The 115343-nt window shown below is 37.0% G+C and carries 112 protein-coding genes, 1 pseudogene and 1 riboswitch (1 of these 114 running past the window's edge); of the genes and pseudogenes, 61 read left to right on the top strand and 52 right to left on the bottom strand.

Features of this window, described 5'->3' with window-relative positions:
* The 3 genes in view from AB8P06_RS07995 to AB8P06_RS07985 are tightly spaced (at most 43 nt apart) and all read left to right on the top strand, a layout consistent with a single transcriptional unit that may run on beyond the window.
* A protein-coding gene (locus AB8P06_RS07995; RefSeq protein ID WP_369840281.1) for a BatD family protein crosses the window boundary here: on the top strand, window positions 1-1520 show its 3' portion. The gene continues 220 nt to the left of window position 1, outside the view; only the last 1520 of its 1740 coding nucleotides appear in the window; its start codon lies beyond the left edge, outside the window; it ends in the stop codon at window positions 1518-1520.
* 43 nt (window positions 1521-1563) lie between these two features.
* Window positions 1564-2166 carry a MarC family protein gene (locus AB8P06_RS07990; protein ID WP_369840279.1) on the top strand — a complete coding sequence of 201 codons (603 nt, stop codon included), beginning with the start codon at window positions 1564-1566 and terminating at the stop codon, window positions 2164-2166.
* Window positions 2167-2170: 4 nt separating this feature from the next.
* On the top strand, window positions 2171-2365 hold the full coding sequence (locus tag AB8P06_RS07985; protein WP_369840277.1) for a hypothetical protein: 195 nt from the start codon (window positions 2171-2173) through the stop codon (window positions 2363-2365).
* Window positions 2366-2967: 602 nt separating this feature from the next.
* Here the strand turns inward: AB8P06_RS07985 and AB8P06_RS07980 are convergent.
* The 8 genes from AB8P06_RS07980 to AB8P06_RS07945 form a co-directional block, all read right to left on the bottom strand.
* Window positions 2968-3936, bottom strand: a complete 969-nt coding sequence (locus AB8P06_RS07980; RefSeq protein ID WP_369840275.1) for a chorismate-binding protein — start codon at window positions 3934-3936, stop codon at window positions 2968-2970.
* Window positions 3937-3958: 22 nt separating this feature from the next.
* A complete protein-coding gene (locus AB8P06_RS07975) occupies window positions 3959-4846 on the bottom strand; it encodes a hypothetical protein (RefSeq protein ID WP_369840273.1) in 888 nt (295 codons plus the stop codon).
* A 17-nt stretch (window positions 4847-4863) separates the two neighbouring features.
* Window positions 4864-5958, bottom strand: a complete 1095-nt coding sequence (locus AB8P06_RS07970; protein WP_369840272.1) for an RNA polymerase sigma factor — start codon at window positions 5956-5958, stop codon at window positions 4864-4866.
* Window positions 5959-5973: 15 nt separating this feature from the next.
* On the bottom strand, window positions 5974-6969 hold the full coding sequence (locus AB8P06_RS07965) for a hypothetical protein (protein WP_369840270.1): 996 nt from the start codon (window positions 6967-6969) through the stop codon (window positions 5974-5976).
* 97 nt (window positions 6970-7066) lie between these two features.
* Entirely contained in the window at window positions 7067-7495 is a 429-nt protein-coding gene (locus AB8P06_RS07960; protein ID WP_369840268.1) for a PaaI family thioesterase, read from the bottom strand.
* An 80-nt stretch (window positions 7496-7575) separates the two neighbouring features.
* On the bottom strand, window positions 7576-8178 hold the full coding sequence (locus AB8P06_RS07955; protein WP_369840266.1) for a 1-acyl-sn-glycerol-3-phosphate acyltransferase: 603 nt from the start codon (window positions 8176-8178) through the stop codon (window positions 7576-7578).
* Between the two features lie 312 nt (window positions 8179-8490).
* Window positions 8491-10209, bottom strand: a complete 1719-nt coding sequence (locus AB8P06_RS07950; RefSeq protein WP_369840264.1) for a PspC domain-containing protein — start codon at window positions 10207-10209, stop codon at window positions 8491-8493.
* Between the two features lie 10 nt (window positions 10210-10219).
* Window positions 10220-10549, bottom strand: coding sequence for a PadR family transcriptional regulator (locus tag AB8P06_RS07945; protein ID WP_007843620.1), 330 nt, complete (start codon window positions 10547-10549; stop codon window positions 10220-10222).
* A gap of 257 nt (window positions 10550-10806) precedes the next feature.
* Between AB8P06_RS07945 and AB8P06_RS07940 the strand changes: the two genes are divergently transcribed.
* Window positions 10807-11397 (top strand): HD domain-containing protein, encoded by a 591-nt coding sequence (locus tag AB8P06_RS07940; RefSeq protein WP_007843621.1) that lies wholly within the window; start codon window positions 10807-10809, stop codon window positions 11395-11397.
* A gap of 163 nt (window positions 11398-11560) precedes the next feature.
* Here the strand turns inward: AB8P06_RS07940 and AB8P06_RS07935 are convergent, their stop codons facing one another.
* The 3 genes from AB8P06_RS07935 to AB8P06_RS07925 form a co-directional block, all read right to left on the bottom strand.
* The gene (locus AB8P06_RS07935) at window positions 11561-11944 is read right to left on the bottom strand and encodes an acyl-CoA thioesterase (RefSeq protein WP_369840261.1); all 384 of its coding nucleotides are present in this window, start codon (window positions 11942-11944) and stop codon (window positions 11561-11563) included.
* Window positions 11945-12060: 116 nt separating this feature from the next.
* A riboswitch (cobalamin riboswitch) is annotated at window positions 12061-12241 on the bottom strand.
* Window positions 12242-12285: 44 nt separating this feature from the next.
* On the bottom strand, window positions 12286-13086 hold the full coding sequence (locus AB8P06_RS07930; RefSeq protein ID WP_369840259.1) for a hypothetical protein: 801 nt from the start codon (window positions 13084-13086) through the stop codon (window positions 12286-12288).
* 30 nt (window positions 13087-13116) lie between these two features.
* Window positions 13117-15264, bottom strand: a complete 2148-nt coding sequence (locus AB8P06_RS07925; RefSeq protein WP_369840257.1) for an endonuclease MutS2 — start codon at window positions 15262-15264, stop codon at window positions 13117-13119.
* 135 nt (window positions 15265-15399) lie between these two features.
* Between AB8P06_RS07925 and AB8P06_RS07920 the strand changes: the two genes are divergently transcribed.
* Together AB8P06_RS07920 and AB8P06_RS07915 are read left to right on the top strand one after the other, a co-directional pair.
* Window positions 15400-15909, top strand: a complete 510-nt coding sequence (locus tag AB8P06_RS07920; protein WP_369840255.1) for a GNAT family N-acetyltransferase — start codon at window positions 15400-15402, stop codon at window positions 15907-15909.
* Window positions 15910-15967: 58 nt separating this feature from the next.
* A complete protein-coding gene (locus AB8P06_RS07915; RefSeq protein ID WP_369840253.1) occupies window positions 15968-16609 on the top strand; it encodes a uracil-DNA glycosylase in 642 nt (213 codons plus the stop codon).
* Here the strand turns inward: AB8P06_RS07915 and AB8P06_RS07910 are convergent.
* The 3 genes from AB8P06_RS07910 to AB8P06_RS07900 form a co-directional block, all read right to left on the bottom strand.
* A complete protein-coding gene (locus AB8P06_RS07910; RefSeq protein WP_369840251.1) occupies window positions 16596-17096 on the bottom strand; it encodes a hypothetical protein in 501 nt (166 codons plus the stop codon). The two genes, AB8P06_RS07915 and AB8P06_RS07910, sit on opposite strands and share 14 nt — an antisense overlap.
* A gap of 12 nt (window positions 17097-17108) precedes the next feature.
* Window positions 17109-17600 (bottom strand): DUF456 domain-containing protein, encoded by a 492-nt coding sequence (locus AB8P06_RS07905; protein ID WP_369840250.1) that lies wholly within the window; start codon window positions 17598-17600, stop codon window positions 17109-17111.
* A gap of 79 nt (window positions 17601-17679) precedes the next feature.
* On the bottom strand, window positions 17680-18867 hold the full coding sequence (locus AB8P06_RS07900; RefSeq protein WP_369840248.1) for a peptidase associated/transthyretin-like domain-containing protein: 1188 nt from the start codon (window positions 18865-18867) through the stop codon (window positions 17680-17682).
* A 266-nt stretch (window positions 18868-19133) separates the two neighbouring features.
* Between AB8P06_RS07900 and AB8P06_RS07895 the strand changes: the two genes are divergently transcribed.
* The 10 genes from AB8P06_RS07895 (at window position 19134) to AB8P06_RS07850 (ending at window position 29035) form a co-directional block, all read left to right on the top strand.
* Window positions 19134-20396, top strand: a complete 1263-nt coding sequence (locus AB8P06_RS07895) for a mechanosensitive ion channel family protein (RefSeq protein ID WP_369840247.1) — start codon at window positions 19134-19136, stop codon at window positions 20394-20396.
* 241 nt (window positions 20397-20637) lie between these two features.
* A complete protein-coding gene (locus AB8P06_RS07890) occupies window positions 20638-21357 on the top strand; it encodes a pyridoxine 5'-phosphate synthase (protein WP_369840245.1) in 720 nt (239 codons plus the stop codon).
* Between the two features lie 130 nt (window positions 21358-21487).
* Window positions 21488-22267, top strand: coding sequence for an alpha/beta fold hydrolase (locus tag AB8P06_RS07885; RefSeq protein WP_369840243.1), 780 nt, complete (start codon window positions 21488-21490; stop codon window positions 22265-22267).
* 113 nt (window positions 22268-22380) lie between these two features.
* Window positions 22381-22659, top strand: a complete 279-nt coding sequence (locus tag AB8P06_RS07880; protein WP_369840241.1) for a microviridin/marinostatin family tricyclic proteinase inhibitor — start codon at window positions 22381-22383, stop codon at window positions 22657-22659.
* A gap of 45 nt (window positions 22660-22704) precedes the next feature.
* On the top strand, window positions 22705-22902 hold the full coding sequence (locus tag AB8P06_RS07875) for a microviridin/marinostatin family tricyclic proteinase inhibitor (protein ID WP_007844891.1): 198 nt from the start codon (window positions 22705-22707) through the stop codon (window positions 22900-22902).
* Window positions 22903-22990: 88 nt separating this feature from the next.
* Window positions 22991-23950, top strand: a complete 960-nt coding sequence (locus AB8P06_RS07870; RefSeq protein WP_369840239.1) for an MvdC/MvdD family ATP grasp protein — start codon at window positions 22991-22993, stop codon at window positions 23948-23950.
* The gene (locus AB8P06_RS07865) at window positions 23940-24947 is read left to right on the top strand and encodes an MvdD family ATP-grasp ribosomal peptide maturase (protein WP_369840237.1); all 1008 of its coding nucleotides are present in this window, start codon (window positions 23940-23942) and stop codon (window positions 24945-24947) included. Before AB8P06_RS07870 ends, AB8P06_RS07865 begins: the two co-directional genes overlap by 11 nt.
* A gap of 206 nt (window positions 24948-25153) precedes the next feature.
* Complete coding sequence (locus tag AB8P06_RS07860; protein WP_369840233.1) at window positions 25154-26167, top strand: NAD-dependent epimerase/dehydratase family protein; 1014 nt, start codon at window positions 25154-25156, stop codon at window positions 26165-26167.
* Complete coding sequence (locus AB8P06_RS07855) at window positions 26168-27934, top strand: AMP-dependent synthetase/ligase (protein WP_369840231.1); 1767 nt, start codon at window positions 26168-26170, stop codon at window positions 27932-27934.
* A 42-nt stretch (window positions 27935-27976) separates the two neighbouring features.
* Entirely contained in the window at window positions 27977-29035 is a 1059-nt protein-coding gene (locus AB8P06_RS07850; RefSeq protein ID WP_369840230.1) for a diphosphomevalonate decarboxylase, read from the top strand.
* Window positions 29036-29283: 248 nt separating this feature from the next.
* On the opposite strand, the gene AB8P06_RS07845 is transcribed toward AB8P06_RS07850, so the two are convergent.
* Window positions 29284-30366, bottom strand: coding sequence for an endonuclease/exonuclease/phosphatase family protein (locus AB8P06_RS07845; RefSeq protein WP_369840228.1), 1083 nt, complete (start codon window positions 30364-30366; stop codon window positions 29284-29286).
* Between the two features lie 138 nt (window positions 30367-30504).
* On the opposite strand from AB8P06_RS07845, the gene AB8P06_RS07840 reads away from it, so the two are divergent.
* Together AB8P06_RS07840 and gloA2 are read left to right on the top strand one after the other, a co-directional pair.
* Complete coding sequence (locus AB8P06_RS07840) at window positions 30505-30945, top strand: nuclear transport factor 2 family protein (RefSeq protein WP_369840226.1); 441 nt, start codon at window positions 30505-30507, stop codon at window positions 30943-30945.
* Between the two features lie 4 nt (window positions 30946-30949).
* Entirely contained in the window at window positions 30950-31327 is a 378-nt protein-coding gene (gloA2, locus tag AB8P06_RS07835) for an SMU1112c/YaeR family gloxylase I-like metalloprotein (protein WP_369840224.1), read from the top strand.
* 1 nt (window position 31328) lies between these two features.
* Here the strand turns inward: gloA2 and AB8P06_RS07830 are convergent, their stop codons facing one another.
* Together AB8P06_RS07830 and AB8P06_RS07825 are read right to left on the bottom strand one after the other, a co-directional pair.
* Window positions 31329-31712 carry a DUF1634 domain-containing protein gene (locus tag AB8P06_RS07830; protein ID WP_369840222.1) on the bottom strand — a complete coding sequence of 128 codons (384 nt, stop codon included), beginning with the start codon at window positions 31710-31712 and terminating at the stop codon, window positions 31329-31331.
* On the bottom strand, window positions 31709-32539 hold the full coding sequence (locus AB8P06_RS07825) for a sulfite exporter TauE/SafE family protein (RefSeq protein WP_007844880.1): 831 nt from the start codon (window positions 32537-32539) through the stop codon (window positions 31709-31711). Before AB8P06_RS07825 ends, AB8P06_RS07830 begins: the two co-directional genes overlap by 4 nt.
* 84 nt (window positions 32540-32623) lie before the next feature.
* Between AB8P06_RS07825 and AB8P06_RS07820 the strand changes: the two genes are divergently transcribed.
* Complete coding sequence (locus AB8P06_RS07820; protein ID WP_369840220.1) at window positions 32624-33172, top strand: DUF1543 domain-containing protein; 549 nt, start codon at window positions 32624-32626, stop codon at window positions 33170-33172.
* Window positions 33173-33195: 23 nt separating this feature from the next.
* Window positions 33196-34305, top strand: a complete 1110-nt coding sequence (locus tag AB8P06_RS07815) for a 5-(carboxyamino)imidazole ribonucleotide synthase (RefSeq protein WP_369840218.1) — start codon at window positions 33196-33198, stop codon at window positions 34303-34305.
* 85 nt (window positions 34306-34390) lie between these two features.
* Here the strand turns inward: AB8P06_RS07815 and AB8P06_RS07810 are convergent, their stop codons facing one another.
* From AB8P06_RS07810 to AB8P06_RS07800, 3 genes are all read right to left on the bottom strand, one after another.
* On the bottom strand, window positions 34391-36514 hold the full coding sequence (locus AB8P06_RS07810; protein WP_369840216.1) for a cation:proton antiporter: 2124 nt from the start codon (window positions 36512-36514) through the stop codon (window positions 34391-34393).
* Between the two features lie 9 nt (window positions 36515-36523).
* Complete coding sequence (locus AB8P06_RS07805) at window positions 36524-37090, bottom strand: hypothetical protein (protein ID WP_369840214.1); 567 nt, start codon at window positions 37088-37090, stop codon at window positions 36524-36526.
* 65 nt (window positions 37091-37155) lie between these two features.
* Complete coding sequence (locus AB8P06_RS07800) at window positions 37156-38067, bottom strand: DMT family transporter (RefSeq protein ID WP_369840964.1); 912 nt, start codon at window positions 38065-38067, stop codon at window positions 37156-37158.
* A gap of 203 nt (window positions 38068-38270) precedes the next feature.
* Between AB8P06_RS07800 and purE the strand changes: the two genes are divergently transcribed.
* Window positions 38271-38774 carry a 5-(carboxyamino)imidazole ribonucleotide mutase gene (gene purE / locus AB8P06_RS07795; RefSeq protein WP_369840212.1) on the top strand — a complete coding sequence of 168 codons (504 nt, stop codon included), beginning with the start codon at window positions 38271-38273 and terminating at the stop codon, window positions 38772-38774.
* 291 nt (window positions 38775-39065) lie between these two features.
* Here purE and AB8P06_RS07790 read toward each other — a convergent pair whose 3' ends face one another.
* The 5 genes from AB8P06_RS07790 to ahcY all read right to left on the bottom strand — a co-directional run bounded on the left by AB8P06_RS07790 (window position 39066) and on the right by ahcY (window position 45880).
* Window positions 39066-40388 carry a BspA family leucine-rich repeat surface protein gene (locus tag AB8P06_RS07790; protein ID WP_369840210.1) on the bottom strand — a complete coding sequence of 441 codons (1323 nt, stop codon included), beginning with the start codon at window positions 40386-40388 and terminating at the stop codon, window positions 39066-39068.
* A 48-nt stretch (window positions 40389-40436) separates the two neighbouring features.
* Complete coding sequence (locus tag AB8P06_RS07785) at window positions 40437-42062, bottom strand: BspA family leucine-rich repeat surface protein (protein ID WP_369840208.1); 1626 nt, start codon at window positions 42060-42062, stop codon at window positions 40437-40439.
* Between the two features lie 83 nt (window positions 42063-42145).
* A complete protein-coding gene (locus tag AB8P06_RS07780) occupies window positions 42146-43813 on the bottom strand; it encodes a BspA family leucine-rich repeat surface protein (protein WP_369840206.1) in 1668 nt (555 codons plus the stop codon).
* Between the two features lie 143 nt (window positions 43814-43956).
* Window positions 43957-44349 (bottom strand): inner membrane protein YiaA, encoded by a 393-nt coding sequence (yiaA, locus tag AB8P06_RS07775; protein ID WP_369840204.1) that lies wholly within the window; start codon window positions 44347-44349, stop codon window positions 43957-43959.
* A 214-nt stretch (window positions 44350-44563) separates the two neighbouring features.
* Window positions 44564-45880, bottom strand: coding sequence for an adenosylhomocysteinase (gene ahcY, locus AB8P06_RS07770; protein WP_369840202.1), 1317 nt, complete (start codon window positions 45878-45880; stop codon window positions 44564-44566).
* A 169-nt stretch (window positions 45881-46049) separates the two neighbouring features.
* Between ahcY and AB8P06_RS07765 the strand changes: the two genes are divergently transcribed.
* Window positions 46050-46580, top strand: a complete 531-nt coding sequence (locus AB8P06_RS07765; RefSeq protein ID WP_369840200.1) for a HugZ family pyridoxamine 5'-phosphate oxidase — start codon at window positions 46050-46052, stop codon at window positions 46578-46580.
* 210 nt (window positions 46581-46790) lie between these two features.
* Window positions 46791-47405 (top strand): 4'-phosphopantetheinyl transferase superfamily protein, encoded by a 615-nt coding sequence (locus AB8P06_RS07760; protein ID WP_369840198.1) that lies wholly within the window; start codon window positions 46791-46793, stop codon window positions 47403-47405.
* Here the strand turns inward: AB8P06_RS07760 and AB8P06_RS07755 are convergent.
* The 3 genes from AB8P06_RS07755 to porU form a co-directional block, all read right to left on the bottom strand.
* Window positions 47386-49647, bottom strand: a complete 2262-nt coding sequence (locus AB8P06_RS07755; RefSeq protein WP_369840196.1) for an FUSC family protein — start codon at window positions 49645-49647, stop codon at window positions 47386-47388. The two genes, AB8P06_RS07760 and AB8P06_RS07755, sit on opposite strands and share 20 nt — an antisense overlap.
* Before the next feature lie 76 nt (window positions 49648-49723).
* Complete coding sequence (porV, locus tag AB8P06_RS07750) at window positions 49724-50887, bottom strand: type IX secretion system outer membrane channel protein PorV (protein WP_369840194.1); 1164 nt, start codon at window positions 50885-50887, stop codon at window positions 49724-49726.
* 60 nt (window positions 50888-50947) lie between these two features.
* Entirely contained in the window at window positions 50948-54832 is a 3885-nt protein-coding gene (porU, locus tag AB8P06_RS07745) for a type IX secretion system sortase PorU (protein ID WP_369840193.1), read from the bottom strand.
* Window positions 54833-54996: 164 nt separating this feature from the next.
* On the opposite strand from porU, the gene gldJ reads away from it, so the two are divergent.
* Window positions 54997-56598, top strand: a complete 1602-nt coding sequence (gldJ, locus tag AB8P06_RS07740) for a gliding motility lipoprotein GldJ (RefSeq protein WP_369840191.1) — start codon at window positions 54997-54999, stop codon at window positions 56596-56598.
* A 64-nt stretch (window positions 56599-56662) separates the two neighbouring features.
* Entirely contained in the window at window positions 56663-57934 is a 1272-nt protein-coding gene (locus AB8P06_RS07735) for a UDP-N-acetylmuramoyl-tripeptide--D-alanyl-D-alanine ligase (protein WP_369840189.1), read from the top strand.
* Here the strand turns inward: AB8P06_RS07735 and AB8P06_RS07730 are convergent.
* A complete protein-coding gene (locus AB8P06_RS07730; RefSeq protein ID WP_369840187.1) occupies window positions 57927-58538 on the bottom strand; it encodes an NUDIX hydrolase in 612 nt (203 codons plus the stop codon). The two genes, AB8P06_RS07735 and AB8P06_RS07730, sit on opposite strands and share 8 nt — an antisense overlap.
* A gap of 29 nt (window positions 58539-58567) precedes the next feature.
* Here AB8P06_RS07730 and AB8P06_RS07725 point away from each other — a divergent pair, with 29 nt between their 5' ends.
* On the top strand, window positions 58568-58957 hold the full coding sequence (locus AB8P06_RS07725; RefSeq protein ID WP_007845824.1) for a hypothetical protein: 390 nt from the start codon (window positions 58568-58570) through the stop codon (window positions 58955-58957).
* 139 nt (window positions 58958-59096) lie between these two features.
* Here the strand turns inward: AB8P06_RS07725 and AB8P06_RS07720 are convergent, their stop codons facing one another.
* The 5 genes from AB8P06_RS07720 to bamG all read right to left on the bottom strand — a co-directional run bounded on the left by AB8P06_RS07720 (window position 59097) and on the right by bamG (window position 64136).
* Window positions 59097-60158 (bottom strand): hypothetical protein, encoded by a 1062-nt coding sequence (locus AB8P06_RS07720; RefSeq protein WP_369840185.1) that lies wholly within the window; start codon window positions 60156-60158, stop codon window positions 59097-59099.
* 69 nt (window positions 60159-60227) lie between these two features.
* Window positions 60228-61094 carry an AraC family transcriptional regulator gene (locus AB8P06_RS07715; protein WP_369840183.1) on the bottom strand — a complete coding sequence of 289 codons (867 nt, stop codon included), beginning with the start codon at window positions 61092-61094 and terminating at the stop codon, window positions 60228-60230.
* 119 nt (window positions 61095-61213) lie between these two features.
* A complete protein-coding gene (locus AB8P06_RS07710; protein WP_369840181.1) occupies window positions 61214-62257 on the bottom strand; it encodes an anhydro-N-acetylmuramic acid kinase in 1044 nt (347 codons plus the stop codon).
* A gap of 6 nt (window positions 62258-62263) precedes the next feature.
* Window positions 62264-62857, bottom strand: coding sequence for an LPS export ABC transporter periplasmic protein LptC (gene lptC / locus AB8P06_RS07705; RefSeq protein ID WP_369840179.1), 594 nt, complete (start codon window positions 62855-62857; stop codon window positions 62264-62266).
* A 1-nt stretch (window position 62858) separates the two neighbouring features.
* Complete coding sequence (gene bamG / locus AB8P06_RS07700; RefSeq protein WP_369840177.1) at window positions 62859-64136, bottom strand: BamG family beta-barrel-assembly machinery protein; 1278 nt, start codon at window positions 64134-64136, stop codon at window positions 62859-62861.
* A gap of 279 nt (window positions 64137-64415) precedes the next feature.
* On the opposite strand from bamG, the gene AB8P06_RS07695 reads away from it, so the two are divergent.
* The 8 genes from AB8P06_RS07695 to AB8P06_RS07660 all read left to right on the top strand — a co-directional run bounded on the left by AB8P06_RS07695 (window position 64416) and on the right by AB8P06_RS07660 (window position 73594).
* Window positions 64416-65534 carry a DNA polymerase III subunit gene (locus tag AB8P06_RS07695; protein WP_369840175.1) on the top strand — a complete coding sequence of 373 codons (1119 nt, stop codon included), beginning with the start codon at window positions 64416-64418 and terminating at the stop codon, window positions 65532-65534.
* A gap of 171 nt (window positions 65535-65705) precedes the next feature.
* On the top strand, window positions 65706-66920 hold the full coding sequence (locus AB8P06_RS07690; protein WP_369840173.1) for a tail fiber domain-containing protein: 1215 nt from the start codon (window positions 65706-65708) through the stop codon (window positions 66918-66920).
* Window positions 66921-67230: 310 nt separating this feature from the next.
* Window positions 67231-67857, top strand: coding sequence for a TetR/AcrR family transcriptional regulator (locus AB8P06_RS07685; protein ID WP_007841731.1), 627 nt, complete (start codon window positions 67231-67233; stop codon window positions 67855-67857).
* Window positions 67841-69163, top strand: coding sequence for a TolC family protein (locus AB8P06_RS07680; RefSeq protein ID WP_369840171.1), 1323 nt, complete (start codon window positions 67841-67843; stop codon window positions 69161-69163). The genes AB8P06_RS07685 and AB8P06_RS07680 overlap by 17 nt, the downstream gene beginning before the upstream one ends.
* A gap of 13 nt (window positions 69164-69176) precedes the next feature.
* Window positions 69177-70289: an HlyD family secretion protein gene (locus AB8P06_RS07675; protein ID WP_369840169.1), complete on the top strand. Its 1113-nt coding sequence runs from the start codon at window positions 69177-69179 to the stop codon at window positions 70287-70289.
* A gap of 130 nt (window positions 70290-70419) precedes the next feature.
* Window positions 70420-71997 carry a DHA2 family efflux MFS transporter permease subunit gene (locus AB8P06_RS07670; RefSeq protein WP_369840167.1) on the top strand — a complete coding sequence of 526 codons (1578 nt, stop codon included), beginning with the start codon at window positions 70420-70422 and terminating at the stop codon, window positions 71995-71997.
* Window positions 71998-72243: 246 nt separating this feature from the next.
* The gene (locus tag AB8P06_RS07665; protein WP_369840165.1) at window positions 72244-72837 is read left to right on the top strand and encodes an SDR family NAD(P)-dependent oxidoreductase; all 594 of its coding nucleotides are present in this window, start codon (window positions 72244-72246) and stop codon (window positions 72835-72837) included.
* 208 nt (window positions 72838-73045) lie between these two features.
* A complete protein-coding gene (locus AB8P06_RS07660; protein WP_369840163.1) occupies window positions 73046-73594 on the top strand; it encodes a DNA-3-methyladenine glycosylase I in 549 nt (182 codons plus the stop codon).
* A gap of 63 nt (window positions 73595-73657) precedes the next feature.
* Here the strand turns inward: AB8P06_RS07660 and AB8P06_RS07655 are convergent, their stop codons facing one another.
* Together AB8P06_RS07655 and AB8P06_RS07650 are read right to left on the bottom strand one after the other, a co-directional pair.
* Window positions 73658-74167 (bottom strand): hypothetical protein, encoded by a 510-nt coding sequence (locus AB8P06_RS07655; protein WP_369840162.1) that lies wholly within the window; start codon window positions 74165-74167, stop codon window positions 73658-73660.
* Between the two features lie 52 nt (window positions 74168-74219).
* Entirely contained in the window at window positions 74220-74591 is a 372-nt protein-coding gene (locus AB8P06_RS07650) for a winged helix-turn-helix transcriptional regulator (protein ID WP_369840160.1), read from the bottom strand.
* A gap of 90 nt (window positions 74592-74681) precedes the next feature.
* On the opposite strand from AB8P06_RS07650, the gene AB8P06_RS07645 reads away from it, so the two are divergent.
* Entirely contained in the window at window positions 74682-75212 is a 531-nt protein-coding gene (locus AB8P06_RS07645) for an NAD(P)H-dependent oxidoreductase (RefSeq protein ID WP_369840158.1), read from the top strand.
* A gap of 60 nt (window positions 75213-75272) precedes the next feature.
* Here AB8P06_RS07645 and AB8P06_RS07640 read toward each other — a convergent pair whose 3' ends face one another.
* The 3 genes from AB8P06_RS07640 to AB8P06_RS07630 all read right to left on the bottom strand — a co-directional run bounded on the left by AB8P06_RS07640 (window position 75273) and on the right by AB8P06_RS07630 (window position 79302).
* A complete protein-coding gene (locus tag AB8P06_RS07640; RefSeq protein WP_369840156.1) occupies window positions 75273-76523 on the bottom strand; it encodes a HEAT repeat domain-containing protein in 1251 nt (416 codons plus the stop codon).
* A 37-nt stretch (window positions 76524-76560) separates the two neighbouring features.
* Window positions 76561-78147 (bottom strand): patatin-like phospholipase family protein, encoded by a 1587-nt coding sequence (locus tag AB8P06_RS07635; RefSeq protein ID WP_369840154.1) that lies wholly within the window; start codon window positions 78145-78147, stop codon window positions 76561-76563.
* Between the two features lie 255 nt (window positions 78148-78402).
* Window positions 78403-79302: a magnesium transporter CorA family protein gene (locus AB8P06_RS07630; RefSeq protein WP_369840151.1), complete on the bottom strand. Its 900-nt coding sequence runs from the start codon at window positions 79300-79302 to the stop codon at window positions 78403-78405.
* A 73-nt stretch (window positions 79303-79375) separates the two neighbouring features.
* Here AB8P06_RS07630 and AB8P06_RS07625 point away from each other — a divergent pair, with 73 nt between their 5' ends.
* A complete protein-coding gene (locus AB8P06_RS07625; RefSeq protein ID WP_369840149.1) occupies window positions 79376-80398 on the top strand; it encodes a 3-oxoacyl-ACP synthase III family protein in 1023 nt (340 codons plus the stop codon).
* 146 nt (window positions 80399-80544) lie between these two features.
* Here AB8P06_RS07625 and AB8P06_RS07620 read toward each other — a convergent pair whose 3' ends face one another.
* The 7 genes from AB8P06_RS07620 to AB8P06_RS07590 form a co-directional block, all read right to left on the bottom strand.
* Window positions 80545-81705 (bottom strand): thioredoxin family protein, encoded by a 1161-nt coding sequence (locus AB8P06_RS07620; protein ID WP_369840147.1) that lies wholly within the window; start codon window positions 81703-81705, stop codon window positions 80545-80547.
* A gap of 170 nt (window positions 81706-81875) precedes the next feature.
* Window positions 81876-82076 carry a hypothetical protein gene (locus AB8P06_RS07615; RefSeq protein ID WP_369840145.1) on the bottom strand — a complete coding sequence of 67 codons (201 nt, stop codon included), beginning with the start codon at window positions 82074-82076 and terminating at the stop codon, window positions 81876-81878.
* A 261-nt stretch (window positions 82077-82337) separates the two neighbouring features.
* The gene (locus AB8P06_RS07610; protein WP_369840143.1) at window positions 82338-82487 is read right to left on the bottom strand and encodes a hypothetical protein; all 150 of its coding nucleotides are present in this window, start codon (window positions 82485-82487) and stop codon (window positions 82338-82340) included.
* A gap of 304 nt (window positions 82488-82791) precedes the next feature.
* A complete protein-coding gene (pruA, locus tag AB8P06_RS07605) occupies window positions 82792-84417 on the bottom strand; it encodes an L-glutamate gamma-semialdehyde dehydrogenase (protein ID WP_369840141.1) in 1626 nt (541 codons plus the stop codon).
* Between the two features lie 160 nt (window positions 84418-84577).
* A complete protein-coding gene (locus tag AB8P06_RS07600; RefSeq protein WP_369840139.1) occupies window positions 84578-85621 on the bottom strand; it encodes a DNA topoisomerase IB in 1044 nt (347 codons plus the stop codon).
* A gap of 71 nt (window positions 85622-85692) precedes the next feature.
* Window positions 85693-85860, bottom strand: coding sequence for a phosphatidate cytidylyltransferase (locus AB8P06_RS07595; RefSeq protein WP_369840138.1), 168 nt, complete (start codon window positions 85858-85860; stop codon window positions 85693-85695).
* A gap of 584 nt (window positions 85861-86444) precedes the next feature.
* On the bottom strand, window positions 86445-86882 hold the full coding sequence (locus AB8P06_RS07590) for a DUF6526 family protein (protein WP_369840137.1): 438 nt from the start codon (window positions 86880-86882) through the stop codon (window positions 86445-86447).
* A gap of 281 nt (window positions 86883-87163) precedes the next feature.
* Here AB8P06_RS07590 and AB8P06_RS07585 point away from each other — a divergent pair, with 281 nt between their 5' ends.
* The 8 genes from AB8P06_RS07585 (at window position 87164) to AB8P06_RS07550 (ending at window position 96537) form a co-directional block, all read left to right on the top strand.
* A complete protein-coding gene (locus AB8P06_RS07585; protein ID WP_369840136.1) occupies window positions 87164-88933 on the top strand; it encodes an aminopeptidase P family protein in 1770 nt (589 codons plus the stop codon).
* Between the two features lie 552 nt (window positions 88934-89485).
* Window positions 89486-90052 carry a Crp/Fnr family transcriptional regulator gene (locus AB8P06_RS07580; RefSeq protein WP_369840134.1) on the top strand — a complete coding sequence of 189 codons (567 nt, stop codon included), beginning with the start codon at window positions 89486-89488 and terminating at the stop codon, window positions 90050-90052.
* 55 nt (window positions 90053-90107) lie between these two features.
* The gene (locus AB8P06_RS07575; protein WP_369840132.1) at window positions 90108-91133 is read left to right on the top strand and encodes a saccharopine dehydrogenase family protein; all 1026 of its coding nucleotides are present in this window, start codon (window positions 90108-90110) and stop codon (window positions 91131-91133) included.
* Entirely contained in the window at window positions 91130-91708 is a 579-nt protein-coding gene (locus tag AB8P06_RS07570; RefSeq protein ID WP_369840130.1) for an NAD(P)H-dependent oxidoreductase, read from the top strand. Before AB8P06_RS07575 ends, AB8P06_RS07570 begins: the two co-directional genes overlap by 4 nt.
* A gap of 209 nt (window positions 91709-91917) precedes the next feature.
* Window positions 91918-92844: a DUF4421 family protein gene (locus AB8P06_RS07565; protein ID WP_369840128.1), complete on the top strand. Its 927-nt coding sequence runs from the start codon at window positions 91918-91920 to the stop codon at window positions 92842-92844.
* A gap of 100 nt (window positions 92845-92944) precedes the next feature.
* On the top strand, window positions 92945-94330 hold the full coding sequence (gene mnmE, locus AB8P06_RS07560) for a tRNA uridine-5-carboxymethylaminomethyl(34) synthesis GTPase MnmE (protein WP_369840126.1): 1386 nt from the start codon (window positions 92945-92947) through the stop codon (window positions 94328-94330).
* Window positions 94331-95261: 931 nt separating this feature from the next.
* The gene (locus AB8P06_RS07555; RefSeq protein ID WP_369840124.1) at window positions 95262-96095 is read left to right on the top strand and encodes a helix-turn-helix domain-containing protein; all 834 of its coding nucleotides are present in this window, start codon (window positions 95262-95264) and stop codon (window positions 96093-96095) included.
* Between the two features lie 100 nt (window positions 96096-96195).
* Window positions 96196-96537, top strand: coding sequence for a hypothetical protein (locus AB8P06_RS07550; RefSeq protein WP_369840122.1), 342 nt, complete (start codon window positions 96196-96198; stop codon window positions 96535-96537).
* 447 nt (window positions 96538-96984) lie between these two features.
* On the opposite strand, the gene AB8P06_RS07540 is transcribed toward AB8P06_RS07550, so the two are convergent.
* Window positions 96985-97935 (bottom strand): Dyp-type peroxidase, encoded by a 951-nt coding sequence (locus tag AB8P06_RS07540; protein ID WP_369840120.1) that lies wholly within the window; start codon window positions 97933-97935, stop codon window positions 96985-96987.
* 184 nt (window positions 97936-98119) lie between these two features.
* On the opposite strand from AB8P06_RS07540, the gene AB8P06_RS07535 reads away from it, so the two are divergent.
* From AB8P06_RS07535 to AB8P06_RS07490, 10 genes are all read left to right on the top strand, one after another.
* Window positions 98120-98869: a sulfite exporter TauE/SafE family protein gene (locus tag AB8P06_RS07535; protein WP_369840118.1), complete on the top strand. Its 750-nt coding sequence runs from the start codon at window positions 98120-98122 to the stop codon at window positions 98867-98869.
* A gap of 16 nt (window positions 98870-98885) precedes the next feature.
* Entirely contained in the window at window positions 98886-99128 is a 243-nt protein-coding gene (locus tag AB8P06_RS07530; RefSeq protein WP_369840116.1) for a MoaD/ThiS family protein, read from the top strand.
* A gap of 5 nt (window positions 99129-99133) precedes the next feature.
* Window positions 99134-99550, top strand: a complete 417-nt coding sequence (locus AB8P06_RS07525; protein WP_369840114.1) for a molybdenum cofactor biosynthesis protein MoaE — start codon at window positions 99134-99136, stop codon at window positions 99548-99550.
* Window positions 99551-99595: 45 nt separating this feature from the next.
* Window positions 99596-100471 carry a formate dehydrogenase accessory sulfurtransferase FdhD gene (fdhD, locus tag AB8P06_RS07520; RefSeq protein WP_369840112.1) on the top strand — a complete coding sequence of 292 codons (876 nt, stop codon included), beginning with the start codon at window positions 99596-99598 and terminating at the stop codon, window positions 100469-100471.
* Window positions 100468-100818 (top strand): DUF7009 family protein, encoded by a 351-nt coding sequence (locus AB8P06_RS07515; protein ID WP_369840110.1) that lies wholly within the window; start codon window positions 100468-100470, stop codon window positions 100816-100818. The genes fdhD and AB8P06_RS07515 overlap by 4 nt, the downstream gene beginning before the upstream one ends.
* A gap of 28 nt (window positions 100819-100846) precedes the next feature.
* Complete coding sequence (locus AB8P06_RS07510) at window positions 100847-103243, top strand: FdhF/YdeP family oxidoreductase (protein ID WP_369840108.1); 2397 nt, start codon at window positions 100847-100849, stop codon at window positions 103241-103243.
* A gap of 36 nt (window positions 103244-103279) precedes the next feature.
* Window positions 103280-103483: a hypothetical protein gene (locus AB8P06_RS07505; RefSeq protein ID WP_369840106.1), complete on the top strand. Its 204-nt coding sequence runs from the start codon at window positions 103280-103282 to the stop codon at window positions 103481-103483.
* 69 nt (window positions 103484-103552) lie between these two features.
* Complete coding sequence (locus AB8P06_RS07500) at window positions 103553-103768, top strand: hypothetical protein (protein WP_369840104.1); 216 nt, start codon at window positions 103553-103555, stop codon at window positions 103766-103768.
* Window positions 103769-103774: 6 nt separating this feature from the next.
* Window positions 103775-105013 (top strand): L-lactate MFS transporter, encoded by a 1239-nt coding sequence (locus AB8P06_RS07495; RefSeq protein WP_369840102.1) that lies wholly within the window; start codon window positions 103775-103777, stop codon window positions 105011-105013.
* 57 nt (window positions 105014-105070) lie between these two features.
* Window positions 105071-105988, top strand: a complete 918-nt coding sequence (locus AB8P06_RS07490) for a bestrophin family protein (protein ID WP_369840100.1) — start codon at window positions 105071-105073, stop codon at window positions 105986-105988.
* A 130-nt stretch (window positions 105989-106118) separates the two neighbouring features.
* On the opposite strand, the gene AB8P06_RS07485 is transcribed toward AB8P06_RS07490, so the two are convergent.
* Genes AB8P06_RS07485 through moaA form a run of 5 tightly spaced genes read right to left on the bottom strand, consistent with a single transcriptional unit; the run spans window position 106119 to window position 110439 of the window.
* On the bottom strand, window positions 106119-107159 hold the full coding sequence (locus AB8P06_RS07485; protein WP_369840098.1) for a ThiF family adenylyltransferase: 1041 nt from the start codon (window positions 107157-107159) through the stop codon (window positions 106119-106121).
* A 23-nt stretch (window positions 107160-107182) separates the two neighbouring features.
* Window positions 107183-107785 (bottom strand): NTP transferase domain-containing protein, encoded by a 603-nt coding sequence (locus tag AB8P06_RS07480; RefSeq protein WP_369840096.1) that lies wholly within the window; start codon window positions 107783-107785, stop codon window positions 107183-107185.
* The gene (gene moaC, locus AB8P06_RS07475; protein ID WP_369840094.1) at window positions 107766-108242 is read right to left on the bottom strand and encodes a cyclic pyranopterin monophosphate synthase MoaC; all 477 of its coding nucleotides are present in this window, start codon (window positions 108240-108242) and stop codon (window positions 107766-107768) included. Before moaC ends, AB8P06_RS07480 begins: the two co-directional genes overlap by 20 nt.
* A gap of 8 nt (window positions 108243-108250) precedes the next feature.
* The gene (locus tag AB8P06_RS07470) at window positions 108251-109450 is read right to left on the bottom strand and encodes a molybdopterin molybdotransferase MoeA (RefSeq protein ID WP_369840092.1); all 1200 of its coding nucleotides are present in this window, start codon (window positions 109448-109450) and stop codon (window positions 108251-108253) included.
* Between the two features lie 2 nt (window positions 109451-109452).
* A complete protein-coding gene (gene moaA / locus AB8P06_RS07465; RefSeq protein WP_369840090.1) occupies window positions 109453-110439 on the bottom strand; it encodes a GTP 3',8-cyclase MoaA in 987 nt (328 codons plus the stop codon).
* 155 nt (window positions 110440-110594) lie between these two features.
* Here moaA and AB8P06_RS07460 point away from each other — a divergent pair, with 155 nt between their 5' ends.
* The 7 genes and pseudogenes from AB8P06_RS07460 to AB8P06_RS07430 form a co-directional block, all read left to right on the top strand.
* Window positions 110595-111437, top strand: coding sequence for a helix-turn-helix domain-containing protein (locus tag AB8P06_RS07460; RefSeq protein WP_369840088.1), 843 nt, complete (start codon window positions 110595-110597; stop codon window positions 111435-111437).
* Window positions 111438-111995: 558 nt separating this feature from the next.
* On the top strand, window positions 111996-112448 hold the full coding sequence (locus AB8P06_RS07455; protein ID WP_369840086.1) for a hypothetical protein: 453 nt from the start codon (window positions 111996-111998) through the stop codon (window positions 112446-112448).
* Window positions 112449-112557: 109 nt separating this feature from the next.
* Entirely contained in the window at window positions 112558-113322 is a 765-nt protein-coding gene (locus AB8P06_RS07450) for an SDR family NAD(P)-dependent oxidoreductase (RefSeq protein ID WP_369840084.1), read from the top strand.
* Between the two features lie 28 nt (window positions 113323-113350).
* The gene (locus AB8P06_RS07445) at window positions 113351-113539 is read left to right on the top strand and encodes an SDR family NAD(P)-dependent oxidoreductase (RefSeq protein WP_369840082.1); all 189 of its coding nucleotides are present in this window, start codon (window positions 113351-113353) and stop codon (window positions 113537-113539) included.
* Window positions 113518-114103, top strand: a pseudogene (locus AB8P06_RS07440) (SDR family oxidoreductase). Before AB8P06_RS07445 ends, AB8P06_RS07440 begins: the two are co-directional and overlap by 22 nt.
* Before the next feature lie 73 nt (window positions 114104-114176).
* A complete protein-coding gene (locus AB8P06_RS07435; RefSeq protein WP_369840080.1) occupies window positions 114177-115079 on the top strand; it encodes a helix-turn-helix domain-containing protein in 903 nt (300 codons plus the stop codon).
* A 91-nt stretch (window positions 115080-115170) separates the two neighbouring features.
* Window positions 115171-115343, top strand: a 173-nt coding sequence (locus AB8P06_RS07430; RefSeq protein WP_369840962.1) for a transposase, incomplete at its 3' end; no start/stop codon positions are given.

Genomic DNA, 115343 nt, shown 5'->3' with positions numbered 1-115343 from the left:
CCAGCGGTTATATGGATCCGGAAACCAATACCGTGATCACCCAATACGTAACGAGGGTAGCTCTTGAGCCTAAGCAAAAAGGGAAAGTGAAAATAGGGTCGGTTCTTGTTACCATCAACAATAAAATTTATAAAACAGAGCCTTTTGACGTCTTCATCAAAGAAGTGGACAAAAAATCTGTAGCTAATAATGCTTCCAATGATGTCTACCTGAATATGGAGATTGAAGACAGGGAAGTATATCAGGATCAGCCGACGATTGCCGTACTGAAAGTATATTCCAGGAATATGGATAACTTCAGGAAAGTGAAAAACATCCATCTTCCGGAGCAGGACAATATCAATGTACATCCTATCAGTTACAAAAAATCTGAAATAGACCCTTCTTCTGGTTATGGAAATATGGCTTCACAGGTTTTGGCGATGTTTATGGTATTTCCTAACGAAGCGGGTTATGTGGAAGTTCCGCCCGTATCGGCTTCTGTGAATACTTACAGCAATAAAAATAAAATACTTTCCAATAGAGTAAAACTTAATGTAAAAAAACTGCCCGAAGGTTCTCCCGAATACTTTAAAGATGCAGTCGGGAAATTCAGCGTCAGTGTTTATAATGCTTCAAAAGAAAAAATTGAAGTGAAAAAACCGGTCAGTGTTGTTGTAAAGGTTTCCGGAGAAGGTAATTTAACGGATATGATTCTGCCGAAGCTTGCAGCATCTCCCGATTATGAAATTTTTGCTCCTAAAATCACTTCAAAAGTAGCTCCCGGAACTGTGGGAATAAAAGGAGAGGTTTTAGCAAATTATATTATCATTCCGAATAAAGCCGGCCCAATTTCCATTAAAACAGAAGAGTTTGCGTTCTTTGATCCTGCAAGCAAGGAATATGTTGATTTAGGCCAGGAAACTTTATCACTGAATGCGTTCTCTCATGAGCAGATTGTGGAATCACGTACAACCGTTGAAAAAGTAAATGAATATACCAATACCTTTTTAGAAACGGTAAACAGCCCGGTACTAAAAACCACATCGTTTAAAGTTAAAGAAAAGAACAAATTTCACTGGAATATTCTTTTGACTAACATTGCTATCCTGATTGGCCTGTTTATTACCTATCTTTTATTTAAGACTTGGCAAAAAAAACGTAAATTGGTTAAAGAAACCGTACCGCCAAAACCTTTAGGATCTGTTGCAGAAACAGAAAAAGAAATAAGAGAAAGACTGAAAACCGATGTTAATGATTATTTCGGATATCTTGAAAATCTTAAAGACAGCGGTGATTATGTGAAATTTTTCCATGTGGTGGAGGAATTGGATGCTGATGTGAGAAATCAGTATTTTCAGAGCTCTGCAGAAGATTTCAGGAAGTTTTTGGAAAGCTATAAAGGAAATGCTGTTGCTGAAGAGTATAGAAACCTTTCCCAGAGAATTCAGATGGAGAAGTACTCTCCTGTGAAATCTTCAGAAGGGATTGATGAACTTTTAAAGGCGATTGTTAATTTGTATTCTCAGATTAGCAAATAGTCAATTTTTTTTCATATTTTTGCGAAATTTTTAATTACAAAAGATGGAAATTTTTGATCATTTTTCTTTTAAGGAAATACTTACCAGTTTTATGGTTCTTTTTGCCGTTATCGATATTATCGGTTCAGTTCCCATTGTGGTAAGTTTACAGCAGAAATTCGGTCAGGTAGAGGCCGGAAGAGCATCTGTAACTGCAGGATTAATCATGATCGTTTTCTTATTTGTAGGAAACAAGATCCTGAAATTTATCGGCGTAGACGTCAATTCCTTTGCCATTGCCGGTGCATTTGTCATTTTTATCATTGCATTGGAGATGATTTTAGGGATTGAAATTAATAAGACAACGGAAGCCAAATCGGCCTCAATTGTTCCTATTGCTTTTCCTTTGGTGGCTGGAGCGGGAACTTTAACCACTACATTATCCCTGAGAGCTGAATTTCACGATATTAATATCATTTGTGGAATTATTCTCAATACAATTTTCGTATATTTGGTGCTGAAATCAGCTAAATGGCTGGAAAAGAAAATGGGCGAAGCCACACTGGCTATTTTGCAGAAAGTTTTCGGAATCATCCTTTTAGCAATTTCAATTAAATTATTTACCGCAAACTTTGCCCAATTGGTGCAGAACTATATTAATTTTTAAGATCATGCAGAAGTTTTATAAAGTATTTTTAGTACTATTCATCGTTTTTATCGCCGTTAATCTTTATGCTTTAGACTGGCAGTCGGAAATTTTATCTGAAGATAACCTGAAATTTGTATTCTCAATTGCTTCAGCCGTTATCGGGTTGATTTTACTTTTTGTACTGGATACATGGAGCAGGATCGGAGTAAAGAAATAATCTTCTCTATTATAAAAAATCAAAATCCCTTCTGTATTCAGAGGGGATTTTTTATTTTAATCGATTGTATTGAATTCGTCCGAAGTCAATAAAAAGCTTTTTCAGGTATTAAATTTCTCTATTTACCATATTAAAAAAAAGCCTTAAAATTGAAGTTGAATATTTCATAGCAAACACCAGAAATATAAATACGAATAGAGATATCAAGATCTTTCTAACGGTAGCTTCGCTAATTCCTTTTAACATTTTTTTGCCTTTATTTAATAATTAATACTCATTTTTCCGGCATTTCTACTTTTTTCATTTTTTTTGAATTCCTGGGGAATAACTCCCGTACTTTTTAAATTTTTTAATTTCATATTTGTGTTTTTAAGATTAAAAATAGTATTGTTTTACACAAATTACTTATTTGCAATTTTGATACCGATTTATCATTAAAGAGCAAAATAATATCCATAATTTATAATAATACTTCTTCGATTATCCTGCAAAACAAGATTTTCACTTTAATAACCGCAAAAAAGGTGGCTGGTAAAAAAGAATAGGTATCCTCTCAAAGAAGATCAAATCTTCTCTGTTTGAAATGAATAAGGGTAAAATGATTAGTAAATAAGCAGGTTTTTCAGGACAGCTTCAGACTTTAGTTCCGTTTCAGTCCATTCTTTTTCAGGGTTACTTTGAGCGGTAATTCCTCCACCTGCAAATAAATGTACAGAATCCCTGTATAGCTTTGCACAGCGCAGGTTAACGAAATAGTATATGGTATCTTCCGTTTCAATTTTTATATAGCCGGCATATAATTCGCGGGGAAATTTTTCAAACTTCTGAATATTTTCTTTGCAAAAATCTTTTGGAATCCCACAAACAGCCGGAGTAGGATGCAATTCCTGAATGATTTTATCTACTTCTTCAGGCTTTATTTCTGCTTTAAAATCAGTCCGTAAGTGCTTGATATTTCTGGAGATGTGATCATAAGTGCCTGATTCTTCCACTTCGGAAGCATAATTTTTCAGAATATTTCTGATATATCCGGAAACGGGTTTCTGCTCTTCAATTTCTTTTTCAGACCAGCTTTCAGAGACAGGCAGGGTTCCCGCCAGGCTCATTGTTTCAAATTGATGGGTCGTTTTATTAAATTTTCCCAGAACTTCGGAAAAAGCACCCATCCAGGCATTTTCATCATTAATAAAAATGTATCTGAAGGCATTCGGATAGGAAGCGCACAGGTTTTTAAAACTTTCTTTTACATCAATGGTAGAAAAATCACTGAATATTTTCCTTCTTGAAAGCACCAGCTTCGGAAGCTTATTTTCTTTGATCACTTCAATAACTTTTTCCAGTTTCTGAAGATATTCAGTACGGGTTTCAGCTGTAAAATGATCTTTATTTTCGGGTAATGATTCGTTTGTTATAGTTATATTTTCAAACTCTTCCGGACTTAATTCAATAATATTCCCCGGGAAATTGAGTTGTCGGGAATTATCAAAAGAATAAAAACTAACTGAATTTTTGTTTGAATGATGATCTGTTGTGTACAGCTTTTCATCAAAAGGAAGTTTGAAATAAATCATGAGTCTGCGGCTTTTAGAAAATCTACTTTGAAATACTATATGATATTCCGAGGTTTAATTTTCTTTCTGCAAAGGTATTATTAGTCTTAAATATGTCAAAATCAAATGCGCTGTTTTTTAATGATATATTCTTCATCGTATACTGCTGATAATCGAAAGATAATAAAAAGCGTTTAAAAACACGATATTGTATTCCAAAAGAAAATCCATAGCTATTTTGATCGGTTTTGAAATCATCCGGTTTGTTCAGAACATTGTTTTCAGGAACCAGAAAGCTCATCTTATACATATTTCTGTTCGCCAGGAAACCGATAAAAGGACGGATATTTTTCCATTCATATAATAATTTCAGCTGAAGTGCATATTCAAAATGCTTATTGTTGAAGCGTTGGAACAATAAAGGCTGCTGATCCTTGCTGAAATAGTAGCCGTTTAAAAAGGTATCCTCTTTATTGGCATTAAGATCAAAAGTCGAATTCCAATAATATACATTAGCTGATAGCATCAATGATAATCCGCGGTTGATGATGCTTTTTGAGACCCAGATTCCGAAATTCTCTCCGGATTGTTGTTGGGTTTTGGACAGGCCTTTTGTCCAGTCACTTTTTTTTAATCCTATGCCTGCTTCAACACCATATTGAAAGCCGGATGGCAATTGTTCTTTTTTTTCAGCATCAGCTTTATTTTCGGTATTATTTAGCTGCTTAATATTTCTGATCTCCTTTTCCCGGATATTCGCTTTTGGAATAAAAACATTGTTTGGCTTTAATTGTAAGGGTTTTTCTAAATAAATGGTATCATGCACGACGACCTTTTCATAAACATAAACCGTATCGATCTTAGTTCTTTGGGCTTTCGAAAACTGTAACACAATAATTGAAAAAATGAAGAGTAGTTTTCTAAGAAACATGGTTTGGGTTATTATTTTTATTTTTCTACAAATATCGTATCTCTCTGGATAATTTTTTTAACAATGATTACTTTTTTTGAAATCGTATCAGCCGAATCTTTAAGCATAAGCTTTCCTGTTTTTTGTTTACGGATTGTACTTTTTTCACTTGTTACCGGTTGAGTTTCCGGAATATCGGGTTGAGAAATATCTTTATTAAAATTTTCAGCAGAATTATCTTTTGAATTTTGATCTGTTTCGATATTTTGAAATTGATCTTTTTTTACCTGATTTTCTTTTGCTGTGTTTTGCCCGGAAGCCGGCGTATTTACTGAAGGGATATTTACCGGATGTGCTATAAAAATGAAACCTACGGCAATTAATAACAGGGTAGATGTAATAATTATTTTCTTTTTCCACGCCGGGTTAAATCCTGAGGCAAAATGAATATGATTTTCTGAGTTATTCTCCGGAAACTCAAATGATTTTGAAGGAGAAATATTGAAATCTGAAAATTTACTTCTGAAGGTTTGTGCCCATAATAAGCCTCCGAATCCCAATAAGATAAGCAGTTGAGTTATTTTATTTTTGTTTTTCGGAGTAGCTGGACTTACTTTACGGAGAAGGTCGTTCTGTATGAATTTTTTTGCTCTTAGCAGATGGGATTTCGAGGTGTTTACAGAGATGCCCAACACTTTGGAAATTTCTGAATGAGAATAGTTTTCTATACAGTATAAATTGAAAACCGATTTATGATGAGAAGGCAAATGATCGATGGATGATAAAAGCTCTTCTCTTGTAAAATCATAAATGAAAATACGGTTTTTTTCTTCTGAAACGGGATCGGTCATTTCTGAAAGGGTATCTGGAATTTCTGAAGGTTCAACAGTAATGAAAAGCTCCTTGCTGTTTTTCCGTAAATATTGTAAAGCATGATTTATTACGATTTTTTTCAGCCATGCAAACAGGAGCTTTTCGTCTCTGAGCTGGTGCTTGTTTTGAATTGCTTTGATAAAACAGTCCTGAATAATATCTTCCGCAGTATAAACATCTTGTATATATCTGCGGCAAATCCCCAATAGCTTTGGGGAATGCTCATTATATATTTTTTTCCAGTCTGTGGAGTTGTGCATGTTTTTTTAAACCGTTTAATTCTGAACTACATCAATCGCAAAAAATCCGTTATCAAATGAATATGGTGGCAGGAGACTCTGGCTTTCTACATTGTTGATGAATACTTTATATCCTCCATTATCATCATATCTGATCATATACACGTTCTGATCCACGACTTTCATGTCTTGTATAGAATTATACTGAGGATCCGTTATTAAAACTTTAGTGCTGTTTTTAAAATATTTATCTGATGACTGTAAATAAACATCATTATTATCCAGTAAAATACGGGATATGAAGCCGACAGCGGGATCTGTTATTTGAGTGTCTGCATTGGTCAGCAGATTTCTGTAAAAAAGAACGGGAGAATTGCCGAATAAATAGACATTGGATGCATTGGATGCGATTGCGTTATTAGAATAGCCCGACACTAAAGGATAAAAGGTGGTATTGATAAAATACCCGAAAGTAGTTATTCCGTTGATTTTTTTATGTCCGGAAACGTACACCTTGGAATCATATACGGTTATTGAACAGAAGTCATTATAAGTGAATTCATCTGTAAAAAGAATTGTTTTTACTCCGTTTTTCCAGTAGCAGAACTCATACTTTTCTGCTGGAGTGGCTGGATTGGGATTTGTTGCAATCCCCAATAAATAAATGTCTCCATTCTTAACGTAAAAATCAAAGATCTCGGGAATATTATTTATGGGTACGTTAAGGTATTGATCAAGGTCTACTCTTACGCCGTCTTTCCAGAAAGTATGATAAGCAAAAGAAACAGTGGCAATTCTTCCACCGATATATACATGATTGTTTTCTACAATTATTTTGTTTGGAGTGTAAATATTACTGACCGGCAGATTGATTTTTTGTCCGTTTTTCCAATAACATGGCTGGTTGTTTTCTTTGCCTGCAATGTATACATCATATGAAGCTACATTTTTTTCTAATGTTTCTGTATCATCTTCCCTGCAGGAAGTAAAAAATACCAATAAGAATAAAAAGGGAATAAATAATGTTTTCATAGTTCTTTTTCTTATAAGATAACAAAAAACAAAAAGGTTGCAGCAATAATAAAAAAAGACTCAAAAAAATGAGTCTTTATATTTTTAATGATCCTGATTATCTGTTGATAATATTATTGGTCATGGTCGTATGATTGATCAGCTGTCCTTTTTCATCCCGGATTTCTATTTCAGAAACGTGCATGGTTTTTCCTTTTCTGATGAAGCGGGCGGTTGCGGTAACGATTCCATCCTTTTTACTTTTTAGATGGTTTGAATTGATATTGGTACCCACACCGTAATATTTATCACCGTCAATGAAAATATTAGACAGGCTTGAACCTAATGTTTCTGCTAAAACACAACTGGCTCCACCATGCAGAATTCCGAAAGGCTGATGTACTCTGGGCAGAACAGGCATGGTTGCTGTAAGGGTTTCATTTTCGATATCTACATCGATGAATTTTATCTCCAGTGTTTTGGCCAGAGTTACGTCTCCCCAATTATTAATAAATTCTAGTAGCTCTTCTTTAGTTTGACCTTTCATATTTTAAATGATAAATAATAAAATTATAATTGATGAGTGATGAATAATAATTGATCAGTAATTTCGCTAACTCCTAACTCCTAACTCCTAACTTCTGATTCATTTCCCTGTCCCATAATATTCGGATTCCAGTTGGCCGGGACTTTTGGAACAATATCGTTTTTGATGTAATAATTCTGTATTTCTTCCATTATTTCAGAAAAGGGTACGGAAGCGATTCTTTCATAAGGAATGGTATAGCCCAGGTAAACGATTTTCCTTTTGAAATCTCCGGCTGCCAGAACAATAGGTACTTTTGCGGCCAAAGCCATATGATAAAATCCTTTTCTCCATTTCGGAACCCAGCTTCTGGTACCTTCAGGGGTAATTACCAAGCTGAAATCTTCTTTAGCAAATTCATTGGCAACAAAATTCACCAGATCATTTTTCTGGCTTCTGTCTATCCCGATTCCGCCAAGACCTTTTACAGCACCACCATACCAGGCTTTGGTGTGAGCATCTTTAATAATTACCTTTAACGGTTTTTCTAAAGACCAATAAGCAAAATTACCCAGAATATATTCCATATTGTGAGTGTGCGGAGCTACCACAAGAATACATCTGTTCAGATTGTTGACATCGCCCTGAAGAACGACTTTCCAACCCATCAGTTTTAGCATCAGTTTGCCGATTAGTTTTTTCATATACAGTTTATTAAACAAAAAAAGTATAACCAAAAAACAGGTTATACTTTACAAATATATTGAAATATTATCGCTCTTAAAACAAACCGCTGATTAAATCTACGATTTTCATTACAATCTCTAATGCTATTTGTACCATGGTTGAGGTGTTTTTATTGATTTGGTTGTATTTTAATTACTCTACGAAGGTATGATAAATTTTTAATATAAAAAACTAAATATTATTGTTTTTTTAATCTGCTTGAGAGAAGAAGAGTGTGAATTTCAAACTGTTGCCATCCATTCACACCTTCTGCCACTCTCTGCAGTTTATTATTTAGTTTTTATGGAAATTTCATTCTTACCGTCATTCACTTTGATATCTACATCACCATTCATTTTTTTGATTTTTGATGTTGTTGAATCAATGATTTTCTCAGCTTTGTTCGCAGGAACCTTTTTTCCGTTGATGATCACACTGTCTTTATCATTGGAATTGTATTCGAAGGTAGAACCGTTTACAGAAATTTTATTCTTTTCAATTCTTATAGTTCCGTTTTCGTCATCATCATCTTGGTCATCATCATTAATTCCGTCTCCGTTTAAATCTCCGTTTAAATCAATTCCGTCTTTTTTTACAGGGATTACTATTGTGTTCTGAGGAACTACCAATTCATAATCGATACTGTAATCTCTGAAACGGTGCTCGTAAGGATATTTGATATAATTAGGAAGAATGATCTTATTATTGATGACATCTACAGGAACATTTACGTTAAGCGGAATGTTATACCCTTTTGCTTCTTTTTTAATAATCAGATAAGGTGTTTTTATATCAGCTTTTCTTGTTACGTCAACATGGATCCAATCTTTTTCGAAAACTGATACTTTGTCTGAATAAAGATCGTCTTCATAGCCTGTGAAATTCTGTGGGATAACGATTTGTTTAAGATCAACATAAACACTGTCTGATGCCGTATTGATAGAAATCTCTTCCGTATCTTCCTTATGGCCTTTTAAGAACATATCTTTTTTCGCCATGCTTACTCCGAAATAAATGGATACTGCGATCAAGCCAAGAACCAATGCTCCTAAAACCCAACCCGTATTTCTTAATTTGGTCTTTGGTGAAATCAATTTGATGCTTAATAAGGCGAACAACATGGCAGGAATCAAACTTCCCAGAACAATCATTGCCATGATGATGTATTTCATCCCTTCATTATCAAAATAGAAGTTCATTTCGCTGATCGGCGGGAAGTCATTATTTCCCATAAATCCGAAGATCACAAATACACCGATTAAGCAGGAAAAAGACATTAATCCGAATATTCCGCCTAAAACATATCTTACTATATTCCAGATTCCGCTCCCGGCATTGTTGATGTAAGGTTTGCTTTCGTTATACATTTCTCCGACTCTCTGTGTAGATTCGTTGGCAAACTGAACCAGTTTGTTGGATTCATTTTTCAGATTATCGAAGTTCATAGGCTTTCCCTTCATTTTCAAAAAATCTGCTGCGGTTTCTGCTTTAGGAAGTACGATCCAAAGAATGATGTAAAGCAGTGCAATTAATGAAGAAGAAATTGCTGCTGTAAATATTCCAAGGATGAAAACTCCCAGCCAGATTGCTCTCATTGCAGTAATATCCATTCCTACGTAGTGGGCAAGCCCAGCACAAACACCGGCTATTTTTTGTCTTTCAGGGTCACGGAACAACTGTTTTTTATCAGTATATTCAGTTCCTGAAGTAAATGTTTTTTTAGAATTTTTTTCAGAATAGTAAGCTTCTTCCTGTTCTTCAATTTTTTCAGGGCTTCCGATCTGAGCAATTACTCTTTCTACATCAGAGTCGTTTACTACTTCACGTTTTCCTAAAGAATCTCTGAAAATTTCAACCATTCTTATTTCTATGTCATGCATTACCTCGTCAGCTTCCGAAGCATCTAAAGAGCTTCTCAGTGCATTAAGATAATCGCTGAGCTTTATGTATGCGTGTTCTTCTATCGTAAAAGAAAAACCTGCGAGTCCTATTGAGAGTGTCTTGTTCATAGCTTTGTTTTTAATTTTGTTGAGTGATTTGATTTACAGAATCTGTCAGTTCTTTCCAGGTATTTAGAAGTTCGTCCAAAAATAACTTGCCTTTTTCTGTTATTTGGTAATATTTTCTGGGTGGTCCTCCTGTAGATTCTTCCCATCTGTAAGAAAGGAACTCGCCGTTTTTTAATCTTGTTAAAAGAGGGTAGAGTGTGCCTTCCACAACGTCCAGTTTTCCTTTTTTCAGTTCATCTATAAGGTCGGAAACATACATTTCGCGATGATTGATGAGACTTAAAATACAGAATTCCAGAATTCCTTTTCGCATTTGCGCTTTGGTATTTTCAGTATTCATCTCAATTAAGTTTTTTAATTAGTTATATTTTTAGAATTGTGCCCCTAGCTAGATGAGCGTATTCTAATTTTACATTACAAAGATATGTAAATAAAATGGTAATATGCAATACAAAGTAGTGAAATTTTTATATAAGTATGTTTAAATAATTGATAATCAGGTTAATAAATTTTAATCGAATTTTGGAGTTTATAAAATTAATCTAAAATAAAAGCCGAAAAATTTACAATTCGGATCACTATTCCTATTTTTGTAAGATGAAAATTCAAAAGGAAATCGATTTTATTTTAGCAGTTGATGCTTTAAAAAATGTACAGAGAAGAAATTATAATGCAGATGATTCACGACGGGAGAATACTGCCGAACATTCCTGGCAGATTGTTATTCTGGCCCAAATCCTTTATCCTTACGCTAAAAACAGGGCAGATATTGATTTATTAAGAGTAATAAGGATGCTTTCTATTCATGATCTTGTAGAAATAGAAGCAGGCGATACCTTTCTGTTTGATGAAAAAGCCATGATCGGGAAGTTTGAAAGGGAAAAAATTTCAGCTCAGAATATTTTCGGGATATTGGATGAGCCTTTAAGCACAGAGTTTTTTAATCTCTGGCTGGAATTTGAGGAAGAAAAAACACCCGATGCTATTTTCGCGTGTGCCATAGACCGGATTATGCCCTTTATTTTAAATTCCCACACTTCAGGAAAAAGTTGGACTGAGGCCGGAGTTACAGAAAAACAGATCAGGAATATGCTGGAAAATGCGATCACAAGAGCTTCGGATGAAATGGGTGAAGCTTTTCAGCTGTTATTAGACAGAAGTCTGGAAACAGAGAAGGTTTTGAGATGATTTATTTATCGCAGGGATAAACTAAGATTTTTGAACCGGTGATTCTTGAAGTCGGACAAAGGCGCTTCGAGGTAATACTATTGAGATAATATCCCAGATTATTGTGAGGACTAAAAGATAAAATAGGTTTCGGGCGGCCACAGGCCGCCCGAAACTTCACAATTTATAGTATCTGAATTGGTTTCTTGAATTCATCAATCGCCACAAAAGTAAAATCACCTACAATAGCACGCTCTCTTTCATAAGAATACATCTGCTCGGTATAAATTTCAACATTTACCTTCATACTTGTAGTTCCCACATGAGCTACCTTTCCGATTAATTCTATAATAGTCCCGGCCGGAATAGGTTTTTTAAAATCGATTTTGTCACTGCTCACAGTTACCACTCTTTTTCTTGCAAAACGGGTTGCGGTAATAAAAGCTACTTCATCCATTAATTGCATTGCTGTACCTCCGAAAAGAGTATCGTAGTGATTGGTAGTGTTCGGGAAAACCGCTTTGAAAATCCGGGTTTCAGATGCTTGGATTTTTTCTTCTGTAGTCATATTTCATTATTAAATTAATACGAAATGAAATATATTGGAACAAACGGAAGATGACAGGAACATTCGAGATTCCTGAAACAATCCATCAGATCAATAAACTTCAAATCGCGAAAGTTTCTTGTTTATAGAAACAGGCAGGTCTCCTGACTTGTAACTTCCTTATTCCCTTCCCATACTTCGGTACAGTGGATTTTTAATAAAGAATTTTCGTTACTTACAGTTGCGCGACAGTTCGTGATTTTCACACGATTCCCTTTTAATCTGTACTTAAACAGAACCAGTTCCTGTGATGAATAAGTATTAAAAACTTTTTCGGTGACAAAAATAAGGAATTTGACGGATTATTCCGGATTTTTATAAATAATCTGGCTGATTACCCTTCCTTCCTTTATTGTCCAGAATGTTGTATATCTGTTTTCACCGCTACCATTAATCATATATAGAAAGATATGATCATCATCAATGGAAGTAACTCCGATATTATTGAAGTCCATGGTCGGCTGAAACATATTTTTTATCGCTTCTCTTACAAAAACAGAGCCTCTTCCCGGTTGCTGTACTCTGATGGATTTGATTTCCGTCATTCCTTCAGGAAGCTCATTTCCGATTCCCCAGGGCTTTATTTTATCTATCGTAAGGATTTTTCCGTTGGCATCCTTTTCCTGTTTGCGGTAGCTTGCATTGGAAGGATAAATATCGATGATCACTTTACTTCTTTGTGCGGCCGGAATTTTCGGATTGTTATTATCTGTGAAAATCAGTGATCGTCCGTTCTTAGATTTGGAAGGAGTGTATTGAGGAAGCTGATCAATAAAAGCAATACGCTCTTTGTTGACCATTCCTTCTTTATTAAGACTGTCATATCTTACAAACGGTTTTTCCACTTCAGATTTTTCAGGATATTTTATCCAGATCCACTCGGTTTCTCCCGGAGCCGGTTTTACATAAACAAAAACATCTCCTCTGCGCATGCGGATTTTGTCTACAATTTTTCTGTAGTTATCCTTGGGAACACGCACCATTGCATAGCCTTCTTCCGCCTTTACAACTCCAAAAGGAACTTTATTCTGCCCTTTTACAAATGCTAAAGAAAACACACTGAAAACGGATAGGTAAAATGCTTTGCTTAAAGAAATCATCATGAAAATTTTTTAACAGCTCAAATATATAAATTAAATTCTTTCCAGCTCTTCAGCATCAATAGTTGTTTTAAAAGTTCCGTAATTCACAATGACCTTGTTTCGTGAAATTTTCTCGATCGTTCCTACACTGGTGCTTCCGGTAATGCGAACCCTTTGTCCTATTTTCATCCAGACAGCACGGTCACTTTTACGTTTTTCCTCTATCTTTTCGTTGGTTTCCGTAATTTTTTCAATGACTTCCTCTTTTTTCAGCTGCTGGGTTATTTTTCTTTTGACAACCTGGAGGCGCTTGGTTTCATCTTTATCAGCCCCGATTTTCCTGAATTTCTCCTGTTCCAGAATTTTCACAAAATCCTTTACAACATCCTTCCTTGATTTTCCCTTTACATAGCTGTCGATAAAAGTTTCGATTTTATTTCCAAACTGAAGTTTACGGTGCTCTTCCTCATAAAGCTTTTGAAAATTAAAAAGTTTCTGCTGAAGCTGGTCATTCAGTTTTTGCAGATTATCACGTTTATCTTCCACAGATTCTTTTCTTTCTGCAAGATCGGATTTCAGTTTTTCAACCTCAAATTTTTCCTGTTGAAGCTTGACAATCGTTTTATCAAGATTTACAATGTCATGTTCTACTTTTTTCTTGGCAGAATGAATAATAAACCTCGGGATTTTATTCTTTTCAGCAACCTCAAATGTAAATGAGCTTCCGGCCTGTCCGACTTCCAGTTTATACATCGGCTCCAGGGTTTCTTCATTAAACAGCATGGCCGCATTTTCTGCATTCGGAAGCTGCTCCACAACCAGTTTTATATTGGTGTAATGCGTTGTAATGATTGCAAAACTCTTCTTATCGTAGAAAAACTCAAGGAAACTTTCTGCCAATGCTCCACCTAATTCAGGATCGGAACCTGTCCCGAACTCATCAATCAGCAAAAGCGTATTGGCATCAGATTCACGGATGATTCCCGACATTTTTTTCAGCCTTGACGAATACGTCGAAAGATGGTTTTCAATAGACTGGTTATCCCCGATATCCGTCATGATCTTGTCAAAGAAAAACATTTCGGACTTTGGATGCACCGGCACCAGAATGCCACTCTGAATCATCAGCTGTAATAATCCTACCGTTTTCAGGGTAATGGATTTTCCGCCCGCATTCGGTCCGGAAATACAGATGATTCTGTTGTGTTCCGTTAAAGAAAGGGTTTGTGGGAAAATCGTTTTGTTTTCCGCTTTATTTCTCAACCACAATAGCGGATGGAATGCATCTCTTAATCGCAGTGTTTTATGACGGTTGATCTTGGGAAGAACTCCATTGATCATTTCTGAAAACTTAGCTTTGGCTCTCGTTAAATCAAGATCAAAAATGTAAATCTGGTATCTCCAGAGCTGAGGTTGGAATTCTGCCAGTTCAGCAGTCAGTTTTCTCAGGATCTTATCAATCTCCTTTTTCTCTTCCTCTTCATTTTCCCGAAGCTTGAAATAATGCTTTACAACACTGTCCGGCTGGATGTAGGTAATAGAACCGGTTTTTGAAAGTCCCAGCACTCTTCCCGGAACTCTTTTTTTGAATCCGGATTTTACCGCTAAAACCCTTTGATCTTCAATAATACTTTCGCGGATGTCATCCAGAAAATCACTTTGACCGTAGTTGAATAAGGCCCGGTTGAAATTTTCCTGAATCGCTTTTTTTGCAATCTGGATCTCAGATCTTAAAGTTTTAAGAACCGGGGAAGCTTCACTTTTTACCTCACCAAAACGGTTAAAAACCTTATCAACTTTATCAATAATCTCTTTTTTGAATTCCAGTACGGAAACGTCTTCCATTAAATTAGGGAAAGTTTCCGGCATCGTAGGGAAGAACTTCTGAAGTTTTCCTATCTGTTCCGTAAGCGTTTTTATTTTGATGAAAGCATTGTTTTCAAGACGGTAATTCTCAATCAGCATCAGCTTAAGCTCAGACTCAATATCTTCATACTCATCAAACGGAATAGCATTTGAACTTTCAAAACTCGATAAATATTCCGAAGTTTTTTTCAATGAAAGTTCTGCTTCGTCAATTTCCATCGGACGAAGTTGAAGGATTTTTTCTCTTGTTTTCGGAGAATACGCAAAAGGAGAAATTTCCGCGAGCAATTGCGGAAACTCTAATTCGTTTAAATCTTCTTTATTTATATACACACTGCAAATTTAGTGAGAAAAAGTGAATATGATCATGTGATAATTTGGAAATGAGTTAATTTGAGAATAGGATGATTTGAAAATAAAGAATATGAATAATTTTTTGAATGACTCAGCTTTTACTAAATTTGGAATATGAAACTGGAAACCGAACGATTAATTTTAAAAGATATTGATGAATCCAATGTCGAAGATATTTTACGTATCAGAAGCAACGAGATCATTAATAAGTTTGTACATAGAAATTCGCCAAAAACGAATTATGACGCGCTGCAATTTATCTTAACGATTAAAGAGAGAACCAAAAATAATCAATCCGTATATTTAGGAATTACGAATAAGGATCAGCCTGATCTCATCGGAACTATTTGTCTCTGGAACTTCTCTGAAGACCGGAAAACAGCAGAAGTAGGCTATGAATTATTACCTGACTATCACAGAAAAGGAATTATGTCTGAAGCTTTAGGCGCTGTTTTAGATTACGGGTTTAATGAATTGCATTTAGAGGAAATTTTAGCTTTTACCCATAAGTTGAATGATAACTCAAAAGGACTGCTTTTAAAACATCATTTTATTTGGGAAGCAGATAAAAAAGATGAAGATTTTCCGGATAATCTCGTTTTCAGATTAAAAAAGAACAAGTAATTGTTTTAACATTACCGCATTCTCAAATTAACTCATTTCCAAATTATCACATTTTCACATGACCTGGACAGAAATTTTAGCCCCGATAAAAAACACAGAATACTTTACCCATCTTTGGGAAAAAGTAAAACAGGAATATGCTACAACCAAAGTTTTTCCACCTAAAAACCAAATTTTCAGGGCTCTTGAACTGACACCTTTTGACGATGTTGAGGTAGTGATCATCGGGCAGGATCCTTATCATAATGATTATCAGGCTAATGGATTGTGTTTCTCTGTTTCCGAACAGGTTACCGCTCCGCCTTCGCTTAAAAATATCTTTATTGAATTAAAAAATGACCTTGGAATCGAGAGAACTTCAAAAGAGCTGGATGACTGGGGAAAACAGGGTGTTTTATTATTGAATGCTACACTGACCGTTCGTGCCCATTCTCCGAATTCACATAAAGATTTAGGCTGGGAAAAGTTCACTGATTTTATTATCAAAGAAATTTCCGATAAGAAAGAAAATGTAGTCTTTGTATTATGGGGCGCTTTTGCACAAAAAAAAGCCGAACTCATCGATCCGGCTAAGCATTTTATTCTAAAATCGGCGCACCCGTCACCATTTTCTGTACACAGAGGTTTTTTCGGGAGCAAACCTTTTTCAAAAATTAATGAATATTTAGTTTCAAAAGGGAAAAAGCCTATCTCATGGTAGGTTTTTCTCCGGTCTTTTTGATAGTGATCCCTATTTTATATTTTCCGGCCAGGGCTTTTGTGCCTCCCTGCGCGTTAGGAAACGGTGATACATCCGTCAAAGAAATAGTATATCCGTTGAATTCTGCAGACTGGAAATAATTCCGGCCGGCATTCTCAGTGGTTGCCAAACGTAAAGTAACAGGTCTTGTTGCGGTTCCCATGACTTCAACATCAGCAACGGCAACTCCTGCCCATACACAGTTAACTCCTTCCGGGCAACGGCTGTCTTCGGAAATCGCTTTAAAGGTAACATTCATCTGATATTCTTTCAGGAATCTGTTCTCTCCCTCATTGAAATAAAGGGTACTTCCTTCTTTTTCCATTGTTTTGGTATCTTTTGTATTGGAGGTTGCAGACGTTTTCGTTGAAGTTTTTCCCTTTTTTTGGGCATTACAGCCGCTAAGTGTCAAAAGTCCTAAACTGAAGATAATGGCTTTATGTAACATGATGTTCTTTTTTTAAATAATATTAAGCATATTAAGTACTACTACCAAAAACATTGCCACACCGACTACAAGACTGAATCCGGTTCCGTAAATAAACCCGATAAAAGCTCCTTTCGTAGATTTAAGGGCTTTATCCATGTCTTTGCTGTCGTGCAATAATTCCCCGATAAATACTCCGGCAAACATCCCGATTAAAAAACCTAACGGGATCGGGATAAACATTCCGACAATCGTTCCAATGACAGATCCTATACTTCCCCAGGTGGTTCCGCCATATTTTTTATTGGTTTTAGCAGGAATTACATAATTGAGCACAGCAGAAGCTGCCGTAAGGATCCCGAAAGCCCAGACATAGATCATCGGCAAATCGGTATCCGTCCCGAATTTATAGATTAATAAACCGCAAAAGCTCAGCAATAATCCTGGTAAGACAGGAAGGAAAGTTCCTAAGACCCCCAGAAACAGTAAAATAAGACAGACAATATTAATTAATGTAGTATCCATTTTGAAAATTATAATGCAAGATATAAAAAAAAGTGGCTTTCATAAAGCCACTTGGAAGATAGGTCAAATATTAAATTTCTTACAGGTTTAGTATTACGTATTCTAAAATAGGTTCTGCTTTTCCGATATTCCCGGCTGCATGATTGTGGAAAGTAGTATAATAAATTTTACCACTCGCAGAGTTTCCGGAGCAAGGTCCCTGTGTATCGCCGTGAGCCTGATGGGCAGGCCATGCGTTTTGATTGATTGTGATCGTTATATTATTACCACTCGCAGTATGATGACAAATGGTGATCTGGTTGTTGTTGGCTGTATTTCCTACAGGTACCTGAGGTGCGTTAGGATCAGTGTAATGATTTGTTCTGATCATTAATGGTTCGTTATTTTTTTCAACAAGAACCTCCCAGAAAGTAGAGTCATAGTTTTGAATTTTTTCCCATGCTGTCAAATCATAGCTGATGTCTAAGGTGTTAAAACCTATTGCAGTTGCTAATGGCACATCAGATACTGCACAATTGGTATAAGTGGTTGCCGTACCGATATTTTTTACGCAAAGAAGATTATCATTGATAAAACCTCCCGCGGCATTGCACATTGTTGTATTGCTGTCTCCACCTACAAGATATGCAGAAGCCCAGTCTGAGCTGTATAAACTCCCGCCATTCGCTACAAAAGTCGAAAGATTGGAATAAACCATTGCATCATTGCTTGGCGAAGAAGTTCCTGTCTGAGAAATACCTCTTGATCCACAGTTGAGGAAGATAATGTCGTATTGAGCAATCGTGTTAAGGTTTTTCAGATCCTGATAAGTGAGCTCAGTCGCTGTATATCCTAAATTGTTAATGAGCTCTTCTATTTCATCATAACTTCCTTTTACATAAGCCATTTTTGCAATCTGATTGAGTTTTGTTGCAGTAGCAGGAACTGTGATTGTCTCATTCTTTTTGATGTTTACAGGAGTTTCGGTTCTGAAATTCCGGCCGTCACCTGTCTGGATATGGAGCACTGTATTTCCTTCAGGAGCAGTAAGGCTGAAGTTTCCGTTTGAGTCGGAATACGTGTGGTAAACTTTATTTTCACTGTCGACGGTAAATACAAGAGCTCCACCAATGGGTTTGGTCCCGTTATTGGCGGAAACTTTTCCTTCAACTTTCCCGGTTTGGATCACATTGGGAGTTTCATCAGGGATGATTGATTCACCATCACCTTTACAATTCACTAAAAGCACAAATGTGCACAACAGAATAAATAAGTAGTTGTGTTTCATATTTAATTGATTTTGATTTGTTTAGTTTTTATCAAATTTAAAAAATTATTAATATATAATCAATAAAATTGTAATTATTTTTAATATTATTGATTGAATTTTTATTTATGATAATTTTTTTATTTATTAATGGTGGTTTTGGGAGATTTAATATCAAATGAAATTTTGATTAAAAATTAGGGAGCAATAAAAACGAATTGTTTTTGGGATGAAAATTGATATTGGGATTAATAAAAATCAGTCTTAAATTTCATAAATTTGCTATAATGAAAAACGAGTTACAAGATACAAAAGACTTTTTGCAGGATATCAGCGATCAGATTCATTATTTTGTTAAAGATAATGTGCATTCAGATCTGGTTCTTATTTTACAGATCCTTTTAAAATTTATATTTTTAGCAGGTCTGGTCTTTGTTCTCGATTTCATTTTTAAACTTCTCGTCAATACCGTAATCAAAAACTTTTTTGATAAAGAAAAATATCCTGTTATAAAATCAATCTACCAGTCAAGGATTACCAATTCAATTGTTCATTTAGGAGCTTTGAGTTTTGCAGGATATGCTTTGTTTTCTGTTTTTTACAGGCATCCCAAAAGTTTTGCATTACTGGAACTGATCGTTAATGTATCTATGATTTTTGTTGTAGCCGGAATGTTATTCAGAGCTTTGACTGCATTGAGAAACTATTTCGTTATCAAACAGGATTATTACAAAATAATGGCTCTTAATGCGATTTCCGAATCCATTAAGATTTTTGGGATCTTCATTCTCACAGTAGTAGGGATCTGTGTGATTTTCGGAATCAGGGGAACTACTATTTTAGGAAGTTTAGGAGCAATTACTGCAGTCCTGGTATTGGTTTTCAGAGATACCATTCTGGGGTTTGTGACAGGCTTACACGTGGCCACTTCCAAAAACATGAAAGTCGGCGACTGGATCGGGATTCCGAAATATAATATAGAAGGCAATATTTCCGATATCAGCCTTTTAACTACAAAAATCACCAATTTCGATAAAACAATTTCGACGATTCCCACTTATGATTTACTCACAACGGAAATCAAAAACCTTCAGGTAATGTCAGAATCAAACACAAGGAGGATTAAGAAATCAATCTATTTCAATATCAATTCCTTTAAGTTTCTGAATGATGAAGAGATTGAAAGATTAAAGGAAATTAATCTGATTTCCGACTATCTTGAACAGAAAGTCCTTGAAATTAAAAAAGAAAAAGAAAGCCTGGAGCATAATGATAAAACGATCAACGGAAGACAATTGACCAATATCGGTGTTTTCAGGTACTATGCTCAAAAATATATAGAAAATGACCCTGATGTCGATAAGAAAGGAGTAGTAATGGTTCGCCAGTTGGATATTACGCCCCAGGGACTGCCTCTGGAAGTTTATTGTTTTGCAAACGATTCAAAATGGGAGCGTTTCGAGCAGATCCAAGCTGATATCTTTGATCATTTATTGGTGGCATCCAAAGAGTTTGATCTTCAGGTGATGCAGGTGAGTGTTAAAGTTTAATTTTTAGAGGTTAGAAGTTAGATATTAGAATTTAGAGCTATTATATCACTTTTTAATATTTTACTTATTCTTGGCCTGCTAAATGTATAAATAAGAAATATTGAAGCAAGACTAAATGCCTTTAATTGGGCCTTGAGTTCAGCTTCTGATTTTCTCTGAAAAATAAAATGAAAAATAAAAGTTAGATAGAATAAAGAAGTTGATCCGGCTTCTGATATCTAACTTCTAACATCGTAAAATAATGACAAAACTAAGTGTAAACATTAATAAAATTGCAACATTAAGAAATGCAAGAGGAGGCGAAACGCCAAGCGTAACGGAAGCTGCAATAAAAATTCAGGAATTCGGAGGACAGGGGATTACCATTCATCCGAGACCTGACGAAAGACATATCACAAGAAAAGATGTTTATGATCTGAAACCTTTGGTGACTACCGAATTTAATATTGAAGGAAATCCTCACCGCCCGTTTATCGATATGGTGCTGGAAGTAAAACCTGAACAGGTTACTTTAGTTCCCGATGCTGATGACGCTATTACTTCTAACGCAGGATGGGATACCAAAAGGCATCTGGATTTTCTTAAAGAGATCATTTCTGAATTTAAAAATGCAGGAATCCGTACGTCAATCTTCCTTGATCCAACTCCGGAACTTGTTGAATACGCTGCAAAAACAGGTGCCGAAAGAATTGAGCTGTACACGGAAGCTTATGCAAAAAATTACCCGATCAATAAAGAACAGGCTATAAAACCTTATTACGACACAGCTGTGGTTGCTGCAGATTTCGGTCTTGGACTGAATGCAGGGCACGATCTTAGCCTGGAAAATTTAAAATATTTTGCCGATACCATTCCGAATTTATTAGAGGTTTCTATCGGTCATGCTTTGGTTTCCGAAGCATTGTATATGGGATTGGAAAATACGGTTCAGGCTTATTTGAAGAGACTGGCTAAATGGTAGAATCAAAGTTAGAAATTAGATGCTAGAGATTAGAAATTAGTTTGAATGTATATAAAAATTGCATCTTACAGTACTAATTTCCGGTTTGCTAACTTCTAACCTCTCATTTCTAACTTCTTAATAAAAAAATATGGAAATTTTAAACTCAAAAATATTTGGCGAAAACCTTTCGTTCACACCACTTTTAGTATTTCACGGTTTATTCGGAATGCTGGATAACTGGGGAAGTTTCGGAAAAGATCTGGGTGAGTTTTTACCCGTTCACCTTATCGATCTGAGAAATCATGGAAGAAGCTTTCATTCCGACAGTATGTCACATGATGATTTAGCCGATGACATCGCTCATTATATGGAACATTACGGTATTGAAAAAGCCCATGTTCTGGGACATTCTTTAGGCGGAAAAGCAGTGATGCAATTTGCCATCAATTATCCCGAAAAAGTTGAAAAGCTGATCGTTGTCGATATTTCTCCTAAAGCTTATCCGCCACACCATCAGGGGATTATCAAAGCGCTGGAAACCGTTGATTTTGATACAGTCGGTTCCAGAGGTGATGTTGAAGCCGTTCTGACCCAATATATCCCGGAAAAATCTACGATTCAGTTTCTGGCTAAAAATTTATACTGGGATGATAATAAAAAACTGAACTGGAGATTTAATCTTAAAACTTTATCGGAAAAGTACAACGAATTTGTTTCCAATGCGATAAAATTTGGAGTTTTTGAAGGTGAGGCTTTATTCATTTCCGGAGAGAAATCCAATTATATTCTTCCACAGGATGAATTTGCGATTAAGCAGCAATTTCCGAAAGCAAAAATTATTAAGGTAAAAAATGCAGGCCATTGGGTTCAGGCAGATAATCCTGTTGAATTCAGTAATGTTGTTAAAGAATTTTTGAATTTAAATTAATATATTTTTCTTATTGTTGTGATTTAGTTAAAATTATCTTAAAAATGAATGTTATTTCTCTACATGTTGAAATTTTTACTACTTTAGGTATCTAAAAATTAAAAACTTTAACCATGAAAAACAAAAACAAGAAAAAACCATTTTTTGCTTCGTTTTTAGAGAAACAAGTTCAGGATCCTGAAAAGGTGACAGGCGGTGGCGGAATTGTTACTTCACCTGTTTCTGATGTTCTTACTCTTCCTACGAGAGATAATATTACTTCTCCTCTTGCAGACAATGTGACAACTCCGGGGAATGATAACGTAACGTTGAAATATCCTTCTGATAATGATGAGTCAGGTCCCGGGCCAATCCATCCGTTTGATCCTACATCACCCGTAGATCCGTTCTAATAGAAAAATTCTTCAAAATATTAATTTAAACTAAACCAAAACATTATGAAAAACAAGAGCTCAAAAAAGAAGCCTTTTTTCGCTTCATTCTTAGAAAAACAATTAAAAGATCCTCAAACTGTTACAGGTGGCGGACCTGATATTACAATCCCGGAAAGAGACGTTGTTACAAAACCGACTCTGGATATGGCTCAAACCATGAAATATCCGTCTGACGGTGATGATGATGTACCAACAGTATAAGGAATTGTTTGTATAAAAGATAAAGCATAACAATCATCAATAAAGGAAACTTACACTCTAAGTTTCCTTTTTTAATAAAAACAGGCAAATGATTCTCTGCATCACTCATTCTAATGATTTCTACAATATTGATATTTTTTTTGAATATCTCTCCTCTAAAAATATCTCTTATTTCAGATTGAATTCCGACCGTCTGAATCATCTTCAGAAAATAAATATCAATGAAAATTTTTTTGAGCTGACAGATGAATACGGAAATACCGTTGATTCCCGGAATATAAAAGCCGTATGGCACAGAAAAGGGTGGAGAATCAGTATTCCAGAAGAACTGGATGCAGAATATAAACAGATTTTTCTCAAAGAATATGCTAGCCTTCGCTACAATCTTCATACCTCTCTGGAAGATGTTCCCTGGATCAATCCTTATGAACAGGAGAAAAAAATAGACGGAAATAAAGTATACCAATTGAAAATTGCGCAGAAAAATAACCTGCTTATTCCCAAAACGCTCTTTTCAAATGATGAGGAAAAAATAACTTCCTTTTTTCACGAATACTGTAATGGAAAAGCTGTTGCCAAGCTTCATGGAGTCATTTCAAAATCTATGGATGGGGGAGACCTTCTTTCCACAACGATTATTGATGCGGATACCTTAGAGCATATCGCAGACATTGCTTATTGCCCGATGATTTTCCAGCCTTATATCGAGAAGGAATATGAATTAAGAATCGTCTATATTGACGGTGAATTTTTTACAGGAAAAATCAATAACAGCGAAAATGCAGACTGGCGTACAGGCCATAAAGATTATTTCTGGGTTTCCTATGACCTTCCGGAAGATATTAAAAAGAATCTTACCCTCATGATGAAGGAATTTGAGCTTTACATCGGAGCTATCGATATGATCAAAGGAAAAGACGGAAACTATTATTTTTTAGAAGTCAACCCACAGGGAGAATGGGGAATGCTGCAGAAAGAACTGAATTTTCCCATCGCGGAAAGAATTGCCGATAACCTTATAAAAAGAATGAAAACCAATGAACAATAAAATTTTAATCATAACCCATACCGCAGATAATTTTTCAATTGAAAAAGTAACTGAATATATTGCGAAAAACGGCTTTGAAGTGATCCGCTTTGATGTTGATCTGTACCCTTTGCAAAATAAATTATCAACCACATTTCAGGATGGCCAATGGATAAGCACCCTTGAAACACCCGATGCAAAGCACCGTTTAGATGATATTGCAGCAGTCTGGTACCGGAGAGCCTATAATATGGGAAACGGGCTTAAAGAAGAGCTGGATGCCAAGTTTTATGGCGCAGCAATGGGTGAAATACGCACTACACTTTTCGGATTCCTTGAATCGATTGATACCTATGCTTTAGGAAAGCCCAGTGTTTACCGAAGATTAGACAGTAAGGAAGAACAGCTGAAAATAGCGGATAAAATAGGCTTTAAAATCCCTGAAACCTGTATTACCAACAACCCTGAAGAAGCAAAAAGCTTTATCCTGAAACATCAGAATGTGATCGGAAAAATGCAGTCTGGTTTTGCAATTTATGAAGATGGGGTAGAGAGCGTCGTTTTCACGAATGTAATTGAAGAGGAAAAACTGGAAGATTTAGATTCTTTACTCTACTGCCCGATGCAGTTTCAAAAGAAAATTGAAAAGAAAAAAGAACTGAGAGTTACCGTAGTAGGCCGTGATGTTTACGCTTTTGAAATAGACTCCCAGAAATTTGATGACGCAAAAGTAGACTGGAGAAAAGACGGGGTAAACCTGATCGATAAATGGGTACCAACAGAACTTCCCGGAGATATCGAAGCTAAAATCCTTGAGCTTCTGGATGTGTACAACGTAGACTATGGCGCGATGGATATTATCGTTTCCCCTGAAGATGAGTATTATTTTATTGAAATCAATGCCGCCGGAGAGTTTTTCTGGCTAGATAACCTTACGGAAGAAAACCTCATTTCAAAAAGTATTGCAGATGTTTTATGCGATAAAGCCCCGAGAAGGAATAACATGGTTTTAGTCTGAAAAATATTTTATTACAAACCGGATCCCGGTACAAAAACTATTCATGAAATATTATTTTAACTGATATTATTGGTGAAATTAGATTGAATTGTGCTTTAAAAATCGCAAATTTGCAAAATTGGCTTTCCTCTGTTTTTAATGAAACGAGAATTGCCGAATAAGAAATATTGTCATAATTTAGTCAGCAATCAAGTAGAAAATAATTGATGGTTTTTGTAACGGGGGCAACCGGAATTTTGGGCAGAATAATCGTTTTGGAACTTCTAAAAAGAGGAAAAAACGTTCGTGCTGCCAAGAGACCCACAAGCAATTTAAACGAAGTAAAACATTCGTATGCATTTTATACGGAAAACCCCGGTGATTTTTTCAATAAAATTCAATGGGTCGATACCGATTTTGATGATATCAATTCTTTACAGGATGCATTGAAAGGAGTTGATGAGGTCTATCACTGTGCGGCAAAAGTGAGCTTTCACCCGAAAGATGAAAAAGAAATGTACCATACCAATATCAAGGGTACCGAGAATCTTTTGTTTGCGTGTGAAGGTTCTGAGGTGAAAAAATTCCTTCATGTAAGTTCTGTGGCGGTTTTAGACGGATTTAATGAAAAAGGGGAGCTGGATGAAGACTCCGAATTTAATCCTAAACTGGAACATCCCGCTTATGCCATTTCCAAACATTTATCTGAAATGGAAGTCTGGAGAGCATCTGCAGAAGGTTTGAATACCATTATCCTCAATCCCGGAATCATTATAGGAAGCGGAAACTGGAATCAAAGCAGCGGTGAGCTTTTTCACACTTTTGAAGATAACAGCTTTACCTTTTCAGGCGGTTCTTCTTACGTTGATGTAAGAGATGTTGCCGGCATTGCTGTAGAATTAATGGAAAAAAATATTTTCGGAGAACGCTTTATCCTTGTTTCCGAAAATAAAAAATACGCAGAAGTCGGGCATCAGATACGTGAAAAATTAGGACTGAAAGATGCTAAAATTCTGACAAAAACACAGTTAAACGCCGGAAGATGGGCGAATATCCTTTTCGGTTGGCTGATTCCTAAACTGAAGATCGTTACAAGATCAAATATTGAATCGATAACGTCATTCAACACCATTTCCAATCAGAAAATTAAAGAAAAGCTGGGATATCAGTTTATTCCCGTTCAGGAAAGTATTGATTTTCATCTCAACAATTATATTAACGACAAAAAGCTGAAGAAATAAATGAATCTTGCCGAGGCTATTATCCGTAAAAATGTAGAAAAGCATCCCGTAAAATCTGCAATAGGTTTTAAGAAGAAAGAAGTGTGGAAAGAACTGAGCTGGAAAAAATTCAGTGAAATGATCTTTAAAACGGCTAATGCACTGAAAAATGCAGGAATTCAGGAAAATGACAAAGTTGCCATCTATTCTGATAATTCTGCGGAATGGATGATCTTTGATTTGGCTTCACTGTCTATCGGGGCGATTACGGTTCCTATTTACTCAACCAATAATGCCGAACAGGCTGAATATATTATCAATGATTCCGGAACTAAAGCGGTTTTGGTGGGAGACCAGTCACAATATGATGCCTGTCTTGAGTTTTTGTTAAAAGAAGATTGCGATCTTCAAACCATTATTGTTTCTAAAAAAGCAGTCTGGATCAAAAAAGAACACAACAGCTTTTATCTTGAGGATTTCATTGCGAAGACGTCTTCAAAAATTGAGATCTGCAAAAAAGAATATGAAGATGTCGCAACATTAATTTATACTTCGGGTACTACAGGAACTCCGAAAGGAGTGATGCTTACCCACGGGAATTTTATTAAAGCTTTCGATGCCCACTTTGAATTTTTTAAATTTAAAAACTTCGAAGAAGAGCTTTCACTGGCATTTTTACCACTAAGCCACGTCTTCGAAAGAAGCTGGAGCCTGCTTTGCCTGTACGGCGGAGCAAGAGTTTATTTCCTTGAAGACCCGAAGAATATTGCAAAAGCTTTGGAAGAAGTAAAACCTACCATGATGTGCGCCGTACCAAGATTTTTCCAGAAAATTTATGCGGGAGTAAATGATATGGCCGCCGGAAGTTCTTCATTAAAAAAGAAAATTTTCAACTGGGCACTGGAAACAGGTAAACAAACTTCAGAATTCAGAAGAAATGAAAAACCGATTCCGTTTGGATTAAAGCTCAAAGAATCCATTGCAGATATGCTGGTTTTCAGTAAAATTAAAGAAAGAATGGGTGGTAGGCTCTGGTTTCTGCCTTGTGGCGGAGCTTCTTTATCTCCAGAAGTAACCCGTTTTTTTGAATCCGTGGGAATTCATGTAACTGTAGGCTACGGATTAACGGAAACTACAGCTACCCTTACTTTATTTCCTCTGACTCATTTTGAACACGGAACGAGTGGCAAACCCTTACCGGGAGTTGAAATCCGTATCGGAGAAAGTGATGAGATCCAGGCGAAAGGAAACGGAATCATGAAAGGATATTACAACAGGCCCGAAGATACAAAAGCAGTTTTTACGGAAGACGGTTGGTTTAAAACCGGCGATGCAGGTAAAATAGATGACAAAGGTAACCTGATTATTACAGACAGGATCAAGGACCTTATGAAAACATCTAACGGAAAATATATTGCACCACAGCAGATCGAAAATCTTCTGACCAACAATAATTATATTCAGCAGATTGTATTGATTGCGGAAGGAAGACAATTTGTTTCGGCCTTGATCGTCCCGAATTTTGAATTTCTGGAAGATTATATTAAGAAAAGTAATATTCCGTTTACGAATTGGGAAGAGTTGGTGAAGAAAGAAGAAATCATTCGTTTATATAAAGACAAGATCAGTGAGCTGGAACATGATTTATCTGATTTTGAAAAAGTGAAAAAATTCACATTGATGCCTTCGGAATTTGATATCAATACCGGAGAAATCACACCGACTTTGAAAGTAAAACGTAATGTAGTTCTTAAAAAATATGCTGATATTATTGAGAAGATGTATTAGCAGCCATCATCAGGAATGATACAGGCACATTTAAATTAAATTATGACAACACAGGAATTTCTAGGAAAACAAAATTTTACCATTCATACAGAAACCGTTTCGGAAAGCTGTCCTTCCAATATTGCCCTGATTAAATACTGGGGAAAATATGAAAACCAGATTCCGGCCAACCCAAGCATCAGCTATACATTAAATTATTGTAAAACCAATACCACAATGGAATTTCTGGCTGACGAACCTTTTTCTGTCCAGACTTTTTTAGCGGGAAATGAAGAAGTAAAATTTGCTGAGAAAATCGAGAAATATTTTAGGAATATTGAATCATATCTACCTTGGATTTTAAAAGGTAAATATATTATACGAACCGAAAATACATTTCCCCACAGTTCAGGAATTGCAAGTTCTGCTTCCGGATTCGGAGCGATTTCAAAATGCCTGATGAGACTGGATGAGATGTTTTCAGGGAAAAATTCTAATGAAGAGTCATTGAGAAAGGCATCATTCCTGGCAAGATTGGGAAGCGGAAGCGCATGCAGAAGTTTATATAACGGATTGGTGGTCTGGGGTGAATCTGATGAGGTTTCCGGAAGCTCGGATCTGTTTGCCGTACAATATCCTGATGCTGAAATTCATGATATTTTCAAAAGCATCAATGATTGGGTTTTATTGATTCATGAAGGCCAGAAAAGTGTTTCTTCCACGGTAGGTCATGGTTTGATGAAGTCTAATCCTTATGCGGAAAGAAGGTTTCAGGAAGCAAGAGAAAATTTTGTTCCGATGAAACAGATTTTGAAAGAAGGGGATATGCAAAGTTTTATTAAGCTTGTAGAGCACGAAGCACTTACTCTGCATGCCATGATGATGATGAGCGATCCTGCATTTATCCTGATGAAAGCAGGAACCCTGGAAGTGATCAATAAGATCTGGGATTTCAGAAGAGAAACAGAGCTTCCTTTATTCTTTACTTTAGATGCGGGAGCAAATGTTCATCTTTTATTCCCGGCTGATGGTTCTGAAGAAAAAATTAAAGCATTTATAGAAACCGAATTGCTGCAGCATACCCAGAAGAATGGAGTAGTGAAGGATATCATGAGATTTTAAATAATAAAGATATAAGGAAAACGGGCTTTAGTCTGTTTTTTTATTTTTAGCTCGCAGATTTGGGTGATTACGCAGATTATAGAAGTATCACCTGTGTAAATTTGTGTAATTCGTGGTTAAAAATTACATAACTATTTTTTATGGTTTATAATGAGTACCTGGTTTCCTTTAGATAAATTTGTCTTTTTTCTCGCCGGTTGGGCAGATAAAGTAGATTGAAAACATTCACTTATGTGTATAAAAATATATTAATCTTCAGTCACCACCGCATCACGGTCTCCATCTTCTATCTTTCCCTCCCGGATTATTTCTTCTGCCTCCGCTTTTTCTCCGGAAGTAGCTTCTTCCACTCTTTCTTCTTGCTCATTGTTATGATGATCAATGAAAAATTCACAATAGACAGGAAGATGATCAGAACCGAAATTCTCAAGTGTTTTCAACTGTTTAATAAAAATATTTTCACTATGGAACATCAGATCGATAGGAAATCTGAGCATACGGTATTTGGCGTGAAAAGTAGAAACAAAGGCACGTCCGATTCTCGGATCTATCAAATGGCTTGTTTTCCTGAATAATATCGAAGATTTAGACCAGGCTACATTATTAAAATCCCCTACAACAATTACCGGGATCTGAATATCTTTTACCCGTTTTGCCGTACTCAATAGGTCACCATCTCTTTCTTTTGAAGTTTCTTCTTCAGTGGGGCTCGGAGGTGGCGGATGAACTCCGAAAAATACGAACGAAAAACCATCTTCAGTTTTTAGATGAATTTCAATACTCGGTATGTCATCGGCAACAAAATAATGGGTTTTAGCATTCTTGATTTCTATTTTAGAGTAAAAATGCATGCCATAGGTATTTTCAAGTGTTACCTTATGGTGATAAGAATAGTCTTTTTCAAGTACACGTAAAGCCTTTTCCCAATCCTGATTGCTTTCCATGGTCATGAAAATCTCAGGCTGATGGTTTTTTACCAATGAAATAAATTTGTCATAGTCTTTATTGAACTGATAAACATTGGCAGAGATAAAATGAATCTTCCGGGAAGATTTATGACACTGATTATGCTTTTTTACGGGATATAGTGGAGTATATTTCACCAGGGTAATTCCATGATGAACAAACATTAAGCCTAAAAGTCCCTGAAAATACCAGATGTTTTCTTCAGAATGTGACAGAAATCCTAAAATAAAAGTAATGACGATAAAATAGGTAATCTGTATCTTTCCAAATTCCGGAACCCGGAATACCCAATGTGAATTTTGAATTTTAGGTAAAAGAGTTAAGACGACCAATAATACAATTAAAAACAAATAAACATACCACATAAATCTTTGTATAGACGGATAAAATTAACTTATTTTTATAAAAATCCAAAAGTATTCATTATAAACTTTATTAATTATTGTATGGTTTAAAATATTAATTTTTCTAATTTTATGTTCAAGATTAAATTGATATTTCTAATGAATAAAATACTAGGTGTTACACTGCTATTATCTGCTCTTTGTTTCGGACAGCAATCCCAGAACCAGGACATTGAAAAGCCGATCCGGAACTTATTTCTGGCGATGAAAAATGCTGATCCGGAGCTGTTAAAGACTGTTTTTTCAGAAGGTGCAATTCTTCAGACCATCACAAAAGAAGGGACTGTTAAAAATGAAGATATAAAAGATTTTGTTGCTTCGATTTCCAAATACTCCAAAGATGATCTCGATGAAAGGATCACTATAGAAGCGATTCATAATGACGGCAGTCTGGCAAGTGTATTTACACCTTATCAGTTTTATTTTAAAGGGCAGTTTTCTCATTGCGGAGCGAATAGCTTTCAGCTGGTAAAGCAAAATGACGGCTGGAAAATACAGTACCTTATTGATACGAGAAGAAAAGAAAACTGTAAAAATTAAAAGAGTGAAAATCCATCATATTGCCATTATATGCTCAGACTATGAAGTCTCTAAAAAATTTTATACTGAAGTTTTGGGATTGAATATTATTCGTGAAGTATACCGTGAAGAAAGACAGTCTTATAAATTAGATCTTGCCATTGGTGACCATTATGTCATTGAATTATTTTCGTTTCCCGATCCTCCTGAAAGACCTTCTGGACCGGAAGCCTGTGGATTAAGGCATCTTGCATTTTCAGTAGAAAACGTAAGTGAAAAACGTTTGGAATTAATCGATAAAGGCCTGAACTGTGAAGGAATCCGCATTGATGAATTCACCGGAAAAGAATTTTTCTTTACCCGGGATCCTGATAAGCTTCCTCTTGAGTTTTATGAAATGTAATTTAGTGAGCGTAGCCTGTAAGAAAGCTGATGATCATAATGGCTAAAACAATTGAAGAAATGATCACATAAACGTAATCTTTTTCTTTTAAATACCCGATCCATGCAAAAACAATTCTCATTAAAGGAGTGACAATAAGCAGAAGGATTCCCAGCTGAATAATAGCCATTCCCTCTCCTTTACACAGGGTCGTCCAGAAATGACCCCAAACTTTTTCCGAGGATGTTCCCATGTCAAGGCTGGAATATTTTTTAGGCATTTTAAACCCTTCCAGGAATAGTTTTACAAAACCGATAAGCGATGTGATAACCGATAAAATAACACCCAGTCTCAGAAGATTTCCGACAGAGCGGTTTAAGTCCACATCGGTGAAGTTCTTTCTCATCTGAAGCTTTTATTTATACCGTTATACATCATATAAATTGACAGGATCGTGATCACAATCGCAAAGAAAGTTTTCAGTTTCTTTGTTTTGGAAACCATCAGTGTTTTTGAACCGATAAAGCTACCAACAACAACCCCGATCAATACGGGAGCAACAATCACTGGGATGATTTCCCCTCTCTGGAAATAGATCAAAGCACTCGCAACGGCAGTCACTCCGATCATGAAGTTACTGGTGGTTGTAGAAACTTTAAACGGAAGTTTCATCATATTGTCCATGGCCAATACTTTCAATGCTCCGGAACCGATTCCTAAAAGTCCGGACATTGCACCGGCAAACATCATCATGAAAAATCCGGGAACCGTATTTCTTGCAGAATAATTTTTAAGAACTCCTTTGTCAGGGAAAGTTCCGTATAACTTAAGCTTGTCTTCCAGGCTCCCTTTTATCAGAGGTTCCTGGTGGTCTGGCTTTCCTTTAAGATTTAAAATAACCGTCAGAAGCAGGATACTTGCAAAAATAATTCCGATCGTATTCGGATTCAGCATTCCTGAAACCAGAGCACCCATAATAGCCCCTGAAGTGGTGGCAATTTCTAAGAACATTCCGACTCTCATATTCGTAAAACCTTCCTTAACGAAAGCTACTGCAGCACCTGAAGAAGTACCGATAACGGAGATTAAAGAAGCACCGATTGCATAATGCATAGGAACGCCGAAACCCAGCGTTAATAAAGGGATAATAATGACCCCTCCTCCAAGACCCGTCAATGACCCCAAAAGGCCTGCCGAGATTGCTCCAAGGAAGAGAATGATGATTTCTGACATGCTACAAAGATAAAACTATTGCTGCTCTCTGCCAAACTTTAAATAAAGATAAATTTGACGTATTTTTGCAGAAATAAAAGTGAAATGAAACTATTCTATATCATCCTGGGAGCCACTCCCAAAGGTAGAAATATTGAACAGCATGATGTATTTTTCGGTATTGCGGAAAACCTTAAAGACCTGGTTCCGGATATGAAAGATTTCTGGAAGGAAGCGGATGGTAAAATTCATATTGACTGCTACCAGGAAGTAAAATTTGCTGACGGATATGAAGTGAAAATTGTTGAAAAAACAGATAAAGTTTCCGAAGATCAATTGTATTTTATTAACCTTGGCGGTTATAAAAAAGGATATTTTGAAGAATTTCATGAGCAACATCTGATGGTCGGTATTTCAATGGGAGAAATTGTGAAAAAAGCAAAAGCTACAGAATTCTATAAAACAATGGGATTTGAAAATGCAGTAAGCCATATTGATGATAAGCATGGGGTTGATATTGATGATATTTTTAATGTCAGTGATATTCTGCCTGAAAAAATGAAAGAAAAATATTCTATCGTTCTTGAAAAATCCGATGCTGAAATTCAGGAAAATACAATGGGATTGGGTTATCTGAATATTGATAAAATTTAAAATAAAAATCTAATTAAAATAAAATGAAAATAGGAATTTTAGGAGGCGGTCAGCTTGGAAGGATGCTGATTCAGAGTGCGTTGAAATATGACGATCAGTTTTATACTCTGGATCCGGCTTCGGATGCGCCTTGCCATACTATTTCATACTTTACACAAGGGAATTTCAATGATTATCAGACCGTTCTGGATTTTGGGAAAGATAAGGATGTCGTAACGATAGAAATTGAACACGTAAATGCCGATGCGCTTGCCGAACTTGAAAACCAGGGGATAAAAGTGGTTCCGAATGCTAAAATTATCAAAATGATTCAACAAAAAATCCTTCAGAAGGAATTTTATAAAACTCACGATATTCCGAGCCCTGAGTTTCAGGTAGTCTGGAACAGCGATGATAAAATTATGATGCCACTACCTTTTGTTCAGAAAATGAATACCGGAGGCTATGACGGAAAAGGCGTTCAGGTGATTAAAACAGAAGAAGATTATCAGCATTTATGGAAAGAAGCTTCAGTTATAGAAAGCCTGGTAGATATTGATAAAGAGCTTTCCGTTATTGTTGCCAGAAATGAAAACGGAGAAACGAAAACCTTTCCGGTGACCGAAATGGTAGCCGACCCGAAACTGAACTTACTTGATTTTAATATCTGTCCTGTTTTCTTAAGTGATGATGTTCAGAAACAGATTGATTCAATTACTGAAAAGTTTTTAAATGCCGTTAATTCCCCGGGACTTTTTGCTATCGAGCTTTTCCTTGATCAGAACGGGAAAGTCTGGGTAAATGAGACGGCTCCGAGATTACACAATTCGGGGCATCAGAGCCAGGAAGGAAATGCCAATTCACAGTTTGAGCAAATGTACCGCGTTGTGAAAAATTTACCATTAGCAGACACAGACACAATAGGATACAGTGGAATGCTGAATCTGGTAGGTGCTGAAGGCTATTCAGGAAAAGTGATCTATGAAGGAATGGAAGACGTTTTAAAACTTCCCAAAACATACATCCATCTGTACGGAAAAACAGAAACCAAACCCGGAAGAAAAATGGGGCACATCAATGTGCTGGCTGATTCAAAGGAAGAGCTGATGGAAAAGCTGGTGAAGGTGAAAGAGATGGTAAGAGTAATTGCGTAAAAATCATATCATAAAAAAGACTGTTCCTAAAAACAGTCTTTTTTTATTTCCAATCTTTAATTTTCAGTTTAGGAAAAATCAGAGACTATTTAAACATCTTCTGAATCACATTCCCGATCTCTATAAAATCGCCATGATTCCCTACAGAGCGTATTTCCGGGCTGTTTTTATCATATTCGGAAAAAGGAAAAATAAGCAGATAATTATTATCATTTAAATATTTATTCAGAAGCTCGGGAATAAGCCTCATCTGCGGAATGTAGGACTGCATTCCTCTCTTTGCCATTAAAACAATAAGCGCTTCATCTTCTTTTAGCTGGGCTGCGGTTTTTTCTCCGTCGCGCCATGTATTCATAATGATAAATTCGGCTTCTATATTGGCTTTTTTAATGATTCGCTGTAAAATATCCTGAATGTTTTCTGAAGCATAGAAAGCCATGGTAGCCCCGGAATTCCGGGCAATATTCCATACCCTGAGCAAAGCATGAAAGAATCCGGCTTCCTTGTGGGCATTTTCAGGAATCATCACGGCATATTTCTTAATGGTTGAAAGAGGCTGCGCAGCATGGTAAACCAGTACATTCACATCGTCATTCTGAAGATAACCGTTGTATAAATTGTAAACAAAAGAAGGGGAAAACCCTTTTTCATCTTCAAGGCCAATGATAAGATCAGTGATTTTCTGTTCCTTGATCACATTGTTGACCCCATTAATTACGTCATTATCATATCTTTTTAAAGGCTGTAAAGCAACATCTGCTGCGGCGGCAGCATCAGTAGCCTGATGTAAAAGCTTTTCGGCATTTTTCACCGAAGATTCATTCTTATCTTCATTGATAACATTCAGGGCAAAGAGATCTTCCGTATTGGTGTGGGCTTTGATCAGGATCCCCAGATTTATCATTCGTTCCACGGTTTCTTCATGGTTGATTGCCAGCAAAATATTTTCTTCCTCATGGCTGTTTCCGGATACGGTATCTTCATTGTCGCTTTCTGCAATTTTCTGGGCGCTTGACATAGATATAAAAGAGGAAATCGTACAGGAAACTAAAATCAGTAAAATACTTCCGTTCAGAACATGCTCGTTGAGCAATCGTACAGGTTCTCCCGTTTCGGTTTCAGAGATAATAATGTTGTAACCTACCATCACTGAAGCCAGAGTTGCTGCTGCCGAAGCCGAGCTCAGTCCGAAAATAAGTTTTCCTTCATCTTTGGAAAGCCTGAACGTTTTCTGAGTAGCTACAGCAGATAAATATTTTCCACCAATCGAAGCGATCAGCATAATTCCTGCAACTTCAAGGGTTTCAAGGCTCTGATAAAAAACTTTAAAATCAATCAGCATTCCGACACTGATCAGAAAGAAAGGGATAAAAATTGCGTTTCCGACAAATTCTACCCTGTTCATCAGTGAAGAAGTGTGAGGAATAAGTCTGTTTAACGCCAGTCCTGCAAAGAATGCTCCGATAATGGCTTCCACGCCTGCAAGCTCAGCCAGTAAGGCAGCCAGATAGATCATAACCAATACAAAAATATATTGTGAAATTTTATCATCCACTTTTTTGAAAAACCAACGGCCGATAATCGGGAATACCAGTAAAACAATAAGCCCGAAAATGAGGAATGAAACCGACAGCTTTACCCAGAATTCGGTTCCCACATCACCCTGGGACATTCCTACGATGATAGCCAGCACCAAAAGGGCCAGCACATCTGTAATCATGGTTCCGCCGACGGTAATATTAACGGCGAGGTTTTTTGCGATCCCCAGCTTGCTTACCAGAGGATAGGCTATAAGAGTATGTGACGAAAATAAACTTGCAAAAAGAATGGAAGTCAGTAATGAAAAATGTAAAAGATAATAGGCTCCGAGAAACCCTAAAACAAAAGGAACCGTAAAAGTATAGATTCCGAAGGTGAGGCTTTTCCATTTATTCTTCTTGAAATCTCCCATATCGATTTCCAGACCGGCTAAAAACATAATGTAAAGCAATCCGGTTGTCCCGGTAACCACAATACTGCTGTCTCTTGCCAGGATATTGAAGCCGTTTGGGCCTATCACGGCTCCGGCAATAATCAGTCCCAGTAAATGTGGAACTTTTATTTTATTCAGTAAAAGAGGAGCCGCAAGAATAATAATCAGGACCACTAAGAATTTCAATACAGGATCTTCTATCGGAAAACTCAGGTTGTGTATGCTCAGTAAAATCATAAGTGTTTTTTATTTGGAAGAACGGGTCAGTTCAACAGAGAATTTTGCAAGGCAGGTATTATCTACCGAAACAGTTCTGGTACCTTTGATCTTGGTGTCGGAAATATCATTAAGGCGAACGTTCATTTCCACATTTTTTTTAGCGGTGGAATCGGTTTTGAAATTAAGCTTAACCTCGTTGCTCTCAAATTTCCCTGAATATAATCTTACCAGGTTATTATTGTTGATGATTTTGGCGACCAGTTGAGTAGAATCACTGTCAAATTCCCAGGTATCCGTTCGCTGATCACCTACCACATAATCACTGCAGTTGGATTCGGTACAGATCACTTTTCCACTCCAGGATCCGGTTATTTCTGCAGGCCAGGCTATTATCTTTACAGAATCTTTTTTAGCGAAAATGCTGTCTCTCATTTTCAGTAACGCCTGATATTCCGATTCTTTTTGGGCGAATAATTTTTCTTTTTCAAGAAGCTGATGTTCTCTTTCAACGATGTTTTTTTCCTTTTGAGTATCATTGCAGCTCATCATAAAAAATGGGGTAATCAATGGGATCAACAAAATTTTTTTAACCATATTGTAGGAATTGATGTAAACAATATAGTCAAAAAAATACAAACACGAAAGCGATCGCTGAGAAACTAAGGCGTTTTTACCTTGGATCTTTTAAACATTTCAGGATTGTAATTAATAATAAATACCCCTAAAATAATTAAAACAGCTGCCAGAATAAATTTAACGGAAATAACCTCTCCCAAAATCAGCCAGCTTAAAAATATCGATATAATGGTGTTCACATAAGCAAGAATGGAAACCTGAACCGGAGATATTCTGGTAAGCGCATAATGAAAGGCAAAAAATGCAGCCACAGAGCCAAAAATAGCCAGGTAGATCATAGCAAAAACACTTTTGAAAGACCAGTTCCCGAAATTATAATCCTCAGAAAATAAGAAGGCAAAGATAATCTGCAGAACGCCTGCAAAAGCAAACTGGTAAAAAAGGTTTAAGGTGATGTTTCCGCTCTGGATATTCAGTTTTTTAGTAAAAATAGTTCCTGATGCCCAGCCTGCAATAGCAATAAACAAAAAGATAATTCCCATGGTATATTCCGGATTGGCAAAATCTTTGAGCCCGTCCCAAAAAATAAACAGAATACCGCAGAAACACATAAGGACTCCTATAGCAGCCCGGACACTGAATTTCTGTAACCCTATCGCTACACTTCCCAGAAAAACAATAATCGGAGAGGTGGCGCTGATGAGTGATGCTAAACTGCTGGTTATCGTTTCTTCGGCAACTGTGGTCATTCCGTTGGCGATAACGAGCATCAGTGTAGAAAAAACAATTTGGTATTTTAAATTCCTCCAGCCGATCCATTTAAATTCGTTACGGTAAAGAAGAACGAGAAGCATAATAATGGAAGCGAGAAACTGACGTATTCCGGCAACAAACCAGGCCGGAATGGTTTCAACTGCAACACGTATGGATAGAAAAGTGGTTCCCCACACAATAGCAACGGTGAGAACTGCAAAAATAAGCCTGTAATCTTTCAAAATATCTATGAAAATGGTGTACTGCAAAGGTATTTATTTTAAACTGATTTCAAACAGGACTGGCTTTGATAAAATAAATGATCCCTGCTCAATACTGTCTATTACTTTTTTTAGCGTGTTGTTTCTTTTATAGGTTTCTGAAAACACAGTTATTTTAAAAAACAGATTTTAATTTTTATCTTTGAAAATCTAATAAATTGAAGATGGTAGGAATTATTATGGGAAGTCAGAGCGACTTACCGATTATGGAACAGGCTGCAAATTTTCTGAAAAGCCTGGATATTCCGTATGAGCTTACGGTAGTATCGGCTCACAGAACACCGGAAAGAATGTTTGATTATGCGAAAACAGCTAAGGAAAGAGGATTGAAAGTAATTGTTGCCGGAGCGGGCGGTGCAGCTCATCTTCCGGGAATGGTGGCAAGCTGTACAACACTTCCCGTGATCGGAGTTCCGATTTTATCAAGCAATTCTATTGACGGTTGGGATTCCGTATTGTCAATTCTTCAGATGCCGGGAGGGATTCCTGTAGCAACAGTCGCTTTAAACGGAGCACTGAATGCCGGAATTCTGGCTGCTAAAATTCTGGGAAGCGGAGATGAGCAGGTAGCTCAAAAACTTCAGCAATATCAGGATTCTTTGAAAGATAAAGTATTGGGTACTGTGGATGATATCAAAGAGATGCACCCTAATCAGTATGATAAATAAAACAGAATGCCTCACTAAATTTTTAGCGAGGCTTTTTTATTGGTAAAGTTATATGCTATTTTACACTCATCATTTTTTATTAACGCAAAGCTTTTAAAATCCGACTGTTACATTTTAAGAGAAACAAAGGAAAAGCAGCAAAGCTGTTATGAAGCATTCTTTTGAAAATCTGTTTTATAGATTAAAAAACTTCTCATCTTGGATATATCCGGTGCATAATTTTCTTTGCGATATAAAACCGATCATTGAAAGAACCGGAAATAATAAGTGTAAATAGTTTATATAGTTATCTTATTTTTTAATGAATTTAAAATTCTGAGTTTTCTCTTTTGTAATGATTTGCAGCATATAATTTCCGGGATTTAAAAACCGGATATCAATAGAATTACCGGTCATTGTCCTTAGTGTCAAAATTCTTCCCGAAGCATCCAGTATCATATATCTTTCTGCATTATCGGCATTTTTTACATAAATAACATCTTTTGCAGGATTGGGGTAAACGGATATTCCGTTTCCGTCTGATACCTCAATTGTAGATAGCTGGGAAGAGCACTGGTTATTGTAAGTGTCTCCGGAAATAATCCATCCTTTACTGATCAGATTATTTCTTGCGTTTACGGCAAAAGGGGCAGCATAAACCAAAGGAGCCACACTGGCTAAATTGATGTTGTTGGGAGTTGCTGCATTTATGCTCCATCCGTACAGGGTGTTATCATAATTCTGACAGTTCAGTCCTGAATTCAGGAACATTTTCTGGGCCTGTGTTAAAGCAGCTAAACTCCATGACCCGATATTTTGATTGAAACTGTTGGCTTCATGAAACATTTCTTCCATAACGGTTACTTTGGAAGTGTCCCAGTTTCTCAGATCCTGATTGAATGCCATGGCCCCGTGAAATGTATGCTCCATTGCAGTTACTTTGGACGTATTCCAGCTGCCTATCGGTTGGTTAAATTGGGTAGCATAATCAAACATGAAAGACATATCGGTTACGTTTGAAGTATTCCAGTTTCCCAAAGGCTGATTGAAAGAAGTTTCCCCGAACATATAAAACATCGTTGTAACTGTTGAAGTATCCCATGTATTAAAACTTGGATTTCCCACCAATGAAAAACATAAATAAAACATCTGTTTCATACTGGTCACAAAGCTCAGATCAGGAGTATCCGGAGCACTGACATCTAAATTGGTGCAAAACACAAAAGCATCTTCAAAGCTTTTCCATTGAATACTTCCCCATTGGGCAACGTCTATAATTTTTGTTCGGTCTGCATTGGTATATCCGGGAATAAGCATTCCATCGAAAAACCTTACACGGTCAAAGTTTCCGTTTCCGTTGCTGATTTTAATACGGTAAGTGGCATTGGCAGGACTGGGATTCAGAGGAGCTCCGAAATTGACGGTGAATTCCAATGTTGAGGTGACGTCAGTTAGGCTACCGTTATGCTGCGGATATCCTACCTCTTCCCAGTACACATTAAAGTTGGTTCCTCTTCCAGGAAAATTAATCTGTTGGGAAGATCCGGGCTTCCAGATGGTAATAAATTCATTCTGGGCATTAATGGTTTGAAATAAAATGGTAAAAAGAACAAGGGCTAAAAGTTTTTTAAGCATATTTAAAGTTTAGTCAGATTTTTGAATACTTTGTTGATCCGTTGAGGGTTATTTTTTGATAAGCTTCAAAGAATAGGTTTTCTCTTCTGAGATCACCTGTAAAATATAATTTCCTTTGATCAGTGAATTTACATTAATATTTTCTCCGTTCAATAGTCCCTGAAGTACGATTCTTCCACTGGTGTCAAAAATTTTATAGCTGCTGAGGCCTTTTATATTTTTGAGATAAATAAAGTCCGTAGCCGGGTTAGGATAGATGGAAGGTTGATTATGCATGGACTGTTCCGAAGTTCCCAACCTGCATTCACCTATTACATCACCGGTCATGACCCAGTTTTTGCTGATCAGTATATTTCTTTTACCGATGACGTCTGTGGAGTACATCAACGGGGTAAGAGCTCCTAAATTAATATTATCAGGGGTATTGATATTATCTGCCCATCCGCTGAGGGTCTTGCTGTAGTTTTCACAATCGATGCCTGTAAAAGAGATCATGGCTATTGCAAGAGTTAAAGAGCTCAGATTCCAGTTTTGTAAAGATTGATTAAAACTTGAGGCGAGCCAGAATAATGCCAGCATATTCGTTACCTGGCTTGTATTCCAGCTGTCAAGAGGCTGGTTAAAATTGGTGGCGTTGGCAAAAGCGGTGTTCATATCGGTTACCTTGCTTACGTCCCATGAGTTCAAAGGCTGGTTAAAAGCTGCAACAGCGTGAAACATATGGCTGATATCCGTTACATTTGAAGTATTCCAGTTTCCTATAGGCTGATTGAAGTTTGGAATTAAATGAAACATAAAGGACATATTGGTAACTTTGGAAGTGTCCCAGTTATCCAGTGGCTGGTTGAATGCTGAGCAATTCGCAAACATATATCGCATATCTTTTACTTTGGAAGTGTTCCAGCTATTTAAATTTTGGTTAAAAGACCTTCTTTCGTTAAACATATAGCTCATATCTTCTGCGGAAGACGTATTCCAGGAGCCGATAGGAGCGTCGAAAGCATTGTTGGATGGTATTGATGAGTAAGGAGTGAAACCAAACATATATCTGAAATCTTTTACACCGGAAGTATTCCAGTTTGACATGGATGGATTCCCTGTAAAACTGAATGTGTCGGAAAACATAAATGAAGCATCAGTTACATTCGATAAGTTGGGAGAATCTGTTGCGGTAAGCTGCAGCAGTTTGCAGTTGGCAAAAGCGCTGGCCATCGAAGTCCATTGGATATTTCCCCATTGCTCTATCCCGGTAATCCTGTCGACACTGCCATAGAGGTTCCAGGTTATAAAAATATTTCCGTTATTGCTTGTAATACCGGGTATGCTGAACCGGATCTGTTTGAAAGTTCCGGCACCGTTACTTGCCTTTACTCTGAAAGTTGCATCGGCCGGTTCAGGGTTTAATGAGAATCCGAAATCGATCAGAACCTGACTTGCAGAAGTTACGTTAGTCATTGTTCCGTTGTGTTGAGGAAAACCGACTTCTTCCCAGGTGATTGTATAATTATCACCAATTCCCGGAAACCAGATCTGATTGACTCCCGCTGCTGTAGGCGCATTGATAGTAGTTGGGCTCTGGATATTAGGCTTCCAGATCGTGATAAACTCGTTTTGAGCTTTGGAAAATTGAAATAAAATGATAAGAAGAATAAAAGTTAGAAGTTTTTTATGCATATCAAGATTTTGTGAATTAAAGATAATAAAAATAAAAAACTCTCCAAATTTTTGAAGAGTTTATGGGTATAATTGATTTTATTTTATTTTTTAATGAATTTAAATGCCTTAGTCATATCTTTTGTAATAATCTGCAGAATGTAATTTCCGCCCATCAGATGGCTGATGTTAATTTTTTCATCTTTCAAAGCGTCCTGCACTACAATTCTACCTGAAGCATCAAGGATTTTATAACCGCCGGTCGATTTCATGTTTTTAATATAAATAAAGTCTGTTGCAGGATTGGGATAGATCTCGACAGGATGGGTTGCTGCCGTATCAGAAGTTGATAACATGGCACACTCCGCATTGTAAGTATCTCCTGTAATCGTCCATCCTTTATTATTAATTAAATTATTTCGGGCAGCTACGGCCTGTGCACTCGAATAGATCAGCGGAGAAACGCTGGATAGATTAATATTATTCGGTGTTGCAGGATTCAGGTTCCAGCCATGAAGCGTGTCATTGTAGTTCTGGCAGCTTAAGCCTGAGTTTAAAAACATATTTTGAGCATACAATAATGAGCCTAAATTCCATTGTCCTAAATTCTGATTAAAATGCGAAGCACCGTTAAACATATCTACAAATCCATATACATTGCCGGTGTCCCATATCCCGATATCCTGGTTGAAGCTTTTTGCATTCTGAAACATCTGAGACATATTTATAACATTACCTACATTCCAGTTTCTGATATTCTGATTGAAAGCGGTTGCATCACTGAACATTCCATTCATATTGGTTATGTTGCTCGTATCCCAGCTCCCGATATCCTGGTTGAAAACAGCGGCATTATAAAACATATGATCCGTTTCAATCAGGTTTGAAATATTCCAGTTTCCGATTGGCTGATTAAATTTGAGAGCATTGGCAAACATAAATTCACTGTTTGAATTTTCAGACAGGTCCCAGTTCCCGATAGGCTGGTTAAACTCTTCAGCACTATGAAACATCGCAATCATAAGATTTACATTTGATGTATTCCAGTTGGCAAGCGGCTGATTGAAAACGGATGCTCCGAAAAAAAGATAGGCCATGGTTTCTACATTGGAAGTATCCCAGTTTCCCACAGGTTGGTTAAATAATGAGCATCCCATAAATGTACCATCCAGATTGGTAACAGCGGAAATATTCCAGTTGTTAATGGTTGGGTTTCCTATCAGTTGAGAACAGAAAAAGAACATATTATACATATCATGAACATTGGATAGATTCGGGAGATCGGTAGCTGTGACATTCATAAGGCTGCATCCTGAAAATGCTTCCCGCATTGAAGTCCATGCAATAGTGCCCCATTGTTCTACACTCATTAATTTTTGAGTATCCCCAATCGGATAACTGCTGAGAACTACAGTCTGATCTTTAAATCTTATGGCGTAAAAATTACCGGCTCCATTGCTCACCTTTACACGGTAAGTAGCATTTTGAGGATCAGGATTTAAAGGAGTTCCGAAATCCAATAAAATCTGGTACGCTGTGGTGACATTCGTAAGAGTTGCCTGATGTGAAGGATATCCGACTTCTTCCCACGAAATGGTATAATCGTTTCCTCTTAAAGGAAGCCATGCCTGAGTAGCAGACGAATTATAAGGAACACCACTGCCCGGAGGCTGAATATTTCCCGGTTTCCAGATCGTGATAAATTCGTTTTGAGCCTTAATAAACTGCACACTTATGATGAAAAAAAAGAGCACTATTAGTTTTTTATACATATATCAATAATTTGCGAAATAAATATATATAAATAAATAAAATTGTGCAATTTTTTAACAATCAGCTTATTGTAATTTGTTTTTTTTGTAAACTTTAAAGTAGCCTAAAATAAAAAACTCCCCAAAAAATTGGAGAGTTTGTATTAATCCTGAATCATATTGTCCCGGGTATTTTTCTGAACGGTAATAGCACCAAAAAGAGCCAGTAAAAAAGCAAATGCATAAAATCCTTTTTCACTCGGAAGAATAGTGGCATTCCAGAGGCCGATAGCAAGCAAAACAATCGACGAAAGGGTGGCAAACCAGCAGATCCCGTAGTAAATATCCGTCACCGGAATATTCTCGAGCCTGTCACGAACTGCCTTCTGTAAGGAAACTACGGCAAATAAGCCATATAATAGGATTGTAAAATAATATCCTTTTTCATTAAGCTGCATTTCAGCTCTTGCAAGACCTACAATAAAGCCGACCATTCCCGCTCCCAGCGCAATCCATGATGCTGCTACGAAAGCATTTGATACTCTTTGTTTTTTCATTAATTAGAATGTTTTTTTGTTTAAAGGATAAATATATCATTTTTATTCACTTGTCTGCAATAACTGAAATGTTGAAATTTTATTATATTAATTCAATTCCCCTCCTTTGGAGGGGTTACCCGAAGGGTGGGGTGGTTTAAAAAAGAAAGAAAAATAAAAAACTCCCCAAAAAAATTGGAGAGTTTGTATTTGAATCCTTAAAAAGGACTGCTGTTTAGTATCTGTAATATTCAGGTTTGAATGGCCCTTTTACATCAACACCAATATAATCAGCTTGTTCAGGAGAAAGAACCTCCAATTCAACGCTTAATTTCTTAAGGTGTAAAGCTGCTACTTTTTCATCTAAATGTTTCGGCAACATATAAACCTCGTTTCCGTAAGCTTCAGAATTATTCCAAAGTTCGATCTGAGCCAAAGTTTGGTTAGAGAAAGAGTTAGACATTACAAAACTTGGGTGTCCTGTTGCACAACCTAAGTTTACCAATCTTCCTTCTGCAAGGATGATCACTTCTTTACCACCTTCCAGAGTGTAGATATCTACCTGAGGCTTAACTTCAGATTTAGTGTGACCATAATTTTTGTTTAACCATGCCATATCGATTTCATTATCGAAGTGACCGATGTTACAAACGATTGCTTTATCTTTCATTTTAAGGAAGTGCTCTCCTCTTACAATGTTGAAGTTACCGGTTGTTGTAATGATAATATCTGCATTATCAATCACAGTATCCAGTCTTTTTACTTCGTAACCGTCCATTGCAGCCTGTAAAGCACAGATAGGGTCAATTTCAGTAACGGTAACGATAGAACCTGCTCCTCTGAATGAAGCAGCAGTACCCTTACCTACATCTCCGTATCCGCAAACTACCACTCTTTTTCCGGCCAGCATTACGTCTGTAGCTCTTCTTACGGCATCTACCGCAGATTCTTTACATCCGTATTTGTTGTCAAATTTAGATTTGGTAACAGAATCATTTACGTTGATTGCAGGCATTACCAAAGTTCCGTTTTTCATTCTCTCGTACAGTCTGTGTACTCCGGTAGTTGTTTCTTCAGAAAGCCCTTTGATATCTTTAGTGAACTGAGGGTATTTGTCAAAAACCATATTGGTTAAATCTCCACCGTCATCCAGAATCATATTTAATGGTTTTCTGTCTTCACCAAAGAATAAAGTCTGCTCAATACACCAGTCAAATTCCTCCTCATTTAAACCTTTCCAGGCATAAACCGGAATTCCTGCAGCAGCAATGGCAGCAGCAGCATGATCTTGTGTAGAGAAAATATTACAAGAAGACCAGGTAACTTCAGCTCCTAAAGCTACCAACGTCTCGATAAGCACAGCCGTTTGGATGGTCATGTGAAGACATCCTGCAATTCTTGCACCTTTAAGCGGCTGAGACGGTCCGTATTCTTCACGGATTGACATCAGACCCGGCATTTCGGCTTCTGCAAGAGTAATTTCTTTTCGTCCCCATTCTGCTAGGGAAATATCCTTAACTTTATAAGGAATGTATTGTGTTGTAGTACTCATATGTAATGAATAAGTTTTTAATTCAATTGATATCGAAGTGCAAAATTACGATTAATAATTAAGATATAAAAACGACATCAGGGGTTCATTTATATGAGATTATACATGATTTAAAATTATTTAGTTTCATTCTAAATAATCTATTTTTGTGAAAACAAATTTTATCTTTATGAATCATACCAATACACAGGAAGATGCTCAGAAAAAAGCAAAACCACTTAGTCCGAAAGTAAAAGAGTTGATTGCAAATACTAAAAGTGTAATTTTGGCCACAGTAGATGCAGAAGGAAATCCAAATTCGAGTTATGCTCCTTTTGTACAAGTCGATAATACATTCTATATTCTGGTGTCTTTCATGGCAAGGCATACCAAAAATCTTGCAGAAGGAAGAAACGCCTCAGTGATGTTTATTGAAGACGAAGCTGCCACAAAACAGATTTATGCACGGGAACGTTTAACGATCGAAGCTGCAACCTCTCAGGTAGAAAGAGATTCGGAAGCCTGGAACCAGATTGTTGATAAGCTGAAGGCAGCTCACGGAAAAGTGCTCGATGTGATTTCCGAAATGAAAGATTTTATCCTGATCGGTTTGCATCCCGTTAAAGGCTCTTATGTAAACGGATTTGGAAGCGCTTATTTTGTAGATGAAAATTTAGAAATTCTTGAGCACAGAAATGATGTTGATCATCAGTCAAAATAAATAGGAATGGAAGCTGGAAGCGGGAGGTTAGAAGTTAATATTGGTCGGCGGATTTCTTTTACAGTTAAAATTAAAAATCGAAAGTCTATTAATAAAAAATAAAAAGTTCTTTATTCAACCTCTATAAACCTCCAGCTTCCCGCTTCCATCTTCTCTCTTCCCATTTTTCCCATCCACTTCTTTTTACTATTTTTATCGAATAAAAAAACAATGCCTCTTTACCGGGATTTTTCTGATGACAACGCTACGATTCTGATCTGGAAATATGATGAGAACGAAGAACTGGATATTAATGAACTTTTAGAGCCTGAAAATGCCGAGAAAGTGAAAGATTATCATCCGAAAAAGCTGCTTGAGGTATTGATGGTACGCAAGCTTTTAAAAGGACTGAAGCCCCATTCAAAAATTTTATACAAAGAAAGGGAACCATTTCTTTATCCAAAAGACGCGGAGATTTCCATTACACATTCCTTTCCTTTTGCTTCCATTGCCATTTCCAATAAAAAAATAGGGATCGATATTGAAAAATTCAACCCGAAGATTCTGAGAGTGATTGATAAGTTCACCTATGAAAATGAGCGGGGGTTTATTCCGGAAGATAAGGCAGATACGTTCTATACCATTATCTGGAGTGTAAAAGAAAGCATGTATAAAATTCATCACTCAAAATACTGGTCCCTGAAAAAAAACTATGAAGTAAAACCTTTTGAGCTTAAGCACCTTCATAAAATAAGCTGCAGAGTTTATGATGATCAGTTTTCAGATGAGTTCAAAGCCAGGGTAGAATTTTTTGATGATTACTGCTTTACGATTGTGGAAGAGTAGACGTTTCACTTTTGTACTTTTCAATCACCTTTCTCTGTTCTTTTGCCACGTCATATATTAATTCCAGAACGTCGTGAATGTTTTTCAGTTCGGTTAAACGCGAAATTTTCTCTGGATCTCTCCGGTCATACGATTCATTTTCTTCAATCTCGGTCTTTCTTTTCAGAAGCATATCTTCAATAGAAGAATCTTCAGGCTCAAGGCGGCTTTCCATTTTGAGGGCTTCATTGATTTTCTCATCGTTAAGAAGGGCAGAAGTCTGCTGCATTTCAGATTCTATTTTCCGGCTCCAGCTTTCAGCGTCAATTTCAGGGTATTTCCTTTCACTTTTCGAATATTGGGAAAGGGAAGCGGTATAAGCGGTAATAAGATGTGAGGTTGCGACAAACTGATGAACGACTTCCAGTTTTTTCCGCTGGTTTTTAGGTTCAGAAATCATTCTTTGAAAATTATCCGAAAGATTGGCCAGGGAAATGATCGCATTTTTACGCTTCATTTTATAATCTTCAATATCAAAATCATCCTGCAGGAATTTTGAAATCACACTTTGAAAATAGATCAGGTTGCTGGCTGCAGATTTTTTCATCAGGTCCAGGTTTTGAGTGTGCTCCCAGACCGGAAGCACGATATAGGAAACCAGGAATGCAATAATCCCTGCAATGATGGTATCCACAATCCTGTCTGTAAAAATAATGTCAATTTTTCCAGGGCTTAAAAAATTAAAACTCAGGAAGACGTAGATCGTCATAAATAATACCGCCCAGAAATATCTCCCTTTCAGTAAGCTGAAGCAAAGGATCATGCTCAATAAAAGAATGGTGAATAATACTGCATTGATGTCTATAAAATGCAATATAATATACGCGACCGTAGCTCCTGCAATGGTTCCGTAAAGACGAAGCCTGTTTCGCTGCTTGGTAATCGAGTAGGCGGGTTTTAGGATAGCGGTAATGGTAATTAATATCCAATACGTATGCCCGATCGGTAACAGCTGGAAAAGTGAAAAAATATAACCGATCAGCAAAGCCGTTGTAATACGGATGGCATGACGGAATTGGGAAGAAGAAAGGGAAATATTATTCCTTAAAACTTTAAAGTTCAGCTTTTCTTCATTAGGCATAAACTTCTTTAGGTCCAATCCGGTGGAAAGACTTTTGGCCAGTTTTACATTCTGCGAAAAAACTTTATAAATTTCGGTGATTTCCTTGGTGATCTCATTAATACGCATCAGAATCTGACGAAGAATCATGAAATTCTCAAGGTTGTCGGGTGTGATCTGCTTACTCCTGAGATCGAAATAATTATAATTCAGATTTTTAAGTTCGAGATCAAGGTTAAACATGGGTTTTGCCCTGGTTCCGAGCTGAAGGGATATTCCGATATTGGTAATTTCTTCGGAAAGCAGGTTAAGATAATCATGAATATTCACCAATATCATACTGTCTTCAAAACTTTGCTGAAGCTTCTGATAATCACTTTCGGAAGTCATGAGTTTTTCATGAAGGTCCATTGAATTCAGAAACATCAGCATCAGTAATCTGCTTGTTGTGGTAGATTCGTTAACGATGGTTCTGGTTTTAAAAACTGTTTCCCTGGTTTCTTCCTGCAGGTTTTTTATCTCAATCTGCTTTGCAATAACCTGAGTCGTCAGTTTATCAAAATCCGGATTTTTCTGATAATAATTGGCTTTGATTTTCAAGAATTCCGCTAGCTGGAGATAATTTTCACCGATCATCTGGCTTGCCAGCTTATAAGGTTGTATCGTGCTGACAACAAGAAATATCAACAAAAACCAGACACAGCCGCCGGTAAAAATAAGCAAGCTTTTATAAATATTACTTCCGGTAAGGTGGCCGTCAATAAAGATGGCTAAAACAACAAGGGATAAAGATCCTACAGCAGCCAGCCTTTGGCCGTAAACCCCGATCAGGGAGAAAAACATTCCGAATACAATGATTTCAAGAAGAACGAGTACTTTGATACTCATCACTAAGCTTGCAATCAGTGCAACAAGCACAAAGCAGAATATGGCAAAGGTCAATGCATTTCTTCTTCTGATAAAAGGGCCTGGCTGATCTGTTAACGCTACAAAGCTGGTTCCGAGAGGGAAGAGGAAGTATTCTTTTAATATTCCGAAGTGGGCGAGAACCAGACAGGGCAAAACAGTAGCTAATGTAATTCTGATTGCAGAATATACATATTGACTGGTTACAAATTTTTTGAGCTCTGCCGAATAGTTCATAGTACAAAAATACTTATTGGAAATAAAAAAAGCCTCATAAAAATGAGACTTTTGTAAACTTATGTATTATATTTTTTTAATAATCAACATTAGATGTTTCGTCGCCGATGTTCCATGTTAAACCGAAACGAAGTGTATTATCTAAAGCAGTGTTGATTTTAGACATATTAATAAGGTAAGAAATATCCAATCCGAAAGAACGGTATTTTAAACCGATACCTGCTGTAGCAAACTGTCTTGCTCCCTGCTCTTCACTTTCATGGAAATACCCAGTTCTTACTGCAAAAGCATTGTCATAAGAATATTCTAAAGCACCACTGTACATGATACTGTTTTTGTTTTTGAAAGATTTGGTGATCCCTTGTATCGGGCCTACGTTAGGTACTTCATAGATAGGCTGTCTTGTATTAGGGTCCATTCCTACAAATTCAGATCCCGGTACTAAGATTTTAGAACCTTCAATGCTTAGACCTACTCTGTTTAAATCATCCAGGTACATATCATAACCAACCCCTAATCTTGCCATAGTCGGAAGATAAGATCTTGATTCTTCATTTCCTGTATAATCTAATTTCGGACCTACATTCTGAATGGCTAAACCTGCATTTAATTTACCGTCATATCCTCCGAAACTTGAGAATCTTGGAGAGGTATAGTATGCCGAAACGTCCACTGCAAATGAATTGGCCGGTTTAAGAGTAGTATCTGTGTTGAAACCTCCGGCTAAATCTGAACGGATGAATCTACCGGTAACAGCACCGGAGAAGGAATCGGAAAGCTTCATGGCATAAGCTACGTCAATTGAGAATTCGTTTGGTTTTGAAGTACCCATAGAAGTTACTTCCGAACCTACCAGCTGGGTTAAATCTACCTGCCCCATATTGAAGTAATAAATACTTGCAGAGATGGTAGCTCTTTCATCCTGGCCTAAGAATTTATGGAATGCACCATATAGTAAAAATACATCATTCGTAAGTTTCCCCATATAAGGTGTGTAGTTTAACCCAACGGAAGAACTTGTTCTGCTAAAAGGATATTTCGCTGCATTCCAGAATTGGGAAAATGCATCCGGAGAGGTAACTACACCCTGGTCTCCCATACCTCCTGATCTTGCATCCGGTGCGATTCTTAGAAATGGAGCTCCGGTTAATACAGGTCTTACCTGACTTAAATCTTGCGAATAGCCTAAAAAACCAGCGCTGATACCAATTCCTAAAAGCAGTTTAGTAGTTAAATTCATATGTTGTCTTTTATATATTATCAGTTTTTTATTAATATGATTATTTATTGTTGTTTTATTTTACTTCAAAAGTACCATTTTTTCTACAGCTGTAGCACTTCCTTTGCATTTTTCTTGATTTTGACTTTTTGCAAATATCTTAAAAATATACGTTCCTTTTGCAACTGTGGCACCAAAATCGTCTCTTCCGTCCCATTCTATTGCCTGACGAGGGGTTCTGAAGCCCTGTAGGAACGGTTCTGCCACCACCGGCTGAGATATTGTTTTTACTAATTTTCCTGTAATTGTGTAGATCTGAACATTTACATCCAGTATATCATCACAATTGTGCTCAAACTGTACATATGTTTTGTTGGTGAAAGGATTCGGCCAGTTTAATGGTCTGTTGATAACCAGATGCTGATCGGCCTCATCCTTAACTTCAAAGTTTAACGTTTCTGTCGTCGAATTATTGTTTATATCCCAAACTTTAAATGTTAATTGATGTTGACCTACCGCAAGATTCCTGAAAGGGTAGGTTACATTTCCTTTCTGATAGTCTGCAAGACTTGGGCTCAGGCATCCGTTTCCTTCTCCTGAAGCATAGAAATCATTTAATACGATGGTGTTGATAATTTGACCGTCCAAATATACAGTAATATCGTGACCGATACCAGAGCCGGTAGAATTTATTCCCGTATCATCGGTAACGCACGCAAGCAGCATAGGGTTCTGATTGGTAATTCCTCCGTCTGCGAAATTGGTGTTGTTCATATACAGCTTTACTTTCGGAGGCTGGCTGTCATTAATTCCGTTCGGGTTGATATCTCCCACCTGTACAGATTGATTGTTGAATACATCAGTAACCTTATTATCGGCATAGCCCAATATTCTTCCTTCTCCAACTGCATAGTTGATATCTTTCGGAACGTAGAACTCAACGGTGAAAACACCATTTACAGCAGTTCCCGATGCTTTTACGATGGCACTTCCTTCTTCAGTATAATTAAGAATCGGAGTAAGACCGCCGTCATTATTTAATGTTTTCTTATTTAATCTTTTATCAAAAATATTAATGACAACCCTTCCGTTGAATGTGGTATTCACTGTTCCGTTGGTATTATTGATATGCCCTTTAATCTTCACAAAATCCAATCCTCTGATTAATCCCGGTACCGGAGTATCGATATTGTCGATCACCAGTAGTCTTTTAGGTCTGCTTAGTTTCATAGCCGGGTCACCAAGAAGATTTACCTTTAAATGGTTGGGATCTGCTCCCTTTTGTTTTTTAGCATTCAGGTGGGCAACTCCTAAAGATTCAAAATCATCATTTACCAGTTTGAAGATGTCTTTGGTATAAAGATCTGTAAAATCACGTCCGTATCCTACCCCGATGGCACGGCTGGATGTGATCATGGCTGCAGCGCCTCCCTGTTTCATTTTCAGGAACCGTTCACCGGCAGAGAATGTTTCCGGCTCATCCCATAAAGTGAATTCACACGTTATCGTTGATACAAACGGAAATCTGCTGTATACATTGGAGAAATTATTGGCATTGTCAATTTCATCAAGAGTCAGTACTCTTTCCTGTGCCCATCCGCTGGTTCCCCCATGTCCGAAATAGAAAAGATACATGCTGTTGCCGATATCGTTGGAAATAGCCTGGTTCACCTGCGGATATCTTTGTCCTCCTGCCGTACTCTGAGCCTGGAAAGCATCCATGTATAATTTTCTTACGTTATATTCTTTAAGGTTGGTTGAGCCTGTTTGTTCAAAAATATTTGATAATGTATTATTCATTACGTCATGGAAAGGACCGCCTCCTTCATCATTATCATCTACAACGAAATCAAGTTTCATACGCCATTCCCCGAAAGGAGACGATTGCCCCGGAAGTGCATTATAATAAGCAAGGGTCTTGTCGATCATAGCCCCTGCTTCTGAAGCATTAGCTGCAGGAATTCTTCCCACAGGCAGATCGGGCAGGTTGCTGGTAATTGAAGTTACCGTCTGCTGAGGTTTGGTCATTACAATATAATCATCCGTAACGTATGATGTAATGTATTCGGAAGACTCCTCACTCTGATAACTTGAAACTACGTTCGTATTGTTGGAAATCCTGTTTTTATAGTCGTATGAAGTGTCTCCAAGAATAAAAACATATTTTAAACTTCCCAGCGGAGTATTGAGTTTTGTAACAAAATCACGGATTGCCGTAAGGTCTTTACTTCCGCTGCCAAACTCATTATAAATTTTATTGGCGTCTACAATCTGTACATTATAATTGTTTTTGGTCTGATGATAGCTGGCTAATCGCTGGGCCTGGCTCATCATTTCAGGAACGGTGATGATCAGATAGTCTATATTCTGTAATGCGGAAAGATCCTGATTGGCAATTCTTTCTACAAACTGTGGCGAGAATGCAGCATCAGCTTTGAACGCCACAAACTCATTATTGAAATTCTGATCAGCAGTGATATACCCGAAATTAAAGATTGTACCACCGGCAGCTTTATTAACTCTTCTGTTGGCATTGGTAATATCCGTAACGTCCCAAACCTGTTCCATACCGGAGGTGTTTGTAATGCTGAAGCCATATGCGGTATTGCTTCCGCTTACCAGTGAAAAATCTCTGAAGCTGATTTGAGAACCGTTATATTTCAGGTCTTCTTTATATTGTACCTCCACATAATCGAGATAGAAAACTCCGTTAGGGTTTGTGGTAATACTTGGTTTGTAATTAATAGAAATCTGACTGCCGCTTAAATTGCTTATCGTTCCGTTATACCTGAAAGGTCGGAAATCAAGGTCGGAAGACGATGAGGTCTGGGTCACCGGGTTCTGGGTATTGATATCGAAACCGATACTGTTTCCCTGGGATTTATATCCGATAACCTGGGTGGCAAATCTGATGTTGTCTCCACCCTGAATAGGTGAATTAAGAGTGAAGGTAACCGTTTTATCAGTTGTGAACGGAGCTTCTTCCACCCAGATTCTTCCTACTTTTAATAAGTTTTTCTGGTCGTTATTAAGCACCTGATAATTGTCAAACCTGGTAATCAGGTTAGCGGGAAGATTCGCATCTACCGTTTGAACTCTTTTTCCCTGTCCTTTATCAAAGTTGATATAATAATAGGAAAAATCTTCGTAGATATTTTTTAAATTTTCGGTTCTGTCATTTCTGGTATCCCTTCTTTTAAAGCCGTTACCGTTTGATTTATTATAAAGGTTGTAGCCGTTAGGTCCCTGTGCATAAAAAAGCGCGTAATCGTTATCATTCCATACTCCGTCGTCTTCACCTACCACCTGAATGGCATTTTCCTGTAATGCTCCGTATTTTACATCCTCATTGTGCTCCGGAAGCATAATACCACCGTTTCCGTAAATCCGGAAGTTTTTGGGATTAATAGAGCCGGGATTGATACCGTTATCTTTTAAAAACTGGGTGGTGATTTTGAAAATCCCTGATTTATCTACTTTAATTTTATAAAAAGCTCCGGTTCCGAGTGGATTTGTGGTAGTTCCCACCTTGTAGGTGCTTCCTGTATTGTTGGCTGCCGTTTCGGAAACATCAAAAGATGAAAGCCTCTGAATACGGCCTTTTACATTCTTGAATAAGGCCACATTGATGCTGGCATATTTTTCTCCTTCCAGATAATAGTAAACAGCATCTGTAATATCATAATCAGGTAAAGCATCTTTGTTGATTTCAAATAAATCTCTGTTCGAAATGGTTTCCCATACTAAATTTGAAATCTTTAACTGCTTTTCTCCTATTTTTTGTTTAGTTGTTATAAAAATGTTATTTTGGCTGAAAGAAAAACCTTCGTTTTTGAAGTTTGGAAGATTCATTTTTGTATCGCCGAAGTCTTGAACTTTAGATCCGTCCCATTCGATGTTTATTTTTTGAGCATAAAATGTTGATACAAAAGCTAATAGGAATAAAAACGTAATTTTTTGTTTCATGTTTGTTTTTAAAATTATCTAAATTACAAAATAAACGAAAATTTTATAATTAAATTACGATACAATAAAATTAATTTGTTATCGTTTTTCAAAAAAATCAAATCTTTCTTGATTTATTGAATAATTTATTTTTTCTTTGTACTTTGAAAATATTTATATCGACTATGAAAAAACTAAAGTTGTTTTCATTAATAGCATTAAGTTCTACACTTGCATTAACCAGTTGTGGTGGATCAGGTACCAACAAGGGTGGAGGTACCAAAAAATTTATCAGTAAGACGGGTTGGAAACCGAACGAAAAACAAGGTTGGTTTTTTGCAGGAAAGCAACAAAAGCAGAAGGGGTGGCCGGGAATGGTATATGTAGAAGGTGGAACTTTTACAATGGGATTAGTGAAAGATGATGTAATGCACGATTGGAATAACTCACCTCGCAGAATGCAGGTAAGTTCATTCTTTATCGGAGAAACAGAAATTACTAACTACGAATACCGCGAATACCTTACATGGTTGAAGTATGTATTCCCACCAAGTGATCCTAGTTTTAAGGAAATCTATAACGGTGCTTTACCGGATACCTTATTATGGGATAACAAACTATCCAGAAATGATTACAACGAGACGTATTTCCGTTCTCCTGAGTTTGATTACTATCCTGTAGTAGGAGTGTCTTGGACTCAAGCCAACAGATACTGCGAATGGTTGTCAGACAGAGCTAACGAAAAAGCGTTAATGTCTGCAGGGATTATTGCAAAGGATTTATACATTAATGAATCTAATAATCAGGGCGGAACAGCATTTAACATGGATAAATTCAAATCGAATGATCCTGAAATGCAAGGTTATATAAATGAACAAAGAATGCAGCAGAAGACAGGTTTGAAGACAACCAACCAGAGACTTCTTGCCGCAAACAGAGCTCCAAACGCTGCGATGGTTCAGAAATTCAGACTTCCTACAGAAGTTGAATGGGAATATGCAGCTCTTGGGATGGCTAAAAACAGAGAGTATAATCAATATTTAGGTAAAAAACCTGAAATAGAAGAACTGAGAGGTACTAAAGGTAAAGAAAGAGGAATGTTCCTTGAAAACTTTAAAATGGGTAAAGGTGACTATTCAGGTATCGCCGGCTGGAAAAACGACGGTTCTGCAAGAACTTCAGACGTAAGACAGTATCCTTCTAATGACCTTGGTATCTACGGTATGTACGGAAACGTTTCTGAATGGACAGCCGATGTATACAGACCCGTTATCGATGAAGACTACAGTGATTTCAACTACTACAGAGGAAACATGCCTCAGGCTGTTGTAAGAAACGGAGACGGAACTTATAAAATGGTAGACGAAGGAAGCATCAAATATGATACTTTAGCCGACGGTAGATTGGTATACAGAAACTTACCCGGACAGTATGAAAGAGAAACAATTGCTGATTACAGAAACTACAGAGACGGTGACAGACAATCTTCTTTAGATTATTACAATGCACCAGATTCTGCTACTTCTTACAATATGTACAATTCTCCGAAACAAAGATTTATTGTTGACGGTTCTGGTAGAGTGAAATTACAGAAAGACTCTAAAGAAAGAACTTCTTCTGTAACTAACGATATCAGAGTAGTAAAAGGAGGTTCTTGGCAAGATACAGCATATTGGCTGGATCCGGGACAAAGAAGATATAAAGATCAAAACAGAGCTTATGGCTGGGTAGGATTCCGTGTTGCACAGGATGCGAGAGCAAGCGATAAGAATAGAACTAGAAGATAATATTTATCAAAAATAATTATAAAAAACCTTCCAAAATCTTGGAAGGTTTTTTTATTTTTGACCTATGAATATAGAACAGTTTTATCCTTTATTTTTGAAGTCCGGGAAAGTGACTATCGACAGCAGAAAAATAGAAAAAAATGATATTTTCTTTGCTTTCTCCGGTGAAAATTTCAATGCGGCAACTTTGGCGGAAAAAGCAATTGCAGACGGAGCTTTAGCAGTAATAGTAGAGCAGAAGGAATTTGAAAATGAAGAAAAAAATATTTTCTATACTCCCTCTACCTTAGATTTTTTACAAAACCTGGCCATCCGTCACAGAGACCTGCTGAAAATCCCTGTGATTGGGCTTACCGGAAGTAACGGAAAAACAACGACAAAAGAATTGATTCATGCTGTTCTTTCGGAGAAATATAATGTTCAGTATACCTACGGAAACCTGAATAATCATATCGGAGTACCTTTAACGATCTTATCGATCCGGCCGGAACACGAAATGGCTGTGATAGAAATGGGAGCCAATCATCAGAAAGAAATTGAGCTTCTGTGCTCTATCTCACGTCCGGATTACGGGTATATTACCAATTTTGGAAAGGCTCATCTGGAGGGTTTTGGTGGTTTTGAAGGCGTAATAAAAGGAAAGTCCGAACTGTATGATTATCTGAAAGCTGCTCATAAAACCATATTGGTGAATGAAAATGATGAAATTCAGATCGCTAAAACTGAAAATTACGAACCTGTGATCACATTCGGAAAACCGGATTCCGATTATTATTTTGAAACATTTTCTAAAGACCATTTTGTAGGAATGTCTTATCAGGATACCCATATTTTATCAAAACTGACCGGAAATTATAATTTTACGAATCTTTGTGCAGCTGCAGGTTTAGGGCTTCATTTCGGAATTGACATCAATCAGATCAAACATGCCCTCGAAAATTACACCCCGACCAACATGCGTTCACAGATTGTGAAGAAAGAAGGCAGGACACTGGTTTTAGATACTTATAATGCCAATCCGAGCTCAATGACTGCTTCCCTGAATAACTTTATCACTTTTGAAGGAACCAAAACCATCATCATCGGAGATATGCTTGAGCTTGGAGCAGAAAGCGAAGCTGAGCACCGCAATATCCTGAAGCTGGCTCAGGACCTGGGTTTTGATATGATTATTACGGTCGGTAAAAATTTTAAAAGCATTAATCCTTCGGTAATGGCCTTTGAAAGCACTGCAGAGTTAACAGAGTACTTAAAACAGAATACCATTCAATCTGAAAATATTCTGTTAAAAGCATCGAGAGGAATTTCTTTAGAGAAAGTGGTAGACTTTATTTAGTCTTGATATTCCAGAATTCTTTAATGATAAGTTTAATATTTTTGAAAGTGCCCGGGAAAACCTCATTCTCTATCTGAGAAGTGTTTTTCCATGCTACTTCGGTAATTCCTTCTTCAATCTGAGGTTTTGAAGTGTCTTCACCATTGAAGTTCATTTCAAACCAATGAGTGCATTTCAGAATTTTATCCCCGTTTCTTTCCACATAAATATGATAAGTTGTATTGATGAATTGTACCAGTTCCACATCTTTTAAACCTGTTTCTTCCTCAATTTCCCTTACCGCAGATTCTTCCCTGGATTCTCCTTTTTCCATTTTCCCTTTCGGAAGATCCCATTTTCCCAATCTTTTGATAAAAAGAATTTCTCCGTTACTGTTGTTTACAACGCCACCTGCCGCTTCTATAATCCTGAAAAGGCCTTGAAATTCGTTCCAAATTCCATCGATATCATCTCCAAATACATTAAGTTCTTTTACGGATGTATTTTCCAGAAGATCCAATGCGATTTCTAAAGTTGTGACGTTTTCATACCCGATACTTTTTTCAAGATTTTCAGGCTGTTTAGACAGTAATAATTTTTTTTCGTTCACAAAAACTTTATACATTTGTAAGAATTTAAATACAAAAATAAAAAATGAATTTAGAAGGACGAAAGATTATTGTCAATAAATCATCTAAAGAGTTATCGGAGCTGCTAAAATCACCTGAAAACTATAAACAATTTATGCCGGACGGCCTTCAGAAATTTGAAACCAGAGAAGACGGGTTCAAATTCGGCTTACAGGGAATGCCGGAAATTGCATTGAAAATAGATGAAGTTACAGACCAAAAAGCTGTTTTAAAATCAGCGAGTTCAAGTCTGGATTTTTCATTAACGGCAGCTTTAAATCCTGTGAGCGAAAACCAGACTGAAGTTCAGATGCTTTTTGAAGGTAAATTTAACCCGTTTATAAAAATGATGGTTGAGAAGCCGCTGCAGAATTTTATCAATACCCTGACAGATAAAATAGAAACATATAAATAAAATAAAACCTTCAGCAATGAAGGTTTTTTTATGCCTGTTATTTTGTCAATTGTGTAGTAAAAGATTTCTTTATGAATAGAAGAATTAGCACATTTGCAACATACTTTATACAGAATTAAGATGAATATATTTTCATTTATTATTTCTGCTGATTCTTTTTAAAAAGCCCTGCCTCCAGGTTTGAGCCGGTCGAACCTTCTGCTAATTGCAGATAATTGCGTTTACTCTGATCTTTTTCAATTTTTACGGTTCCGGTGGTTTGCACATTTTTCATTTCCAGAAAATCCGTTGAAGTTGCAGCGTTGCCACTTAACGGGCCACTACCAAATCCTGCCAGATTGGTATAGTCGGTAAAGAGACAGTCAGATGCTTTGTATCGGCGGGTACTTCCTTTTTCTCTGATCCAAACTGTACTGCTGTTTGCTATGATGTTATGGTGAAAATCGAATTGGTCACCATTGGTGCTTTGTGTAGTCCAGACACCACTGAAATAACTGCCATATACCAGAGAGTAACGCATGGCACTGCGGCTGCCGGTGCTTCCGTCATTTTTCCAGAAAACAACCGGGTTTTTACAATTGAAGAAGACACAATGATCGATAACCAGACCATAGCCATTGGCTATAATCCCCACATGCAATGGCAATACATCTTCATTCCCGGCAAAAAGACATTGAGTTACGAGCAGATCATCCAGTTTTTTTCCATCCCGCCATATGGGATAGGAACGACTTAGATTGCTGCCATCTACATAAGAATAATCCGGGCTGCCGGTAAATCGCAGGCCTTCAATGGTTACATGACTAACCTCTGGTTGTATACCTCTCGCTTCTTCTCCGCCCACTCCTGGGGTAAGTGGTACTACCGTTACTATGACAGGCATTTTTTTTGGAGTCCAATCTTCATCATCAGGCATAACATCCGCACGAATGATAAGGCGGTTTTTAAGGGTATACTTGTCATTGGTGAATACAACAATTTGGGTTAGCAGGTGTATGCCTTCTGAAAGAATAATTGTAGTTGCTCCCTGCTCTTTGTTTAAGTTTACGCGTCTTGCGGCCTCTATAAGTGTCTTTAACGGAAGGGTTTTTATTCCGGAATTTGCGTCGTTGCCGGTCTGAGGATTAACGTATAATTGTTCCGCCTGTATTAATAATACGCTCATTACGGATAATAGAAGACTGAGTGTAAATTTTATCATATTCTTTTTTTGTAAAATTAGAATATTACTATCGTACTAAAATGGTCATTTTAAGTTTAAAATGATCATTTATATCTTCTTCCGGTATTGTTGAGGCGTAGTACCTGTAAGCTTTTTAAAGAAACGGTTAAAATTAGATGGATCTAAAAAGCCAAATTCATAAGCGATTTCTTTGGCGGATTTATTTTGATAAAGTTGTTTCTTTATTTCTGAAATCAGCTTATAATGAATCATTTGCTGGGCTGATAATCCACTAAATTGTCTGCAGATTTTATTAAGGAACCCCGGACTGATATTAAGCATTTTTGTATAGGCTTCAACTCTCTGGTCCTGCATAACTCTCTTTTCCAGCAGAGATCGGAATCTATAAAAATCTGAATAAACATAGGTGTCTCTCTGAACATTGTAAACACCTGCATAATACCGATTGAGAATTACAAGTAATTGATATAAAAGTGACCTGATCAAATGATTGCTGTCATTCTGAAGCTGCCCGAACTCTAGTTCTATTTCATGCAAAAGTTCTAAACATTTTCCAAATGATGTTTCGGATATCTGCATTTCGGTCGGACGTGAATACTGATGGAAGTATTGAAACCGGTACAGAAACAGTTCATCCGAAAAAAAAAGATGCAGAAAGTCTTTTTCAAAGAGCAGTGTATAACCTTTTACCTCCTTCTCAATTTCCCAGCGACGTACTTGTCCGGGACTTGTGAAAAGAATAGTTCGTGGGGTGATTAACATTTTATTTTCGTCCAATGTAAAAGTACCTGCTCCCTCTTCGATGAAAAGAATTTCGTAAAAGCTAAGTTGATGTAATGTACTATCTAATACAAAATTATTCAAAGTTTCAATACGTCCGATATCTAATAGCAGCTCCGAACCGTATTTATATGGAAGAAAATGATAAGTTTTAATTTTTGAGACTGATGCCATTTCTTTTTATAATTTCTTCTCTTTCCAAAGATGAGTTAAAAATACAAATTTTCGTTGTCTATATCTATATTATTGACAACAACAAAGAGTGGTTTGCCTGTATACTGCAAAAGTTTTGTCTAAACGATCTGCCCGGAAGAATGATCAGCTATACTTCCCGTTGAGGAAGAAAGAACGTTGATCTCGTTATTCATCTTTAAAACACCCATGAAACCAAAGATCAGGGCTTCCTTGTAATCGATGATCTCTTTTTCCGGAATGATGATTCCTGATCCTGTTTTTTCTTTTATCTTTTCAATCAGGAAAGTATTGTAGGTACCTCCGCCTGTGCAGAGTACCGTTTTTAAGCCGTACTTATGAATAACATTAGAGATTTGCTGAGCCACATGTTCTGTAAATATAGCCATAACATCTTCGGTTGTTCCGGCATCCAACAGCGGAAAAATAAATTCCTTGCACCATTCTATCCCTAATGATTTAGGATGTTGCTGGCTGTAAAAATCCAAGGAATTCAGCTTTGTTAAAAGATCTTCATTGATATGGCCCTTTCTTGCCAGATTCCCGTTTTCATCAAAACTTTTATTGAATTTTTGAGCGAGTCTGTTCAGAATGATATTAAAAGGAGCAATGTCAAAAGCTATCCTTTGATTGTCCTGTTGCAAAGAAATATTGGAAAATCCGCCAAGATTGAGACAGGCATCATATTGAGAAAAAAGAAGCTCGTCTCCGATAGGAACCAAAGGTGCACCGTTTCCACCCATCAGGACATCCTGAGTTCTGAAATCGTAGATCACCGGTAAACCGGTTTCCAGTTTAATAGCTCTTCCGTCTCCGATTTGCAGGGTGAATTTTTTTTGAGGCTGATGAAAAACCGTATGGCCATGGGAAGCGATAAGATCAACGTTTTTTATCTGGTGTTTCAGGATAAATTCGTTGACCGATCTTCCTAAGTAAAAGCCATATTCGGCGTTAAGTTCTAATAATTCTTCAGAGGTAAGATTAATTGAATTTCTCAACCGGTCTTCCCAGTTTTTTGAATAGGAAACAGTTTCGGCTTTAAGGATCCGGAAGCTCCAGCTGCTGTGTTTTTCAAATCTCACAAAGCAGATATCCAATCCGTCTAAGCTGGTTCCGGACATCAACCCGATCGCATGTAGAATCATCAGAGATTATTTTTTAGATTCGGAGAGTTGTTTCGTTGTGAAATCTCCGGAATTATTGAAGAAGGTGTATTCGGAGAAGTCGTCTTTTGCGGTCATTCCGTTGGCTCCCACCAGTGTGGAACCGTCTTCCATGGTTACATACACCGTATCTTTTGTATAAATGCGGTTTTTTCTCTGATCCCAGTAAATGCTCTGCATGGCAAATTTTTGACCTTCGTTGGTGGTGATTCTTACATCACCTTTAGCCTCATAGAATTTTTTATATTCAAAAATCCGGGCATATTTTGCAGTGATCTTTCCGGGTATTTTTGGTTTTTTCTTGTCGAAGAATTCAATATTGATTCCTTTTCTGGCTACTACATACGGGCTGTCGATCAGCTCATATTTTTCAATAATAGGAGCGAGGGCTTTTAAAGTGACAAACCCGGAGTCTCTCTGAATGATCTTGGCATTATTGATAATCTGTGAAGGGAAATTTTTACTTTGATTACCATTTCGTTTGGTAAGGTCTTCTTCACAGGAGGTCAGTACAAAAAATATAGCACAACTAAAAAGGCATGCTATATATTTTTTGTATGATATGTTTTTGATCAGTTTCATTCTAGTTGTAAAGATTCTTTCTGAACCACTTATCGGCAAAATTAAATCCTACCCTGAAGTTGATGAAATTCTGATTGATAAGGTTGTCTTTTAAAGTTCCTCGTTTACCTACTTCAAGACCAAGCTCAAGACCACTCATCCTTGTGATGCTGCTGGTTTTGAATGGAAGCATTACCCCTGCGGAAACCCCAAATTTATTAATGCTGTTGCTTCCTATTTTAAGGCTTCCTCTCTCATAGAAGGCACCATATCTGTAGATTACCCTTGAGAAATAATTTCTGAAGTTGTTATAATTCGGTAAATACCAACCTCCGGCAGAAATTCTGTACGAATCCTGAAAGTCAAAACTTTTTCCGAAATAAGAAATATCTTCTCCTTTTTTATAATCCAACTGGGCAGACATGAACCATTGGTTTTCGCTTCCGTAACCCACACCCAGGGATGCCTGTAATGGCAGAAGATTTTTTGAGCTTGTGCTTTTTTGTTCGATAATACTTTCGTAAGCTTTGGTATCAACTGCTGAATAGAAATAAGTACTGTTTACGTATTCAGTAGTCATATTGCTTGTATTCCCAAATGTAGCAGTAGCACCAATCGTAAGCTTCTTATCAGTACGGGTATTTAAATGCTGATAGCTTGTCCCTAAGGTAAAGTTGAAGTTTCTGATGCTGTTTTTGGTTTCATAACCGTTGATCAGCTCCGTATTGGAAACTGTAAATTCATTAAGATCGGAAAGTTTACCGAAATAATAATTAGCTCTTAAACCTAAAGCAAACTCTGAGTTTAATTTATAGGATAACGCCACCTGAGCCGTATTCAGAGTACCGCTTCCTTTAAAACGGTTAGCATAAATAGTTCCGTCATCCAAAGTTTCCGTGTTAATGATTTCATAACTTTTAGAACTGTATGGCTGATAAGAAAGTCCCATTTTAATCTTCGAAGAGATTGGGAATGCTAATGATATATTCGATAAATACGTAGAATGCTTAGTTGACTTCGTATCCTTATAATTCGTTTTAAAGTAATTGTTTTCGTTACTGGCTTCAAGTTTTATACTGGTAAGTTCGAAATTACTGTTGTTTGCCGGGTTGGCAAAATTGAAATTACTCGTGAAATCACTTATGAAGGCTGTTGAAATACCACCCATCGAGGCTGTTTCAATCGTATTATCATATTTTACATCTCCGATTCCGTAAGTTGCATATGGTGAATTGCTTAAACTCTGCGCATTAAGGAAATACCCAACTGAAATGAATGATACTACAAGAATTTTTTTCATTCTACATTTTTAAAATAATGCGCAAATATCTTAAATATTAATGAATTGTAAAAATTTCCTGAGGTTAAAGTTTGTTAAGGGGGCTAAAAGTGAATTGTAAATGACGAATTGTCAATAATGAATTCATTTTTTCCCCTGATAGTCAATGTAACTTTCAATAATGCATATTGATCTGCATAACTTTGACTGATAATTGAATATGGCAATATACCATGTATTTCTAAAACTTAATTTTGCATAACTTTTAAAATTGCACTAAAGATTTTTTATCTTTGAAGCATGAATTGGGAGAACATTGCCGGACAGGACAATCTTAAAAAACTTCTTAAAGACAGTATTGCTGAAAACAGAGTAAGCCATGCCCAGCTTTTCGTAGGAAAAGAAGGATATGGAACATTTCCGCTTGCCTTAGCCTATGCCAGAGAAATCCTGTACAGGGAAAATGAGCACGCCGCCTCTAAGGTTGAGCACTTAAACCATCTGGACCTGCATTTTAGTTTTCCCGTGTATACTGACAATAAAAATTCACTAAGCAAAAATAAGTTCGAAGAATTCAGGGAAATGGTGATGGCTTCTCCTTATGCGAGCTATGACGACTGGACTGCCTTCCTCGATTCGGAAAACAAACAGCTGTTTATCTCTGCAGATGAGGTAGACGACCAAAACCAGAAGTTTGCCCTGAAAAGTTTCGAAGGTGGAACCAAGATTCTGATTGTCTGGAGAGCAGATAAGATGAATATAGCAGCATCCAATAAATTCCTTAAATTTCTTGAAGAACCTCCTGCAAAAACCATAATCCTTCTTACTGCAGAAAACATCAATGATATTCTGCCCACCATACTTTCCAGAACGCAGGTGGTAGAAGTCCCGAGAATTAATGATACAGATCTTGAAGGTTATCTTAAAAATAATTTTTCGGCCCCAGATGAGAAAGCGAAGGAAGTGGTTCATGAAGCTCAGGGAAACCTTAACGATGCCATAAAGCTGTTGGAATCCGGAAATAAAAATGAAGAATTTGAAAAACTCTTTATCCAGTGGGTGCGTGATGCATTTCAGGTGAAAAAGAAACCGGAATTCCTTAAGAATATTATTTTCTGGGCAAGAGAGATTGCCGGCTGGAACAGGGAAAGGCAGAAAAACTTTTTGAATTACTGTTCTGAAATATTCAGGCTTGCCCTGCTTCAGAATTACCAGTCCCAGGATCTTGTGTATAAAAAGATTGATGCCAATGGTTTCAACTGGACCGGCTTTTCGAAATTTATCAGTGGTGCCAATATTGAAAGCATTTTAGAAGAAATAAGCACTGCAGACCTGCATTTGACCCGGAACGGAAACCCAAAGATCATCTGGACCGATTTAGGGATTAAACTTTCAAGGTACATCCATAAATCAACATAATACAAACTCCGGCTATACTGCCGGAATTTTTTTATTCATCACACTTATTTGAAAATAGCGACACTTACTAAGTAATTGTGAACACTTACTTTTTTAAGAAGATAAGAAGTTTTATTTCACAGTAAATTTATTGACAAATGGAAAAAATTCCAATCAATAAAAATTAATACCATGAAAAAAATCACAACTTCTTTATGCCTGCTTCTTTTAGGAGTAGCATCCTCCGTTTCTGCACAAAATGTATGGACGGGAACTACTACACCCACCACGACTACCGGAAGTGTAGGAATTGGTAATACCGCACCCACCGCACGCCTTGATATCAATTCCGGTCCCGGTAATTCGGCATTAAAAATTAACCATGGATATACTATGTTTTCAGGGACGAATGTTGCTAATATCACCGAAGTATATAGTCGGGTAACCAACATCATTCCACCAGTAGATCCGGTGCTGATTAACTGGTTAAGTATTGGCGGAGTGTTCGGACTACGGTCTCTATCCAATTCAGTGAACGAAAACCGGATTGTGTACAACGATAATTTGGGAAATGTGAAATCTTCAGGTATTGTTCTTTATTCAAGCCCGAGTTTTGGCAACGGAACAGTGATGAATTCTATCCAGGGTGTTGCTTACTTAAATTTCTTAAACGGTGGTAACGGCTCTGCTACAGGTGGTGTTACGGTTTTAGGGAATGGAAATAATGAATTATATGTAATGGGCCGGTTTCAGGCAGCACTGGAAGCAAGAGCCCAATCATTTATCTCCACTTCAGACAGAAGATTAAAAGATAATATTAAACCTTTAAAGGGCCTTTCTCCTAATCTCCTTAATATTGAATCGTATTCCTATACATTCAAGAAAAAAGAGGGTGAAAACAGAACTGAAGATAAAGTACATTTCGGATTTATTGCTCAGGAAGTGGAAAAACAATTTCCCAATCTGGTAAGCATAGATGAAAAAGGAAACTATGCGCTTAATTATGTTGAATTTATTCCGTTATTATTGAATGAGCTTAAAGAGCAAAAATCCGAAATCAATGATCTTAAAAGTAAAATGGAAGCACTGGAAGAAAAAATAAATGCACTTTCAGGAAATAAAGTTTCAAATCTTGAAAACCAGACGGCTTCCTCAACGGTTTCTCTGGAACAGAATGCACCGAACCCATTCAATCAGGAAACTGTAATTAAATTTAATGCAGGTGATGGAAATGCATCAATAGGCATTTATGACTTTAGCGGAAGACAAATGCAGATGATTCCTGTGAAAAAGGGAGAGAAGCAGATTAGTGTTTCCGCACGCACATTGTCTCCCGGAACTTACCTTTATAATCTTGTAGTGAATGGAAAAGCGGTTGCCTCTAAAAAAATGATCGTAACCAATTGATAATTGAATTGTTTGGCTCAATAGATTTATATTAAGAAGGAAACTCCGGCTGATGCCGGAGTTTCCTGTTTTTTAATTATTTTTTTCCTCCGAAATTCCACTTTCGCGTGTGAAAAATGTGAACCAGATTAGCTGATTATTGTTGAAATAATGAGTTTATCCGGCTGGATTCATTTTTTTTGTTACATTAAAATAGGTTGATTTTTAGAAAGTTATATTAACTAAGATTAAAAATATATTAAATAATCAATCAATCGTTTGATTTGTTTAAAATCTTGTGTAAATTTGCAGCCTGAAAAATAGAAGTGATATGATTTCAAAAGAAGAAAATATACTTTTTGCCGCAGAAAAACTTTTTGCCGAGAAAGGTTTTGACGGAACTTCCACCCGGGAAATTTCCAAGGCGGCGAATGTAAATATTTCTATGATCTCTTATTATTTCGGTTCAAAAGAAAAGCTGTATGAGAAACTGGTGGAATACAGAATGAATGAAGGGCAGTTTTTTTCAAAAGACACTATAGAGAGAACCGATATCAATGAATGGGAAAAAATAGAAAAAATAGTAGATCAGTTTGCAGGAAGAGTTAGAAACCATAAATGTTTTTACAGAATCATGCAGCGCGAGCAGCTTCACTCAGAGAATCCACAAATGCTGGAATTTCTTAAACAAACAAAAATGGGCTTTATCTCTATGTATTCACAGATACTGGAAAGTGGCCTGAAAAAAGGAATTTTCACGAAAAATCCTCCCATTTACCTGCTTCATGCCACGGTAAGCGGAACATTGTTTTATGCGTCCAATGCAAGGGAAATGTACAAGGAATTCTTGAATGATACTGAAGATGATGATGTTTTTGACGAAAAATACTACACAGAACTTAATAAACATATAAAATATTTACTAAAAGACCTTTTGGGTTATGAAGAGAATAAATAATTCAGTTATTGCGCTTTCCCTTTTGACAGGAATTATAAGTGCAAATGCTCAGGAGAAAAAACAGCTCAGCCTCGATGAAGCGGTACAGTTGGGAATCCAGAACAGCAAAAACCTTAAGATTGATGCAGCCAAAATAGAAGAGGCCACAGCAGATCTTCTGGAAGCAAAAAATAGACAGCTCCCTGATTTTAAACTTTCAGGAAGTTATATGCGTTTAACGAATGCAAAAGTAGACCTGAAATTTCTTGGAGAATCAGGATCAGGTGGCGGTGGTGAAATGGCAGCTCCTAAATCTGTATTCCTGGGGCAGGCCAGCCTTTCCATGCCTTTATATTCGGGAGGAAGAATTCGATACGGGATTGAGTCTGCAAAATATCTTGTAGAAGCCTCAAAACTGAGCACGGAAAATGATAAGATTGCCATTGCTTACAACGTGGCACAGGCTTATAATAACCTTTTCAAAGCTAATCAGGCAATAAAAGTTTTACAGGAAAACCTTGTTGCTTCCGAAAAGAGAGACGAAACCTTCCTTAAAATGGAAAATAATGGTTTGATCGCGAGAAATGACCGTTTAAAAGCCAATCTTCAGACCTCAGATATAGAACTGCAGTTACTGGAAGCCAAAAACAATTATAATATTGCCAATATCAATATGGATCTTTTATTGGGAATTCCTGAAACGACCGAGCTGGAAGTTGATCCTAATTATATTGACGAAACCCAGGATACCAAACCTGTAGACTATTATGTAAACGAAGCACAGCAGAACCGTAAAGATTTACAGGCTTTAAGCCAGCAGAGAAAAGCGGCTCAACTGGGAAGCAAAGCGGCAAAAGCTGAAAATTATCCTACTGTAGCTTTAACCGGCGGTTATATCGCAGCAGATGCTCCAAAATTCTTAACGATTTATAACGCAGTCAATGTTGGGATCGGAATACAGTATAACCTGGCCAATCTCTGGAAACAAAACTCATCTCTGAGACAGTCTCAGGCAAGAGAAAAACAGCTTGAAGCAACCAATGAATTATTGAATGATAATATCAAGCTTGATGTAAACAGGGAATATCAAAACACAGATTATTCAAAACAGAGAATTGCCGTTTTTGAAAAATCAGCTGCCCAGGCCAATGAAAACTATAGGATCACCAAAAATAAATTTGATAACGGACTGGCAACCATGACGGAGCTCCTGGATGCAGATGCCGCACAGATTTCAGCAAATGTAGGAGTGATTAATGCAAAAGCAGACGCAGCATTAGCTTACAGAAAATTATTACAAACTACAGGAACTTTAACAATTAAATAAGAATACTACCATAATGGAAAATAATAAAACACAGCAATCAGAAAACTTGGAACCAAAAAAGAAAAAAAGTTTAGTCTTCCCTATCATTTTAGCCGTTGTATTAATAGGAGGCGGAATCTACGGGTACAGAGCTTATTCTTACGGGCAGACCCATGAAGAAACTGACGATGCTCAGATTGCTTCAAACATGAGTCCTGTTATTTCTAAAGTTTCAGGATATGTTTCACAGGTAAAAGTAAAAGATAACCAGTTTGTAAAAAAAGGAGATACCCTGGTTATTTTAGATAACAGAGATCAGAAAATGGCTTTGGAACAGGCTGAAGCAGCTTTATCTACAGCAAAAAGCAATATTTCTACCGCACAGGCTTCCACTACGGCAACGTCTAAAAATATCGGAAGTTCAGAAGCAGCAGTAGCAACGGCAAATGCTCAGATAGAAGCGGCAAAAGTAAATGTCTGGAAAACTTCCCAGGATTTAAAAAGATATGCAAACCTTGTAAAAGATCACTCGATTACAGAACAGCAATATGAGCAGGCTTTGGCAGCAAAACAGACTGCAGACAAACAATTACAAGTTTTTGTAGACCAGAGAAACCAGATTGCCCAGCAGACCGGTATTGCTTCTTCACAAACAGCAGCAAGCTCTCAACAGATCAGTGTAGCAAGCTCTGTAGCTAAACAGAGAGAAGTAGACGTGGAAAATGCAAGACTGAATCTTTCCTATACCATCATCGTTGCTTCTGAAGACGGATTTGTAGGAAAAGTTCCGATTCAGGTAGGACAATATCTGCAGGCAGGTGCCCAGTTGTTCAGCGTTGTTAAAAACGATCAGAAATGGGTAGTGGCCAACTTCAAAGAAACTCAGGTAGATAAAATGGTGGAAGGACAAAAAGTAAAAATTGAAATCGATGCCTTCCCTGATCAGGAATTTGAAGGAGTGGTAAGCTCATTCTCTCCTGCAACCGGAGCTACATTCTCAATTCTTCCTCCGGATAATGCAAGTGGTAACTTTGTAAAAGTGGTACAAAGACTTCCCGTGAAAATCGACTTTGTAAAACTGGATCCGGGTATCGCTAAAAGATTAAGAACAGGAATGAATGTGAAAGCCGAAGTTTCTCTAAAATAATATTAAAGTTGTGAATAAGTGAATTGTCAGTTTGCAAAAGCAAGTCAGTGGTGAATTGTAAAATGCAGAAGATAATGACAACGAAGTTAATTCACCATTGACAATTCACTTTTTTACATAAGAAAAAACTATGCAAGATTCATTAGTAGAATATGGAGCCCGAAGAGTAATCATTACGATTACGGCGATTCTTTGTGCTCTGTTGGAAATTGTGGACTCCACGATTGTGAACGTTGCCCTGAACGAGATGAAAGGGAACCTCGGAGCTACACTTTCCGAAGTGGGCTGGGTGATTACGGCTTATGCCATCGGGAACGTAATCATTGTACCGATGACGAGCTGGCTTTCACAGCAGTTCGGGCGTAGAAATTATTTTGCAGCATCGGTTATCATCTTTACCATATTTTCATTTTTATGCGGAAATGCCGACAATATCTGGGAACTGGTATTCTTCAGATTATGCCAGGGAATCGGTGGTGGTGCATTATTGGTAACTTCACAGACGATTATTACCGAATCCTATCCGATTGAAAAAAGAAGTATGGCACAGGCGATCTATGGTCTGGGAGTAATTATCGGCCCTACATTAGGTCCGCCACTGGGTGGATATATCGTTGATAATTTCAGCTGGCCGTATATTTTCTATATCAATATTCCGATTGGTATTGCCGCAACATTGATGACATTACAGTTTGTAAAAAGTCCGAAATATGCAGAAAAGCGGAAAGTCTCCGATGTCGACTGGCTGGGAATCGCCCTGTTGGCTATAACAGTAGGATCATTACAGTTTATTCTGGAAAGAGGTCATGAAGAAGACTGGTTTGCCAGCGGAATGATTGTTACTTTCACCATAACAGCGGTATTAGGATTTATCCTGTTCCTCTGGCGGGAACTTACCTTCAAATATCCGATTGTAGAACTCCGGGTTTTAAAGAACAGTAATTTAAGGATCGGAACGGCTATGTCCTTTGTACTAGGGTTTGGTCTGTACGGATCTACCTTTATTGTTCCGTTGTATACGCAGAGTGTTTTAGGCTGGACGGCTTTGCAATCGGGAGCATTAATGATTCCCGCAGCTTTAACGACAGCTTTCATGATGCCGATTATCGGTAGACTGCTTTCAAGAGGTGCAAAACAGCAGATCCTTGTCTCTTTGGGACTATTGATATTTTTTATCTACAGTTTCTGGGGGTATAAGATCCTTACACCTGATACCAGTAAAGATGCCTTTTTCTGGATGCTGATCGTAAGAGGAGCCGGATTAGGACTCTTGTTCATACCGATCACATCTTTATCCCTAAGTACTCTAAAAGGCCAGGAAATTGGTCAGGGAGCTGCATTTACGGGGATGATGAGACAGCTGGGCGGATCTTTCGGGATCGCTGCGATTACTACCTTTATTGCCAATGCGAGCCAGAAATACAGGGTGAATCTTATTACCCATCTAGATAGTGACAGCTTTGAGGTTCAGCAGAGACTGGCGGCTTTAAAAGCTAATTTTATTGCGAAAGGAATGACTCCGGATAGTGCACTGAATGCTGCTTATAAAATGCTCGATCTGTCGGTCACCAAACAGGCAACGGTACTGTCTTATATGGATGTTTTCCTTTATTTGGGAGTTGCTTTCCTAATCTGTATACCGTTTATCTTATTTGTAAAAGAACGGAAAAGTAAAGAAAAAATAGATTTGAGTGAAGCCATGCACTAAATTTTAAATAAAAAAACCCTGAATTTCAGGGTTTTTTTATTGTATTTATTCAATCGGGTTTAAGTAAAATTTCTTAATATCCTTAACCTCTTAACCTATCTCTTAATGGTTTAAAAAAAGATAATTTAGTGTAAAGATTTGGATCAAATATGCTTCAATTCGTCAAAATAGCTACAATCATACTCAATACGGCTACTTTTAATTTCTTATTTCTAAAGAATTTTGCATTATCATAATTCAATAAAAATGCAAAAAACAATTTTCATTACCGGAGCTTCATCCGGGTTAGGGAAGTCTGCTGCTCAATTATTTCAAAGCAAAGGCTGGAACGTTATTGCTGTCATGCGGAATACGGATAGCGAAGCAGAGCTTACAGCACTCGAAAACGTAACCGTCCTGAAAATGGATATTACCGATAAAGAACAGCTTGATGAAATTATTACCTATGTTCTCAGCCGTTATGATATCAATGTTGTTCTGAACAATGCCGGATACGGGTTAATTGACCCTTTGGAAACATTTACCGATGAACAGATCAAAAAACAGGTCGAAACCAATCTGATGAGTGTGATTCGGATTACAAAAGCTTTTACTCCTTATTTCAGAGAAAAAAGGAATGGTATTCTGATCAACATTACTTCAGGTTTCGGGATTATGGGATTTCCGACCTCCGTGTACAGTGCTACAAAATTTGCCGTTGACGGTTTTTCAGAATCTATAGGCTATGAGCTGGCGCAGTTTGGAATGGAAGTAAAAGTAGTTGCTCCGGAGGAATACAAACCGATTTTGCAGGCTGTTCACTCGATGGTGCCCATTAAGAAGCTAGAGGCTAGAAATTAGAAATTAGCACCCGGAAAATCAAATTCAGTAATAACTTTAAACTCTCAACTCTCAACTCATAACTTATAACTTATAACTCATAACTTTTCTCCTACTGACTAACAGTTGTCACTACCACCCCTTATATTTGTAACATGAAAAGAGCAAACCACCTTTCCATTAAAGACGCTTTAGACAAATTTTTAACCAAAACCGAAAACCTTTTCAAATGAGTTATTGTTCAGTTATAGAAAATATGCAGCCTGAAAGCAGAAAAATGCTTCATAAAAATTATCACGACAATCATTACGGATTTCCGATTCATGATGATAATGAATTATTCGGAAGGCTGATCATGGAAATCAATCAGGCCGGATTGAGCTGGGAAACAATATTAAGGAAAGAAAACAGCTTCAGGATGGCTTATGATAATTTTGACATTCAGAAAATAGCCGGCTATACCGAGCAGGATAGAGAAAGACTGCTGAATGATGCCGGAATTATAAGGAATAAGCTAAAAATAAACGCTGCTATTGAGAATGCGAAAACCGTTCTCCAGCTTCAGAAAGAATTCGGGTCTTTTGAAAAATGGCTGGAGCATCATCATCCTAAAACATTACAAGAATGGATGAAATTGTTTAAAAAGACATTCAAATTTACCGGTGGTGAGATTGTGAATGAATTTTTAATGAGCATCGGATATCTGAAAGGAGCCCACTCTGAAAGCTGTTCTGTTTACACAACAGTTTTAAAGCACGAGCCGATGTGGAAAAAATAATGGCTTCTTTCCTCAGTTCGGGTGTTGTTTATAATGTAGAAGAAAATGTATTGATGAAAAGAATTACTTCAGGCTTCTCACCGATACATCCGGTTTTTCACCCTGAGGAACAATAAAAATAGCATCATCGTTGATGGTATCGCCTGCATCAAAGTAATAGCTTCCCGTTACAGGAATGGTGCTGCTAACAAACTTTCCGGATTTGTCATAAGCAGAATAGGTTACATTGATCATCTGGGCCTTCATTTTCAGCTGAATTTTTTTGGAAGTCAGCTTAGCTCCGGTTGCATTCATACAATCCAGTTCTACAAGTCCGATATTGTTGACGATCTGAGGGTAAGACGATAATCTGACATTATATGACGTATTGGATGTATTTTTTACGGTAGCGGCTACTTTATAGCGGTCAAAAGTTTTGCCTCCTGCCTGCACACTTTCTTTGTTTAAAATGTTGAAAGTAACACTCATTCCATTGACGTCAATCGTTTGTCCGTCAGAGATTTTCTGAGCCTGTACAGCGTTTCCGAAAATGATGATAAAAAGTAAAGATAGAAAAGGGAATAAATTTTTCATATTATTGATTTATTTGGTGTGTTTGATCGTGATTAAAAATACAAAAAAATGTTTAACTATCTGCAGTATTTACAATTTCCCGATGCGCCTTTCCCCATTTTTCCAATTCTTTGATAAGGGGTTCCAGCTGATGACCAACAGAGGTCAGTTCATATTCCACTCGTGGCGGGACCTCAGCATAAACAGTGCGTGAAATGATTTTATTTTCTTCCAGTCTTCGCAATTGAAGGGTAAGCATTCTTTCAGTAATATTCGGAAGCTGTTTTCTTAATTCTCCGAACCTGAGCTTTCCGTTGATCAGATAGCAGCATATGGCCAGAGACCACTGTCCGCCGATGATATTGGAAGCATAAACTTCCGGACATTCATCTGATAATGCTTTTTTATTGGCGAAATTCGTGGAGGTTTCCTTTATTTTAGTCATTACTTACCTTTTTTATAGTACCATACAATAGGATGCTAATGTACAAAATGTAAGTTACGAATATTATTTTTGCATTAGAAATTTAATCAAATGAAAACATTAGTTATTGCTGTTCATCCCCATATCGAAGACTCCTTAATCAATAAAAGATGGTTAAATGAATTGGCCCGGTTCCCTGAAAAATACACAGTTCATGAATTATATAAAGCTTATCCTGATAAAAAAATTGATATTGCTAAAGAACAGGAATTAATAGAGCAACATGATAAAATTATTTTCCAGTTTCCTTTTTATTGGTTCAGCAGTCCGCCACTTCTGAAAAAATGGTTTGATGAGGTGCTTACATACGGTTGGGCCTACGGAAGTAAAAGCGGTTATAAAGCCGGCGGAAAGAAAATGGCTTTAGCAATCACAGCAGGAATTGATGAAGACGGGTACAGTGCTTCCGGAAAATATAAATACACAATGGAAGAGCTTACAAAACCTTTTGAGCTGACTTTTGAGTATATAAAAGCAGAGTACAAAAACTTATTTGTCTATTACGGAATCGAGCTCAATGCTTCGGAAGAATGGATTGAAAGAAGTATTCCGATGTACCTGGAGTTTATTGATGAGCTGTAAAATTTTATTAGAATTTTTCTTTCAACGATGGGAAGTTTGTCAATTAATAACTCTCAATTTCTAATCGACAGAATTACCATCCTCCAATCCTTTTTTGATCAGCTTTTGATTCTCTTTAGATTGCAGTGCGGGATTAGGATTGTCCTTTATGGTTTCAGCAGTCCAATAGCGCACCGTTGAATGTGGGCTTTTAAGAAGAGCCAGCATTAAATTGACGCTCTTGTCATCAGACCGTTTTTCTAAAGCTCTTACCAACTCGGCTAAAACATCTTTGTCTTTTGTATTTTGAAGGGCTGCATGCAAAGGTTCAAGCATTTCATCACTTGCAAGCAAAGGCTGGTCATAAGTGAAAAAGTAGTAGTCTTTTGGTTTTTGTTTTTCCTGGATGATATTGAGCCAGAATTTAAGATTTTCAGGGTTTTTAGAATTGAAAAGGGCATTCATAGCATCTCCGTCAAAATTTTTATTATTATTGACTTGCGAAATCAGATATTCCCTGTCTGCTTTTGTAGGACTGTTAGCCAAAGCGATCAAAGAAATTCTTCTCGTTTTATCGTCATTTAGAAAAGGCTGAACCAGATTGAGAAGATCAGACATCTGAAGCTCACCCAGCGTATAAATGGCATATCCTTTAAGATTAATATCCCAGTTTTTTACCGCATCTTTTACCAGCTGTTCTGTTTTAGGATTGTTTTCCGTCATAGACAACATCTGTACTGCTAAAATCTTTGATTTTTCATCGTTGCTGACTATCTTTTTGTAGGCAGTGTTTCTTAAAGAATCCTTATTCAGCTTGAAATACATGGGAAGCATGTGAGCATCACCAAAGTCTTCATTTTTCACCAGGAAATCGAACAGCTCATCGGTATGATTGGTCTTTAAGCTTAATAAAGCCATTCCTGACCAGAGAAGAGTACCTTTGCTGTTTTCTGTTTTAATTTTCTCCAGCAGGATTTGCTCTTTTGACTGATCCTGAGTGGATGCAATCAGTAAATAAGCGAGAATTCTTTTATTTTGATTGTCAGATCCGATCAACTTGTCAATGTTTTGTTTATACAAATTGTCATCTTTAAAGCTCAACATAGAATAATCGTTTGGAGTATTCCCTTCCAACCTTGAAAACAATTGTGTCGTATCACTGTGTGGCGTTAAAATAAGGGGATAATTCTGAAATAAATGATTAAGCTGGTCTTCAGTTAGATCCGTTTTTACAGCATTTTCAAAATCTTTTCTGAATTCTTTTACCGTTTTTTCCTGCGCTGATAAAAATATAAAGGTTGTTAAAAAGACTATGGCAATTAATTTTTTCATTTTTCGTAATAAGAATAGCTAAAATACTCAAATTTCCTTAGCCTACGGTTTTCGTATCTTCTTCCTTCAGAATCTTTTTCTCTTTCATAGAAACCATCATTCTTTCGGATTTGTATTTTTCCCAGTCAAATTGATTGAGAAAATCGAGCGCAGCCTGAAATCCCCTGTTAAAAAGATCTTCTTTCTCTTCTCTTTTCATGAAGAAATTAAGCCAGTCGCTGGTTCCGCAATTCACGGTCTGGATGCTGTAAAGATGGTAAAAAGTATGTTTGGTAAGGAAAGATTTATCATTAAAACCTTTCAGTGTACCAATAATATTTCCGGCGTAGGAGAAAGGGGTTTTCATGATCTCTTCGCTGGTCTTTCCTTTTTCAGAACTGATTTCCGAATCACTCGTCAGCTGTACCCCAAACAAAGGCATTCTCGGATAAAAAACATCGGCAGAATGAAACAGGTCGATCGGAAAATTGGAGATACTTCCGCCATCAATAAAAACACCGGCAGGGTAGATGTCTTCAGGTTTGGTATTCATCCAGAATTTCCAGGCGTATTTCACTGAGTCGGCATCCCTGTCAATTCTCTTTTGAAAAGGCTCGAAAAAGAAAGGAACCGACATTGACGCACGCACAAATTCGGCCGGGCTGATGTGCTTCAGTTCTTCTTCAGACCAGTATAAATTGGCCATAGTAGGCAGTTCAACCTTTATCTTAGCATTAATATCGGTTGTGATGACGATGTATTCGGACTTTAACAAATAAAAAGGATTTTGCTTGTAGTAATCATTGTTAACTGCGCTGTCGTAGAATATTTTATATCTCGTTTGATCGATGTGCTCGAGGTTGTTCACTTTAATTTCCTCAATGCTGTTTAAAGCGATGGCATAATATTCCATACCGTTTCCGTAGCGGTAGTTGAGGTTGAGCTGTAATCCTTTCTGTACGAATTTTTCATTGAGATCGGCTACCGTTTTGATTCCGAAACCGTCCAGAACACCTTTCATGCTATTTAAAAAAGTGTTTCCGGGATTAAGTCCGCTGTTCTGTTTCCGGAAATCATTGTAAAACTTTTTCAGACAGAAAAATGCAATAATAATGGGAATTAATGGAACAAGGAACAATAGCTTGGTATTGAGAGTGGTTTCCGAACGCGTTGCAAAAGGGATAATGACCAGAATGATCATAATTACTGCTGCAATGATCGCATTTATTTTCAGAAAGTTCTTATTGTTGAGCATCGCATGAATAGTCGTTCTCACATAAGGTTTTCCATCCATGAAATCGGCAAAATTCCAGTTGAAAAGAATTTCTTTGATGATCTCACTTTTAGCTTCTTCTTTGGTCTTACACGCCGCAATAAGCATGGTGTTGATCGCTCCGGCACTGGTTCCTGCCACTTTCAGAAAACGGATTCCGAAGATTTCAAGACCGTAAAGATACCCTACAAGTGCGCTTCCCCAGACACCACCACCTTCCTGTACAAATTCTACATACTGATTTCCTTCCGCATCCAGAAGATCCGAAAATTCTTTGGATGAAATATTCTCATGCAAAGCAGCAAGCTTATCCTTGGATTCCGGGGAAAGAACATTTTCTTCCAGGATTTTAGTAAGAACATCCGTTTTCATAGTGATTGGTGTTTTGGATTTTATTCTGTTTCCTATGAGATTGCTTCGTTACTTTGTTTCTCTCGCAATGACAGTATTATTAGATTATCAATTTTTATCGGAGATAAAATATTTGCGTCTTAAAGCCCTGTATTTTTCTTTAATTTGCGTCTTTGCGATTAACAATAAAAACAAAAGAATTTGATTTCTTCCTGTAAAAATAAAATATTTAACAATCGCCTGCCACCGTATTTTTCCCCTGATTGATAAGTAAAATCACCATTGTTTTCTCCTGGCATAAATAAAAGTGACAATGACGATCAGCGCCATTAATCCCAATGTGAAAAAATATCCGTTTTTATGATGCAGCTCGGGCATGTTGTCGAAGTTCATTCCGTAGACACCGGCGATAAATGTGATCGGTAAAAAATAAACGGAATAGATTGCAAGAACTTTCATCACCTGGTTGGCCTTCTGATCTGAAAGGGCCAGAAACATCGAAATAAGGTTGGTGATCTGTATATTCAAATGATCAAAATCCGCAACCACATCTTTATGTTTATCTTTTAAATCCACAATTTCGGAATCCTGCAGGTTTAACAGCTTAAACTTATCAATAGCATCAGTAGAAATTGTCAGCACCCTTGAATTCAACCCTGATTTTCTTTTCAGCTTATATAATCTGCGGATCTGGTTGGTATGATTGGTGTTTTTAAGGAAGATTTCATTTTCGATATTATCCATAGTCTCCAGCAAGCTTACAGATTCATCATCAAAACTTTTCATGATCAATAAAGCGATCATCAAAGCAATTTTCTGCGGTGCGGTCTCGTTTTGGGTAGCTGAAACCTGTTTCTTGGTTTCTGTAATACTTTTGGTTCTCATCCTGTGGATGGTAATAATGGTATTCCCCAAAATAAAAATCCCGATTTTAGTACTGATATCACTGATGGTATTGAGATTTTTTCTTTCCAGCTCGGTACTTTCCCGAAGCAGGAAGAATTTTACATTTCCGTCTTCTTCATATTTGGGAAGGTGGTTGGGATCCAAAGTATCTTCCAGAAGGAGATTATTAATTTCATACCGCTCATGAAGAAATTTCAAATCCTCCGCTGTCGGGGCCTCTACGTCTACCCATTCACATTGGGAGTCTCTGTATATCGTGTCAATTGGCATAAAGTAAAAATACTAATATTTTGAAATACTATGTGTTAAATAAGTCTATCTTTGCCAAAATTAAAAAAACTATATGATTAAAAGTACAATTAAAGGGATCGGATTTTATGTTCCGGATCATGTTGTAACGAATGATGATCTAGCTAAATTAATGACTACTAATGATGAATGGATCACCGAGCGAACCGGAATTAAAGAGAGAAGGCACCGAAAAAACAGAAACGATTCTGAAGAAACTACAGCATATTTAGGTTTCAAAGCTTCTGAAAAAGCTCTCGAAAAGGCAGGTTTAACGGCTAAAGATATAGACTATATTGTTTTCGCTACACTTTCTTCAGATTATTATTTTCCGGGATGTGGAGTTTTGCTTCAGGATATGCTTGGCTGTGATACGATCGGAGCATTGGATGTAAGAAACCAGTGTTCGGGGTTTGTATATGCAGTGAGTGTGGCCAATGCTTTCATTAAATCCGGAACCTATAAAAATATTCTGGTAGTGGGAGCAGAAGTTCATTCCTTCGGATTGGATTTCTCTGATGAAGGAAGAGGAGTTTCCGTAATTTTCGGAGACGGGGCAGGAGCAATTGTGCTTTCCGCTACTGAAGATGAAAATGCAGGTGATATTTTAGCGGTAAATATGCATTCTGAAGGTAAATATGCAGATGAATTATGTACTCAGTTCCCAGGATCAAAATTCGGTTGGAGTGACAGGATGAGAAAAGAACCTGAAAATGTTACCAATAAAGAAGTATATCCGATCATGAACGGAAACTTCGTATTTAAACATGCCGTAACAAGATTTCCGGAAACCATGCAGGAAGCTTTAAGCAAAGCAGGGAAAACAATCGAAGATCTTGATATGTTTATTCCGCATCAGGCCAATTTAAGGATTGCCCAGTTTGTACAGCAGAAATTCGGGTTACCGGATGAAAAAATACATAACAATATCCAGAAATACGGAAATACAACAGCAGCTTCTATTCCGATTGCTTTAAGCGAAGCGATTGAATTAGGGAAAGTGAAAAGAGGAGACCTTGTGCTTCTGTCAGCTTTCGGAAGCGGATTCACATGGGGAAGCGTATTGTTTGAATATTAATTTGACAGAAAAGAAAAGTATTTGCCAACCGGTAGTAATTCCCCTCCTGTGGAGGGGTGGCAGATCGGAAGATCTGACGGGGTGGTTAAAAATAGCAACAAAAAAAGCCGCAGATCAAAATCTGCGGCTTTCTTATAATGTATTGATTAAAGACTCTTCAGTAATTTTTCAGTGTCACCGGAATCTTCACCTGTCTTTTTTGCCAGTTCAATAGACTTTTCAGCCCATAATTTAGCATTCTTTTTATCGCCTACCTTATTATAAAGGTTAGCCAGTGTGTCTGTATTGGCATAGTTTTCATCTTTCTTTACAGATTCCTGAGCCCATTTTACAGCAGTTTCAAGAGAAGACTTGGTATTTACATTCTCAAAGAAATTCCATGCAACAGAATTTAATTCTTCAGAACTTAAAGCCGAATAATCTTTGTATAAATCAAGGCTCAGTTTCTCATAAGTGGCAATGTCTTTATTCTTTAAAGCTCTGCTTGCTTTTGCTCTTTTTAGAATTTTCTCAGATTCCTCCTTGCTTAAGAATTTTTGTGATTCTGTAAGGAAATAGTTATCGTCCCACGTTTTAGTATCAGCGTTATATGTTTTTTTCATAATGCTGTTCAGTTTGATATTTTTATCAAACATTTCATAACGGTCAGCAGGAAGTATTTTGATGATATCCGCTTTTTTTGCCTGGAAAGTTTTGTATAAAGGGCTGTCAGTAGTTTGTACTCCTGAAAGCAACATCTGAACATCTTCTTTATCTAAAGTAGTTTTCGCCTGGAAGTAACGGTCCATAACCCTTCCGGCAAATTCAGAATCATTATACATCGTAAGTCCTGCAAGATTCTTTAAAAACTCAGGATCTTTCTCTCCGTTTTCAAATTTCTGCTTTAAAGCTGCCAGTCTTTTATTCGGATCTCCCGCATCTTTTGCAAACTGGATAAAATCTTTTTCCTCTACATAACCCAGTGTTCTGTGTACTTCTTCACCGTCACCGTTCACGAAAAGGTAAGTAGGGTAAGCCTTAACATTATATTTTTTTGCCAGAGCGATACCTTCTCCTTTCTCCATATCAATTTTTGCATTGACGAAATTGGAGTTGTAATAATCTCCCACAGTCTTAAGCGGGAAGATGTTTTTTACCATCAGCTTACATGGTCCGCACCACGATGCATAAGCGTCGATAAAAATAAGTTTGTTTTCTTTTTTAGCTTTAGCAAGGATGGTCGCGAAGTTACTGTCTTCGAATTTAATTCCCTGGCTGAAAGCAAGAACTCCAATAAAAATGGAAGAGAATATTGCTAATTTTTTCATAAAACTTTTTATTGATTACAAATGTAATAATTATGTTGATACATGAGTCTGGTTTTAGGGAAATAAGTTACAGGCCTATCTGCTTTTTTTAATTTGGTTTCTGGATTTCTAAAAACAGTTGTTATACCACTCTATAAAATGAAAAACCGCAGAGAATTTCTGCGGTCTTTTTATTTCACTTTCATACTGTCTGTTTTGGTACTGTCTGCAACAGCAGCCGGTTCGGAATTGGCGACGGCAGAATCACCCATACTGTTCCTTATCGCACTCTTGTCGTGCTCATCTTTAAATTCTTCTCTTTTTTCTTTATTCTGAGCACAGCTTCCTAAAAATAATAAGCCCAATATGGCTCCCATCCATAATTTTTTCATAGTAATTCTTTTAATATTAAGTATAAATCAAATATAGAAAAATATTCATATTGATGAGTGATTTGAGGCTTATTATGTGAAATTTTAAAATGTTTTGCAATAATTAAGAATATTAAATCCCAAATATTTTTTCATCATGAAAATGGGATTATTGATCGCAGGAATGCTATTGGCTGAATGTTATTTTTACTTGGTTCCTATAAAATAAAAAAATCCGTAGAGCTTTCATCTACGGATTTTCCATTTTTGGTTAAGTTTACTTTATTTAGTTACAGGAGCTGCTATAGTATCCTGAGTTTTTGCTGCATCAGGATTGGTCATTTTCGTATTCATTGTATCTGTGGCAACAGGTGGTACAGTTTTCACTGTGTCTACTACTGTTGCTGCAGAATCTGTTTTACTCGATGACATTTGTGATTCCTTTGTTCCGCAACTCACTGCAAATATTCCTAAACCTAAGGTTAATAAAAATAACTTTTTCATAATATTCTTCTTTGGTGTGTGATGAAAAGTTCAATAACCGTTCCGAACCGGAAGTATAAATTATTAAAATATAAATAAAAATGATTAAATTTTGTTAAAAAAGAGTATTTTAAACTAAGATTGCAGCAAAACAAATAATTTCACTCCTAACTCCTGATTCATAAAAAAAGCCCCGAAATAAAATTCGAGGCTATATATTAGTTATTGCTCATTCATAGCTACTGAGTGATAATTACCCAAGATACGGATATTTATAATCTTTAGGAGAAACAAAAGTTTCTTTGATGCTTCTTACGGAAGTCCATCTAAGAAGATTCATTTTAGAACCTGCCTTATCGTTTGTTCCCGAAGCTCTTCCGCCACCGAACGGCTGTTGACCTACTACGGCACCAGTCGGTTTATCATTGATATAGAAGTTTCCGGATGCATTTTCCAATGCTTTGAAAGCTTCATTGATAGCATAACGGTCTTGTGCGAAAACAGAACCCGTCAATGAATATGGAGACGAAGAGTCTACCAATGCCAATGTTTCTTTCCAGTCTTTATCTTCATATACATAGATGCTTAAGATAGGCCCGAAAATTTCTTCCACCATGCTTTCATATTGCGGATTGGTTGTTTCAATAACTGTAGGATTTACAAACCATCCTTTAGAATCGTCACATTTTCCACCGATTACAACGTTTGCTTCACCTGAATTTTGAGCTCTTTCGATATAACCTTTACATTTTTCGAATGAGTTTTTATCAATTACAGCGTTGATAAAGTTGGAAGGATCTTCCGGAGAACCTATTTTGATAGAATTGATCTGAGTTTCCATTACTTTTTTCACATCTTCCCAAAGAGATTTAGGAACATAAGCTCTTGAAGCTGCAGAACATTTCTGTCCCTGATATTCGAAAGCACCTCTTACCAAAGCGGTTGCTACTGCTTCTACATTAGCGGAAGGATGAGCAATTACAAAATCCTTTCCTCCCGTTTCCCCAACGATTCTCGGATACGTTCTGTAGTTGTGGATATTATCACCGATCATTTTCCACATTCCCTGAAATACTTTGGTAGAACCTGTAAAATGAAGGCCTGCAAAATCCCTGTGAGCCAATACTTTTTCGGCAGTGTCTTTTCCGTCTGTGAAAATCATGTTGATAACCCCTGCAGGAAGGCCTGCTTCCGTTAAAACATCCATAATTACTTTAGCAGAATAAATCTGTTTGTCGGAAGGTTTCCAAACCACTACGTTTCCAAGCATTGCCATACATGCAGGTAAGTTTCCTGAAATCGCTGTAAAGTTGAATGGCGTTACTGCAAAACAGAACCCTTCCAATGGTCTGTATTCTACACGGTTCCAGATTCCGCTGTCGGAAACCGGTTGCTCAGAATACATTTCAGTCATAAATTCTACATTGAATCTTAAGAAATCTATGAGCTCACAAGCCGAATCAATTTCAGCCTGGTGTACATTTTTAGATTGTCCGATCATTGTAGCAGCATTGATTACATCTCTGTAAGGTCCTGCCAACAGATCAGCTGCTTTTAAGAAGATCGCAGCACGCTGTTCCCAGCCAAGCTCGTTCCATTCTTTTTTAGCAGCTAATGCAGCATTGATCGCATCATCTACATGCTGCATCGTACCTTTGTAATAAAACCCAAAATCATGAGCATGATCCTGTGGAGACTGAAGCTGAACTTTTTCATCTGTTTTTACTTCTTTTCCATTGATCACCATTGGAATCTCTGTTTTTTCAGCCCACATTTTTTTATAAGTGGCGATAAGGCTTTTTACTTCCGGAGAACCCGGTATATAAGAATTTACCGGCTCGTTTACTGCAAATGGTACTTGCGAAATTGCTTTAGACATATGATGTATGTTTTTAATTTTAAAAATTACTGATCATACAAATTTACGCTTTCATTTTGAAAGGAACAATTTCTGTAAATACTTCGGGCTTTTATTTTATGTTAATAACGGTATCTGATTTGTTCTTACAACTTTAAGATAGAAAAATATTCTTATCTCCTTACATTTTCTCATTTTCAAGGATTTTGAGGACCAGTTTTTCCTCTTGGGTAAGACCGGCTTTACCATCGTTTATTTCAATATCTTCAAGTTCATCGAGATACTTTTTGATGGTGTTGTTTTCGTAAAGGTTGATCACTAAAGGATGAACATAATACTTTTTGCACACCGTGCTGGTATTGCCCAGATGTTCGGCAACGATATCCAGAGCTTCTTTTATTTTCTTTTTGTATTCCGTGTTATTTTCAGCATAGCCGATTTCCTTAAAGGCAATCAAAGCATTTACGGTGCCTGACCAGGTTCTGAAATCTTTGGCTGTAAAATCTTCTCCGCTGATTTCCTTAATATAATCATTCACCATCCCGGAATCTATAGAATGCCGGTTTCCTTCGTCATCATAATACTGGAAAAGCTCTTTTCCGGGAATATCTTTACATTTCTGAACCAGTCTTGACAGTCTTTTGCTTTTCAGGTCGACATGATGCATAATTCCTTTTTTCCCTTTGAATGAAAAGGTTAATTTTTGTCCTTTAATCTGTACATGCTTATCTTTTAAAGTCGTTAAACCGAAAGACCCGTACAATTTTTCATAAGCGTTATTGCCGATACGGATATTGGTACGCTGCATAAGGCTGATGATGAGCGCCAGAATTTTTCTTTTTTCAAAATTCCGTAAAGCAAGATCCTGCTCTACATGCAGACGCATTTGAGGTAAAGCATACCCGAACTGAAGCATTCTGTAAAACTTGGTGTGGTTTCTGAGTGCGCTCCAGAGCGCATGGTATTTATACTGCTTTCTTCTTTTTATATCAAATCCCGTTGCTTGAAGATGGCCGTTATCCAAAGCGCAAATCCAGACATTTTCCCAGGCGGGAGGAATGACGAGGCTGTTGATCCTGTGGATCTCTTCTTTATCAACGATTTTCTTGCCATCCTTATAATACAGATATTTTTTTCCCTTTTTTTTACGAATGATCCCGGCGGTTTCTGTATCGGAAGTGTAAATCAGATTTACAGCCTTTGCAGAAGCCACCGGATCTTTCATAATTTTGACGATTTTAGAAGGTCGGAGGTGGGAGATAATTTCAAGATCATCGCTATCCATAATACAAACGGTTAAGAGTTTCTACCCTTCGAAAAAATTAATAATAAAATAACGACAACCGCTACTACAAGAAGGATTCCCCACCACATGCCGGCTTTGAAAATAGTCTCTATTGCCTCACAGCTTGTTAGTAATAATAAACTGAATACGGTAATACTGTATAAGGTTAACTTTTTCATATGATTTATATTTTGGTTTTAGTTTAAATTCTGTGATGCTTTAAAGATATAAACTCATCATTATAATAAGAAGAAGCTGTACAATGATGATTGGATTTTAATTTCTCGGAAACATCATTACATTAAAATTTAAAAGTACACTCTTAATCTCCTGTTTTATAAGGCTGATTTTAATTAAAGTGTATCTTTTTCCTTTTATTGAATAGAATATAGCAAGAATCTTTCCAAAATATTATAAATGAATTAATATTTTATTTTCGGGTATCGGTTCTTCCGTATTTTTTATCAATTTTTCATACTCTTTGAAAATGAAAAAGCAATTTATATCAACAGAAACAAATCAGATAGGGAAGATTCTTAAGAAATAGCAGTATTTTAGAGGTTTAGGGTGGGAAATAATTTCAAAGTCTGATTCTTCTCCATAAAAAATGGTTAAGAGCTTTTACCCTTCGAAAATAGGAGCGAAAAAATTACAACCACGGTACAAACCAGGAATAATTTCCCACCGCATCCCTACTAAATTGTTTTAAATACTATTAATCTGAAAATGATTAAACCAGTATTTATATGTTTAAATTATGTTTTTATACTCTATGATAATCCGGTCTCCAGTTTTTAATTGATCTCTTGATCTGGTCTCCGGAAATATTTTCATGAAGTGCCTTATATAAAAGCTCTTTAAATTCTTCATCATCAGCAAATCTCAGGGCAGAGATCTGGTCAAAACTTAATTTATCGATCACCTCATCAGACCTATTATTGAAAATTTCAAAATACCGCTGCCTGAATTCCAGTCTCACGATCCGGTTTTGATTGCCCAAAGCATAATGCTGTCTTACCATAATCGCCAGGTAGAGAAGCAGGAAAATAATGATAGAAAATAAGATCCATATCAGTTTATTTTGCGGGTCATCCCAAATCTTATAAACTCCTGTACCTCCAAGTATCAGCAACAATGGGAGATAAATAAAATGATGTGGCGGATAATATTTCTTGTGGTTTTTATAATCCTGTCTCTTCATGCTTTGGAATATAGCAATAATCTTTCCAAAATATTATATTTTTAATAATATTTGTGATTTTATATAAAATGAGAATGATAATTCTGTTTATATAATTTGAAAGTAAAGATCGTTTTGTTCTGATATTTTTTATAGAAGAAACAGTTACAGGTTGAAAATTTTCAAAAAGAAAATAGATGGTGAATGAGAGGAAATCTTCCGCAAATATTAGAAAAATGCGTGAATGATTTGATCGGTAAACATCAAATTTTTTGTAACTTTCGGTTTTAAAAAATTAAAAAATGACTTCAAAGGAAAAAGTAGCTGCGCTTCGTGAAGAAATGCAGAAAAATAATGTTGATGCATTTATAGTATATTCTGCAGATCCGCATATGAGTGAATATTTGCCTGAAGAATGGCAGGAGAGAGCCTGGTTGTCGGGTTTTTTAGGCTCTGCAGGTTTTGTGGTAATCACTAAAGATAAAGCCGGACTTTGGACTGACGGAAGGTATTTTACGCAGGCTGCTATAGAATTGGAAGGCTCCGGTATCGATCTTTTCAAAGACGGTATGGAAGGAACTCCCAATTATATAGACTGGATTATTTCTGAAATCCCGACCAATGGAAAAGTAGCTGTAAATGCACTGGCAACTTCGAATGCCAACTGGGAATTGCTTTCTCAAAAATTAAACGCTAAAAATATAACATTAATCGATCTTCCGCTACTGAAAGAGATCTGGAAAGAAAGAGGAACACCGTCTAAGAACCCGATCTTTGTACACCCTGTTGAAAGAGCCGGAAAATCGGTAACCGATAAGCTTGGAGCTATCCGTCAGAAAATGGAGGAACAGGAAGTTACCGTTCATATCATTTCAAGCCTGGATGATGTAGCCTGGACGCTTAACCTTCGTGGAAGCGATGTACAAAGCAATCCTGTATTTTTAGGATACATCATCATTACAAAAAATGATGCGATCTTATTCACTGATCTGGAAAAATTAGAAGTGGAAGCCAGAAAGCAGATGGATGACTCTTTTGTGAAAATGATGCCTTACGAGGAATTCCTGAATCATCTGAAAACCTTTAAAAATGAAAAGGTGCTGATTTCCCCAAACAGCAACCAGTCGATATTTGAAGCCCTGAAATCTGATAACCAGTTTGTAAAAGCCGCCGTTCCCGGAAATCTGATGAAAGCTCAGAAAAATGAAACGGAACTGGAAGGTTTCAGAAAAGTAATGGTGAGAGACGGAGTTGCAATGGTGAAATTTCTATACTGGCTGACTCACAATGCAGGAAAAGAAGCAATGAATGAATATTCCATTGGTGAAAAGCTGAGAGGTTTCCGTGAAGAAGGAGAAAACTTTGTGGGCGAAAGTTTCGGAAGCATCGTAGGATATAAAGATAACGGAGCTATCATGCATTATTCTGCAAAAAGTGAAGGAAGTAAAGAAGTAACAAATGATGCGAGCATCCTTGTAGATTCAGGAGGGCAGTATCTTGAAGGGACTACGGATATTACAAGAACATTGGCTCTGGGAGCGGTTTCTGATGAGTTTAAGAGAAATTCTACCTTAGTTCTTCAGGGATTGATCCGTTTATCAAGAGTTAAGTTTCCAAAAGGAACAAAAGGAGTTCATTTAGATGCTATTGCGAGACTTCCGTTGTGGATGGAAGGAAAAGACTTTAACCACGGAACCGGACATGGCGTGGGAAGCTTTATGAATGTTCACGAAGGGCCTCAGAATATCAGAAAAGATATGAATCCACAGGATCTTCTTCCGGGAATGGTTTGCTCAAACGAACCGGGATATTACCTTGAAGGCGATTACGGGATCCGTCATGAAAACCTGATTGCTGTAAAAGAAGCGGAAACAACAATTCATGGGACTTTTTACGAATTTGAAACCTTAACTTTCTGTCCGTTCTTTAAAGATACCATTGTAAAAGAAATCCTTTCCGGAGAAGAAATCGCATGGCTGAATGCCTATCACAAAACCTGTGAAGAGAAAATTTCACCATTTCTGGAAGGAGAAGTTAAAGAATGGTTCTTACAACTGGTAAGCCCGCTTTAAAATCAACGATTAAAAAAATATTGAGAATAATTCTCGAATTGTTAGATAATTTTCAAAGCCCTGCAGGAATTTTCTGCAGGGCTTTGATTTTGTGGAAGTTTCATACAGCGGAAACCCTGTTGAACATTGATCCGGTGGATTAAATAAAAGACATTCCGGATTACACAACCGTATTTTTACGGATAAATTTTTAGGGATTATCCTGAAGAATTGCAGAATGACGGCTGCTATCTTTGTATCAACAAAAACAGACATCATATCATTTCTTCATATATATAAACAAAAGCAGTTTTTTGAATCATCCCATTCCGGGATGATTTTTTATTATAGTTTGTCCGGTGAAAAATTTTGCTTAGAAAAAATTAATGAAGTTGATTCCATCTTTGTCACCTTTAAACTATAAAACCATATATTAAACCTTTGCGTGAAATTTAAACTGCATAAGCTACATTATTTTTCACCAGATTTTGTATCTGAGCCGTTTTGTTTAAATTCGCGGATAATTCATTGTGGGTATACATCTTTTTCCAATACCATTTAAGAATATTAAAAATGATAAAAAATTATTTCCGGAGCTTTAAAATATTCACAGAGAAAGAAATTGAAGATTTTCTGCCGTTTTTTGAAATCAGGAAACTACGGAAAAATGATTATTTTGTACAGGAAGGAGAGTGGTGTAAGGAAATAGCCTTCATAGAATCCGGGATTTTTCGTTCTTATTATATTTCCAATGAAGGAAAAGATATTACTTATTGCTTTAGATTTCCTAATGAGCTTATTGCATCCTATTCTTCGTTTATCTCAGGGAAAGCAAGTGTTGAAAATATGCAGGCGATCTCGGAAGCCAGTCTGCTGGTTTTAAAGAAAAATAAAATTGAAGAGCTGGTCAATAAAAATGCTAACTGGATCTTATTTTTAAAATTGATCGCAGAACAGGAATATCTTGAGCTTGAAAAAAGGTTTTTTCAGCTGCAGAGAGACAGTGCTACCGAACGGTATGACTTTTTATTGAAAAATCAGCCCGGCTATGTTCGGGAAATCCCATTGCAGTATCTAGCCTCTTATTTGGGAATTACGCAAAGGCATTTAAGTCGTATCAGGAAAAAAACATCTTTTTAGACATTTGTCCTGTCAGTTGATGTTGCAGCACTATAGTTTTGTAAAAAAAAGATAGATGCACTCAAACATTTTAATTATCGGCGGAACCGGAATGGTAGGAAAAACCATTGCCCGCATTTTCAGATCAAGAAATTCTCAACACTCTATTTTTATCGGAAGCCGAAAAGGTGGAAAAACAGATAAAGATTTAGTTATTGATGTTACCAGACCGGAAACTTTTCAAACCATTCTTGAGAACAATATCCGGCAGATTGTTTTATCTGTCAATGATAAGGAAGATTATATCCTTCGTTTTGCAATTGAAAACAATATTGATTATCTGGATATTACCAAACCGACTCCTGATCTCGTACGGGCATATGAATTTGCAGGGAAGCATAAGATCAACAGCCGGATTGTCTTCAGCTCAGGATGGATGGGCGGAATTGTAAGCGGTCTGGTCAACACTTTTTCTTCCGGGATGAAAAATATTGAAGAGGTGAAACTGTTTGTCTATTATTCAGTAAAAGATTTAGCAGGAGAAAGTTCGGCCCATTTTATGGCTGAAAATGTTGCAAAACCTTTTTCCAGTTATAAAAATAATACGCCTGTTTCTGTAAAGCATTTTTTAGATTCTGAATATTTCACATATTCTTTTGGCATAGGAAAACGGACAGCCTATAATTTTGATGTGCCGGATTTATATATTTTAAACCAAATTGAAAAAGTAGAGAATGTCAGTGTGAAAATGACCTATAATTCAAAATTTATTACCTGGTTGCTGGGCGCGTTTCAATCTGCAAGGATCTTTAATATTTTATCCTTAAAAGAGAGAAGAATGATCTTCGGATCAAGCGGTAATGGTGATCAGTCGGTTTTTGAAATTGTAGTTAAAGATAAAACCGGACATAAAAAAATAAGTCTGAGAAGTGAAAAAGGACAGGCTGAATTAACGGCTTTATCTGCTGTTTTACATCTTGAAGAATTATTAAATAACCGTTCTGAAAATAAAATATATTTCAGCCATCAACTGCACCAACCGGCTGCATTACTGGCTTCTCTTAATGCTTACGGAACCATTGATATACAAATAACAGAATGAAAAAAATAGTGATTATCAACGGGCATCCCAATAAAAATTCCTTCAGTTTTTCCATTGCTGAAGCATATAAAAACGGAGCGGAACAATCCGGGGCAGAAGTCAGAGAGATTGTTATAAGAGATCTGGATTTTAATCCGAACCTGCAGTTTGGATATCAAAAAAGAATGGAGCTGGAACCTGATTTGGTTAAAGCCTGGGAAATCATACAATGGGCAGATCATCTGCTTTGGGTTCACCCGGTTTGGTGGGGCGGCTTACCCGCTATAACGAAAGGCTTTATTGACAGGCTTTTTCTTCCGGGAATTGCTTTTAAATACAGAGAGAATTCTGTTTGGTGGGATAAACTTTTAAAAGGAAAGACAGGACATATTATCACCACTTTAGATCAGCCGGGTTTATTTTACCGGCTTTTCTTTGGAAGGCCAAGTATCAATCAGCTCAAAAAATCAACGTTGGAATTCTGCGGCGTACAACCAGTAAAAGTTACCTATATCGGAATTATCAAAACTTCGGATGAAGCACAACGTTCCAAATGGCTTAAGAAAGCAGAGCAGTTAGGACAAAAGCACAAATGATCCGATATAATATGAGTTTTATTCATATGTTGAAAACAGGTTTAAATTTTTTAGAATAAACAATAAATTAATAAAAATTCAGTTCATAAATTTGCAGAATGTTTTCCGGAAAATTGAAAATAATACTTAAATTACCCTCCATTAAAGGAAATTATACTAAGCAAAGAAAAAACTGTTGAAATGGTTGAATACCATGTAGTCGTTAATCTATGAATCTGAAAAAGCTTTTTGTTGTTTTAATAATACTGTTACCTATTTTGCATATTCGTGCCCAGAAAACAGATACCTTGTACATTCAGCAGTATCCCCAGAAATTCAGAATATCGGGATATATTGCCACCAGTTCCCTGGAAGTGGATGATTCAGACAGGCATTATACCCCTAATTATCCGTTGAATACTGGTGTTGGTTTAGCAATCAAAAATACCATTGTGGGATTACAATTAGGCTATGGTTTCATTCCTCTGACGGACAAAAAGAAATATGGAAAAACGAAAACCATAGATTTTCAGGTGCATCATTACAGAAGAAAAGCCATATTTGATTTGTTTTTTCAGGATTACCGGGGATTTTATGTTGAAAAAGATGAAGGTCAGAACCCGGAAATATTCAAAGATATGTCTGTAAAACAGATCGGTATGGAAGCCACTTATCTGTTTAACGGAAACCGGTTTTCATCCAAAGCAGCCTTTGATCTTGACGAGATACAGGTTCATTCGGCCGGGAGCTGGCTTTTAGGCGGTGGATCCTATTATTATAAGCTGAAAGGAATGCAGAAAAGCGGGTCTGATACCACCTACGGACTGGAAAATTTCCAGTTGGGTATTAATGGCGGTTATGCGTATTCCTGGGTGATGAATGACCGTTGGATGCTGTCGGGGACCATTCAGGCCGGTGCTAATTTCGGGAATGCTCCCAAAGCACTGAAAAAAGGAAAAATTGAAGTTTATCCTACAGCATTTGCCCGGATTGCAGGGAATTATCATAAAAAGGACTGGGGAATTTCACTGGCGATCATTATCAACAATAAGTCGGTTTATCCGTTAAAAAATGAAGAGCTCAATCTGACTGCCATTAATATGCAGCTATCCTACGTCAAACGTCTGGACTGTCTTTTTAAAACTAAAAATAAATAGTCTTCAATCTGTTTTGGGCCTTTGATCTCAATCAATACCATAGACAATCCGTATAACCATTTACTGTAAAAATTAGCATTAAAAAACGTAAATTTGCAGCATGAATAACGATACCATTTGTGCACTGGCTACGGCCAACGGAATAGGAGCTTTAGGCATTATCAGAGTTTCAGGGAACGAGGCATTATCTGTCGTTCAAAAATCTTTTCCTTCCAAAAATCTGGAAAAACAGAAATCACATACCATCCATTACGGGTATTTTATGGATGAGAATGAAGCTATTGATGAGGTGATGTTATCTGTTTTTCTGGCTCCGAAAAGTTTTACCACTGAAAATTCTGTGGAAATTGCTTTTCACGGTTCGCCGCACATTGGTAAACGTATTCTTGAAACTTTAATTAAAAATGGAGCCAGAATGGCCAAAGCAGGAGAGTTTACACTTCGTGCTTTTATCAATGGCAGAATTGACCTTTCCCAGGCTGAAGCGATTGCCGATGTGATCGCCTCTGAAAATGAGGCTTCGAGAAAAGTAGCCATCAATCAGCTGAAGGGTGGAATTACCAACGAAATATCGCTATTAAGAACCGACCTGCTGAACTTTGTTTCACTAATTGAGCTTGAGCTTGATTTTGCGGAAGAGGATGTAGAATTTGCAGACCGGTCGGCTTTAAATCAGTTACTTGATAAAATTGATTTAAAACTGAATTCTCTGATCGAAAGCTTCCAATACGGGAATGCCATCAAAAACGGAACAGCGGTTGCCATCATCGGAAAACCGAATGCCGGAAAATCCACTTTACTGAACGCTTTATTGAAAGAAGAAAGGGCAATTGTAAGCAATATCGCCGGAACAACGAGAGATACGATCGAAGAGGTATTGCATATAAAAGGCCATGCCTTCCGATTGATTGATACGGCAGGATTACGTGAAACAGCAGATGAAATCGAGGCAATAGGTGTCAAAAAAGCAAAAGAGAAAGTTCATAACGCCAATATTTTAGTATATCTGGCAGATGCGGCAACAGAAGATTTCTCCGAAGACATTGAAATGATCAGATCTCTGCTGAGAGATGATCTGAAACTGATTATCTGTGCTACAAAAATTGATGAAGTTCTTCCCACGAAATATGAAAATGTTGAAGATATTTTCAGAAATGCGATCTCCGGTGATTTTGATTTCATTAAGATCTCTGCGGTTGAGGATCAGAATATGCAGGATCTTAAAAACGAATTGTCCTCTTACGTAGAACAATTAAAATCCGAAGAAAATAACGTCGTTATCACCAATCAACGCCACTTTGAAGCGCTGCGAAAATCTTCAGATGCCGTATCCAAAGTGAAAGAAGCCATCACCTTCCGGATCTCAACGGAGTTACTGGCCTATGAACTTCGAAATGCTTTGGAACACCTTGGGGAAATATCAGGAGAAGTGACTAATGATGAGGTGCTTGGGAATATTTTTTCTAAGTTTTGTATCGGGAAATAATGTATTTAAATAGCTGAAAATCAATAACTTATATCAATTAAGCAAATCCTTTCTAACATACCATAAATCACTGTATTACAGCATTTTATGTGTTTCGTAAAAGAAAATTAGCACTATAAATCAGTTAAATTTGTCCCCAGTTTTGTCCCCTAGTTCTAAAATAAAAATCGTATGATTTTATTGGTTAATTCACTGCACTTAATATATACTAGGATACTCTAAATGAATTGATTAGTATTTATTTAAAGGTAATTCTTTAGAACTTTTACAGCCTTTTTGATAATAATTCATTTTCATAGAAAACGATTTAGATTTAAACAATTTACCATTAGTATAAAGGTTAATTTACTGTACTTAATGAGTCTAATTTCTATATAAATTGATTAAGCAGTTTATCTGGAATATACACTCAAGGCAAGTTCAATATGGAATTTATCTGGGATCAGGAACTTCATAATGAAGTAGTAAAATTATCAAAAGAATAGAATAATATTAAAAGAGTTTCAATTTGAAACCCTTTTAAGTTTAGCTAATAATTTCTGAAAGCCTAGACAAAAAGAGAGTAAAAACCTAACTGCAAATTATATTTCAATTTTATAATAATCATACTTTAATGGTTTGGTTTAGCCGTCAAAGTATTCTTTTCCACGCCAGGAGCACCTTGGAGCCGTAGCATTATTTATGATAATCATGGAATCAATTTGACATTTTCTGAAAAAGTTTTTAAATTAGATACTAATAATTATTTACTCGTTCGAGCATACTTTTCATAAAATAGGTTAATAATATGGCTAAAACACCCGATGACCCCAATCTTCGGATGTTTTTATTATGCAGCTATTTCTCTACGAGAAGCGCCTAAAATGACTTAAGAAATAGAAAAAATAAAAATTATGCACCTCAAAATTTAAAAATTCCGTACTTTTCCAGTATGGGTTTTTTGAAATTTTTACCTGATAGCAATTTGCGAAATCATATTGCATTCTTTTGGGTTGTTACATTTGAAGAAGATAATGATCCATCTGGAATTCGGATTTACGCCGATGGTTGCTCAGATATTATTTGCAATGCCGGTTCCACCAATGTATCTTTCTATCCGTTGGAAGGAACCCATCAAGCCATTCTCCTTTATCCCGGCCAATTATATCTGGGCGGGACCATGACCACCTATGGGATACTCAAGGGCAAAGCAGGGGGTACATTGACCGGAATTCGTTTTTGGCCTGGTGGCTTTTATGCCCTATTCTCGCAGACGATAGAGCCGGCTGTGGATTCAACAATTGAATTTTCGGATGATGGTTTGTGTAAACTCATGAGACAGATCAAAGACCTGGATAGCAGATTAAACAATTGGTTTAAAACTCGTTCCGCCCCTACAGCAGTACAACTTGCGGGCAAGTATGACTTTATTTATCTCCGCAAACAAATGTATGAGTCAGGTGGACAGGTAACCGTTGAAAAATTAGCGGCTGAAATGTGCGTTAGCAATAGGACATTAGAACGTATTTTTAAAAAGAACGTCGGTATTTCACCTAAAGACTTTCTGCAGATTGTTCGTTTTCAGGAAGTGTTGAAGCGCCTGCAAAATGCTTCAGTAAACTATGACACAGACGCTGAAAAAGAAAGTCTTTTACTAATAGCATTTGAATTGGGGTACTATGATCACGCCCATCTTACGAAAGAGTTTAAAAAATACTCAGGCATTCTGCCATCAGAATTGTCGCATTTTTACAAAACAGGGATATCCGGTAGCCAGTATTTTTGATTTTTATAAAACTTAACACACTAACCCAATGGAAGAAGTATTTTCAAGGGGAGGTGAATATTTACTCCGCATTTCACATACTGATACAAACGGTCTAAAATTGCCTTCCCAATATTCAGAATATACATTATTATATATTCCCTATGGCAGTGGCATATACCATGCAGATTTCGGTACTTTTAATTACAGTGGTCCGGTAATCCTATTCTCAACCCCGTTGCAGGTCATTTACCTGGAACAGGTTAAGTCTACGCCCCTGACTGTACTGCAATTCCACGGCGATTTTTATTGTATCGAATATCACCGCTCAGAAGTCGCCTGCAATGGTTTGCTGTTTAACAATATTTATATACAGCCCTGCATAACTTTAACAGAGAACGAAGTGCATATGTTTAGTAACCTGCTGAATGAGATCTCCGCAGAGTTCATCTACAAAAGATAAGATTTGCGATATTTTCTGATAGGCTTTAGTTTCAGCAGCTACCTTTTCATTATCTACCACAATTTCAGCGTGGAAGATTTTCTGCTACATGAAGCTACTAGATGGAAGTATACAATTGGAGGAAATACATGATGAATTTATTTTAACCACAGAAAATAGTTCTGAAAAAATTAACGAAGATTTGCATGATTAATTTTGGAATTAATTGAAGAGCAATAAAAATGTTTTAGTTTCAAAAATGCTTTTGACAAAACAGGGTATTGATTTCAATGCCCTGTTTTCTATAATTACATAAGATTATGAATTTAAATTTTTAATTATCTAGCTTTTAATTGATTCTGTCTTTAGGTGATATTCCATCACTCTCAGAAACTTTTTTTACTCCTTTCAAGTCAAATTTTTTGTTCGATGTAGGAAATAATAGGTCAAATTAACTCTTTTAAAAACTTATCCTGAAAATTCATCAAGTAAGTCTAAACTTGGAACAAAAAATAATGTTCCTGTTTGTGCAGTACTGAAATCAAGAATTCGGTCATAATTTCCCGGCGGGTTACCGATGAACATATTGGTCAACATTTTTTCAACTGTGCTGAATATGCTCGCATAGCAGATGAAATAAGTTCCCATTTCATTGGTTGCTACGCTTCCGAAAGGCATATTGTCGCGCACAACCTTAAAATCATCGCCGATATTCGCTAATGCGATATGTGAGTTTTTGGGTTTTGCATCATCATCCATTTCAATATCATGATCTTTGGACCTGCCTATTACTTTTTCCTGTTCTTCCACAGAAAGCGATTTCCAGGCATTAAGATTGTGGATGTATTTCTGTACAAAAAGATAGCTTCCTCCTTCATATTGTAAATCAGAATCATCTATAATGGCAAAATGATCACGGTCTTTGCCATGCGGATTTTCAGTGCCGTCAACAAAACCTAAGATAGACCGGCTGTCCCAATAACGGAATCCTTGTACCTCGACTACACAATCTGCTGTTTCCTTCATATATCCGGAAATTATAGAAGCCATATCATAAGCAAAACTCTTTTCATCGGCCCGGATGTGAAAATGCAAATCTCCTTTTGTACTTACTGCCGTATGTTTGCCACCTTTTATTTCCTGGAATTTCTTAAATTCTTTAGGCAGCGGTTGAGGCAATTCAAGTTGATACCAGGCTTCATACCCAATACCCATTACACAGCTGGCTTTGGAATCCGGAAAACGGTCAAGTGCCGAATTATTCAGATTAATTATCAAAGCACAAACTCTTTGGAAAACCGATTTGATCTTATCAGGATTAACGTTGTCGTTAAAATTCCAAACTAAAAAATAGGTGTTATTATTCGGATAATCTGTAACATTCTGAGCATTATGATCAGGAGAAAAAGTATTATTCATTGAGATGGGTGTATAGATTTTATTTATCAAATTTAATAAATGCTATTGGGATAGTGAGGTTGGTTTTATAAAATAAACAATCCAGAATATTTTTCTCACAAATTACGGTAGAAACTTTTTATTATACCTTCGTATGACGCCCTAAAAATGAGTATTATTGTAAGAAATTTAATTCCACAGGTATATGGGGCATTGGGAAATCTTTTTGTTTTTTTTAATCATCGCTTTCATTTATTCTTCTGTGGGATTTGGTGGAGGATCTAGTTACCTTGCAGTTCTGGCAATGTATAGTCTTCCTTATCAGGAAATACGGTTAACAGCGCTTATCTGTAACGTGATTGTGGTAATAGGAGGTGTATTTATTTATATCAAAAATAAGCAGACTGACTGGAAGAAAATACTTCCGCTTACGATTGTAAGTGTACCTATGGCGTACCTGGGAGCTGTTTTAAAAATAAGCCACGAAACTTTTTTCCTGATATTAGGTGTTACTTTAATCGTTGCAGCATTGTTACTTTGGATAAAGACAGAAACAAAAAATGTAGAAGATATTTCAGAAAATGTTGAAGCCTCTCCATTTAAAAACGGATTCTTAGGTGGTGGAATAGGCTTCTTGTCAGGATTGGTGGGAATTGGCGGCGGAATTTTTCTTTCCCCTCTATTAAACCTCATGAAATGGGATACGCCTCGAAAAATTGCAGCAGCATCAAGTGTTTTTATACTGGTGAATTCAGTATCAGGGATTTTCGGACAATTATCCAAATTATCTGCAGACATGGATTATTTCAGAATTCTCAGTTTGTGTTTTGCCGTATTCATTGGCGGACAGATAGGTTCCAGGATATCCCTGAAATGGAATCCTTTGGTCATCAAAAGAATGACAGCTCTCCTGGTTTTGATGGCCGGGATAAACATTTTAATAAAATATTGGTAATAAGCTAAATGTAAAAATGAAACTCAAAATATTAGCATTCGGAATAACGAAGGAAATTTTCGGAACTTCAGAAAAAGAAATAGAAATAAATGACGGAGCAAGCGTCAAAGCACTCAAGGAACTTCTGGAAAAAGACTTTCCGGAACTGAAAAAATTAAAATCTTATTTTATTGCCGTTGACGATGAATATGCGGAGGACGATCAGGTAATAACAATCTCTAACGAAATAGCAATAATCCCTCCCGTAAGCGGTGGATAACAGATATGATTGATATTAAAATAACACAAAATATACTGGATCTTACAGATTGTTTTACTATTGCTTCCGATCCTGCATGTGGAGGAATTGCATCATTTGTAGGAACAGTACGAAATCAGACCAAAGGTAAATCTGTCATTCGTTTGGAATACGAGTGTTACGAATCTATGGCAGTTAAGGAAATACAAAAAATAGCAGATAAAGCCATTTCGTTATTTTCAGTGAAGAATATTGTCGTTCATCACCGCACCGGAATATTATTCCCCGGCGATGCAGCCGTGATAATAGTGGTAAGCGATGGGCATAGAAATGCTGTTTTTGATACGTGCAGCTATATGATCGAAAATATTAAAAAAACCGTTCCCATCTGGAAAAAAGAAATTTTTGAGGATGGAGAAGAATGGGTTTCCGCACACCCGTAATTTGAGAAACAAAATTTTGTACCTTTATTAACCAGTTATTAAATTATGAAAGCCCAGCTGCTATCAAATAAGTCAGTAAAACAGATAGAAATCGTCAAAGTTAAGGACAACACCAGTTTTCCTTATACGGATGATGTTTCTGTAGAAGAACCTTTGGAAATCAGGGTTTCTTATGATGCAGAAGATAAAAAAGAGTCCAAAAATATATCTGTAACGATGCGGACTCCGGGAAATGATGCAGAACTTGCAATCGGTTTTTTATTTACAGAAGGAATTATTTCCAGCCGTCAACAGATTAAAAGCACATATTTTCCGGAAGCAGAATGTTCCAGAAACAGTGAAAATATTGTCATTGTTGAGCTTACAGAAGGTTTTGTTCCCGAGCTTATGAAAGCCGACCGCAACTTTTATACAACTTCAAGTTGCGGTGTATGTGGAAAAGGTTCCATAGAATCCATACGAACGGTAAGCTCATTTCACAACCATAAAAAAGAAAGTACGACTCTCTCTCTCGAAACTCTGTACCAATTATCCGAAAAATTGCAGTCTTTTCAGAATAATTTCAGTGCTACGGGCGGTATACACGCTTCCGGTATCTTTGATTTGGAAGGCAATCTTCTTGCTTTACGTGAAGATGTAGGAAGGCATAACGCATTAGATAAAATTATAGGATATGCATTATCTGCAGGTTTGCTTCCTCTTAACGATAAAATTTTGGTTTTAAGCGGAAGAGCCAGTTTCGAGCTCATTCAGAAAGCAGCAATGGCAGGAATTATGATTGTTGCAGCAATAGGAGCGCCGTCCAGCCTTGCAGTAGACCTGGCAAAAGAATTTGATATCACTTTATTAGGCTTTCTCAGGGATAACAGGTTTAATATTTACCATTCCGGCAGCCATTTTAAAATTGAAAATTTATTATGAAAATAAGAATTAAAGATAACTCAATAAGATTCCGCCTAACCCAATCCGAAGTTGCAAAATTAGGAGAAGACGGAATTATTTCAAGCTTTACAGAATTTGTAGACCGTCCGTTTATTTATTCTATTGAAAGAACGGAGGACAAAGAGCTTTCAGCGGCTTTCATCGAAAACAGAATTGTTCTTAAAATGCCGGTAACAATGTTAGCTGAATGGACTTCCACAGACAGAGTCGGTTTTGAAGGCCAGGCCGGAAATGTTAAACTCTTAATAGAAAAAGACTTTGTATGCATTGATAATACTTTGGAAGATCAAAGCGACAATTATCCCAACCCTAATTTAAAATGCTAATTTTTCGTTTTTTAAAAATTTAGAAATCATGGAAAACAAAAATTCATTCAATAAAATAAAAGAGGGCAGCAGATTACCCTCTGCAGAACCTCCATATAAATTGCTGGATTTGAAACTGAAACCGCCAAAAGCCTGGGCGGCTGGTGTTCCTGCTGTTATCCATTCATTGGACCAGTTGGTACTCAATGCATCGGTTCTTCGTGGAGGAAGGGCCCTTTTCAGTATGAATCAGTTTGATGGTTTCGATTGTCCAAGCTGTGCATGGCCCGATCCGGATGACGAGCGTTCCAGATTGGGAGAATACTGTGAAAACGGTGCAAAAGCCTTAGCGGAAGAAGCTACATCAAAAAAAATCGGTGCAGAATTTTTCAGAGAAAATTCGGTTTACGATTTAGCAAAACTAACGGATTTTGAAATCAGCCAGTTAGGAAGAATCGTTGAGCCAATGTATTTACCGAAAGGAGGAACACATTATCAGCCGATAAGTTGGGATAACGCCTTTACAAAAATTTCCGAAAAATTAAACGCTCTGGATTCGCCTAACGAAGCCATATTTTATACTTCAGGAAGAACCAGTAATGAAGCAACCTGGGTGTATCAGTTGTTCGCCCGTGAATTCGGGACCAATAATTTTCCGGATTGTTCCAATATGTGCCACGAAACTTCCGGCTATGCGCTTTCAAGAAGTATCGGTATCGGAAAAGGAACCGTAAAGCTGGAAGATTTTTACGATACGGATCTCATTATTATCATCGGTCAGAATCCGGGAACCAATTCACCAAGAATGCTTTCCGCATTGACGAAAGGAAAGAAGAATGGAGCTAAAATTATGGCAATCAATCCGCTTCCTGAAGCCGGATTAAAAGGTTTCAGAAATCCTCAGGAAGTCCGTGCTTTGCTCGATAAACCTTATGAATTGTCAGATTTGTATCTTCCCGTAAAGATCAATGGAGATATGGCACTTTTAAAGGCACTTCAAATTCTGGTATTGGAAGAAGAGGCTAAAAATCCGGGGAAAGTTCTTGACCACGATTTTATCGTTAATAAAACTGCGGGCTTCAATGAATTGATTGAAGAATTAAAATTATATGACCTTGATTTTCTATCGGAAGAATGTGGAATTCCGGTTGAAAATCTAAGAGAAGCCGCACAAATGATTGCCTCAAAAAAACGTATTATCATTTGTTGGGGGATGGGAATCACACAACAGCACAATGGTGTGGAAATGATTTATAATATCGTGAACCTTCTGCTGATGAAAGGAAGCATAGGAATCCAGGGAGGAGGAGCCTGTCCTGTTCGAGGTCACAGTAATGTACAGGGAAACAGAACGCTGCTTATTAACCACCATCCTACGACTGAACAACTGGACAGATTACAGGAATATTATGGCTTTAAAGTTCCGAGAGAAGGCGGTTATGATGTTGTGAATGCCCTGAAAGCGATGCACGAAGAAAAGGTAAAATTTATGTTCTGCATGGGAGGTAATTTCCTTTCTGCAGCACCGGATACAACCTTTACGGCAGAAGCAATGCGGAAGCTGGAAATGTCTGTAATTGTTTCTATAAAATTAAACAGAAATCATCTTATCCATGGGAAAGAAGCTCTTATTTTGCCGGTAATTTCCAGGAGTGAGAAAGATATGGTCAATGGAGAACTTCAGCACGTAAGTACAGAAAACTCAATGGGTGTTGTGGAATGGTCAAGAGGCGTTCTGGAGCCGATTTCTAAAAATCTCATGAATGAAACACACGTCGCCTGCAGAATGGCTAAAGTGGTTTTGGGTGAAAGTTCTGTTGTAGATTGGGACAAATTTATCAACAGCTATGATGCCGTTCGTAATGATATTGAACAATGTATTCCCGGATTTGAAAACTATAACGAAAGGGTTGTTCAGAAAGGCGGTTTTTATCTTCCGAACGGACCAAGGGATGGTATCTTCAACAGTGAATTCTACCCGGGAAAAGCCGCTTTCAATATTACAGCCGTACCGGACAATTCTCTTGCTGATGACGAATACCTAATGGGAACAACCAGGACACACGATCAGTTCAATACGGTTGTTTATGGTCTGAATGACCGTTATCGTGGGATTTTCAATGAAAGAAGGGTAGTGATGATGAACGAAAAAGATATTGTGAAAGCCGGCTTGAAAGAAGGCGATCATGTAGATCTTTTCAATTATGATGACGGAATTGAACGAATCGCACCTCTTTTCATTGTTGTAAAATATCCTATTCCACAGAAAAGTACAATGACCTATTTCCCGGAAACTAATGTTTTGGTATCTATCAATAATGTGGTTAATGGAGCCAATATGCCTGCTTCCAAATATGTCCGTATCAAAATTCGCAAGCACAACTCTGAGATCTTTAAAAAGATTGATGATCATATAATGGCAGCAACAGGTACTAATCCTGATTAGTAAAACAATAATATTCTTTTAGATAATATTTATATCATGAGGAAACTATTTTTTTTTATTATGCTTTCCTTTTGTGAGATAGCAGCGGCTCAATCTAATTTCAGATTAAAAGTTTCCGGCGAAGTTGCCCGGCCTTTGGAATTGAGCTTGTCTGACCTTTCAAAAATGCCCCGGAGAGAAGCCATAATGAAAGATAAGGAAGGGAATTTACATACTTTCACTGGAGTCCCGCTCATATAAATTTTAGGAAAAACGGGAGTTCCATCCGGAAAAGCACTTCACGGGGCAGAAAATTTTTCAAAATATGTATTGATAAAATGTTCCGACGGTTATCAGGTTTTATTTTCTTTGGCAGAACTTGATGCTTCTATTCAGGATAAAAATGTAATTATTGCCGATTCTGTAGACGGAAAACCCTTGCCAAAAGAAAAAGGACCACTTAGAATTATTGCTGAAGGGGAGAAGAAACCGGCAAGAAGTTCTTATCAGGTTACGGAAATTTTTATTAACTCAATAAAAGATTAGTCATCTATGAACTCATCAGGACTTAAAAATCGTTGGATGATTGCTGCTTCTGCTGTCGGCATTCATATCTCTATCGGCTCTGTATATGCCTATTCTGTAATGACAAATCCTGTAGGAGAGATCTTTAAGGTAGATGAAGGAACCATAAAATGGGCATTTAAAATTGCTATTCTGTTACTTGGTTTATCCGCAGCATTTATGGGAACTTGGGTAGAAAAAGTAGGACCAAAAAAAAGCGGAATTGTTGCTGGCATTTTTTACGGAGTCGGAATCTTAGGTTCGGGACTGGCTGTACAACTTGTTTCTTTACCATTATTTTTAATCAGTTATGGATTTATAGGTGGTATAGGATTAGGAATTGGATATATAACGCCGGTAAGTACCTTAGTAAAATGGTTTCCGGACAGACGTGGCTTAGCAACAGGAATGGCTATAATGGGATTCGGCTTTTCAGCTTTGATATTTGGACCTTTGATGCAGATTTTGTTTGAAAAAGTAGGTGTTTCTAATGCTTTTTACATTTTGGGAAGTATTTATCTCGTTGTTATTCTTTTGTCTTCAAGTTACATAGAAAGACCGCCGGAAGGCTATCTTCCAAAAGGTTTCAATCCTGCGGAAAGTAAGACAGCAACGAAGGATATTGCCTATATAGATGCAAAAACTGCTTTGAAGACAAAACGATTCTATTATATCTGGATTATGATGTTTATCAATATTACATGCGGTATTGCAATTATTGCAGCAGCAAGTCCGATGACTCAAGAAAAACTTCATTACACTGCTTTGCAGGCGGCAACGGTTGTGGGGTTAATTGGTGTTTTCAATGGAATTGGAAGATTACTTTGGTCTAGTTTATCAGATTATCTGGGAAGAGCTAATACATATATTGTATTTTTTGTATTTCAGATTTTAGCTTATTATTTTTTACCTCAAATTTCTATAGAAATTTTGTTTCTTACTATTCTCTTTACAGTTATTACAATGTATGGTGGAGGCTTCTCTACACTTCCAGCATTTTTGGGAGATTTATTTGGTACAAAACAATTAGGGGCAATACACGGATTTGTGCTCACAGCCTGGGCTTTAGCAGGCGTAGCTGGCCCCTCGATATATGATTATGTTAAAAAACAGACAGGGTCTTTAACGACTACTTTAGAGGTTTTTTCAGGAATGTTCGTAATTGCATTTATTGTTTCGGTTTTGATGAAAATTAATATTAATAAACTGAAAAAACAAAAGTCATAATAATGAAATATCTTTACTTCTCTATTTATATTTTGAATTAATAATTACCTGAAATTAATGATTATCCGAAAAAAAGAACACTGGTTCAGAATGCTTTTTGTGTGGCATGGCTCGGTTTTGCCTGCTTTGCTTCCCGGTTTGGGATTACTTTTAATTCTTTCTTTATTGGTGACCTACTTTCATGGAATAATTTTTTCGTTTAAGATTCCTTTGAATCCTGCACCACTTACCCTATTCGGTTTTGTATTGGCATTATTCCTGGGATTCAGGAACAATGTCAGCTATGATCGGTTCTGGGAAGGACGCAAACTGTGGGGAGCTTTATTAAATACAGCACGCTCACTAACGCGACAGGCAATGACTTTGAAAAATATAAAGAACAATAATGTTTCAGTTCACGATTTTGTTCAGCTGCTTAGTGCTTTTGTATTTGCACTGAAGCATCAGTTGAGAGGGACAGATGCCCACGCAGATTTAAAATCCAGGCTTAATGAAGACCAGCTGAAAATAATAACGGCATCAAAATATAAACCCGCAGTTATTATGCGGCTGCTTGGAGAATGGATTCAGAAAGTAAAAGATGAAAATTGTTTAGATTCTATCCAACAGGCACGTTTTGATGAGAATTTTGATAAACTCTCTGATATTTTGGGAGGATGTGAAAGAATAGTTTCTACCCCGATTCCTTACAGTTACCGTGTTCTGCTGCACCGAACGGTGTATATTTATTGTTTCCTGTTACCTTTTGGGCTTGTAGATTCGCTGGGATGGTTTACGCCACTTATTGTTGTATTCGTTGCTTATACATTTGTTGCGTTTGAAGCGATAGCTGATGAAATTGAAGAACCGTTTGGGACAGATGCAAATGATTTGGCTCTCAACAGCATGTGTATTATGATTGATGAAACCATTCATGAGATGGTCGGAGAACAGATTACTGTTTCTCAAAAAATAACTCAGAATATTATTGATTGATTACTCAAAAGATAAATAAGTGGTGGTTTTAGAGAAACAGGTAATAATGCGGTTATCTATTCATTTGGAATACTTCATTTAATACTAAATTCAATAATAGACTATACTTACAAAGATTTAGTTTGTAATCTTATAGCGGTATTTTGCGAATGCCGTCTTTTAAAGAAAATACTTCATTTTCAGGAAAAATCTTTTTTATTTTTCTTACAGCTTCTGCACTGCGTTTACCAGATTGGCAATAGACTAAAACAGGTCTGGAACAACTGGAGATATAATCTGAATGATCCTGTAATTCTTCTACGGGAATATTGATTCCTCCTATATTAAACTGTTCATGTTCTTGTGATGTGCGTACATCTATGATTTCAAAATGATCTTTCTCCTGCATAAGCTGCTCAAACGTAATGGTCTTAACCGTCTGAGCCAAACCTGTAATCTGCACAGAAGTTTTTCTTAATTTAATAATCTGGGTTTTGCCGTTCAGAACATTCATCATCCAGAGTTTTCCAGCCAGTGAATCTTCGGGATTTGTAAAATATTTTATAGCTTCATTAGCCTGCATGCATCCGACAATTCCTGCCAAAGTGGGAATAACACCACCCTCTGCACAATTCGGAACCTGCGCATTTTCCGCATCGGGAAAAACGTCGCGGTAATTGGGAGAAAAATTGCCTTCTTTTTGCTTTACATTCCAAATGCTGACTTGCCCTTCATATTGATAAATTGCTCCGTAAACCAAAGGTTTTCCAGATAAAACGCATGCATCATTCAGCAAACATTTTGTTTCAAAATTATCAGTTCCTTCAATGATTAAATCAAAGTCCGAAATCAAATCCATTACATTGTCGGAAGTTACCCGAAAATTGAACGGAATGATTTTTACCGATGGATTTTGTTGCAGTAATTTTTTAGTGGCAATATCAACTTTTGATTTTCCAATATCTTCCGGAGCATATAAAATCTGGCGGTGCAGATTGCTTTCGGAGACCGTATCATCATCCGCAAGACCAATCGTCCCTATACCTGAAGAAGCAAGATATTGTGCCGAAGGACAGCCCAATCCGCCCAGACCTACTATCAGAATTTTAGCATCTTTAAGTAATTCCTGGGAAGAAATACCAAATCCGGGTAAAGCCATCTGACAATGATAACGTTCAAGCGGGTCGCTCATATGTTTTTTATCTTCGGTTAAATCTATTTTCTTAAAATTTCCTTTGCCTTTGCCATATCTTCAGGTGTGTTCACATTCATCAAAGCTTCAGGATTACCCGGTTTCAGGATTAATGTATCACTATTAATCAGAACTTTTCTGGGGCAAGTATTTCCCAATCCTAAAAAATTCAGGAGCAAAGGATAGCTTTTAGGCTCCCAAATTGTAATTAATGGTTCTGGAAGTCCATCAAACGGGCTTTCATAAGTGGTTGCTACTTTTTCGGTATTCCTGTTTCCAATTAAAAATTCTAAAGATTTTTCATCTAATAAAGGTAAGTCGCAGGCAACGACCAACCAAGCTTTATCTCTTTGAGAACGTAATGCGGAAAGTATCCCGCCGAAAGGTCCCATATTTAAAAAAGTATCGGTAAGGGCATTATAATCTGTGTCAAAATTTTCCAGTTGGTCTTGTCTGCAGGAAATAGAAACTTCATCACAAAACGGATTTAAAAGATCAGCTGCATAATACTTTTGTTCTTTTCCATGCCAATTGATTTTGTCTTTTGGATTTCCCATTCGCAGGCTTTTTCCTCCGGCAAGTACCAGTCCATTTAATTTGGGGGAATCAGTCTCTTTTGAAATCATTTTTACCTCCTGATTTTTCCATTAGTTTTATTTCTTTAATCACAATATCATGGCTCAATGCTTTGCACATATCATAAATGGTAAGTGCGGCAACAGATGCTCCTGTCAATGCTTCCATTTCTATGCCTGTTTTTGCTTCAATCTCGGCAGTACAATAAATTTCGATCTCATTCCGGGAATTGATTTCAATATCTATGTCGCAGTTATCCATACCGATAGGATGGCATAGAGGAATCAGGTCACCGGTTTTTTTTGCTGCCATTATTCCTGCAATAATTGCGGTTTGGAAAACAGAGCCTTTTTTAGTCTTGAAGTCATCTTTTTGAAGTGCTTCCAGAATATTTTCAGGGAGTATCACAACAGCTTTAGCAATTGCTTTTCGGTGCGTGATCTTTTTGCCCCCAACATTTACCATGCCCGGCTGTTCCTTTTTATTAAGATGTGAAAAGTTTGTCATGAGTACAATTAAAAATTATATTTCCATATTTTATACACTTCACCTTTCTTAAACTCAGTTTTTTCCAAGGGAAGTTCTATGAATGCATTAGTTTCTGCAAGGTGGGAAAAATCTCCGGAACCATTGGTATTTACTGATTCGGCGATTAATTGTCCCGATGGGTTCACACTGAGTTTTACCTGCGCAAAATATTGAAGTGGAGATGGAAAATCTATATCATTCTGCAAAACGGCATATTGTGCTGCTTCCAAGATTTCCAAAGATTTTTCCAGCCAAGGAATAAAATACCGATGCAAACACATAAATACGGAAACCGGATTCCCCGGAAATGCAAAAACTAATTTTTCGTTTTGGCTTTTTCCGAACCAGAATGGTTTTCCTGGTCTTTGTTTTATTTTGTGAAAAAGCTTTTCTACTCCTAGCTCTTCGCAGGCTTTTGGCAGATAATCGAATTTCCCCATAGAAACCCCACCACTCATTAGCAAAATATCATATTTATCAATACATCGGGAAAGCTCATTTTTTATTAACTGAAAATCATCATTCCAATGAAGCCAATCTGCATAGATCTTATATTTTTCCAAAACGGATTTTATGGTAATTCCGTTGGAACGTCTTAGCTGGAATGGGGCAGGAACGTCTTCAGCGGATATCATCTCATCTCCGGTGGAAATAATAATAACTTTGGGAAGTTTTTTTACGGTTAAAATTGTTTTTCCGACCGACGAAGCAATTCCGAGAATAGATGGAGTAATGACCTGATTGGCTTTTACTAATATTTCCCCTGTTTTTTTATCTTTTCCTTTCCAATGGATGTTTTGCTCTTTTTTAATAATAATATTGATAGTTGCAATTCCGTTTTCAATTATCAGATCTTCGTAACGAATAACCGTATTTACTGAATTATCTAAAGCGGCTCCGGTCATGATTTCTATGCATTCGTCTTCTGAATCAATAGAAATGGACGGTTCGCCTGCGGATTGTATTGCTTTAATTTTAAATGTACGAAAACTGTTTTCATAAGCATTAAAATTAATGGCAATTCCATCTACTGTGGATCTGTCAAAAGGAGGTAAATCACAATCTGCCACAATATTTTCAGCTAAAATTCTTCCTAATGCATTTTCATAGAAAATCTCTTCTGTTCCGAAGTTTTTGATTTGAGAAAATAGGATTTCTTCTGCCTGTTGTACGCTAATCATTTCCATAATTATCCTCCTATTGTTGCCATTGACTGATGAATTTGTGATGCGATCAAGCTCGATTTTTGAGCTTCCCATCCGTCTTTTGGTTTGTTCTGTACGCTGTTGATGATTATATTTTTCAGCTCTTCATCTGTTTTTCCCATACGGATTTCATCTTTCAGGTTTACGCCGGTTCCTTCATATAGACAGGCTTTCAAAATTCCGTTGGGTGTTAATCGAAGACGGTTGCACGTTCCGCAAAATGAACGTGTATAAGCCGCGATAATTCCAATATTTCCGCTGAAACCCGGAATGTTGTAATTGTATGATGTAGAATTTTTGGGATCTTCTATCTTTTGAATTTCGGGAAAACGAGATTTGATGTGATTTAAAATCTGAACAAAATTCCATTTTAAAGAAATAGCGTGTGTTCCACCATTAAAAGGCATTTCTTCAATAAAACGGACATCAACAGGAAGGTCTTTTGTAAGCATTATCAAGGGAATAATATCTTTAATATTTTCCCCTTCCATTACGACTGTATTGATTTTTACCTTTATATGATGTTTTAATAAACAGTCTAAGGTTTTCATTACTTTATCAAAACTGTTTCTCCTGGTAATCCGGAAAAAACGGTCCTTATCGAGTGTATCAAGGCTTAAGTTGACAGATTTTATCCCCAATTTTTTAAGTTGCGGAATATATTGTTCAGTAAGAAGGCCGTTGGTTGTTATACTGAGGTCAGTGAGTCCATCTAATTGAGATATATTCTGGATGAGATCAATACTGTTTTTTCTGACAAAAGGTTCTCCCCCTGTTATCCTGATTTTATTTACTCTCATTTCCGTAAAGATTGAACAGATTCTGAGCATTTCTTCATCGGTCATTAATTCCTTTTGCTTAATCCAGACAAGACCGTTTTCCGGCATACAATAAGTGCATCGGAGATTACACCGGTCTACAATAGCAAGCCTTAGATAATTGATATTCCTTCCAAATTTATCTGTCAACATTTAAATAGAATAAGTCTTATTACAAATATACTGAATGTTTCTCTCCGAAGGAGATAATTTTATATTTGCAGATAATAGACAATATTTATTTCACAATTCTGGATATTTATGAGTATTATCGAATTTAAGTAACTTTATCGAACATTAAATAAGGGATGCAACAAAAGAATAATTCAGCTGTATTGAAAAAAGAGGATAAAAAAGATATTGATGTTATTTATCAGGGCGAAATAAGTTCTTCCGAGCTTAACTGTTTTCCCGACAATTCTTTCACAATCATTATTTTAGATGAATGTATTGATGGTAATTGTATTACGGATATGGATACTTATGCTTTAAATTCCCAACAATTATTTGTCCATCTCCCTAAAAGGAAATATATATGGGATCTGCCTTTGCATGCGAGTGGCAGAAGATTGATCATTAATGACTCTATTCTTGAAACATTTTCTCCGACATTAAAGCATACTTTTTCGCCTCACAGTAAATACGAAATGATCCAGTCTAATGAAGAAGCTTATGAAAAATTTAGTATGGAGTTTGATGCGATTCGTAAAGAAATACATTCGGAAGTTGTATTTCCGGAACTTATTAATGCAAGGGTAAGACTTTTGGCGCTGATGATTAATCTTTGGATAGAGAAGATGCATGGAAAATCTGCATTGAGTGATCACAATAATCCTGCTTTCCGGTTCCATGAACTTGTTGAAACCTATTACAAAACACAAAAAGGTGTCGCCTTTTATGCTGAAGAGCTATGCATTACTCCCAATTATCTAGGAGTTTTGTGCAGAAAGCAATATAAAATATCTCCATTAGAGTTTATAAGACAAAGAATATTATTGGAAGCAAAGAAATTATTACACAGTTCAAATAAATCAATAAAAGAAATAGCTTTTGAGCTTGGGTTTAATAATTTTTCTCATTTTTCGTATTTTTTCAGAATACAAACAGGCTGGACTCCCAAGAACTATAGAATGACTATGGGAAAAAGTTAAATTTAATAAACATAGAAACAAAGATATGCCTTTGTTGACATAAAAATGTATAAACAAGCAATAGCTTCTAAATCACTTCATAAAAAGTTACAATTTTTGAATAAAATAGAGTTGGCAATTAATCAACTCTATTTTGTTTTATTGTGTGCTATGGTGTAGAATCCTTCAAAATTGACCATCCTAATCCTGCGAAAGTGATCAGTTGATTCCTGAGCAAATTGACCAGTGCATTCCTGTTCAAATTGACCACCAAAAAAGTCAGAAAACGTGTCTTGAATAACTTAGCCAAAAAATATTGGATTTGATATTGACTTTGATACGAACATATTTATTCAAAAGTGAATTGGTAGCGCCATATTCTTTTCGTTGTCACATTTTTACAAAAAGGGCAAAAAATTGGTAGACGCTAATTTTATACCTGCTTGCTAGTAGTAAGCAGGTTTTTTTTATAAGATCCCTTAACTTAAAAAAAAATGCTAATAGTATTCCCTCATTATAGTTGTCGCATTTTTACAAAACAAACTATCCGAAGGTCAATAATTTTGACAAAAAAAAGAAATGAATACAATTTTTATCACATGGCTAGTTGCGGGCAGTCTGGATTGTGCAGCAGCCATTATGCTTTTTGTTTTGGGAACCAAGCAAAACCCTTCGTTGTTATTGAGGGCTATTACCAGTGCGGCGTTGGGGCCGAAGGCGTTCAGTAAGGGTTCAGGTATGGTATATTTGGGAGTTGGTCTTCATTACTGTATTGCATTGTTCTGGACTGTACTATATTTTGTAGTCTTCCCAAAATTCTTTCCATGCACAGCAGTGCTTACCAATGCAATTGTGTATGGACTTTTTGTATGGACAATTATGAACCTTGTAGTTTTGCCACTTTCTAAAGCCGAGCCCAGACCTTTCTCACCACTAATGGCTCTGGTCAATATAGGTATCTTGATCATCGCCATTGGTTTGCCATGTGCTTTTGCTGCTAAAAATTACCCCCTGCCGCATTTTGGTTTTTAGTTGATTAATTAACTATATCGATCAGATTTGAAATTTACTATTAATGGATTGATTTACCCTAAAATTTCGGCGGCAAACTTTGGAACTTTGTATCACTAAAATTATAAAAATGGAATTTAACAAAAAAATCGCATTAGTAACAGGTGGTAGCCGGGGCTTAGGTAAAAACATGGCTTTAAGAATCGCAGAAAAAGGTATCGACGTGGTTCTTACATATCACAGCAATGAGGCGGAAGCAAAAGCCGTTGTCAAAGACATTGAAGAAATGGGCGTTAAAGCGCTTGCGCTACAGTTCGATGGTGGGAATATAGCTGGGTTTGAAGATTTCCTTGAACGCTTGAAAGGTGGTCTTTCAGAGACTTTTGGAACCGATAAATTCGATTTCCTAATCAACAACGCGGGAATTGGTATATATGCACCGTTCGGAGAAACTACGGAGGAACAGTTTGATCAATTATCGAACTTGTTATTTAAAGGTCCATACTTCCTGACCCAGTTAGCGCTTCCAATATTAAATAATGGCGGCGGCATTATTAATATTTCGAGTGGCCTTGCAAGATTTGTTGGCCCTGGATATGCAGCCTACGGCGCCATGAAAGCAGCAATGGACACGTTGAGTCGCTACCAGGCTGTGGAACTAGGTTATCGGGGCATTAAATCTAATACTGTTGCTCCAGGAGCTATCGAAACAGATTTCGGTGGTGGTGTAGTGAGAGACAATAAAGAATATAATGATGCAGTAAAAGCAATGACCGCTTTAGGACGTGCCGGCTTACCACAGGACATCGGTGGTGTGGTAGCTTTCCTTTGTACAGAAGATGCCAGTTGGATTAACGCACAGCGCATTGAAGTATCAGGAGGTATGCGTTTATAATTGGTTGTTCACTTAATCTCTAAGGAAAATGAGTAATTATCCCGATCTGAAAAATAAAGTAGCCCTCATAACGGGTGCTACTAAGGGTATCGGACGTGCTATTGCTGAAAGACTTGCGTTTGAAGGCACGAACCTGGTATTAAACTACGGTTCTGACGAAAATGCCGCAGAAGAAACTAAAAAGGCAATGGGGCAATATGGCATTGCCTGGTACTGAAAGCCGACATTTCTCAAAAGAAAAGCATCGATCATTTATTTCAGCAAGCTATTCAACATTTTAGCAGACTGGATATCGTGATCGCCAATGCTGGTGTGGAATTGTTATCAGTTCCGGTTATGGACTGTGACGAAGTTACTTATGACAGGATGTTTAACCTGAATACTAAAGGGACGTTTTTCGTATTACAAAATGCGGCACGTTATGTAGCTGATCACGGTAAAATACTGCACGTTTCTTCAATCACAGCGGGTCCATCCTGAAAAAAATGCAGCGGTATATTGTGCTAGCAAGGGTGCGGCTAAGCTCTTTATCGATGTATTAGCGCAGGAATTAGGTGAGCGCCATATCAGTGTAAATTCCGTTATGCCTGGCCCGATAGATAATGCAGGGGTCATCACCAACCTTGAAGAACAATATCGCCAGATCATCATAGACGGTGGACCATTTAAACACTTGGGAACTCCCGATGATGTCAGCAAAGTGGTCGCCTTTTTGGTTTCTGACGATGCTTCATATATCAACGGGCATCACTTGACCGTTAATGGTGGCTCAAGATATTAAGATGCCAAGCTATCTATAATAAGTAAGTCCTTGCGCAAAACGATGCGCAAGGCTTCTTTTAAAATCTCATACAATGGAAAAAACAACTTCATTAGAACTTTTTTATAGGGATGTACTTGGCAGCCTTCCCGGCGGGCTGATGAAAAAGGTTGGGCACTTTAATGTTTTTCGGGTAGAGGATTACAGGGGGCCAAAAGGTAATAAACCCGTACCATATAGCCGGAAAGATTATTATAAAATTAGTCTGATCAGCGGAAAGCATGAAGTTCACTATGCTGATAAAACTTTGACCGCACAGCACAATATGTTACTATTTGCAAACCCACAAATCCCCTATAACTGGATTCCCTTAGAAAACGATGTTACCGGTGTATTTTGCGTTTTTACAGAAGAGTTTGTTGGAGGCTTCGGTAACATTCGGGACTATCCACTTTACCGTCCAGGTGGCATGCCGGTTTTTGATCTTACACAAGATGAAATGCAGCTTTTCAAGCCACTCTTTGACAAAATGTTTTTGGAGATTGAAACTGAGTATGTTTATAAGTATGATTTACTTCGTAACATTTTGTTTGAGATCATATTGACAGCAATGAAGCTGAAACCAGTAAGGTTAAATAAAGCAAAAAATGGCTCTTTAGCAAATGAAAGAATCGTTTCCCTGTTCCTTGAACTTTTAGAAAGACAGTTTCCGATTGAATCCAGTACGCAGCAGATCCAGTTAAAAACTCCGTCTGATTATGCTAATCAGCTAAACATCCATACTAATCATTTAAACAAGGTCCTGAAAGAAGTAACAGGACAACATACCACCGCTATTATCAGCGAGCGTATCGCCCAGGAAGCCCGTACCTTGCTTAAGCATACGGATTGGAATATTTCGGAGATCGCATGGTCACTGGGCTTTACTGACCATTCACATTTTATAAAAGTTTTTAAAAAGTCCACACAATTAACGCCTAGAATATACAGAAAGTAGCATCATTAGGATTGGTGCTTGGAATTTGTGTTTAAATTGGAGTTGCTACCTTTGTTAGGACACAATTCTTATACTCTTTAACTTTAAGAGTATGAAAAAGATCAGAAAAAATTACAGTTTAGAGTTTAAGATTGGGGCAGTTTCATTAAGCGAGCAAAGCGGTAATGTTTCTTCAGTAGCCGAGGAGCTTGGAATCTGTAAAGAAAGTTTGGTCACTTGGAGAAAACTTCACAGAGAAGGCAAACTTACTAAAGAAAAGCAAAT

This window comes from Chryseobacterium tongliaonense (assembly GCF_041224435.1).
Taxonomy (GTDB): domain Bacteria; phylum Bacteroidota; class Bacteroidia; order Flavobacteriales; family Weeksellaceae; genus Chryseobacterium; species Chryseobacterium tongliaoense.
Note: the sequence above shows the minus strand (reverse complement) of the source record. Positions and strands in the feature narration are given on the sequence as shown.

Coding starts and splice junctions, on each gene's coding strand:
- AB8P06_RS07990 (WP_369840279.1), top strand. CDS start 1,564: ATGGAAATTTTTGATCATTTTTCTTTTAAGGAAATACTTACCAGTTTT.
- AB8P06_RS07985 (WP_369840277.1), top strand. CDS start 2,171: ATGCAGAAGTTTTATAAAGTATTTTTAGTACTATTCATCGTTTTTATC.
- AB8P06_RS07980 (WP_369840275.1), bottom strand. CDS start 3,936: ATGATTTATTTCAAACTTCCTTTTGATGAAAAGCTGTACACAACAGAT.
- AB8P06_RS07975 (WP_369840273.1), bottom strand. CDS start 4,846: ATGTTTCTTAGAAAACTACTCTTCATTTTTTCAATTATTGTGTTACAG.
- AB8P06_RS07970 (WP_369840272.1), bottom strand. CDS start 5,958: ATGCACAACTCCACAGACTGGAAAAAAATATATAATGAGCATTCCCCA.
- AB8P06_RS07965 (WP_369840270.1), bottom strand. CDS start 6,969: ATGAAAACATTATTTATTCCCTTTTTATTCTTATTGGTATTTTTTACT.
- AB8P06_RS07960 (WP_369840268.1), bottom strand. CDS start 7,495: ATGAAAGGTCAAACTAAAGAAGAGCTACTAGAATTTATTAATAATTGG.
- AB8P06_RS07955 (WP_369840266.1), bottom strand. CDS start 8,178: ATGAAAAAACTAATCGGCAAACTGATGCTAAAACTGATGGGTTGGAAA.
- AB8P06_RS07950 (WP_369840264.1), bottom strand. CDS start 10,209: ATGAACAAGACACTCTCAATAGGACTCGCAGGTTTTTCTTTTACGATA.
- AB8P06_RS07945 (WP_007843620.1), bottom strand. CDS start 10,549: ATGAATACTGAAAATACCAAAGCGCAAATGCGAAAAGGAATTCTGGAA.
- AB8P06_RS07940 (WP_007843621.1), top strand. CDS start 10,807: ATGAAAATTCAAAAGGAAATCGATTTTATTTTAGCAGTTGATGCTTTA.
- AB8P06_RS07935 (WP_369840261.1), bottom strand. CDS start 11,944: ATGACTACAGAAGAAAAAATCCAAGCATCTGAAACCCGGATTTTCAAA.
- AB8P06_RS07930 (WP_369840259.1), bottom strand. CDS start 13,086: ATGATGATTTCTTTAAGCAAAGCATTTTACCTATCCGTTTTCAGTGTG.
- AB8P06_RS07920 (WP_369840255.1), top strand. CDS start 15,400: ATGAAACTGGAAACCGAACGATTAATTTTAAAAGATATTGATGAATCC.
- AB8P06_RS07915 (WP_369840253.1), top strand. CDS start 15,968: ATGACCTGGACAGAAATTTTAGCCCCGATAAAAAACACAGAATACTTT.
- AB8P06_RS07910 (WP_369840251.1), bottom strand. CDS start 17,096: ATGTTACATAAAGCCATTATCTTCAGTTTAGGACTTTTGACACTTAGC.
- AB8P06_RS07905 (WP_369840250.1), bottom strand. CDS start 17,600: ATGGATACTACATTAATTAATATTGTCTGTCTTATTTTACTGTTTCTG.
- AB8P06_RS07900 (WP_369840248.1), bottom strand. CDS start 18,867: ATGAAACACAACTACTTATTTATTCTGTTGTGCACATTTGTGCTTTTA.
- AB8P06_RS07895 (WP_369840247.1), top strand. CDS start 19,134: ATGAAAAACGAGTTACAAGATACAAAAGACTTTTTGCAGGATATCAGC.
- AB8P06_RS07890 (WP_369840245.1), top strand. CDS start 20,638: ATGACAAAACTAAGTGTAAACATTAATAAAATTGCAACATTAAGAAAT.
- AB8P06_RS07885 (WP_369840243.1), top strand. CDS start 21,488: ATGGAAATTTTAAACTCAAAAATATTTGGCGAAAACCTTTCGTTCACA.
- AB8P06_RS07880 (WP_369840241.1), top strand. CDS start 22,381: ATGAAAAACAAAAACAAGAAAAAACCATTTTTTGCTTCGTTTTTAGAG.
- AB8P06_RS07875 (WP_007844891.1), top strand. CDS start 22,705: ATGAAAAACAAGAGCTCAAAAAAGAAGCCTTTTTTCGCTTCATTCTTA.
- AB8P06_RS07870 (WP_369840239.1), top strand. CDS start 22,991: ATGATTCTCTGCATCACTCATTCTAATGATTTCTACAATATTGATATT.
- AB8P06_RS07865 (WP_369840237.1), top strand. CDS start 23,940: ATGAACAATAAAATTTTAATCATAACCCATACCGCAGATAATTTTTCA.
- AB8P06_RS07860 (WP_369840233.1), top strand. CDS start 25,154: ATGGTTTTTGTAACGGGGGCAACCGGAATTTTGGGCAGAATAATCGTT.
- AB8P06_RS07855 (WP_369840231.1), top strand. CDS start 26,168: ATGAATCTTGCCGAGGCTATTATCCGTAAAAATGTAGAAAAGCATCCC.
- AB8P06_RS07850 (WP_369840230.1), top strand. CDS start 27,977: ATGACAACACAGGAATTTCTAGGAAAACAAAATTTTACCATTCATACA.
- AB8P06_RS07845 (WP_369840228.1), bottom strand. CDS start 30,366: ATGTGGTATGTTTATTTGTTTTTAATTGTATTATTGGTCGTCTTAACT.
- AB8P06_RS07840 (WP_369840226.1), top strand. CDS start 30,505: ATGAATAAAATACTAGGTGTTACACTGCTATTATCTGCTCTTTGTTTC.
- AB8P06_RS07830 (WP_369840222.1), bottom strand. CDS start 31,712: ATGAGAAAGAACTTCACCGATGTGGACTTAAACCGCTCTGTCGGAAAT.
- AB8P06_RS07825 (WP_007844880.1), bottom strand. CDS start 32,539: ATGTCAGAAATCATCATTCTCTTCCTTGGAGCAATCTCGGCAGGCCTT.
- AB8P06_RS07820 (WP_369840220.1), top strand. CDS start 32,624: ATGAAACTATTCTATATCATCCTGGGAGCCACTCCCAAAGGTAGAAAT.
- AB8P06_RS07815 (WP_369840218.1), top strand. CDS start 33,196: ATGAAAATAGGAATTTTAGGAGGCGGTCAGCTTGGAAGGATGCTGATT.
- AB8P06_RS07810 (WP_369840216.1), bottom strand. CDS start 36,514: ATGATTTTACTGAGCATACACAACCTGAGTTTTCCGATAGAAGATCCT.
- AB8P06_RS07805 (WP_369840214.1), bottom strand. CDS start 37,090: ATGGTTAAAAAAATTTTGTTGATCCCATTGATTACCCCATTTTTTATG.
- purE (WP_369840212.1), top strand. CDS start 38,271: ATGGTAGGAATTATTATGGGAAGTCAGAGCGACTTACCGATTATGGAA.
- AB8P06_RS07790 (WP_369840210.1), bottom strand. CDS start 40,388: ATGCTTAAAAAACTTTTAGCCCTTGTTCTTTTTACCATTTTATTTCAA.
- AB8P06_RS07785 (WP_369840208.1), bottom strand. CDS start 42,062: ATGCATAAAAAACTTCTAACTTTTATTCTTCTTATCATTTTATTTCAA.
- AB8P06_RS07780 (WP_369840206.1), bottom strand. CDS start 43,813: ATGTATAAAAAACTAATAGTGCTCTTTTTTTTCATCATAAGTGTGCAG.
- yiaA (WP_369840204.1), bottom strand. CDS start 44,349: ATGAAAAAACAAAGAGTATCAAATGCTTTCGTAGCAGCATCATGGATT.
- ahcY (WP_369840202.1), bottom strand. CDS start 45,880: ATGAGTACTACAACACAATACATTCCTTATAAAGTTAAGGATATTTCC.
- AB8P06_RS07765 (WP_369840200.1), top strand. CDS start 46,050: ATGAATCATACCAATACACAGGAAGATGCTCAGAAAAAAGCAAAACCA.
- AB8P06_RS07760 (WP_369840198.1), top strand. CDS start 46,791: ATGCCTCTTTACCGGGATTTTTCTGATGACAACGCTACGATTCTGATC.
- AB8P06_RS07755 (WP_369840196.1), bottom strand. CDS start 49,647: ATGAACTATTCGGCAGAGCTCAAAAAATTTGTAACCAGTCAATATGTA.
- porV (WP_369840194.1), bottom strand. CDS start 50,887: ATGAATTTAACTACTAAACTGCTTTTAGGAATTGGTATCAGCGCTGGT.
- porU (WP_369840193.1), bottom strand. CDS start 54,832: ATGAAACAAAAAATTACGTTTTTATTCCTATTAGCTTTTGTATCAACA.
- gldJ (WP_369840191.1), top strand. CDS start 54,997: ATGAAAAAACTAAAGTTGTTTTCATTAATAGCATTAAGTTCTACACTT.
- AB8P06_RS07735 (WP_369840189.1), top strand. CDS start 56,663: ATGAATATAGAACAGTTTTATCCTTTATTTTTGAAGTCCGGGAAAGTG.
- AB8P06_RS07730 (WP_369840187.1), bottom strand. CDS start 58,538: ATGTATAAAGTTTTTGTGAACGAAAAAAAATTATTACTGTCTAAACAG.
- AB8P06_RS07725 (WP_007845824.1), top strand. CDS start 58,568: ATGAATTTAGAAGGACGAAAGATTATTGTCAATAAATCATCTAAAGAG.
- AB8P06_RS07720 (WP_369840185.1), bottom strand. CDS start 60,158: ATGATAAAATTTACACTCAGTCTTCTATTATCCGTAATGAGCGTATTA.
- AB8P06_RS07715 (WP_369840183.1), bottom strand. CDS start 61,094: ATGGCATCAGTCTCAAAAATTAAAACTTATCATTTTCTTCCATATAAA.
- AB8P06_RS07710 (WP_369840181.1), bottom strand. CDS start 62,257: ATGATTCTACATGCGATCGGGTTGATGTCCGGAACCAGCTTAGACGGA.
- lptC (WP_369840179.1), bottom strand. CDS start 62,857: ATGAAACTGATCAAAAACATATCATACAAAAAATATATAGCATGCCTT.
- bamG (WP_369840177.1), bottom strand. CDS start 64,136: ATGAAAAAAATTCTTGTAGTATCATTCATTTCAGTTGGGTATTTCCTT.
- AB8P06_RS07695 (WP_369840175.1), top strand. CDS start 64,416: ATGAATTGGGAGAACATTGCCGGACAGGACAATCTTAAAAAACTTCTT.
- AB8P06_RS07690 (WP_369840173.1), top strand. CDS start 65,706: ATGAAAAAAATCACAACTTCTTTATGCCTGCTTCTTTTAGGAGTAGCA.
- AB8P06_RS07685 (WP_007841731.1), top strand. CDS start 67,231: ATGATTTCAAAAGAAGAAAATATACTTTTTGCCGCAGAAAAACTTTTT.
- AB8P06_RS07680 (WP_369840171.1), top strand. CDS start 67,841: ATGAAGAGAATAAATAATTCAGTTATTGCGCTTTCCCTTTTGACAGGA.
- AB8P06_RS07675 (WP_369840169.1), top strand. CDS start 69,177: ATGGAAAATAATAAAACACAGCAATCAGAAAACTTGGAACCAAAAAAG.
- AB8P06_RS07670 (WP_369840167.1), top strand. CDS start 70,420: ATGCAAGATTCATTAGTAGAATATGGAGCCCGAAGAGTAATCATTACG.
- AB8P06_RS07665 (WP_369840165.1), top strand. CDS start 72,244: ATGCAAAAAACAATTTTCATTACCGGAGCTTCATCCGGGTTAGGGAAG.
- AB8P06_RS07660 (WP_369840163.1), top strand. CDS start 73,046: ATGAGTTATTGTTCAGTTATAGAAAATATGCAGCCTGAAAGCAGAAAA.
- AB8P06_RS07655 (WP_369840162.1), bottom strand. CDS start 74,167: ATGAAAAATTTATTCCCTTTTCTATCTTTACTTTTTATCATCATTTTC.
- AB8P06_RS07650 (WP_369840160.1), bottom strand. CDS start 74,591: ATGACTAAAATAAAGGAAACCTCCACGAATTTCGCCAATAAAAAAGCA.
- AB8P06_RS07645 (WP_369840158.1), top strand. CDS start 74,682: ATGAAAACATTAGTTATTGCTGTTCATCCCCATATCGAAGACTCCTTA.
- AB8P06_RS07640 (WP_369840156.1), bottom strand. CDS start 76,523: ATGAAAAAATTAATTGCCATAGTCTTTTTAACAACCTTTATATTTTTA.
- AB8P06_RS07635 (WP_369840154.1), bottom strand. CDS start 78,147: ATGAAAACGGATGTTCTTACTAAAATCCTGGAAGAAAATGTTCTTTCC.
- AB8P06_RS07630 (WP_369840151.1), bottom strand. CDS start 79,302: ATGCCAATTGACACGATATACAGAGACTCCCAATGTGAATGGGTAGAC.
- AB8P06_RS07625 (WP_369840149.1), top strand. CDS start 79,376: ATGATTAAAAGTACAATTAAAGGGATCGGATTTTATGTTCCGGATCAT.
- AB8P06_RS07620 (WP_369840147.1), bottom strand. CDS start 81,705: ATGAAAAAATTAGCAATATTCTCTTCCATTTTTATTGGAGTTCTTGCT.
- AB8P06_RS07615 (WP_369840145.1), bottom strand. CDS start 82,076: ATGAAAAAATTATGGATGGGAGCCATATTGGGCTTATTATTTTTAGGA.
- AB8P06_RS07610 (WP_369840143.1), bottom strand. CDS start 82,487: ATGTCATCGAGTAAAACAGATTCTGCAGCAACAGTAGTAGACACAGTG.
- pruA (WP_369840141.1), bottom strand. CDS start 84,417: ATGTCTAAAGCAATTTCGCAAGTACCATTTGCAGTAAACGAGCCGGTA.
- AB8P06_RS07600 (WP_369840139.1), bottom strand. CDS start 85,621: ATGAAAGATCCGGTGGCTTCTGCAAAGGCTGTAAATCTGATTTACACT.
- AB8P06_RS07595 (WP_369840138.1), bottom strand. CDS start 85,860: ATGAAAAAGTTAACCTTATACAGTATTACCGTATTCAGTTTATTATTA.
- AB8P06_RS07590 (WP_369840137.1), bottom strand. CDS start 86,882: ATGAAGAGACAGGATTATAAAAACCACAAGAAATATTATCCGCCACAT.
- AB8P06_RS07585 (WP_369840136.1), top strand. CDS start 87,164: ATGACTTCAAAGGAAAAAGTAGCTGCGCTTCGTGAAGAAATGCAGAAA.
- AB8P06_RS07580 (WP_369840134.1), top strand. CDS start 89,486: ATGATAAAAAATTATTTCCGGAGCTTTAAAATATTCACAGAGAAAGAA.
- AB8P06_RS07575 (WP_369840132.1), top strand. CDS start 90,108: ATGCACTCAAACATTTTAATTATCGGCGGAACCGGAATGGTAGGAAAA.
- AB8P06_RS07570 (WP_369840130.1), top strand. CDS start 91,130: ATGAAAAAAATAGTGATTATCAACGGGCATCCCAATAAAAATTCCTTC.
- AB8P06_RS07565 (WP_369840128.1), top strand. CDS start 91,918: ATGAATCTGAAAAAGCTTTTTGTTGTTTTAATAATACTGTTACCTATT.
- mnmE (WP_369840126.1), top strand. CDS start 92,945: ATGAATAACGATACCATTTGTGCACTGGCTACGGCCAACGGAATAGGA.
- AB8P06_RS07555 (WP_369840124.1), top strand. CDS start 95,262: ATGGGTTTTTTGAAATTTTTACCTGATAGCAATTTGCGAAATCATATT.
- AB8P06_RS07540 (WP_369840120.1), bottom strand. CDS start 97,935: ATGAATAATACTTTTTCTCCTGATCATAATGCTCAGAATGTTACAGAT.
- AB8P06_RS07535 (WP_369840118.1), top strand. CDS start 98,120: ATGGGGCATTGGGAAATCTTTTTGTTTTTTTTAATCATCGCTTTCATT.
- AB8P06_RS07530 (WP_369840116.1), top strand. CDS start 98,886: ATGAAACTCAAAATATTAGCATTCGGAATAACGAAGGAAATTTTCGGA.
- AB8P06_RS07525 (WP_369840114.1), top strand. CDS start 99,134: ATGATTGATATTAAAATAACACAAAATATACTGGATCTTACAGATTGT.
- fdhD (WP_369840112.1), top strand. CDS start 99,596: ATGAAAGCCCAGCTGCTATCAAATAAGTCAGTAAAACAGATAGAAATC.
- AB8P06_RS07515 (WP_369840110.1), top strand. CDS start 100,468: ATGAAAATAAGAATTAAAGATAACTCAATAAGATTCCGCCTAACCCAA.
- AB8P06_RS07510 (WP_369840108.1), top strand. CDS start 100,847: ATGGAAAACAAAAATTCATTCAATAAAATAAAAGAGGGCAGCAGATTA.
- AB8P06_RS07505 (WP_369840106.1), top strand. CDS start 103,280: ATGAGGAAACTATTTTTTTTTATTATGCTTTCCTTTTGTGAGATAGCA.
- AB8P06_RS07495 (WP_369840102.1), top strand. CDS start 103,775: ATGAACTCATCAGGACTTAAAAATCGTTGGATGATTGCTGCTTCTGCT.
- AB8P06_RS07490 (WP_369840100.1), top strand. CDS start 105,071: ATGATTATCCGAAAAAAAGAACACTGGTTCAGAATGCTTTTTGTGTGG.
- AB8P06_RS07485 (WP_369840098.1), bottom strand. CDS start 107,159: ATGAGCGACCCGCTTGAACGTTATCATTGTCAGATGGCTTTACCCGGA.
- AB8P06_RS07480 (WP_369840096.1), bottom strand. CDS start 107,785: ATGATTTCAAAAGAGACTGATTCCCCCAAATTAAATGGACTGGTACTT.
- moaC (WP_369840094.1), bottom strand. CDS start 108,242: ATGACAAACTTTTCACATCTTAATAAAAAGGAACAGCCGGGCATGGTA.
- AB8P06_RS07470 (WP_369840092.1), bottom strand. CDS start 109,450: ATGGAAATGATTAGCGTACAACAGGCAGAAGAAATCCTATTTTCTCAA.
- moaA (WP_369840090.1), bottom strand. CDS start 110,439: ATGTTGACAGATAAATTTGGAAGGAATATCAATTATCTAAGGCTTGCT.
- AB8P06_RS07460 (WP_369840088.1), top strand. CDS start 110,595: ATGCAACAAAAGAATAATTCAGCTGTATTGAAAAAAGAGGATAAAAAA.
- AB8P06_RS07455 (WP_369840086.1), top strand. CDS start 111,996: ATGAATACAATTTTTATCACATGGCTAGTTGCGGGCAGTCTGGATTGT.
- AB8P06_RS07450 (WP_369840084.1), top strand. CDS start 112,558: ATGGAATTTAACAAAAAAATCGCATTAGTAACAGGTGGTAGCCGGGGC.
- AB8P06_RS07445 (WP_369840082.1), top strand. CDS start 113,351: ATGAGTAATTATCCCGATCTGAAAAATAAAGTAGCCCTCATAACGGGT.
- AB8P06_RS07435 (WP_369840080.1), top strand. CDS start 114,177: ATGGAAAAAACAACTTCATTAGAACTTTTTTATAGGGATGTACTTGGC.